94 protein-coding genes, 1 tRNA gene and 1 riboswitch (1 of these 96 only partly in view) are annotated in these 103,493 nt (G+C 65.5%); of the genes, 16 read left to right on the forward strand and 79 right to left on the reverse strand.

What is annotated here, in order from left to right; all coding sequences use genetic code 11:
* Both DIE17_RS25615 and DIE17_RS25620 read right to left on the reverse strand, forming a co-directional pair.
* Positions 1 to 170: the start of a transporter gene (locus DIE17_RS25615; protein WP_044845996.1), read on the reverse strand. 859 nt of this gene lie to the left of the window's left edge; 170 of the gene's 1,029 nt are visible here — the first part of the coding sequence; it begins with the start codon at positions 168 to 170; the stop codon falls past the left edge of the window.
* A 204-nt stretch (positions 171 to 374) separates the two neighbouring features.
* Positions 375 to 1,340, reverse strand: a complete 966-nt coding sequence (locus DIE17_RS25620) for a phage tail protein (RefSeq protein ID WP_124522205.1) — start codon at positions 1,338 to 1,340, stop codon at positions 375 to 377.
* Positions 1,341 to 1,461: 121 nt separating this feature from the next.
* Between DIE17_RS25620 and DIE17_RS25625 the strand changes: the two genes are divergently transcribed.
* The 5 genes from DIE17_RS25625 (at position 1,462) to DIE17_RS25645 (ending at position 9,113) form a co-directional block, all read left to right on the forward strand.
* Entirely contained in the window at positions 1,462 to 2,307 is an 846-nt protein-coding gene (locus tag DIE17_RS25625) for a M15 family metallopeptidase (RefSeq protein ID WP_044845915.1), read from the forward strand.
* A gap of 301 nt (positions 2,308 to 2,608) precedes the next feature.
* Positions 2,609 to 6,556 (forward strand): type VI secretion system membrane subunit TssM, encoded by a 3,948-nt coding sequence (gene tssM, locus DIE17_RS25630; RefSeq protein ID WP_124921386.1) that lies wholly within the window; start codon positions 2,609 to 2,611, stop codon positions 6,554 to 6,556.
* A complete protein-coding gene (gene tagF, locus DIE17_RS25635; protein ID WP_124487877.1) occupies positions 6,553 to 7,542 on the forward strand; it encodes a type VI secretion system-associated protein TagF in 990 nt (329 codons plus the stop codon). The genes tssM and tagF overlap by 4 nt, the downstream gene beginning before the upstream one ends.
* 4 nt (positions 7,543 to 7,546) lie before the next feature.
* Positions 7,547 to 8,497, forward strand: coding sequence for an OmpA family protein (locus DIE17_RS25640; RefSeq protein ID WP_124487876.1), 951 nt, complete (start codon positions 7,547 to 7,549; stop codon positions 8,495 to 8,497).
* Positions 8,498 to 8,537: 40 nt separating this feature from the next.
* Positions 8,538 to 9,113: a DUF3592 domain-containing protein gene (locus DIE17_RS25645; protein WP_124487875.1), complete on the forward strand. Its 576-nt coding sequence runs from the start codon at positions 8,538 to 8,540 to the stop codon at positions 9,111 to 9,113.
* A gap of 168 nt (positions 9,114 to 9,281) precedes the next feature.
* On the opposite strand, the gene DIE17_RS25650 is transcribed toward DIE17_RS25645, so the two are convergent.
* From DIE17_RS25650 to DIE17_RS25715, 14 genes are all read right to left on the reverse strand, one after another.
* Positions 9,282 to 11,576 carry a DUF2235 domain-containing protein gene (locus tag DIE17_RS25650; protein ID WP_124522210.1) on the reverse strand — a complete coding sequence of 765 codons (2,295 nt, stop codon included), beginning with the start codon at positions 11,574 to 11,576 and terminating at the stop codon, positions 9,282 to 9,284.
* Positions 11,569 to 12,345, reverse strand: coding sequence for a DUF3304 domain-containing protein (locus DIE17_RS25655; protein ID WP_124487919.1), 777 nt, complete (start codon positions 12,343 to 12,345; stop codon positions 11,569 to 11,571). Before DIE17_RS25655 ends, DIE17_RS25650 begins: the two co-directional genes overlap by 8 nt.
* 189 nt (positions 12,346 to 12,534) lie before the next feature.
* Positions 12,535 to 13,338 (reverse strand): DUF3304 domain-containing protein, encoded by an 804-nt coding sequence (locus DIE17_RS25660; RefSeq protein ID WP_124487918.1) that lies wholly within the window; start codon positions 13,336 to 13,338, stop codon positions 12,535 to 12,537.
* 13 nt (positions 13,339 to 13,351) lie between these two features.
* Positions 13,352 to 14,374: a DUF4123 domain-containing protein gene (locus DIE17_RS25665; RefSeq protein ID WP_124487873.1), complete on the reverse strand. Its 1,023-nt coding sequence runs from the start codon at positions 14,372 to 14,374 to the stop codon at positions 13,352 to 13,354.
* On the reverse strand, positions 14,374 to 16,935 hold the full coding sequence (locus tag DIE17_RS25670) for a type VI secretion system Vgr family protein (protein WP_124522212.1): 2,562 nt from the start codon (positions 16,933 to 16,935) through the stop codon (positions 14,374 to 14,376). Before DIE17_RS25670 ends, DIE17_RS25665 begins: the two co-directional genes overlap by 1 nt.
* Positions 16,936 to 17,002: 67 nt before the next feature.
* Positions 17,003 to 18,124 carry a type VI secretion system protein TssA gene (tssA, locus tag DIE17_RS25675; RefSeq protein ID WP_124522214.1) on the reverse strand — a complete coding sequence of 374 codons (1,122 nt, stop codon included), beginning with the start codon at positions 18,122 to 18,124 and terminating at the stop codon, positions 17,003 to 17,005.
* A gap of 44 nt (positions 18,125 to 18,168) precedes the next feature.
* Positions 18,169 to 20,838 carry a type VI secretion system ATPase TssH gene (gene tssH, locus DIE17_RS25680; protein ID WP_124522216.1) on the reverse strand — a complete coding sequence of 890 codons (2,670 nt, stop codon included), beginning with the start codon at positions 20,836 to 20,838 and terminating at the stop codon, positions 18,169 to 18,171.
* Between the two features lie 40 nt (positions 20,839 to 20,878).
* A complete protein-coding gene (tssG, locus tag DIE17_RS25685; RefSeq protein ID WP_124487869.1) occupies positions 20,879 to 21,979 on the reverse strand; it encodes a type VI secretion system baseplate subunit TssG in 1,101 nt (366 codons plus the stop codon).
* On the reverse strand, positions 21,943 to 23,778 hold the full coding sequence (tssF, locus tag DIE17_RS25690) for a type VI secretion system baseplate subunit TssF (RefSeq protein WP_124487868.1): 1,836 nt from the start codon (positions 23,776 to 23,778) through the stop codon (positions 21,943 to 21,945). The genes tssG and tssF overlap by 37 nt, the downstream gene beginning before the upstream one ends.
* 77 nt (positions 23,779 to 23,855) lie before the next feature.
* Positions 23,856 to 24,341: a type VI secretion system baseplate subunit TssE gene (tssE, locus tag DIE17_RS25695; RefSeq protein WP_044845929.1), complete on the reverse strand. Its 486-nt coding sequence runs from the start codon at positions 24,339 to 24,341 to the stop codon at positions 23,856 to 23,858.
* A 62-nt stretch (positions 24,342 to 24,403) separates the two neighbouring features.
* Positions 24,404 to 24,907: an Hcp family type VI secretion system effector gene (locus tag DIE17_RS25700; RefSeq protein ID WP_006477093.1), complete on the reverse strand. Its 504-nt coding sequence runs from the start codon at positions 24,905 to 24,907 to the stop codon at positions 24,404 to 24,406.
* 70 nt (positions 24,908 to 24,977) lie between these two features.
* Positions 24,978 to 26,468 carry a type VI secretion system contractile sheath large subunit gene (gene tssC, locus DIE17_RS25705; RefSeq protein ID WP_006751237.1) on the reverse strand — a complete coding sequence of 497 codons (1,491 nt, stop codon included), beginning with the start codon at positions 26,466 to 26,468 and terminating at the stop codon, positions 24,978 to 24,980.
* Between the two features lie 15 nt (positions 26,469 to 26,483).
* Entirely contained in the window at positions 26,484 to 26,999 is a 516-nt protein-coding gene (tssB, locus tag DIE17_RS25710; RefSeq protein WP_059465242.1) for a type VI secretion system contractile sheath small subunit, read from the reverse strand.
* Between the two features lie 54 nt (positions 27,000 to 27,053).
* Positions 27,054 to 27,695 (reverse strand): M48 family metallopeptidase, encoded by a 642-nt coding sequence (locus DIE17_RS25715; protein WP_124522218.1) that lies wholly within the window; start codon positions 27,693 to 27,695, stop codon positions 27,054 to 27,056.
* A 378-nt stretch (positions 27,696 to 28,073) separates the two neighbouring features.
* On the opposite strand from DIE17_RS25715, the gene tssJ reads away from it, so the two are divergent.
* The 3 genes from tssJ to icmH all read left to right on the forward strand — a co-directional run bounded on the left by tssJ (position 28,074) and on the right by icmH (position 30,913).
* Entirely contained in the window at positions 28,074 to 28,685 is a 612-nt protein-coding gene (gene tssJ, locus DIE17_RS25720; protein ID WP_044845932.1) for a type VI secretion system lipoprotein TssJ, read from the forward strand.
* Between the two features lie 102 nt (positions 28,686 to 28,787).
* The gene (tssK, locus tag DIE17_RS25725; protein ID WP_124487867.1) at positions 28,788 to 30,134 is read left to right on the forward strand and encodes a type VI secretion system baseplate subunit TssK; all 1,347 of its coding nucleotides are present in this window, start codon (positions 28,788 to 28,790) and stop codon (positions 30,132 to 30,134) included.
* A complete protein-coding gene (icmH, locus tag DIE17_RS25730) occupies positions 30,131 to 30,913 on the forward strand; it encodes a type IVB secretion system protein IcmH/DotU (protein WP_044845934.1) in 783 nt (260 codons plus the stop codon). The genes tssK and icmH overlap by 4 nt, the downstream gene beginning before the upstream one ends.
* Before the next feature lie 124 nt (positions 30,914 to 31,037).
* Here icmH and DIE17_RS25735 read toward each other — a convergent pair whose 3' ends face one another.
* The 5 genes from DIE17_RS25735 to DIE17_RS25755 form a co-directional block, all read right to left on the reverse strand.
* Positions 31,038 to 31,355 (reverse strand): hypothetical protein, encoded by a 318-nt coding sequence (locus tag DIE17_RS25735; RefSeq protein ID WP_124522220.1) that lies wholly within the window; start codon positions 31,353 to 31,355, stop codon positions 31,038 to 31,040.
* Between the two features lie 542 nt (positions 31,356 to 31,897).
* A complete protein-coding gene (locus DIE17_RS25740; protein WP_124522222.1) occupies positions 31,898 to 32,116 on the reverse strand; it encodes a hypothetical protein in 219 nt (72 codons plus the stop codon).
* A 603-nt stretch (positions 32,117 to 32,719) separates the two neighbouring features.
* Positions 32,720 to 32,995, reverse strand: coding sequence for an immunity 53 family protein (locus DIE17_RS25745; protein WP_124522224.1), 276 nt, complete (start codon positions 32,993 to 32,995; stop codon positions 32,720 to 32,722).
* Positions 32,992 to 37,578, reverse strand: coding sequence for an RHS repeat-associated core domain-containing protein (locus tag DIE17_RS25750; RefSeq protein ID WP_260429041.1), 4,587 nt, complete (start codon positions 37,576 to 37,578; stop codon positions 32,992 to 32,994). The genes DIE17_RS25745 and DIE17_RS25750 overlap by 4 nt, the downstream gene beginning before the upstream one ends.
* A 50-nt stretch (positions 37,579 to 37,628) precedes the next feature.
* Entirely contained in the window at positions 37,629 to 40,808 is a 3,180-nt protein-coding gene (locus tag DIE17_RS25755) for a type VI secretion system Vgr family protein (protein WP_124522226.1), read from the reverse strand.
* Between the two features lie 360 nt (positions 40,809 to 41,168).
* Between DIE17_RS25755 and DIE17_RS25760 the strand changes: the two genes are divergently transcribed.
* Positions 41,169 to 41,969, forward strand: coding sequence for a cystine ABC transporter substrate-binding protein (locus tag DIE17_RS25760; protein ID WP_044845938.1), 801 nt, complete (start codon positions 41,169 to 41,171; stop codon positions 41,967 to 41,969).
* A 79-nt stretch (positions 41,970 to 42,048) separates the two neighbouring features.
* Here the strand turns inward: DIE17_RS25760 and DIE17_RS25765 are convergent, their stop codons facing one another.
* From DIE17_RS25765 to DIE17_RS25800, 8 genes are all read right to left on the reverse strand, one after another.
* Positions 42,049 to 42,252: a hypothetical protein gene (locus tag DIE17_RS25765; protein WP_044845939.1), complete on the reverse strand. Its 204-nt coding sequence runs from the start codon at positions 42,250 to 42,252 to the stop codon at positions 42,049 to 42,051.
* Positions 42,253 to 42,712: 460 nt separating this feature from the next.
* A tRNA-Thr gene (locus DIE17_RS25770) sits at positions 42,713 to 42,788 on the reverse strand.
* Between the two features lie 19 nt (positions 42,789 to 42,807).
* Complete coding sequence (locus DIE17_RS25775; RefSeq protein WP_044845942.1) at positions 42,808 to 43,329, reverse strand: ClpXP protease specificity-enhancing factor; 522 nt, start codon at positions 43,327 to 43,329, stop codon at positions 42,808 to 42,810.
* A 71-nt stretch (positions 43,330 to 43,400) separates the two neighbouring features.
* Positions 43,401 to 44,012 carry a glutathione S-transferase N-terminal domain-containing protein gene (locus DIE17_RS25780; protein ID WP_006400565.1) on the reverse strand — a complete coding sequence of 204 codons (612 nt, stop codon included), beginning with the start codon at positions 44,010 to 44,012 and terminating at the stop codon, positions 43,401 to 43,403.
* A 94-nt stretch (positions 44,013 to 44,106) separates the two neighbouring features.
* Positions 44,107 to 44,865 (reverse strand): cytochrome c1, encoded by a 759-nt coding sequence (locus DIE17_RS25785; RefSeq protein ID WP_124487863.1) that lies wholly within the window; start codon positions 44,863 to 44,865, stop codon positions 44,107 to 44,109.
* Between the two features lie 21 nt (positions 44,866 to 44,886).
* Complete coding sequence (locus DIE17_RS25790; RefSeq protein WP_124487862.1) at positions 44,887 to 46,269, reverse strand: cytochrome bc complex cytochrome b subunit; 1,383 nt, start codon at positions 46,267 to 46,269, stop codon at positions 44,887 to 44,889.
* Complete coding sequence (gene petA, locus DIE17_RS25795) at positions 46,266 to 46,886, reverse strand: ubiquinol-cytochrome c reductase iron-sulfur subunit (protein ID WP_124522227.1); 621 nt, start codon at positions 46,884 to 46,886, stop codon at positions 46,266 to 46,268. The genes DIE17_RS25790 and petA overlap by 4 nt, the downstream gene beginning before the upstream one ends.
* Positions 46,887 to 47,104: 218 nt before the next feature.
* On the reverse strand, positions 47,105 to 47,851 hold the full coding sequence (locus DIE17_RS25800) for a Nif3-like dinuclear metal center hexameric protein (protein WP_044845946.1): 747 nt from the start codon (positions 47,849 to 47,851) through the stop codon (positions 47,105 to 47,107).
* A gap of 21 nt (positions 47,852 to 47,872) precedes the next feature.
* Here DIE17_RS25800 and DIE17_RS25805 point away from each other — a divergent pair, with 21 nt between their 5' ends.
* Complete coding sequence (locus DIE17_RS25805; RefSeq protein WP_044845947.1) at positions 47,873 to 49,078, forward strand: Do family serine endopeptidase; 1,206 nt, start codon at positions 47,873 to 47,875, stop codon at positions 49,076 to 49,078.
* A 242-nt stretch (positions 49,079 to 49,320) separates the two neighbouring features.
* Here DIE17_RS25805 and tatC read toward each other — a convergent pair whose 3' ends face one another.
* The 29 genes from tatC to DIE17_RS25950 form a co-directional block, all read right to left on the reverse strand.
* Positions 49,321 to 50,103, reverse strand: a complete 783-nt coding sequence (gene tatC / locus DIE17_RS25810; RefSeq protein ID WP_044845948.1) for a twin-arginine translocase subunit TatC — start codon at positions 50,101 to 50,103, stop codon at positions 49,321 to 49,323.
* 41 nt (positions 50,104 to 50,144) lie between these two features.
* Complete coding sequence (gene tatB, locus DIE17_RS25815) at positions 50,145 to 50,675, reverse strand: Sec-independent protein translocase protein TatB (protein WP_044845949.1); 531 nt, start codon at positions 50,673 to 50,675, stop codon at positions 50,145 to 50,147.
* Positions 50,676 to 50,701: 26 nt separating this feature from the next.
* Complete coding sequence (gene tatA, locus DIE17_RS25820; RefSeq protein WP_044845950.1) at positions 50,702 to 50,932, reverse strand: Sec-independent protein translocase subunit TatA; 231 nt, start codon at positions 50,930 to 50,932, stop codon at positions 50,702 to 50,704.
* Between the two features lie 93 nt (positions 50,933 to 51,025).
* Entirely contained in the window at positions 51,026 to 51,391 is a 366-nt protein-coding gene (locus DIE17_RS25825; protein WP_044845951.1) for a histidine triad nucleotide-binding protein, read from the reverse strand.
* A 29-nt stretch (positions 51,392 to 51,420) separates the two neighbouring features.
* On the reverse strand, positions 51,421 to 51,813 hold the full coding sequence (locus DIE17_RS25830; RefSeq protein ID WP_124487859.1) for a DUF4870 family protein: 393 nt from the start codon (positions 51,811 to 51,813) through the stop codon (positions 51,421 to 51,423).
* 71 nt (positions 51,814 to 51,884) lie between these two features.
* The gene (locus tag DIE17_RS25835) at positions 51,885 to 52,250 is read right to left on the reverse strand and encodes a phosphoribosyl-ATP diphosphatase (protein ID WP_044845953.1); all 366 of its coding nucleotides are present in this window, start codon (positions 52,248 to 52,250) and stop codon (positions 51,885 to 51,887) included.
* Positions 52,247 to 52,663, reverse strand: coding sequence for a phosphoribosyl-AMP cyclohydrolase (hisI, locus tag DIE17_RS25840; RefSeq protein ID WP_124522228.1), 417 nt, complete (start codon positions 52,661 to 52,663; stop codon positions 52,247 to 52,249). The genes DIE17_RS25835 and hisI overlap by 4 nt, the downstream gene beginning before the upstream one ends.
* Positions 52,663 to 53,436 (reverse strand): imidazole glycerol phosphate synthase subunit HisF, encoded by a 774-nt coding sequence (gene hisF, locus DIE17_RS25845; RefSeq protein WP_044845999.1) that lies wholly within the window; start codon positions 53,434 to 53,436, stop codon positions 52,663 to 52,665. The genes hisI and hisF overlap by 1 nt, the downstream gene beginning before the upstream one ends.
* Positions 53,437 to 53,540: 104 nt before the next feature.
* Positions 53,541 to 54,296, reverse strand: coding sequence for a 1-(5-phosphoribosyl)-5-[(5-phosphoribosylamino)methylideneamino]imidazole-4-carboxamide isomerase (hisA, locus tag DIE17_RS25850; RefSeq protein WP_034183653.1), 756 nt, complete (start codon positions 54,294 to 54,296; stop codon positions 53,541 to 53,543).
* A gap of 163 nt (positions 54,297 to 54,459) precedes the next feature.
* On the reverse strand, positions 54,460 to 55,101 hold the full coding sequence (gene hisH / locus DIE17_RS25855; RefSeq protein ID WP_044845955.1) for an imidazole glycerol phosphate synthase subunit HisH: 642 nt from the start codon (positions 55,099 to 55,101) through the stop codon (positions 54,460 to 54,462).
* A complete protein-coding gene (locus DIE17_RS25860) occupies positions 55,098 to 55,718 on the reverse strand; it encodes a YchE family NAAT transporter (RefSeq protein WP_044845956.1) in 621 nt (206 codons plus the stop codon). Before DIE17_RS25860 ends, hisH begins: the two co-directional genes overlap by 4 nt.
* Before the next feature lie 62 nt (positions 55,719 to 55,780).
* Positions 55,781 to 56,368 carry an imidazoleglycerol-phosphate dehydratase HisB gene (hisB, locus tag DIE17_RS25865; RefSeq protein WP_006751804.1) on the reverse strand — a complete coding sequence of 196 codons (588 nt, stop codon included), beginning with the start codon at positions 56,366 to 56,368 and terminating at the stop codon, positions 55,781 to 55,783.
* A gap of 65 nt (positions 56,369 to 56,433) precedes the next feature.
* Entirely contained in the window at positions 56,434 to 57,507 is a 1,074-nt protein-coding gene (hisC, locus tag DIE17_RS25870; RefSeq protein ID WP_044845957.1) for a histidinol-phosphate transaminase, read from the reverse strand.
* 122 nt (positions 57,508 to 57,629) lie between these two features.
* Entirely contained in the window at positions 57,630 to 58,946 is a 1,317-nt protein-coding gene (gene hisD / locus DIE17_RS25875; protein ID WP_124522230.1) for a histidinol dehydrogenase, read from the reverse strand.
* 24 nt (positions 58,947 to 58,970) lie between these two features.
* A complete protein-coding gene (gene hisG, locus DIE17_RS25880) occupies positions 58,971 to 59,624 on the reverse strand; it encodes an ATP phosphoribosyltransferase (RefSeq protein ID WP_006751807.1) in 654 nt (217 codons plus the stop codon).
* The gene (gene murA, locus DIE17_RS25885) at positions 59,621 to 60,970 is read right to left on the reverse strand and encodes a UDP-N-acetylglucosamine 1-carboxyvinyltransferase (RefSeq protein WP_124522231.1); all 1,350 of its coding nucleotides are present in this window, start codon (positions 60,968 to 60,970) and stop codon (positions 59,621 to 59,623) included. The genes hisG and murA overlap by 4 nt, the downstream gene beginning before the upstream one ends.
* Before the next feature lie 14 nt (positions 60,971 to 60,984).
* A complete protein-coding gene (locus DIE17_RS25890; RefSeq protein WP_006477131.1) occupies positions 60,985 to 61,224 on the reverse strand; it encodes a BolA family protein in 240 nt (79 codons plus the stop codon).
* 50 nt (positions 61,225 to 61,274) lie between these two features.
* Entirely contained in the window at positions 61,275 to 62,030 is a 756-nt protein-coding gene (locus tag DIE17_RS25895) for an ABC transporter permease (RefSeq protein ID WP_044845960.1), read from the reverse strand.
* A complete protein-coding gene (locus DIE17_RS25900; protein ID WP_124522232.1) occupies positions 62,027 to 62,953 on the reverse strand; it encodes an ABC transporter ATP-binding protein in 927 nt (308 codons plus the stop codon). Before DIE17_RS25900 ends, DIE17_RS25895 begins: the two co-directional genes overlap by 4 nt.
* Before the next feature lie 192 nt (positions 62,954 to 63,145).
* Positions 63,146 to 63,421, reverse strand: a complete 276-nt coding sequence (locus DIE17_RS25905) for a lipid asymmetry maintenance protein MlaB (protein WP_044845962.1) — start codon at positions 63,419 to 63,421, stop codon at positions 63,146 to 63,148.
* Entirely contained in the window at positions 63,418 to 64,047 is a 630-nt protein-coding gene (locus DIE17_RS25910) for a phospholipid-binding protein MlaC (RefSeq protein ID WP_044846000.1), read from the reverse strand. The genes DIE17_RS25905 and DIE17_RS25910 overlap by 4 nt, the downstream gene beginning before the upstream one ends.
* Positions 64,048 to 64,157: 110 nt before the next feature.
* Positions 64,158 to 65,123, reverse strand: a complete 966-nt coding sequence (locus DIE17_RS25915) for a VacJ family lipoprotein (RefSeq protein WP_044845963.1) — start codon at positions 65,121 to 65,123, stop codon at positions 64,158 to 64,160.
* A gap of 32 nt (positions 65,124 to 65,155) precedes the next feature.
* On the reverse strand, positions 65,156 to 65,716 hold the full coding sequence (gene mlaD, locus DIE17_RS25920) for an outer membrane lipid asymmetry maintenance protein MlaD (protein ID WP_124487854.1): 561 nt from the start codon (positions 65,714 to 65,716) through the stop codon (positions 65,156 to 65,158).
* 24 nt (positions 65,717 to 65,740) lie between these two features.
* Entirely contained in the window at positions 65,741 to 66,508 is a 768-nt protein-coding gene (gene mlaE / locus DIE17_RS25925; protein WP_006762098.1) for a lipid asymmetry maintenance ABC transporter permease subunit MlaE, read from the reverse strand.
* Positions 66,505 to 67,326 carry an ABC transporter ATP-binding protein gene (locus tag DIE17_RS25930; RefSeq protein ID WP_044845966.1) on the reverse strand — a complete coding sequence of 274 codons (822 nt, stop codon included), beginning with the start codon at positions 67,324 to 67,326 and terminating at the stop codon, positions 66,505 to 66,507. Before DIE17_RS25930 ends, mlaE begins: the two co-directional genes overlap by 4 nt.
* A gap of 84 nt (positions 67,327 to 67,410) precedes the next feature.
* Positions 67,411 to 68,535 carry a thiamine phosphate synthase gene (gene thiE / locus DIE17_RS25935; RefSeq protein WP_124522234.1) on the reverse strand — a complete coding sequence of 375 codons (1,125 nt, stop codon included), beginning with the start codon at positions 68,533 to 68,535 and terminating at the stop codon, positions 67,411 to 67,413.
* Positions 68,532 to 69,347: a thiazole synthase gene (locus DIE17_RS25940; protein WP_039322226.1), complete on the reverse strand. Its 816-nt coding sequence runs from the start codon at positions 69,345 to 69,347 to the stop codon at positions 68,532 to 68,534. The genes thiE and DIE17_RS25940 overlap by 4 nt, the downstream gene beginning before the upstream one ends.
* A gap of 38 nt (positions 69,348 to 69,385) precedes the next feature.
* Positions 69,386 to 69,583, reverse strand: coding sequence for a sulfur carrier protein ThiS (gene thiS, locus DIE17_RS25945; protein ID WP_014898319.1), 198 nt, complete (start codon positions 69,581 to 69,583; stop codon positions 69,386 to 69,388).
* A 32-nt stretch (positions 69,584 to 69,615) separates the two neighbouring features.
* Entirely contained in the window at positions 69,616 to 70,752 is a 1,137-nt protein-coding gene (locus DIE17_RS25950; RefSeq protein ID WP_124487852.1) for an FAD-dependent oxidoreductase, read from the reverse strand.
* Positions 70,753 to 70,986: 234 nt separating this feature from the next.
* A riboswitch (TPP riboswitch) is annotated at positions 70,987 to 71,110 on the reverse strand.
* A 268-nt stretch (positions 71,111 to 71,378) separates the two neighbouring features.
* Between DIE17_RS25950 and DIE17_RS25955 the strand changes: the two genes are divergently transcribed.
* Positions 71,379 to 73,148, forward strand: a complete 1,770-nt coding sequence (locus tag DIE17_RS25955; RefSeq protein WP_124522236.1) for an ABC transporter ATP-binding protein/permease — start codon at positions 71,379 to 71,381, stop codon at positions 73,146 to 73,148.
* 73 nt (positions 73,149 to 73,221) lie between these two features.
* Here the strand turns inward: DIE17_RS25955 and thpR are convergent, their stop codons facing one another.
* Positions 73,222 to 73,770 carry an RNA 2',3'-cyclic phosphodiesterase gene (thpR, locus tag DIE17_RS25960; RefSeq protein WP_124522238.1) on the reverse strand — a complete coding sequence of 183 codons (549 nt, stop codon included), beginning with the start codon at positions 73,768 to 73,770 and terminating at the stop codon, positions 73,222 to 73,224.
* Positions 73,767 to 75,257 (reverse strand): sodium:alanine symporter family protein, encoded by a 1,491-nt coding sequence (locus DIE17_RS25965; protein WP_124522240.1) that lies wholly within the window; start codon positions 75,255 to 75,257, stop codon positions 73,767 to 73,769. Before DIE17_RS25965 ends, thpR begins: the two co-directional genes overlap by 4 nt.
* A gap of 230 nt (positions 75,258 to 75,487) precedes the next feature.
* Here DIE17_RS25965 and DIE17_RS25970 point away from each other — a divergent pair, with 230 nt between their 5' ends.
* Positions 75,488 to 76,813 (forward strand): lipid II-degrading bacteriocin, encoded by a 1,326-nt coding sequence (locus DIE17_RS25970; protein ID WP_260426266.1) that lies wholly within the window; start codon positions 75,488 to 75,490, stop codon positions 76,811 to 76,813.
* A gap of 59 nt (positions 76,814 to 76,872) precedes the next feature.
* A complete protein-coding gene (locus tag DIE17_RS25975) occupies positions 76,873 to 77,247 on the forward strand; it encodes a hypothetical protein (RefSeq protein WP_124487848.1) in 375 nt (124 codons plus the stop codon).
* Positions 77,248 to 77,515: 268 nt separating this feature from the next.
* On the opposite strand, the gene DIE17_RS25980 is transcribed toward DIE17_RS25975, so the two are convergent.
* The 3 genes from DIE17_RS25980 to DIE17_RS25995 form a co-directional block, all read right to left on the reverse strand.
* A complete protein-coding gene (locus DIE17_RS25980) occupies positions 77,516 to 78,982 on the reverse strand; it encodes a glutamate synthase subunit beta (RefSeq protein WP_044845973.1) in 1,467 nt (488 codons plus the stop codon).
* A gap of 85 nt (positions 78,983 to 79,067) precedes the next feature.
* A complete protein-coding gene (locus tag DIE17_RS25985; protein ID WP_044845974.1) occupies positions 79,068 to 83,771 on the reverse strand; it encodes a glutamate synthase-related protein in 4,704 nt (1,567 codons plus the stop codon).
* Between the two features lie 289 nt (positions 83,772 to 84,060).
* Positions 84,061 to 84,774 carry a transposase gene (locus DIE17_RS25995; RefSeq protein ID WP_006752972.1) on the reverse strand — a complete coding sequence of 238 codons (714 nt, stop codon included), beginning with the start codon at positions 84,772 to 84,774 and terminating at the stop codon, positions 84,061 to 84,063.
* Between the two features lie 193 nt (positions 84,775 to 84,967).
* Between DIE17_RS25995 and DIE17_RS26000 the strand changes: the two genes are divergently transcribed.
* Positions 84,968 to 85,693 (forward strand): OmpW/AlkL family protein, encoded by a 726-nt coding sequence (locus tag DIE17_RS26000; RefSeq protein ID WP_044845975.1) that lies wholly within the window; start codon positions 84,968 to 84,970, stop codon positions 85,691 to 85,693.
* 163 nt (positions 85,694 to 85,856) lie between these two features.
* On the opposite strand, the gene ugpQ is transcribed toward DIE17_RS26000, so the two are convergent.
* The 12 genes from ugpQ to DIE17_RS26060 all read right to left on the reverse strand — a co-directional run bounded on the left by ugpQ (position 85,857) and on the right by DIE17_RS26060 (position 98,005).
* Positions 85,857 to 86,621 carry a glycerophosphodiester phosphodiesterase gene (gene ugpQ, locus DIE17_RS26005; protein ID WP_124522260.1) on the reverse strand — a complete coding sequence of 255 codons (765 nt, stop codon included), beginning with the start codon at positions 86,619 to 86,621 and terminating at the stop codon, positions 85,857 to 85,859.
* Between the two features lie 28 nt (positions 86,622 to 86,649).
* The gene (locus DIE17_RS26010; RefSeq protein WP_124487847.1) at positions 86,650 to 87,735 is read right to left on the reverse strand and encodes a sn-glycerol-3-phosphate import ATP-binding protein UgpC; all 1,086 of its coding nucleotides are present in this window, start codon (positions 87,733 to 87,735) and stop codon (positions 86,650 to 86,652) included.
* A 31-nt stretch (positions 87,736 to 87,766) separates the two neighbouring features.
* The gene (gene ugpE / locus DIE17_RS26015) at positions 87,767 to 88,612 is read right to left on the reverse strand and encodes a sn-glycerol-3-phosphate ABC transporter permease UgpE (protein ID WP_044845977.1); all 846 of its coding nucleotides are present in this window, start codon (positions 88,610 to 88,612) and stop codon (positions 87,767 to 87,769) included.
* Positions 88,609 to 89,493 carry a sn-glycerol-3-phosphate ABC transporter permease UgpA gene (gene ugpA / locus DIE17_RS26020; RefSeq protein ID WP_044845978.1) on the reverse strand — a complete coding sequence of 295 codons (885 nt, stop codon included), beginning with the start codon at positions 89,491 to 89,493 and terminating at the stop codon, positions 88,609 to 88,611. Before ugpA ends, ugpE begins: the two co-directional genes overlap by 4 nt.
* A 98-nt stretch (positions 89,494 to 89,591) precedes the next feature.
* The gene (gene ugpB / locus DIE17_RS26025) at positions 89,592 to 90,926 is read right to left on the reverse strand and encodes a sn-glycerol-3-phosphate ABC transporter substrate-binding protein UgpB (RefSeq protein ID WP_124522244.1); all 1,335 of its coding nucleotides are present in this window, start codon (positions 90,924 to 90,926) and stop codon (positions 89,592 to 89,594) included.
* Between the two features lie 90 nt (positions 90,927 to 91,016).
* On the reverse strand, positions 91,017 to 92,225 hold the full coding sequence (locus DIE17_RS26030; RefSeq protein ID WP_044845980.1) for a deoxyguanosinetriphosphate triphosphohydrolase: 1,209 nt from the start codon (positions 92,223 to 92,225) through the stop codon (positions 91,017 to 91,019).
* Between the two features lie 41 nt (positions 92,226 to 92,266).
* Positions 92,267 to 93,346, reverse strand: coding sequence for a 3-dehydroquinate synthase (gene aroB, locus DIE17_RS26035; RefSeq protein WP_044845981.1), 1,080 nt, complete (start codon positions 93,344 to 93,346; stop codon positions 92,267 to 92,269).
* Positions 93,343 to 93,897: a shikimate kinase gene (locus DIE17_RS26040; RefSeq protein ID WP_082088580.1), complete on the reverse strand. Its 555-nt coding sequence runs from the start codon at positions 93,895 to 93,897 to the stop codon at positions 93,343 to 93,345. Before DIE17_RS26040 ends, aroB begins: the two co-directional genes overlap by 4 nt.
* A gap of 40 nt (positions 93,898 to 93,937) precedes the next feature.
* Positions 93,938 to 95,590, reverse strand: a complete 1,653-nt coding sequence (locus DIE17_RS26045; protein ID WP_124522246.1) for a type IV pilus secretin PilQ — start codon at positions 95,588 to 95,590, stop codon at positions 93,938 to 93,940.
* Entirely contained in the window at positions 95,587 to 96,453 is an 867-nt protein-coding gene (locus DIE17_RS26050; protein WP_124522248.1) for a pilus assembly protein, read from the reverse strand. The genes DIE17_RS26045 and DIE17_RS26050 overlap by 4 nt, the downstream gene beginning before the upstream one ends.
* Positions 96,450 to 97,085: a fimbrial protein gene (locus DIE17_RS26055; RefSeq protein ID WP_124487842.1), complete on the reverse strand. Its 636-nt coding sequence runs from the start codon at positions 97,083 to 97,085 to the stop codon at positions 96,450 to 96,452. Before DIE17_RS26055 ends, DIE17_RS26050 begins: the two co-directional genes overlap by 4 nt.
* Positions 97,082 to 98,005 (reverse strand): competence protein ComA, encoded by a 924-nt coding sequence (locus tag DIE17_RS26060; RefSeq protein ID WP_124522250.1) that lies wholly within the window; start codon positions 98,003 to 98,005, stop codon positions 97,082 to 97,084. The genes DIE17_RS26055 and DIE17_RS26060 overlap by 4 nt, the downstream gene beginning before the upstream one ends.
* A gap of 226 nt (positions 98,006 to 98,231) precedes the next feature.
* Here DIE17_RS26060 and DIE17_RS26065 point away from each other — a divergent pair, with 226 nt between their 5' ends.
* Positions 98,232 to 100,619: a penicillin-binding protein 1A gene (locus DIE17_RS26065; protein ID WP_082088581.1), complete on the forward strand. Its 2,388-nt coding sequence runs from the start codon at positions 98,232 to 98,234 to the stop codon at positions 100,617 to 100,619.
* Between the two features lie 100 nt (positions 100,620 to 100,719).
* On the opposite strand, the gene cyaY is transcribed toward DIE17_RS26065, so the two are convergent.
* Positions 100,720 to 101,046, reverse strand: a complete 327-nt coding sequence (gene cyaY / locus DIE17_RS26070; protein ID WP_124487840.1) for an iron donor protein CyaY — start codon at positions 101,044 to 101,046, stop codon at positions 100,720 to 100,722.
* Positions 101,047 to 101,082: 36 nt separating this feature from the next.
* On the opposite strand from cyaY, the gene lptM reads away from it, so the two are divergent.
* Positions 101,083 to 101,364, forward strand: coding sequence for an LPS translocon maturation chaperone LptM (gene lptM, locus DIE17_RS26075; RefSeq protein WP_124522252.1), 282 nt, complete (start codon positions 101,083 to 101,085; stop codon positions 101,362 to 101,364).
* A gap of 85 nt (positions 101,365 to 101,449) precedes the next feature.
* Here lptM and msrQ read toward each other — a convergent pair whose 3' ends face one another.
* The 3 genes from msrQ to ccsA form a co-directional block, all read right to left on the reverse strand.
* The gene (gene msrQ / locus DIE17_RS26080) at positions 101,450 to 102,139 is read right to left on the reverse strand and encodes a protein-methionine-sulfoxide reductase heme-binding subunit MsrQ (RefSeq protein WP_124522254.1); all 690 of its coding nucleotides are present in this window, start codon (positions 102,137 to 102,139) and stop codon (positions 101,450 to 101,452) included.
* A gap of 20 nt (positions 102,140 to 102,159) precedes the next feature.
* Complete coding sequence (gene msrP, locus DIE17_RS26085) at positions 102,160 to 103,155, reverse strand: protein-methionine-sulfoxide reductase catalytic subunit MsrP (protein ID WP_124522256.1); 996 nt, start codon at positions 103,153 to 103,155, stop codon at positions 102,160 to 102,162.
* Between the two features lie 158 nt (positions 103,156 to 103,313).
* The coding region (ccsA, locus tag DIE17_RS26090; RefSeq protein ID WP_171928181.1) for a cytochrome c biogenesis protein CcsA at positions 103,314 to 103,493 on the reverse strand (180 nt) is incomplete at its 5' end.

The following is a 103,493-nucleotide window of genomic DNA, read 5'->3' on the forward strand; positions in this document are numbered from 1 at the left end:
TGCAGCCAGACGAAATCGTCCGATGCGGCCGCATCGCGCTCGCGGCACGCGCGCAGCCATGCGGCGGCCGCATCGGCATCGAGCATCGCGCCCGATCCGCCCGGGACGAAGCGGAATCCGCACACCATGCCGGACGTATCGGCGCCGTAAGTCTGTACGATCAGGTCCATCGTGTCGAAGGTCGTGCGGCGCTCGCCGCGCCGCGCATCGCGCATTGCGGCGCCACGCCGGGAAATGGAAGGAAACGTATGCCCGATGCATGCGGCATTTTCGTGACATTGTCACATCCTGCCGTCCGGCGTAAGACGTCCCCAAAAACAACGCGCCGCCCGGTGGGCGGCGCAGGTGCGATGTGCAGGCTGGTGTGATGCCGGTTACTGCCGCGTCTCCGACTGCGCGGCGGTCGGGCAGGCCGGATCCTTGCCCCAGTGGCCGTCGCAGACGCGCCAGCGGCACAGCTGATCCTCGAAGAAGCCGCGCTCCGCGCAATCCTTCACGCGCGATGCGAGCGACCCGCCCGTCGCGGCGGCCGTCTTGGTCGGCACGACCTGCCCCTTCTGCGCGGCGACCTTCTTGTCGGCCGGCTTCGTACGGGCGACGAGCGCGGCGAGCAGGTCCGCATCCGGGTCGTCCTTCCCGGATGCCTTCGCGCTCGCGGAACGGGTCGTCGCTTCGCGACGCTTCTTCGCCTGCGCGAGCTCCGCCTGCTGTTCCTTGTGATGCTTGCGAGCCTCCGCCTTCGCGTCGGCCTTCGCATCGGCCTTGCTGCGGGCGGCGACCTTGTCGCTCTTCGTGGCGTCGGCCTTCGCGGATTTCGTCGTCGCCGCTGCTGCGGCAGCCGTCGCGGCGACGGCGCCCGCCGTGGCCGCGCCCGATGCATCGTCGGCACCGTTCGCGAGCGCGCGCGACAAGCGGCTGTTGTCCGCGCCCGACGCGCCCGATGCGGACGCAACGACCTGGGACGCGGCATCGTCGTTGACGATCGTCGCCGTTTGCACGACGGGCGCAGCCGACGCGGCATTCTGCGCGACCTGCACGGCGGCGGCGCTGGCCGGCTCGGCCTTTGCCGGTGCCTGCACGGGCGCGGCGGCCACGACGGCCGCCTCGCCGGATTGCTGCTGCCAGCGCCATGCGCCCCAGCCGCCGACGGCGACCACGAGCGCGACGACAGCCGCGATCGGCCCCTTCAGCGAACGGCGCGGCGGTTCGGCCGGCGGCGTGACACGTCCTTCCAGATTCGCGAGAATGCGCGACTGCTGCGGTTCGCCCCCGCCTGCCGGTTTGGTATCGGATAGCAGGCTGGGCGGGGTTTTCGAATTTGAATTTTCCGGCGCACTCATTCAGCGTCTCATTGAATCCTGGTTTAATTCACCGCGATAATATAGCCCGGCCTCTCAAAGCAGCCTGATTCTAAGAGCAAGCATTGCAAAACACAATCAATTCCAATTTCCGGGGATTTCGTTGATTGCCGTCGCACTCGTCGCCTATTTCGCCCTTGCCGTCGCGGTTGCGGCACTGTTGCTTTTACCGGGTATCCGCGCGACCGTTTTCGAATCCGTCGCCCAGTTTCGCGGCCGCCTGACGCGCCGCGCGAACGATCACGCCGCACGTACGCGAAGTCAAATTGTTAAATCGGCAACCGTTACGCGCGGCGCATTAAGTGACGTGCAAAATTTACTGATCCGGCGGCGCTTGATGATTATGGTGTCGGCAGGTATTCTTGCGACGCCGCCATTGGTGGCCATTGCGTTACGCGGTCGGCAATTATTTCAGTACGACGACACGGCGCGCGTGCCTGACGAGAAGATCGCCGCGCTGCTGCAGGGCGAACAGCTCGTGCCGCCGCCGCCGTTGCCGCCGGAAGTCTTTGCCACGAAGGAAGTCGAACAGGTACGGCCTGCGCTGAGAGATGCAAGCCGCGACTGGAACCTGCTGGATCCCGATTTCCGTACGCGTTTGCTGCTGGTCTACAAGATCATGCACGAACAATATGGTTACGAGATGGCGCTGCTGGAAGGTTATCGGAGTCCGGAACGACAGAACCGGCTCGCGCAGATGGGCACCAACGTGACCAATGCGGCGGCCTTCCAGAGTTATCACCAGTTCGGGCTCGCGGCCGACAACGCGTTTCTGCGCGACGGCAAGCTGGTCATTTCCGAGAAAGATCCCTGGGCGATGCGCGGCTACCAGTTGTACGGACAGGTCGCCGAGCAAGTCGGCCTGACCTGGGGAGGCCGTTGGAAAATGATGGATCTCGGGCACGTGGAATACCATAAACCCGGTTTTAAACTGGGACGCGGCAGCTAGTCAGGGCTGCCGGACAAGAAATAATGAGGGCGGCATGGGGCTTTTTAATCACCCGGCAGGAAACGATTTGGGCGGCGCAAACAATCGGGCATTCCGTTGCGCGATTTTTTCAGGCAGCCGCTTCCGTTTTAATTCTCACAGCGTCCTTTCATTATTGCGCGCGCCTTCTCCGATGCCGCGGGCGCATTGATGCCAGCCCCCTTCATCCCGTTTGACAGCATGGCGACACATCGCGGCGCCACGCTTGCCGCTCGGCGCGCCTGCGTCGCCTCACCGAATCGCACCGGAACCTGAACGTCCTATGCAACGCATCCTCAACGTGCTGACTCATCCGCGTACGCTCTCGATTGTCGGGATCGTCGCGCTAGCGGCGATTCTCTTCATCGCTGCCGACATGCTGCAGCTGCCGCTCCTGTGGGCGGCGGTCGCCTTCGCGGCGATCCTCGTGCTGTGGCTCGGCGTCGCACTGGTGCGCCGCTGGCGCGTGAAGCGCGCGAACCGGCAGCTCGGGCAGGTGCTGGAAGAGCAGGCGGAAACCGGCAAGATCGCCGCGCCGGCCGCGGCCGCGCTCGCACCCGACACGAAGACCGCCGACCTCGACGTGCTGCGCACGCGCCTGTCCGACGCCGTGAAGACGATCAAGACGTCGAAGATCGGCCAGGTGTCGGGCGGCTCCGCGCTGTACGAACTGCCGTGGTACATCGTGATCGGCAACCCGGCCGCCGGCAAGAGCAGCGCCGTGCTGAACTCCGGCCTGCAGTTTCCGTTCGCGGACAAGAACAGCGCGGTGATCCACGGCATCGGCGGCACGCGTAACTGCGACTGGTTCTTCACGACCGAAGGAATCCTGCTCGACACGGCCGGCCGCTACTCGGTGCACGAGGAAGACCGCAGCGAATGGCTCGGCTTTCTCGGCCTGCTGAAGCGCTATCGTCCGAAGGCGCCGATCAACGGCATCATCGTCACCGCGAGCATCGCCGAACTCACCGGCAACCGCCCCGAGTTCGCGATCAACCTCGCGAAGAATCTCCGTCAGCGCGTTCAGGAACTGACGGAAAAGCTCGAGGTGTTCGCGCCGGTCTACGTGATGTTCACCAAGGCCGACCTGATCACCGGCTTCACCGAATTCTTCAGCAGCAGCGACAAGCACGAATACGACCGCGTGTGGGGCGCCACCCTGCCCTACGAGCCCGATGACAAGCGCGACGTGGTCGCGCAGTTCGACACGCACTTCGAGGAACTCTACGAAGGGCTGAAGGAAATCAGCGTCGCGCAGCTGTCGCTGTCGCGCGGCAACCAGCTGTCGCCGGGCCAGCTGAGCTTCCCGCTCGAATTCTCGACGATCAAGCCGTCGCTGCGCGCGTTCCTCGCGACGCTGTTCGAGAACAACCCGTTCCAGTACAAGCCTATTTTCCGCGGCTTCTACTTCACCAGCGCGCTGCAGGAAGGCGAAACCAACAGCGCCGCCGCGCAGCGCATCGCGCACCGCTTCGGCCTCGACGCGAGCGCGCTGCCCAAGCCGCACAGCGCGTTCTCGAAGAACGGCTTCTTCCTGCGCGACCTGTTCTCGAAGGTGATCTTCGCGGACCGCCAGACCGTGCGCCAGTTCGCGAGCCCGACCAAGACCCGGCTGCGCTACGCGACCTTCTTCGGCTTCGTCGCGGCGCTCGCACTCGCGCTCGGCGGCTGGACCTGGTCGACGATCGGCAACCAGCAGCTCGTCGCGAACGTGCAGGCCGACCTCGACAACGTCACGCGCCTGCAGCAGGGCCGCAACGACCTGCAGTCGCGCCTGCAGGCAATGGACATCCTGGAAGACCGCATCGAACAGCTCGAACAGTTCCGCCGCGACAAGCCGGTGTCGGTGTCGCTCGGCCTGTACCAGGGCGACCGTCTCGAGCAGCACCTGCTGACCGAGTACTACAACGGCGTGCGCCAGATCCTGCTCGCGCCGGTCTCGCAGAACCTCGCGTCGTTCATGAAGGACGTGAACGCGCATCCCGAACAGCTCGTGCCGATGACGCGCCCGCCGGAATCGGGGGCCGTGCAGGGCGGCGCGATTCCCGTGTCGACGAACCCGCCGGGCGCCACGCCGCTCGCCGGCGCCGCGCAAGGCGCATCCGCGGCGGCGGCGGCCGCCGCCGCGCCGCAACAGCCGGCCGCGCCGCAAGGCGGCCTCTACAGCGACGCGTCGCCGACCAACGTGCAGGACGCGTACAACGCGCTGAAGACCTACCTGATGCTGTCCGACAAGCGTCACGTCGAACAGGCGCACCTGACCGACCAGCTCGCCCGCTTCTGGCGCGGCTGGCTCGAGACGAATCGCGGCAACATGCCGCGCGACGAGATGATCAAGAGCGCCGAGCGCATGATCTCGTTCTATCTCGCCCGCGTGAACGACAACGACTGGCCGATGATCGACGCGAACCTCGCGCTCGTCGACCAGACCCGCGAGAACCTGCGCCGCGTCGTGCGCGGCATGCCGGCCCGCCAGCGCGTCTACGAGGAAATCAAGGCGCGCGCGTCGACCCGCTTCGCGCCGATGACCATCGCGCGCATCGTCGGCGACGGCAACCAGGGGCTGGTCGCCGGCAGCTATGCGATTCCGGGCACGTTCACGCGCGAAGCGTGGTTCGACTACGTGCAGCCGGCGATCCGCGACGCGGCGACCAAGGAACTGCAGGCGAAGGACTGGGTCCTGAACACGTCGACGCAGGACGACCTGACGCTGGAAGGCAGCCCCGAGCAGATCCAGAAGACTCTCGTCGGGATGTACAAGACCGAGTACGCGCAGCACTGGCAGAAGTTCATGCAGGGCATCGCGGTGCAGGGCTTCAGCAGCTTCGGCCAGGCCGTCGACGGGATGAACCGCCTCGGCGACCCGCAGGATTCGCCGATCCGCAAGATCCTCGAGACCGCGTACGACCAGACGTCGTGGGACAACCCGTCGCTGGCGAACGTCGCGATCAAGAAGGCGCAGACCGGCGTCGTGAACTGGGTCAAGCAGCTGTTCACGCGCTCGCAGGCCGGCCAGGTGGCGGCCGCGAACATCGACATCAACGGCAATCCGGCCGAGGTGCCGATGGGTCCGATCGGCCAGGAGTTCATCGGGCTCGCGCGGATCGTCGCGACGCACGACGGCACGTCGATGCTCAAGGGCTACATGGATTCGCTGTCGAAGGTCCGTACGCGCTTCAACGTGATCAAGAACCAGGGCGACCCCGGCCCCGGCGCGCGCCAGCTGATGCAGCAGACGCTCGACGGCAACGGCTCGGAACTCGCCGATTCGCTGAAGTTCGTCGACGAGCAGATGCTGACAGGCCTCACCGATTCGCAACGCAAGTCGCTGCGTCCGCTGCTGGTGCGGCCGCTGATGCAGGCGTTCTCGGTGGTGATCCAGCCTGCCAGCGCGGAAGTCAACAAGGTATGGAACGCGCAGGTCTACCAGCCGTTCCAGAGCTCGCTCGCGACCAAGTACCCGTTCGCGGCGAACGCGAAGGTCGAGGCCGGCGCCGGTGAAATCGCGCAGGTGTTCGGTCCGGACGGTGCGATCGCGAAGTTCGTCGGCACGACGCTGGGCCCGCTCGCGGTGCGCCGCGGCGACACGCTCGCCGCCCGCACGTGGGGCGACATGGGCATCGGCCTCACGCCCGACTTCACGAACGGCTTCGCGCGCTGGGTCGCCCCGCTCGCCGGCGACGCCGCGGGCGGCGCGGCCGCGGCGGCCGAACCGCAGACCGTGTTCCAGATCCTGCCGCAGCCGAGCACGGGCACGACGGAATACACGATCGCGATCGACGGCCAGCAGCTGCGCTACCGCAACACGCCGCCGCAGTGGACCAACTTCGTGTGGCCGAACCCGCAGGGCTCGCCGGGCGCGACGCTGTCCGCGACGACCTTCGACGGCCGCACGGTGCAGCTCGTCAACGAACCGGGCCGCTACGGTCTCGAGAAGCTGATCAACTCGGCGCAGCGCAAGCGCCGTCCGGACGGCACCTTCGACCTCACGTGGGTCCAGGGCAGCGTGAACGTGTCGGTGACGATGCGCATCATCAGCACGTCGCAGCCGACCAGCAGCGGCGGCGACCAGCCGCAGCAGCAGAGCCTGCGCGGCCTGCAGCTGCCGTCGTCGGTCGCCGACGCGAGCGCGGGTGCCGCGCAGAACGCGACGCAGGCCGGCTCGGGCGCGCCGGCGGCCGCACCGGCCGTCGCGGCCGCCACCGCAACGAACGCACAGGGGGCGCAATGACGCAAACCGTTCAGGCGCAGATCGCCTACTTCGGCAAGATTCCGTCGCGCGGCGACTTCGTGAAGAGCCAGCACAATCCGCAGTTGCTGCAGACGCTCGATCGCTGGATCGCGCAAGCACTCGAACTGCTCGCGGAGGATCCGCGCTGGAAGATCGTCTACGAGGATGCGAAGCCGATGCATTTCGCGTTCCTCGGCTCGCGCAGCAAGCTCGCCATCGCGGGCCACATGGTCGCGAGCCACGACGTGTCGATGCGCCGTTTCCCGTTCCTCGGCGCGACCGCGCTCGAGGTCGACCGGCCGCTCGCGTTCCTCGCGCGCAGCCCGCTCGCGTTCGCGCGGCTGTGGTCGCGCGTCGCCGCGCAGATGCCGGCGCTGCTCGCGAAGGAGGAGCCGCCCGGCGCGCTGCAGGCGCTCGGCGATACGCAGGTGCCGATCGACGTCGGCGGCCCCGGCACGTCGCATGACGGCACCTTCAACGACTTCATCGAACACCAGTCGCTGTACGGCCTGCAGCAGATGCTGCTCGAAAGCGGTCATCCGGTGCGGCTGCGCGGCGCGATGCTCGCGCTCGGTTCGCTGTTGCGGCCCGTGATGCAGAGTGGCTCGTCGCACATCGAGCGCGGCCTCACGCTGCCGCTGCCGGTCGACCCGTTCTATCGCAGCCTCGTCGCCGCGTTCTGGCTCGAACTGATCGCACCGTTCGTCGCGCAGGCCGACTTCGAGCTCGCGATCTTCATCGGCACGATCGCCGAACGCGAACGGCTGATCATCGGCTTCAACGGCGCGTCGTCGAAGACGCTGCTGAGCGTCGTCGATCCGCAGACCTACGCCGCCCACAACATCGACATCGACGATCCCGAGTGGATCGACGCCCATGCGCAAAACGATCACCAGATCAGCAAGCTCGTCAGCTACCTCGACCAACCGCAACTCTCGCTGCGCGTCGCCATCGACGCCTTCCGCGAAGCGTTCATCGGAGGCTGACGGGATGCAACGCACGATTCAGGTCCGGCGCACGCGCTTGTCGCCCTTCGTATCCGCTCTCGCCGCCGCGGGCCTCGTCGCCTGCGGCGCGGCCCATGCGCAGAACACGGGCGGCGCGACCGTCACGCCGGTCGGCAACGGCACGGTCGCGGCCACTGCCCTGCCCGGGAACGCCAACCCTGGCGCCGCGTCGGCCACGGCGTCCGGCACGGTGGTGCGCGGCACGGCCGGCACGATCGCACCGCCGCCCGCGAACGCGTCGCCCGGCCAGGTGGTGGTCGGCGGCAAGGTGCCCGACGAGGCGACCAAGGCCGCCGTGCTGCAGAAGCTGCGCGACACCTACGGCGCGGCGAACGTGGTCGACCAGATCGAGGTCGGCGACGTCGCGACGCCGCCGAACTGGAGCGCGAACGTGCAGAAGCTGCTCGGTGCGCAGTTGAAGCAGATCAGCAAAGGCCAGCTGAAGATCAACGGCACGCAGATCGAGATGAAGGGCGAGGTGCACAACGAGGCGCAGCGCCAGCAGCTCGCGAGCGACATGGCGAATACGCTGAATCCGACTTATACGATCAAGAACGGGCTGCGCGTGTCGGCGTCCGAGCAGGGGCTGCTCGACCAGACGCTCGCGAATCGCACGATCGAGTTCGAAACGGGCAGTGCGACGCTCACGCCGCAAGGCAGGCAGATTCTCGATCAGATGGCGGCCGCGCTCGCGAAGATGCAGAACCGCACGGTCGACATCATCGGGCATACCGACAACTCCGGGAACCGGACGTCGAACATCGCGCTGAGCCAGGCGCGTGCGGACGCGGTGAAGGGGTATCTGATCACGAAGAGCATCCCGCCGCAGCAGATGACGACGACGGGGGTCGGGCCGGATCAGCCTATTGCGCCGAATGATACGGCCGAAGGGCGGGCGAGGAATCGGCGGATCGAGTTCCGGGTGGGGCAGTAGGCGGAGCATTCGGGGGTATGGCGAGAATCCAGCAATTCCGATGAAATTCGCTCTGCGCTGCTTGCGATCGGCCATTCTTCTGGTTTTCGGTGCGGTCTTCGTGCTGGTGGGCGCATCGGGCGTCATCAATTCGGCCATCCTCGTTCGCGCTGGTGCATGGCCTCATGTCCCCGCCTTCGTCGAGCGATGCGAGTTGTCTCTGCGATATGGCAAGTCCGACGTGACATGGGAAGCGCGCGCCGTCTTCCGCTATGGTGCAGGGCAGACGCAGCACTACGACACGACGTGGCGGCCTGCCGGGTCGCCTGTTTATTCGCGTTCGGCCGCGTCGAACATCGGTCGCGAACAGTTCGCCGCGTTCACGAAGACGTATTGCGGCGAGGCCGGGAACGATGGTCTGCGCGTTTCGCCGATGTTTCCGGGTATTGCGCGGCGCAACGAAGCGGTTGTGGGCGGGGAATGGGTACGAGAAATCGGATTCGGTCTGTTCGCCTTGGTCGGCGGCTTGATGCTGTGTGCGGTGAGCATTGCGCTGCTTCCGTGGATCGAGGATCGCAAAAAGCATGCGGTGCGGCGCAAAGCACGGCGCGCGCGGAATCGCGCCAGCGGTGCGTGATGCGGACGTGCAGGCCGGTTTCGCGGAGTTGCTTGTAGGCCAGGCGCCATGCTGAATCTGCCGTGAGTCGATGTTCGGCGGTTCAGCATTCGAATATGGCGGTCATCTCGCGGAGCGCTCTTCCCTGATAGACAGCGAGGCTGGCGCTCCGTCATCCAGCAACGCCGCTCAATGAATGGGGGGAGTTGTGCCGCCCTTGTAGCCCCGCGCCCATTCCTGGCTCTGCTTGGCCGCCTGGTCGATACGTGCCGCGGCAAGATCGTCTTTCTTGCGCTGCTTCGCTTCCTTTGCGAGATCGCTCGACCCGAACGTATCCTTGTCGCGAGTGCGGAAGTACAGTGACGGCGCCAGCACGTGGTCTTGCCAGCTCGTCAACAACGTATCGTGGACAAGCATGTCGAACAGCGCCATGACCTCCTGCGGAAGCGGATGCTTGCCTTCGACCCCTTCCTTCCAGGCCGACACCAGCTCCATCTCGGCTTCCGGCAGCATAGCCGCCTCGATCGCGTCCGCGCTCGCCTTGTTATTGGAGTCCCACGAATCCGGCATGTTACGGATACGCTCGGCGGATTGCTTCAGGCCGTCCTGATACGACGCGCGGCGCAGCTTCTTTGCCGCTTCCTTCTCGAGACGCTCCCAGACCGTCGAATAGTCCTTCGGCGCTTCCGCGATCAGCTTCTCATAGCGCTTTTGTGCCGCGTCGCTCGCTGCCTTCATGCCCCGCAGCTTCGCCTGGTCCTCCTGGCTGCGGCTGGCCAGCATGCTCATGTTGATGCCTTGTCGCTGCAGTTCCCAGTCGAGTTGCGACTTCGCCGTCTTGCGCTGCAGGTCAGCGTCGCTCATGTTGCGTTTCCAGTCGGCAACCGGGTCGGCAATCGTGCGGCGGAAGTCGGGATCCATGTAGCGGGCTGCAATCCAGCGCATGAAGACTTTCGAATGCTCCATGAAGTCGGCGCCGGGCTTGCGCGGGACGAGGGTGCGGTAGGCGTTGACCAGCGCCTTGATTCGATACTCCTTACCACCGTACTTGATCGGATCCGAGAGCTTGAAACGCTTGAACACCGGCGCGTTGTACAGGTACAGATCCTCCATGGTGTCCATGACCGCGCCCGCCTTGATCGCTTCCAGCAACATGTCTTGCAGCGGGACTCTCATCAATTCGGCATTGAGCCCCATGGCCCCGCTCGGCGCGCCGCCGACGACATCACAGCTCGTGCCCGGATAGAGAAACTGTTCGCCACGGGTTTTCTCGAGACTGTCGAGTCGCTGATAGAAGCGCATCTCATGCGCAGCGGCAAAATGAACGCAGCGCTGCACACTGGCCGGGATGGCGAGAGGACGATCCTTGAAGCTGGTTTTGAGCATACCCAGATAAGGCACCATTCCGATCAGCTCGCCGGCCTCCTCCGACATGATGGATGAAACTGCATCGAGCAATCCGACGAATTTGATCTGAATCGACACACCGTCAATAGCGAGATCCGTGTCGTCCCTGCGCTTGTATTTCTCCGCCAGATCGTTGATGAACGCACGTGCGAGCACGCACCCTCGATCCGCGCCGAACACCGAAACCTCGATCGCCCGGACTTTCGGCATCTGGCTCTTGACGGCCTCGTACGCAGTCTTGAACTGGTCCTTGGCGGCGATCAACCGCGTATCGACACCTGTGCCGAAAGCTTTGGCCATGACGGAATTGTCACGCACGATCGGCACGTTCTCCATCGCTATACCGACAAAGAGGCTGCGAGCGACCGCCCAGCCCGCCTTCATCGGAGCGCCTTTGACGTTGTTCTTGAAGTCGTTCTTCGCGTTGCGCCACAGCAGCGTTCCGGTCGCCTTGGTTCGTTCCCAGTATCGCTCCGGCGATGCATTCAAGACGTTCATGACACGCCGCGCCTGAGCGGGAATGCGTTCGATATCCTTCCGAAGATCCTGGAATGCCTTGTCGATTGGTCGAAGCGAGAAATCCCCCTCGAGGAACCCATCGATGAGCTGCTTCTTTACGTCGTCGACACGTTTTTTTACGCTGGCCTGCTTGAGCGGCGTATTGACGCGCGTGAACGACTTGGCGACCGATTGCGCTCCGCTCAACGCCTTCTTGCCCCCCATCTTGCTCGCGGCTACGGCAGCATTGATCCATTCCTCGGCCTTGGCTGACTCGTTGAGGGGCGTGCCCAATCCCGAATAATAGAAGCGAAACCAGAACTGATTCGCGGGCCGTCTCGGATCCTCCATATCGCGATGCGCTTCCCAGAGCCGGGCGATATTGGAGTATTGCGAACTCGATGGATCGTCGATATCGCGATGGCGTCCGAATGCATCGAAGAAAAAGCCCATCCGAATCGTCGCGCCGCACGGCATGCAATCGCCCTTCGGGTACATCGTCGCATTCTGGTTTGCGATTTGGGCGTATACGGATGTTGGCGTCGCGTCATCCGGATCGAGTTTGACTCTTTCAGCCATGCTTTTTCTCCTCGACACGCGGCGGCGGAACCAGCCCGTCGGATATGGGTGGCACTGCGACCGGTTCGAACTTGTCGCTCGTCAATTCAGACAGAACATTCTTCGGCAACGATTGCATGGACTTCGCAAAAGCGCCTGGCTTGCCGGCATCCGCTTGCAACATGCGCTGGATCTCCGGATGCGAGTCGAAGCGACTGTTCACGAGCAGGTTGTAGTAAGCGTACTGCTTCAAATCGTCGAGATCGACGAGGCGGTACTTCAACCATGCCAACGCAACAACTCGAGCGACACGACGAAACTGCTGGTCTTCACGCTCGTCGTACCGCTTGCTCAATTGCGCCTGATACCTGCTCGCCATCCAGCGCGACACATCGATCATCGGAATACGCGATTCGTCCATCAACGCGCCAGGAAACTGAAGCTCGACGTGACGATCCGGATAGAAGTGAACCTCGAGGATTCGATCGCCTACCTTCTCCGGAACCTGCGATGGGGGCAACGTCGCCTTTGCCTCGGCGTGAAGCGTTTCCTCATTGCCTTTATGCCACTGGTCGACGTCGACGTAATTCCACTTGACCGTGAACTCGGTTCCCTGGAGCTTGTAGCAACACGTCACCCCGCCCCCACCACCCGGCAAGCTGTTCCCCCCACCCGCCTTGTTTCCGTGGGCATCGGTGATCGTGAACCCGTCCAGGTTGTACGGCAGATAGTTGTGAGCGATGACCGAAACGCCGCTATATGTCGGCTCCGACTTGCCGCACGCCGCCATGGCCGTCACGAGCAGACACCCAGCCAGAACACGGCTCGCCAGCCCCGAAAATCCCGTCGTGCTATTCACTGATGTTTTCCTTCCGAATATTGTCGAGCATGCGTTGCAGGCATATCCCACGCATCGGTATCGTTCCGCCCGTCACGTAAGCGGCCCTTCCACTCATAGCCAGAACCTCTCCCCACGAAATCAACCATGTCGCGCCTCGTCCATACGCGGTGACGGCAGCAAGCCGTCAGGAACCGCCGGGACAGCCACGGGTTCGAAGCGGCCGCTCGCCAAAGCCGACAGCACGTTCTTCGACAAGGTCTGCATCGACTTCGCGAACGTACCGGGTTGACTGGCATCAGTCTGCAAGATGCGCTGGACCGTCGGGTGCGAATCGAATCGACTGTTCACCAGCAGGTCGAAGTACACGTATTGCGCGAGATCACGCCAGTCGGTCAGCCGATATTTCAGCCACGCAGCAGCCACTGCACGCGCGATGCGACGATGCGATTGCCCGTCCGTATCTGCAAATTTCCTATCCAGTTGCGCCTGATAACGAGTCGCCATCCATCGGGAAACCTCGACGATCGGAATACGCGACTTGTCGAGAAGTTCGCCCGGAAATTGAAGCTCGACGTGACGATCCGGATAGAAATGAACTTCGAGAATGCGGGCGCCGAGCTGCTCAGGAACGACCGACGGTGGCATCACGACCTTTGTCTCGACCTCCTGCATGTGCGAGTCGTCCATCGTCCATCGGTCTGCATCGTAATACTTCCATTCGACCGTGAACTCGGCGCCCTTGAGTTGGTAGCAACACGTCACGCTCCCCCCACCTGCACCCGGCGGGTCGTCCCCGCCGCCGCTTGCCTTGTTTCCAAACGCGTCCATCACGGTGAAGCCGCTCATGTTGTACGGCAGATAATTCCGACCCATTACCGAAACTCCGCTATACACCGGCTCCGACTTGCCACACGCGCTCAAAGCCGCCGCAACCAGGCACATCGCCGGCGCGGACCTACGCCACGCCACGAAGCGCCTCCATCGATTCCCGCTCGTGCGCATCGCGAATCGCATTCCATGTCGCGTCGTCGATCGTCGCCAACGCGTCATTGAGCGTCGTCTCTCCATGCGCCACGGCTCCAAGGCACACCCGCACCGCGGGATGCTCGTCGAACCGGGGCGCAACCAGCACGCCCGTCATTACGTAGCACTGCAATTCCGCTTCTTCGGCAATCCCGTGCGCTGCTGCGCGTTCGAGTTGCTCGACAACCTGATCATGGAGTTCCGCATCGGACAGGTGATCGACCACCGCCGCCATCGTCTCGCGAAACTTCAGCACGAGCTTGTCCGGGTACCCGAGCTCGATCAGTAGCGCGTGCTGCCGCTCGCTGAGGTCCGGTGCGTCGCTTGCCGACATCACACCTTCAACCGCCGGCGTGTCGTTGCGCCACACGACTTCGTCGAGCCGACGATCGCGATATCGGATCTCGCTAAACGGCGCGACGAACTGCTGCGCCTGCGTGTCGCTCCACACCTGTCGGAGCCGCCCGAATACAAGATTGTCGAAGAAGAACAGGTAGTACGCGCGACCGTTCGGCAGCGCGTACTTCACGTACTGGCGCAGATGTGCATCCAGCGCGTCGAACGACCACGCCGAGCACAACCACGTCACCGCATGCAGATCGACGGCATCCAGCCACAGCTGACGCAGCACGCGATGCTGCTCCGCATCCCCGCCGTCGAGTGCGCGACCGTCGAACGCAATCAGGTACGGTGCGATATCCGTATAGGCATCCAGCCCGGTATCGGTCCAAAGGGACGCGTAACGCAGGCCGCGCACGGCTGCCAGCTGCGTGTCCAGCTCCTGATAACCGCGCGTGTCGACGAGCACGTACAGACGCATCGGTCTGCCGTCGCCGGCCTCGTGCTCCAGCGATGCCTTCAGCGTCTCCACGAACGCCGGCCATTCACGCTCGCGCGGATTGGGCCCATCCGCCGCCATCTCGATGGTGTCACCCGTATCGTTGACTTCGTCCATCAATCCGCCTCGACCATCGATTCACGACCGCTATGCGCATTCAGCACGCATTGCTTGCACGTGCCGCCCGGCATCGCGGGCAGCGGATACTGCATGCTCGTCGGTCCGCTGAACTGGTGCTGAGCGCCCTTGAAATCTACCTTCCCCGGCGCGTGAATCTCGATGTTGCCGCCCTTGATCCGGATATAGGCGCCACCCGACGTGAGCAGGATCTCCTGCTTCGCGGCCACGTCGACGGCCTCGGTCGCCGCCATCATCTTCACGGTCTTCTGCGCTGTGAGTTCGATGCTGTCCGCATGCGCCTGAACCTCGACCTTGCCCTTCGCGGCGAACAGCTTCATCCCGGCGTTCTGCGCGAACAGGCTGATGCGATCCCGGATGCCGGCGATCAGCGACTTCCCGCTGGTAATGAACGTACTTTGACCACTGACGATATTGGTCTGCCGGTCGCTCGCCAGGTGCACCGACTGCTGCGACGCCACCCCAATCCCCGCCGGGCTCGCGAACAACATCACCGGCTCCTTGAACGCATTCGCATTCCCCGTCCCGCCGCCTGCGGTCCTGCCACCGCCCGAGGCCGCCCCCGCCACGCTGTTCTGCGTCGCCTCGGCGAATTGCTTGAGCGCATCGCGACCGGTGCCGAGACTCTCCGCCTGATGCATCTCGCTGACCTGCGACATCGATTCGATCAGCCCCTGCGCATTGCCAAGCTGCTGCTTCGCCTCACTCACGTCGAGCGGCTGGCTGTTCGCCTGCTTCGGATGCGTCGTCACGTACAGGCCCTGCCCGGCTCGCATCGCGCCGTACGCGTCCGTGCGCAGGTCGAAGCCTGAGCCGAGATACGCACCGCGCGTGTTCCCGTTCTGCTCGATCAGATAGCCGAGATGAAGCAACGAATTCGCACTGCTGCTGAACAGGCGCGCGCGGTTCTGCCCGGTCGCGTCGTCGAGCACCATCTCGTTGTGCCCCGATCCTGCATACTCCTTCGACCGGAGGCCCGACAGGATCCCGTTGCTATGCCACTGCGGCCTGGTCGCACCGTTGTACACGCGATGCATGACGATCGGCCGGTCGCAGTCGCCGCCGATGTAGCCGATCAGCACTTCCTCGCCGACCCGCGGAATATGCACGCCGCCGTACCCGCCGCCGGTATCGGACTGCACGACACGCATCCAGCACGACGCGTTCTCGCGGCCTTCGCTCTGGCGGTCCCAGACGAACATGACCTTGATCCGGTTCAGCTCGTCCGTATAAACCTCTTCGCCCTTCGGCCCGACGACGATCGCCGTCTCGAGCTGCATCGCGGGCTTGCGATGCTCGAACGGGCTGCGGTACGGCACGCTCGCGCGCTGCGCTTCGACCTCGACGAGATAGAACCCGGCGGAGCCGTCGTCATGCCCAACTTCGAATGCCGCCGCTTCCCCGTGACCGGCCTTCACCTGCGCCAGCTGGTCCTGCAGGCTATGCGGAAAGCTCGCTTCGTGGTCCGAAACCGGCAGATTGTTCTCGATGTACCGCGTGACGCCGATGGCCGCGAACTCGCGCTCGCTCGCCGAATCGCGGTCGTGCTCGGGATGACCTGTCAGCGTGAAGCGCCGGCCGGCATCGATCGCGCGCACGCCGCCCACGCCGAAGAAGCGCTTCGCGCGCGACTCCCATTCCTCGAGACGAATCTTCGACAGGTGTTCGCCGCGGTCCTGGCCCGGATACGTGTACGCGCCGGTGTATTCGTAGATTTCCGCCTGGCCCGGCAGGTCCCCCTGGCCGGCCTTGGTCGGCAGCGACGTGCCGTTCGGATTGGCCGCCGACGACGGCGCTTTGTAGTCGAAGGTGCGCGTCGTGTGCAGCGTGCTTTGCAACGTCCGCGATGCGGTCCACTGCGTAAACCCGGCGGTTTCGGTGCCGCTGCCGGAACGATCGAACGTAACGACATTCGGGGACAGCGCATCGACCGCATGCACGTCGTCGGTGATGACGAGCGTATGCGCCTTCCCGTCTTCGCTGTGCCGCCAGAACCCGAACAGCCCTTCGTCCTCCATCAGCCGGTGCACGAAGTTCCAGTCGGTTTCGCTCTGGCGACAGTACGACCGGGACGGCAACGGTTTCGACAACGCGAACTGGTATTGGCCCCTGGCCTGCGGATGCGTATCGAACACGTCGGAGAGAATTGCGTCGACCGGCTGGTCCTGCCAGTACCGCATGTCGCTGCGGAACTTGAGGAAATGCATCCACGACGCGAAGCGCAGCTGGTAACTCGACAGGCTGCCGTCGGCGCCGAGCCGTCGCGCCGTGTGGACATAGCCGTTGATCGGCAGATACGACTTGTCCGGCTGCTGGATCCACAGCGTGATCGGCTGCGCGATCAGCGTCTTGAGCTCGACGTCGCTCGCGGTGGACACCAGATCGAGCGCCACGCTGAAATCGCGGCCGAGCGCCGAACTGGTCACCGCGCGGCGCGGCACGAGCGCATTGTTCGGCAGCGACGGGATGTCCGTCTTCAGCAGCCGATCCTGCTGGATCAGGCCACCGCGAATCGCCTGTGCCAGTTCGGTCACGTTCATGCGTCACCCTTCTTCTCGTTCATCGCGAGCCCGCCGGGCCCGCGCTCTCAGGTCAACAAGCGGCGGCTCACGACTGCTCGTCGGGCCTCACCCCCAGCAGCTCGCGGATGTGCGACAGCGACCCGTCGTCCTTCACGACGCTCTCGAGCCACTTGTGCAGCGGCATGTCGGCCCATTCGGCGGCCTTGTCCGCGAGATACGCGACCGGGCTGTGCGGCTCGGTCTGGCGGAAGTAGCGCGCGACCGCACGAAGCTGGTCGACGGCCTGCGCACGGTTCTGGATGCCGGCGATCATTTGCGTCACCGGCGGACGCGGAGCGGTCTGCGACTGCACATGGGTCTCCTCGGTGTGGAACGCGTCGCCGAAGCTCGGCTCGATGCGCTCGGGCTGCGCCTGCGGCGCCGACGGCGCATGCGGCGCGCTGCCCGTATAGCCCTGCTCGCGCGCGAAGCGCTCGACGAGCCGGTACACGGTCTCGAACGCGTCGCGCGTCTGCCGGAAGCTCGGCGCCGAATCGCCGGCGCGTTCGACGAGCCGCTCCTCGAACGCGTCGAGCGAGATTTCGAACGCCTTCAGGTTCGCGAGCAGCGTCGTGTAGAACGCGATCGACGTCACGCGCCGCGACGCATCGACCTGCTCGACCGACGGCTTGCCGCGCGCGATGTCGTCCGCATGTTCCGGATCGCGCTTCACGGCCTGCGCCACATGCTGCGCGACTTCCCAGTCGAGCGTGGTGAACGCGTTCGATGCGCCGTCGGTCACCGGAATGCCGCGCAGCAGCTCGGCCGTGCGGCCGGACAGCCACGCGACGTTGCCGAGCCGGTATTCGACGTCGTCGCCTTCCGGCAGCGGATGCACGGTGTCCCAGTAGTCGCGGCACAGGCCTTCCAGCAGCGCATAGCCTTCGGTGAGGCCGGTGATGCCGTCCTCCAGCGCGAGCGCCTCGGTCAGCCATACGGCGAGCCGCAGGTCCTTGGTGCACGTGCGCAGCAGCGCGCCCGCGTGATCGACGACGAAGCCCCAGTCGGCCTCCTTGATCTCGGTCACCCACTCGCCCTGGTCGAGCGTCGGATCGTCGTAGCGCCGCGCGTCCTGGATCGCGTCGAATTCATTCGAGAACAGCAGGTCGTCGCCGCTGGGCGACGCATCGCTGATCGGCGTCAGCAGCTCGGGGAGATTGATCGGCATGGTTCAGTGAATCCGTTGATGCATGAGATGTCGCGTGCGGGGGTTCATTCGACCGTATAGGCGAATTCGCCGGCCTCGTCCGCGCGCACCGCGATGCGCGCGATGGCCGCGCCGTCGGCGATCCGGCCGAGCACGTGGCCCGCGATCTCCGGCAGCAGCGTGCCGTTCAAAATATGGTCGACGTTGCGAGCGCCCGAATCGACCTCGGTGCAGCGCGCGAGCACCGCGTCGACGAGCGATTCGTCCCACTCGAACGCGGCCTTGTGGTTCGCTTCGATGCGGCGACGGATCCGTTCGAGCTTCAGCTCGATGATCTCGGCCAGCACGTCGTCGGAAATCGGGTAGTACGGCACGACCTTCATCCGGCCGAGGAACGCGGGCTTGAACGTCTTGTACAGCTGCGGGCGCAGCGCCTCGGCGAGTGCGTCCGGATCGGGCAGTTCCTCGGCCGGCTTGTTCAGGCACGCCTGCATCACCGCGGCCGATCCGACGTTCGACGTCAGGATGATCAGCGTATTGCGGAAGTCGATCTCGCGCCCTTCGGCGTCGTCCATCGTGCCCTTGTCGAACACCTGGAAGAACATCTCGAGCACGTCCGGGTGCGCCTTCTCGACCTCGTCGAGCAGCACGACGGAATACGGGTTGCGGCGCACGGCCTCGGTCAGCACGCCGCCCTCGCCGTAGCCGACGTAGCCCGGCGGCGAGCCCTTCAGGCCCGACACGCTGTGCGCTTCCTGGTACTCGCTCATGTTGATCGTGACCATCTTGCGCTCGCCGCCGTACAGGATGTCGGCCAGCGCGAGCGCCGTCTCGGTCTTGCCGACGCCCGACGGCCCGACGAACATGAACACGCCGCGCGGCTTGTTCGGATCCTCGAGGTTCGCGGTCGCCGTGCGCACGCGTTGCGCGATCGCATCGAGCGCATGGTCCTGGCCGATCACGCGCGCGGTCAGCAGCGGCTGCAGGTTCAGCACGGTGTCGATCTCGTCCTTCACCATCCGGCCGAGCGGAATGCCCGTCCACGCGGCGACGATCTCGGCGACGACGTGGCCGTCGACCTGCAGCGGCACCATCGGCTCGCCGCCCTGCAGCGCGTGCAGCGCCGCGACGCGTTCGGCCAGCTTCTCTCGCGTGGCCGGCACGTCGACCGGCTCGCCGTCTTCCGACGGACCGCGCGCCCGGTCGAGCGTGTCGCGCAGCTCGGTGATCTCGACGACGATCGCGCGCTCGGCTTCATAGCGCGCCTCGTCCTCGGTCAATTGCGCGAGCGCCGTGTCGCGCGCGCCGCGCAGTTCGCCCAGGCGCTCGTCGTGCGCGGCGCCGCCCGCCGCCTCGCGCTCCAGCGACGCGATTTCCGCGTCGATGCGCTCGATGCGCTTCTTCGTGTCGTCGATCGCCGCGGGCGTCGCGCTGTGCGCGAGCGCGACCTTCGCGCACGCGGTGTCGAGCACGCTGATCGCCTTGTCCGGCAGCTGGCGGCCACTGATGTAGCGATGCGACAGGCGCACGGCCTCGGTGATCGCGTCGTCGAGGATCCGCACGTTGAAGTGCTTCTCCATCAACCCGGACATCCCGCGCAGCATCGCGGCCGCGAGCGGCTCGCTCGGCTCCTCGACCTTCACGACCTGGAAGCGCCGCGCGAGCGCCGCATCCTTCTCGAAGTACTTCTTGTATTCGCTCCAGGTCGTCGCGGCGATCGTGCGCAGTTCGCCGCGCGCGAGCGCCGGTTTCAGCAGGTTCGCCGCGTCGTTCTGGCCGGCCTGGCCGCCCGCGCCGATGATCGTGTGTGCCTCGTCGATGAACAGGATGATCGGGTGCGCGCTCTTCTTCACCTCGTCGATCACGCTCTTCAGGCGGTTCTCGAACTCGCCCTTCACGCTCGCGCCGGCCTGCAGCAGGCCCATGTCCAGCACGTGCAGCGCGACGCCGCGCAGCGGCGGCGGCACGTCGTCGGCCGCGATCCGCAGCGCGAGACCCTCGACGACCGCCGTTTTGCCGACGCCGGCCTCGCCGGTCATGATCGGGTTGTTCTGGCGGCGGCGCATGAGGATGTCGATCGCCTGGCGAATCTCGGCTTCGCGGCCGATCACCGGGTCGATCTTGCCGTCACGCGCGCGCTGCGTGAGGTTGGTCGTGTACGTGTCGAGCGCGGGCGTCTTCGACGGGCCGGCCGCGGGCGCGGCGCCGTCGGCGGCCGGCGCGACGTCGCTGCCTTCCGCATCCGCCTGGCGCGGCTCGGCCTCGCTCGAACCGGCCATGATCTCGTCGAACTTGTGCTTCAGGTCCGTCACGTTCATTTCCGCGAACTGCGACGACATGCGCTGCGCGAACTGCGCGAGATCGGGCGCGGTCAGCAGCGCGAGCAGCAGATGCCCCGAACGGATGCGGCCGAGCTGCGAATCGAGCGATGCGATCAACCAGGCCTGTTCGAACAGCGCGATCAGGTGCACGGAAAACACCGGCGTGCGCGTGTTGCCCGTCTTCAGGCGCGTGAGTTCGCGCTCGAGATCGGCGCGCAGCGCATGCGGATCGACGCGGCTCGCACGCAACGCGAGCGGCAGGTCGCCCGTCGCCTGGTCAAGCAGCGCGAGAAACAGATGCTCCAGATCGACCTCGTAATGGCCGCGCGCCAGGCACGCGCTCGCCGCGCGCTCGGTCGCGTGCCGGCACAGCGGGTTCAGTTTCGTGATCAGGGTCTTCAGGGGCGTGCTCATGGCGTCGATCTCAGGTTCGATTGTTTGTTGTCGTTCGGAATCAGTGAATCACGTGCAGTTCATAGCGGGCGTCCGAGCGGTCTTCGGCTGCGTCGCGGGTGCAGAGGAACGCATCCCAGCCGAGCCGCGAGCCTGCGCCGAGCACGCTCGCGCCGACCTCGGTGCGTTTCAGCACGAGCTTCACCTCGTATTCGAGCGTGACGCCGGCGAGCAGCGTCAGCATCCGCTCGAGCGCGACGGCCTGCGCGCCACCGGGCAAGAACGCCTCGTAGTCGCGCTTGGACAGCGGGCCGACGACGATCCGCGCGCGCATGTCGCGCTGCCATACGCGTTCGCCGACGAGCGCCGTCGCGCCGAGCACCGCGTTGACCTCGCCGAGCACGCTCAGCTGGTCGGGCGGCACGTCGTACCACTTGCCGACGAACTGGTCGATCCTCACCGGCACGCGGAAGTAATCGGACAGCGTGCGCTGCAGGTAGGCAGCCGACATCGGCCGGTGCCGCGCGGCGAGCGCGTAGCCGGCGACGGCCTCGTCGAGCACGCCGCCCGCGCCGGCCGCGAGGCTGTCGCGCACCTCGTCGCTCGGCACGCCGGCGATCGCGAGCAGGAGCGGCAGGTAGCGCTCGTCGCGGTCGAGTTCGTAATGGAACGGCAGCCGGTATTTCTTCCACGCCGCGTAGAACAGCGCGGTCGCGCGGTTCGAGAACACGTCGAAGAAGGCGCGCGCCGCGTGGTCGCGCTTCAGGTGCTCGCGCGCGACGATCTGCTCGGTGTAGTGCAGCGGCAGCGCGCCCTGCCCGCCGAGCAGCCCGAAGAATGCGGGTGTCAGTTCGACGTGACCGAGCTCGCCGGCCGCGAGCGCGGCGCCGCGATCCTCGCCCGAGTCGAGCAGCGTGCCGTCGTCGTCGAACGAGCGGGCGCCTTCGATCTCGCTCGGCGGAAAGCCGAGCGACAGCGTGTTGCGGAATTCGATGCGCTGCGCGACGACGTCGCCCTGCCGCCACGCGCCGGGGGCATCGGACGCCTGCCGCGCGAATAGCCCTTCGAGCACGCGCACCGCCTGGAAGAACTCGAAGCGGTGCGGCTCGTCGAGCAGCGCGTCGACTACGCCAGGATCGATTCGCCGGTGCGGGGCTTGCATCGAATGATCTCCTCGCCGGTGCGCTTCGACACCACGACTAGTTGAACGAAACTGTTGAGATGGACGTACAGCCCGAAGAAGCTGTCGAGCACGCGTACGAACGACGCGAGGCTCGCGCCGACGAAGTGCTCCTCGTCGATCGTCAGGCGGATCTCGATGCCGCGCACGAAGGTCGCGAACGGCTTGCCGGGCAGCCACTGCACGGCGCCGCGCTGCTCGACGCCGGCGAGGCCGTCGATCTGGCGCATCGACACGGCGGTGCGCCGCAGGTCGTACAGCGTCAGCATTTCCTTGAGCGGCGCGAGCCCGTGCGCGACCAGCGACACGTGGTTCAGCGCGAGATGCGACACGAGCCGCCAGTGCGCGGCGCGGCCGCGCTCGAAGCGCACGCTCTGCGTCGGGCGGCGCAGCATCGAGATGCCGCTCGTCTGCGCGCCGCCTTCCTGGAACAGGTCGCCGCCTTCGAGGCCGAATGCGAGCATCGCCGGCAGGTCGCGGTTCGTGCAGGTGAGGTCGAGGCTCAGCGTGTCGGTCTGCGGCGAGGTCGGCTCGAAGTCGATGTCGACGATCGAGATCTCGGTTTCGTAGCCGGGGCTTTTCTGCGCGACCCAGTCGTTGCGGCGCGCGAACCAGTAGTGACCGATCCGTGCCGATTCGCCGTGATGCAGCGAATAGAACGGCCGGAACTCGATCACCGATTCTTCATGCGCCTGCTGCCGGACGAGCTTCACCGAATCGATCGAGTACACCTCGTACGCGAACGCGCGGCGCGCTTCGGCGATCACCGGATACGACACCGCGCGGTGCGTGATGCGGATCGGCTCGCCGTGCTGGCGGAACAGGTTGACGATCGGCGTGCAGAACAGCCGGAAATGGCTGGCCGTCAGCAGCTCGAGCAGCCGCGCGACGTGCGAATCGCTGCGCACGTCCTGCAGCACCAGATGCAGCGTCGCGCGCTGGCAGCGGCCCGACGCGCGCGCGATGGCCGCAAGATCGAAATCGACGAAATCGAACTTGTCGGGGAACGCGAAGTATTCGGTGAGCAGGCGATACGCGGGGTGCGACTTCGCCGGGTAGTCGATCAGCGCGTCGTCCTCGTCGAAGCCGGCGTGCGCGATCGGCAGCTTGCGCAGCGCGGTCCAGCGGCCGTTGCGCTCGGGCTCGACGTACGCGCCGAGCACGTTGACGAACAGGCAGTCGGTCAGCGCAGCGACGAACGACTGCTCGCCGTGCAGGTGCGCGCGCAGCGTCGGCAGCTTCAGCGCGCCGAGATCGAGCTGCGCGGCGAGCGATTCGAACGTGATCGAGATCACGCCCGTCGCGTTGGACGGCAGCACCGTCGCGCTCGGCGCGAGCGCGACCGGCGTGTAGCGCGCCTCCGAGATGCGGATCGGCGCGAGCGTCACGTCGTACGCGGTGCGGAACCGGCACTGCACGCCGCGGATCGGGCGGCTCTTCAGCTCGGTGCCGCGGTCGATCACGACCGGTTCGGTCTGCTGGCCGGGCGACGCCGGCGTGAACTGCGCGATCGAGCACGACGGGAACGGCCGCAGGTAGTGCGGATACAGCACTTCCAGCAGCGCTTCGGTGAATTCCGGGTAGTCGTCGTCGAGCTTCTTGTTGATGCGCGCGCCGAGCAGCGCGAACGACTCGATCATCCGCTCGACGTGCGGATCCTCGCAGTGCTCGCCCGACAACGCGAGCCGCGCGGCGATCTTCGGATAGCGCTCGGCGAAATCTCGCGAATAGCGCCGCAAAAACGATAATTCGCGCTCGTAATACGGCAGCAATTCTTCCATCGACGACCCCGAACCTCAATATTTCCTGCCGGACCCTGATCCACCACCGGGCGGTCCGGCCCGCTCGGCAGCTCGATTCACAGCATTCTGGCCGCGCGTGCGCGCGTGACCGAATACTGCAGCGTCGACGGCTGCAGCATCGCATCGAAACTCACCGGCTCCTCGGCCGGGTGCACGACGAGCAGCGCCTGGATCGCGAAGTAAAGCGCGTTGGTCGACTGCTCGTTCAGCTCGAACGTCACCTGCACCTGCTGCAGCCGCGGCTCGTGGCGCGCGATGGCCTGCTGGATCGACTTGCAGATGAACGCGCGGTCGTAGTGACTCGCGAGGCTCAGCCCCGCGAAATCGTTCAGCCCGTAGGTCAGCACCGACTTCTGGCATTCCGGCAGCGCGGCCAGCTCGATTTCGGTGTGCGCGATACGGGTGTTGAGGATCGCCTCGACGTCGCGGGCGACCGTGTTCTTGAGCTCGTCCAGCGACAATTGCCGCATCGCGGCCGAGGCCGGCAGATGCGGTTCGTCGTCGAACAGCTTGTCGAGAAAACTGGGTTCGAATCTTTTCATCGGCCGGCGTGCACAGCGAAAACGGCAACGGGACGCCGAGCGCCCCGTTGCCGCAACCGACCTTAGACCGCGTAGGTCTTGTCGTTCTTCGTCAGGCTCCAGGCGCCTTGCGTGTTGCCGCCCTGGTTGCCGCCGATCTTCTGCTGGGTCTGCTTCCACTGCACGGCCGCGTACTTCAGCGAGAACGTCTCGAGCGGCAGACCTTCTTCGCGAACGCTCGGTGCGATGCTCGAGATGATCACGTACTTGAGCTTCACTTCCAGATACTGCACGCGCTTGCCTTCACCGTCCGCGCGCGAGAAATGGACCGTCACTTCATCGAACGTGGTGCCGCCCGACGCGTGCTGATACAGCAGCGGGCTCGACGAATCGATTTCCTTCGTGAAAATCATGTCGCCGTGCTCGCAGCGCGTCATCGTGTGACCGCCTGCGGTCGATGCCGTTGCCGAACGCGGCTGAACGATCGAGTGATCCCACGATTTCAGCTCGATCCAGCCTTGATGGTCCTTGTCCGCGGATTCACCCTTCACCGCCGGACTACCAAACTGCAAGTGCATATGTAACATGGCCCTTCGACTCCCCAAAGAGGTGGTTTTAACGTCCTACCCAGGCGGCCCGCCCGGGCGATTTACTCGCTTATGAATTTGCCGGTTTGGGCAGATCAGCGACAAGTCGCAGAGAAATCGAGAGTTCGTCGAGCTGAAAGTGCGGACGCAGGAACGCGACCGAACGATACGAGCCCGGCTTGCCCGGAATCTCCGACACTTGTATGGATGCCTCGCGCAGCGGAAATTGCGCCTTCTGTTCCTGAGACGCGTTGTCGTCGAGCAGGACGTACTGCGAAATCCACCGGTTGAGGAAAGTCTCTACGTTCTGCGCCGATGCGAAGCTGCCGATCTTGTCCCGCATCATCGCCTTCAGGTAGTGCGCGACGCGCGATACCGAGAAGATGTACTGAAGCTGGGCGGACAGGACGGCGTTCGCATTCGCGCTGTCGGTGCTGTATTTTTTCGGTTTCTGCACCGATTGCGCGGCGAAGAACGCAGCGTAATCCGAGTTCTTGCAATGCACGAGCGGGATGAAGCCGAGGTCGCTCAGCTCCTTCTCGCGGCGATCGGTGATCGCGATTTCGGTCGGGCACTTCAGCGCGACTTCACCGTCGTCGGTCTTGAACGTGTGGGTCGGCAGGTCCTCGACGAGGCCGCCGCCCTCGACACCGCGGATCGCCGCGCACCAGCCGAAGTCGTCGAACGCGGCCGTCAGGCGTGCCGCGAAGGCCCACGCCGCGTTGCACCACAGGTACTTGTCGTGCTCGGTGCCGTCGACGTCCTCGACGAAGTTGAAGTTCTCCGCCGTCTGGCCGTCCTTCGGATTGAACGGCAGGCGGCCGAGGAAGCGCGGCAGCGTGAGGCCGACGTAGCGCGAGTCTTCCGAATCGCGGAACGACTTCCACTTCGCGTATTCGACCGTGTCGAACACCTTGCCGAGATCGCGCGGCTTGCCGAGGTCGGAGAACGACTCGAGGCCGAGCAGCTCGGGCGACGCCGACGCGATGAACGGCGCGTGCGCGGCCGCCGCGACGTGCGACATCTGCTCGATGAAGTACATGTCTTCCGGCTGGCGCGAGATCTCGTAATCGCCGATCAGCGCACCGAACGGCGAGCCGCCGAACGTGCCGAACTCTTCTTCGTAGACCTTCTTGAACAGCGCGCTCTGGTCGAACTCGCTCGCGCCCTTGAAGTCGCGCACGAGGTCGCGCTTCGGTGCGTGCAGCGCCTTGATCTTGATCGTCTGGCCGGTGTTGCTTTCCTTGACCAGGTAATCCATCCCGCGCCACGTGCTTTCGAGGCGCTGGAATTCCGGCGCGTGCATCACCGCGGACAGCTGCGTGGAGATCAGGCGATCGAGTTCCGCGACGCGCGCGTCGATCGTCGCCGACAGGTTGTCCGACACGATCACCGTGCCGTCGAGCACCTGGTGCACGAGTTCGCCGATCAGGTCCTTCGCACGTGCATGCTCGGAATCGGATTTCGCGACCTTGCTCTTCTCGACGATGTCGTCGAGCAGCGAAGTCCCGGCGGCGTATTCCGCGCCGCTCGCTTGGGCCGCAGCCGTTTGCTGGTTCATCTCAACACTCCGTCGTCATTCGCCGTCTTTGTCGCCGCCGGTGCCCTTCGCGAGCTCCTGCAGCTGCTGCGTGTTCTTCAGCACTTCGGACAGCAGGTCCTCGAGCTTGTCGTTGCCGGCGAGCTTGTTGCGCAGGTCGGCGAGCTTCGAGCGCGCCTCGAGCAGGCGGCGCAGCGGCTCGACCTGTTCGACGACTTCGTCCGGGTTGAAATCCGACAGCGAACGGAACTTCAGGTCGACCGCGAACTTGCCGCCTTCCGGGCTCAGGCGGTTTTCCACCTGGAATGCGGCACGCGGCTCGATCGCCTTCATCACGTCGTCGAAGTTGTCACGGTCGATGTTGACGAACTTGCGGTCGCGCAGCTTCGGCTGCTCGACTTCCGACTGGCCCGCCAGATCGCCGACGACCCCGACGACGAACGGCAGTTCCTTTACCTCGATCGCGTCGCCCTTCTCGACCTCGTAGGTGAGTTGGACGCGCGGCGGCCGTATTTTCTGCAAGCTTTTCTGAATGCTTTCTTTCTTGGCCATCTCGACGGCTCCCAGGTTAGTTGTGGTTATCGCGTCAGTTGCGGTCAGTTGCGATCAGTTGCGCAGTGCGCTGAACGGATCGGCGCCGCCCTTCTGCGGCGCGGTGTTGCCCGACGCCGTCGGCGTGGTGGCAGCACCGGCGGCGACCTCGGTTGCAGCGCCGGCGCCGGCCTTCGGACGGTGAATCTGGCGACGCACGACCTTGCGCGTTTGCGCCTTCTGCTCCGGCGGGAACAGCGCCGATTCGCCGAGCGTGTCGCGCAGCTGCTTCGCGAGCGCCTGCGCGTCCGACTTCGCATCGCCCGCGAGCGACGAATCCTGGCGCAGTTCGCCGAGCGACTGCGTCGCGATCCGCAGCCCCGCGACCGCGAGCACGCTCTTCGCCTGACGGTCGGTCGCATCGCGCTGCAGTGCTTCCTGCGCGGCGACGATCGCCTGGCCGTAGTGGTTCTGGGCAAACTGGATCTGCGCGATGCGCGACCACGGCTCCTCGCGCGTCGGATCCGACTTCGCGAGCTGCTGGTACAGGCCGAGCGCCTTGTCCTGGTCACCCGATTTCGCGACGGCGTCCGCATCGGCCAGCGACTTGTTGAACACCTCGGCAGACGGCGGCGCCGGCGGCTGGCTCGCACAACCGGCGATCACGCCGCAAGCCAGCACTACCCCAGAAAGTTTTGCGAAGAGACGGTCTTTCATCGTTATATCCACCGGCGCGTGAGTATTAAAATCGTTGAGAATCTGGTTCTTTTGCTTTGCAAGAAGCGCGCGGGTATAGTACCGATCAATTTTTCATAATTCAATCGCTGCGTGCAGAGTAATTCCTTTTAAAATCGTGCGCCACCCCCTCGAAACGCCTCTGGCAGCGGCTCGCCGACGGCTTTCGCATCGACCGGAATGCGCAAGTTTTACTTGGCCTGCAACGCTTTGCGCGAACGACGGAAAAAATTTCCGAAGGCACGCTGCCGGGCGCGTGTGCTTAATAGTTGAACGGCCGATACGCCGGGGATTCGCGGCGAACGCGGAAATACCCGGCAGTTTTGACAGGGGAGTTAAAGGCGGCACGCCGTAAACACGATGAGATCGTCCATGATTCGCTATGCGCTGCCGCTGATTGCCTGCGCGCTCCTGGCCGGATGCGCGGCCGCCCCGCTGCTCGGCTCCGCCGCGAGCGCCGTCATGCAGGCCGCCGGCGTCGGCAAGCCCGACGTGCCGGATGCCCAGAAACCGCCGCGCAACATCGGGCTCACGCTCGCCGCCGCGCCGAACCTCAATGCCGCGAACGATCACAAGCCGCTCGCGTTGGTGGTCAGGCTCTACGCGCTGAAGGATCCGACTTCGTTCCAGCAAGCGCCGTTCGATGCATTCACCGATCCGACCAAGGAAAAGGCCGCGCTGGGCGCCGATCTGCTGAACGTGCGTGAAATCACGCTGATTCCGGGCCAGCGCTATACGGCAACCGAAAAGCTGTCGCGCGAAGCGCAGGCATTCGGCATCGTCGCGCTGTTCCGCGATCCCGCAATCCAGCGATGGAAACTGACGTTCGACCCGGCAAAGTCGGAGAAATCCGGCATAATCATCGGCCTGCATAATTGCGCGATGACGGTCACCGACGGCTCTGTCATCGCACCGCAACAGGGTGCGCCTTCGCAACCGCTGAATTTGCTTTCGTCGGTGACCTGCGGTTAAACATGACGCACGAATGTCATTTAACAAGAGTTAACAAAATGGCGATTAATTCGGGCACGAACAAATCGATTACATCGCAACGCGACATTAACCGGATTTGACATGAGTTATTCGGCCAAGGTGCTGTGGGGGGAAGGGCTGTTCCTCCGGCCTCAACACTTTCAGCGGCAGGACGCGTACCACGAGGCGCGCCTGTTCGAATCCATCCAGGCGATCCAGCCGTACAACTGGGGCGTGCGCTCGGTGCGCATCGACCGCGATGCGCTCGGCAGCAACGTGCTGCGCGTGGCCGAGCTCGCGCTCGTGTTTCCGGACGGCGCGCTTTACGCCGCGCCGCAGGCCGACGACCTGCCGCCGCCGATCGCGCTCGACACGCTGCCCGACGGCATCAACGAATTCGTGTTCTACCTCGCGCTGCACCCGCTGCGCGAGAACGGCACCAACTACAGCGACGATCCGGCCGCCGGCTTCATGACGCGCTTCGTCAGCGAGCAGACGAGCGTCGCCGACAACTTCACCGACGCCGCCGAAGCCGACATCACGTTCCTGAAGACGCAGGTCAAGCTGATCGCGCACAGCGAGCCGCGCGACCAGCTTCTGTCGGTGCCGCTCGTGCGCGTGCGCCGCACAGCGACGTCCGGCTTCGAGATGGACGACAGCTTCGTGCCGCCGTGCCTCGCGATCGACGCGTCGCCGATCCTGCACCAGCGGCTGCGCCAGCTCGTCGACGCGCTGCAGGCGAAGGTGAACGCGCTGTACGGTTTTCACCGCGAACCGTCGAAGAACATCATCGAGTTCCGCTCGGGCGACATCGCGTCGTTCTGGCTGCTGCACACGGCGAACGCCGCGTTCGCGACGCTCGCGCACCTGCACCAGCACGCGGCGCTGCATCCGGAGCGGCTGTTCCAGGAACTGCTGCGCCTCGCGGGCCAGCTGATGACGTTTTCGAAGGGCTACACGCTCGCCGACCTGCCCGTGTATCGCCATGACGATCCGGGCCCGAGCTTCGCGCGTCTCGACCTGATGCTGCGCGAGCTGCTCGACACCGTGATCTCGACGCGCTACTTCGCGATCACGCTCGACGAGGTGCGTCCGTCGTTCCACCTCGGCCGCCTCGATTCGGGCAAGATCGACGACAAGACCGAGTTCTATCTGGCCGTGTCCGCGGACATGCCGAACGTCGAGCTCATCGATGCGGTGCCGGCGCGCTTCAAGGTCGGCGCGCCCGACGACGTCGACAAGCTCGTGCTGTCGGCAATGCCCGGCGTGCGGCTGTCGTACATGCCGCAGGTGCCGCCCGCGATTCCGGTGCGGCCCGGTGCATGCTATTTCCAGCTCGACTCGCGCGGCGCATTGTACGAGCGCATGCTGCAGGCCCAGTCCGCGATGATCTACGCGCCGACTGGCATCAATGACCTGAAATTCGAACTGATCGCGGTCACATCATGAGCTACGCGCCTTCCCTGTTCGGCGACAACGCGCCGGCCCCGCTGCATACCCCGGCGTCGACCGACGCCGCGTTCCAGGCCCGTTCGCTGCTCGACCTGCTGTACGACGGGTTCTTCATGCTGTTCCTGCTCAAGAACGGCCGCGAGCCGGACAGCGCGAGCGAGTTCAGCACGAAGATCCAGGAGTTTCTGGCGGATTTCGAGCGTGGCGCGAAGAAGCTGAACATCCCGGCCGAGGACGTGTATGGCGCGAAGTTCGCGTATTGCGCGGCGGTCGATGAAATGGTGCTGTCGTCGCAGTTCAAGATCCGCACCGACTGGGAACGCCGGCCGCTGCAGCTCGTGCTGTTCGGCGAGCAACTCGCGGGGGAGAAGTTCTTTCAGTATCTCGAGGAATGTCGCGCGCAAGGCGCGGCGCGGTTGCAGTCGCTCGAGGTGTTTCATATGTGCCTGCTGCTCGGGTTCCAGGGCAAGTATCTGCTCGAGGGGCCGGAGAAGCTCGCGTATCTGACCGCGCGGCTGGGGGATGAGATCGCGCATATGAAGGGCAAGCGGGCGGCGTTTGCGCCGCATTGGCCGCTGCCGGATCAGATCGCGCATCGGTTGAAGCGGGAGGTCCCGGTTTGGGCGATCGGGGCGGTGTTTGCGCTGGTGGCCCTGCTCGGGTATCTCGGGCTCAATACCTATCTCAAGGACAAGACGCTGCAGGCGTTGGCGCCTTATTCGCAGGTGATCAAGGTCGGGCCGGAGTCGGCGAATTTGACGATTTCCTTGCCTTGAGGGGCAGGCTTCGTTCGGATGTTGACGCTTCGTGAAGAAAGGACCGCTCGGCGGTCCTTTTTTACTGTGGTGCGTGGGGCGCGTCGTCGTGCGTCGTGCGTCGTGCGTCGTGCGTCGTGCGTCGTCAGAGCAGAATGAATTCCTCGTTGTCGACGTAGAACACGAACGCGTCGAACAATTGCGCGACGCTCGGTTCGTCGACCTGGTCATGCGCATTGATCACGATGTCCTCGATCGTCGCGCTATTCAGCGTTACGCGCCAGCCGGGTTGCGGTGCGGTAGCGGGCGGCGCGGCGGCTTCGGGGTCGTCGGCGGCTTCGGTGAATGCGCCCTCTGTATCGAGCGTCCACGGCATCGGCGGCAAACAGAGCCAACCGGAAAAATCGCCGGGATGTTCGAGAATGTGTTTCAGCGACGCGGTGGTCGCGGTGATGGTCGACATGGGTATTGCGGTGGTAACGGGACTGGAGTCAATACGCCCGAGCCAAGATGCGGCGGTTGCACAAGCGTGTCTGCGCAGCGGCGCTCGTGTCGAGCAAGGCGTGATTATGCCAAGTTCGTATGCGCGGGGTTGGCTCGGCGGGAGCTATCGGTCAATGAACGGATGCGCTACCGTACCCCCTTATTCACGCGATAGGCGTAATACGGAACATTGTCGACGACGTACGACAAATCATCCGAAAAATATCCCCCGGAGAGATTCATATTCCATTTTAGGATATCCGTCTCCACCCTTCTTCAACCGAAAAAATAATCTTCCGAAGCCCTTGCATACTTACCCCTCAACTATCGTATGACAGTGCGCCCGAGTCCCGAACGATGCTGCAAGGGTTGACTGCTGTTCCGAAGCACAAATTCAACTTTCGCGAAGGCAAAGCGGGAGTCCGTCACGCGAGAGTGATGCCACCATTCGTGGCAACCCAATCATACGTCGACATATTTATATCTCAACCCAAGATCCATCATTACTCGCGCTTGCAAGCGCTACTTTCCGATAACAAAGAATGCATCTAAAACCTTGCCCTTCGATTTCAAATTTCTTAGCTGCACGAACTCAGGCGTCGAAAATCCTCTACCTATCTTCAACCCCTCTAGTTTGTGACCTGCATACTCACACACCTCAATCGACAAAATAACTTCCGCACCATCTTTGGCATTTTTAAAGCCGTCATCACTCCCCGCAAAAAACGCGAAGCGAATCACCCCCCGGTCAACTTATCATTCACCATTTTTTTCGAATTTTTTACCTTCCTTGAGGCCATTTAGCGCACCAAGGAACACCCCCCTCTTTCAAATCAAAGATGAATGAAATTCCACCGCATTCCCACAACACCTCCAACATCATTGACATCCATTATTCCCAGCATCAAGTGGAACTTGCACGTTCTTTGTAACAAGACGATTTCCGTTACCCGTCGCCGCAAGAGCTCAAAACGAACATACGGAGTATCCGGCACAGTGGCGCCGCCCACCCCATGACCGCCACTATAATCTGATGGCGTCACGCAAACCTGACGCTTTCCCGGCCCAATCTTCACAAAATCGTCGCACAAGAACTTCGTTCGCTCCTCCTTCAGAGTACCTCTAAAAACAACACGCCGCCATTCAGAAATATTTTTATCGACTTATTCGACTTATTCGACTTATCCTTTCCAAGCAAATCACAAGCACGACTACGGGGTACGTATTTGAGTCCCACTGGATCAATCCAGTCAACCGGATTGGTAGCATATACCCATACTACCCGAACGCCGATCTTCAACTCATCATACAGACAACAAGGGCCGCTCACGCGGCCCTTTGCACTTACGGCAACCAATCTACGACGAGTGCCAGCAGTTCATCGAGATTACCAGGACCGCCGTACCCGACGAATTCCGTTTCGGTCGCCTTCACTGTGATCCAATCGTCTTCATCGCGCTCTGCGTTCATATCGATGGGCTTCCTTCCTGATGCACCGCTTACCTTAACCTTCCAGCCCGGGTTGTCGATATTGGCAATCTCGACGCCATAAGAGTGCTCCCAAATGTCGTTACATTGGGAGGTATACCAGTTTTGCAAAGCATTAATAAGATCACTCATTTGCACAATCCCTTTCGTCTCGCCAACTCCCTTGCAACGCGAACATCTTGTTTAGTCGCAGCCCTTGTAACCTCCGTCTTTTTCGATGTCGTCACCTGGCCGTTTGGTCCTATGTTAATTTTACGAGTCTGAACATGAGGTGTCGGAATATCGGTTCCCGTGGCCTTATCGAAATGCGATGCCCCTTGCAGGTCAATGTGGCCCTGTGTTGTGGGCGTAGAGAACGTTACCGAGTTTTGGTTGATCTGATTGGAAAGTTCTTGGGCCATCTCCGTTGGATCTTTCGGCCCCTGAGACGCGTAATCATTGCAGCTAGGCAAACATTTACGACATTGCTTCGAAAGACCTAACGGATCGACCCACTGCACTGGATTGGGCGCGTACTGGAAGACGTTGATGCCGCCTTGTAACCCGATCGGGTCCTTGCTAACGAAGCGGCCCGATTGGGGATCGTAGTAGCGGTTGCGGTTAAAGTGCAACCCCGTCTCTTCATCGACTTGCTGCCCCTGGAACCGCAGTGAATTCCTCGCCACGATCCCCGCCGCCTTCGACACTCGCGCAACGACCTCCCGCGCTTCGCCCCACGCCTTATACGACGCTTCCCACACGACGTCTCCGTCGTCATCCGTCAGCAACTGCGGCGTCCCGATCTGATCGCAGTGGTAATAGAACAGCGCCGCGTCACCCCGCCGCTCCGGCATCTTCTGCAGCGGATCCTCCTCCGGCACATAGCGGTCGGTACTCTTCCACTCCGGCGTCGAGATTCCCTCAACCGGTTCCGCCACATACTGCGCCAGCGGCACAAACGTTCCCGGCTCGTAAAGATAGTGCGTGCCACGCTCGCCATCGCTCTCGTACGCCAGCGCGTCGCCATCCCACCCGAACACCGTCCGCTCGCCGTTCACCTCCTTAGCGATCCGTCGACCGAACGCATCATAGAAATACCGTGACTGACTCTGCCGCGACGCCTCCGCAACCCGCGCCGACAGCAAGCGATTGAACTCGTCCCACTCGTATTCCTGCTGCCCCGCAGGCGTACGCTTGCGCACCAGATTCCCGCGCGCGTCGTACTCGAAGTGCATCCCCGCATACGCCTTCAGCAGGTTGCCCAGCACCTTCGGCACCTCGACCGGCAACGTGCTTTCCGGCCGCACCGGGCTCGAACGGGCGGCCGGCGCTTCGGTGGACCGCACCGGATCGATGATGTTGCTCGCCGGGTCGAACGCAAACTGCTCCTTCGCGACCGGACTGATCGCCTCGATCAGCCGCCCGACCGGATCGTATCGGTAATCCGTCCCGCCCTTGCGACTATCCTCGATCCGCGACAATTGCCCGACCGCGTCATAGCGATACCGCCGCTCGGCGAGCGGCGCGGGCGAGGTCGACCGCTGGATCGTCTGCTGCAGTACGCGTCCTGCCGGGTCGTAATGCGTGCGCTGTCCGACCTTGCTCGACAACATGCGTACCGTCTCGCGATGCAGGTCATCGCGCTCGAATTGCACACGCTCCTCGCCATCGAGCAGCATCCCGTGCACATGCCCCGAGCCATACATCAGCCAGTCAACCGCATGCCCATCCGGCCGCACGGTACGTCGTCGGTTGCCGAGCTCGTCGTATTCGTGGTGCCAGACGTAGCTACGCCGCTCGCCGAACAGATCGTACGCGTGATGTTCGCGCACCAGATTGCCGACCGGATCGAAGAAGAACTGCACGCGGCTGTACCGGTTCACCGCGTCGATCAGCCTGCCGCTCCGGTCGTAGGCAAACCGCTCCTCGCTTTCCCCCGCCACACGCTTCATCAGGCGACCGGTTGCGTCGACGTCGATCGATATCACGCAACCCGCTTCATCAACCGAAACAAGGCTGCCGCTGTCCGGGTCGTATTGATAACGCGTCGACTTGCCGTCAAAACCGATTTCCTCGATCAACCGCCCCGCCGGATCGTAGTGGAACTGGTACGTCGCAAGGTTCGCATCGGTCAGCGCGGTCAAGCGGCCGAGACGGTCGTAGCGATACGCAATCGTCTGCCCGAGCGCGTCCGCGCGGCTCGCAATACGACCCACTGCATCGTAGCCGTATCGGGTCGATCGATTGAGTTGATCCGTATGCCGCAACAACCGACCTTCAGCGTCGTATTGCACGTGCTCGACACCAGCCGGCGAACGCGTCTCCGTCAATTGGCCGTTCGGGCCATAACCATAGGCAACCACGCCACCGGACGCGTCCTTTGTCTCGATCACGCGGCCGATATCGTCGTACCGCCACTCCGTCTTCTTTCCGGAGCAGTCCGTGTAGCTCGTCAATTGCCCGGCGTCGTTGTATCCAAGCGCCTTCGAGCCGCCCTTCGCATCGGTGATCTGCGTAGGCAACCCCTTGTCGTTGTAGGCGTACTTCGTCGCATGCTCGAGCGGATCGATTTCTTCGACGAGATTGCCCGCATCGTCGTACTTGCGCTGCCACACATGGCCGTTCGGATCGACGAGCCGGATCATCCGATCCTTGCCGTCGTATGCCATCTCGACGATGCTGCCGTCCGCGCGCTCGTGCCAGGTCCGGTTGCCACGTGCGTCATAACGCATCTGCTCAATGCTGCCGTCTTGCAGAATGTGCAGCGTCAGATTGTTATGCTCGTCGCGCCGGAACCATTCCTCGCTGCCGTCCGGATAGGCGATTCGATAAACGTATCCCTTGATGTTGAAGTAGTAGCGTGACATCTGACCGAGCGCATCGGTCACGTAGGTCAGCCGAATGTTCGGATGCCATGCAAGGCGGATATCGAGGCTGCCGTCGTCCGCGTACTCGCGCACGCATTTCGCGTTCGCGTTGTCTTCAGCGTCCGCGCCGTCCCATTCGAGCGTCATCCCGCGGCCGGTGCGATCGGTATAGCGCGTCACGAGATGACGGTGGTACTGATAGCTCCACGCGTTGCCATACCGGTCGGTTGCGCGCACGAGATCGCCCGCTTCGTCATAGGCGTAGCTCGCAAGCGTACGGCGCTTTCCATCGTCGAGCACCTGCTCGATCAGCACGATCCGGCCTTGCTTGTCGTGCTCGAACGACAGCACGTTGCCGCTCGCATCGATCAGGCGTGCCACGCGGTCGAGCGCGTCGTAATCGAGCGTGATCGCATTGCCTGCACGGTCCTTCTGCATCGCAAGCCGGAACGCATTGCCGCGCCGTTCATACACGTGAAGCTCGTCGTGGCCGTATGCGATCGCGACCCACGTCTCGTCCAGACGCGTCAGCGTCAGGTTTTCCGCGAGATCGTCATGCACACCTCCGGCTGCAAGCGCTCGATATTCGATGCTGCGCCCGCTGGCATCGCGAAAGAACCATGTATCGCCTTCGACATCGATGCGCGTCGTGTATGGCGTGAGCCACCGCGCGCCAAGTTCTCCGTTGTCGTATGCAGAGAGGCGCGACCGGTACGTGCGCGCCCAGACGAGCGGCAGTGCGCCGGGCAGTTCAAAGTCCGTGTGAGTGAACGTCTCATCGCCGAAAGCAAAATCGATCGACCCGGTCGATGCGCCAATCCCGCAACTTTTACAAGGACTCTGGCCGGCGCCTTCCGCATGCGCCTGCTGTCCGATCGCACCCGCCGGCTCCTGAGGACGATCGTGCTGCGCGCGCCCCTTGCCGCCGGGCGGCACGTCGGCGGTCTTTTCGTGAAGCTTCCCGCGTGCGCGCACTCTTGCCACGGCCTCGATCACTTGCGCGATCAGCCACAGCATCTTGCCTTCTTCGCTGCCGTTCAGATCGCGGATCGCCTTCGCGACTTTCGGCGCCTCGTCCTTCAGGAACGCGACGATATCGCGGAACGGTTGCAGCCACGAATCCGGAGCAAGCTTCGCCGCAGTCCCGACCGTCGCGTTCCCGGCTTGCTTCCCCAACGCGATCGAACCTTCGTAACCGTACTCGATCGCATCAACCACCAGCATCGGGTTGTACCAGGACCGCTTGTCCATCTTCCGGGCGATCTGTGCAGTACGCCGCACGTTGGCACTGCTGTCGAAAATTTGCCCTTTGAGGGCGAGTTCCAGCCCGGTAGCAATACCGAGCATCAACTCCTGCGCCTTATGCGCGCAGTCGTTCAGCAGTTCGACAAGAACGTCCTGCAGGGTCTTCAGGAAGTTCTCGATTTCGGTCGCGGCCGCGGCGTTGACATGCGTGACGAGCACCGAAATGAGCGCCGCGCCGAGATTGCCGCGAGACACCAGCAATTGATTGCGCACGAGCGCCAGCAGCGGCCGTGCCGACAGTCGGAACGACGCGAGTGGCGGCGGAACCGGAATGACGCCGATCAGGTTGATCGCAAGCCCAAGGTAATCGAGCAGATTGGCGTGGCGCTTCTCGACGATCATCACGATGTCGCACACCGCATCGTAAAACGCCATCAGGTTGCCGATGATCGGCACCGCGCTTGCGAAGGTCTTGAGATCCTCGAACGAAATGTGATTGCCGCTGATCTTGAGCAGCCACTTGTTGAAACGGTCGCCTCCCGCCGCTACATCTTTCGGCGAAATATCGCTGAGCCAGGAAACGGCCTGTTCCTTCTCGGCGCCAGGTGGAAGTTGTTGTGCCATGTCGTTGTTCGTTCAATTCGTTTTTTCAAGACGGCTGACGAGCCGCCCTCTCAGGATTTCAGCGGTCCGCCGAACCCGCTCGTCGGAAGCTTCATGCCGGTCGCACCGGCGGCTGACGCCACCGTCGTAGCGCCCTTTCCGGCGATCCCGGCGACACCGGGTAGCGCGCCCTGCAGCGCACCGGATGCCGCATTCGCAGCCGGCGCGGCCAGCGCCGCGAGCCCACCTTGGCGAGCTGCCTGCACCATCCCGGCCACCTGCTTCGCGGCACTGCCCAGGCTCGATGCCGTCTGTAGCGCGGAAACCGCGCCTGCCCCACCCAGCGCACTTGCCGCGGCCGGCAATGCGGAACTCGCCAGTCCGCCCAACGCAGCACCGGCTCCACCTCCGCTCGCAAGCCCCATCGCAGCCGTCGTCGCCGCAGGCGCCATCCCCTTCAACTGGCTCGCGAGTTGCTCCGTCGCCGCGGCTTGCGCCGCCTGCGGCGACGGCTCGACGGGCTCGACCGGCCACTGCGCCTGCTTGAAGTAATTTGCGGGTTGAGCCGACTCGCGCGGATCCTTCCCGAACTCGACACGCACCGCACCCGGCGGCAAACCGCTCACAGCCGTATAACCGCTGTTGTCGAGCGCCCCTTTCTTCAGCACGGCGCCGTTCACGTCTCTCACCGTGAACAGCCCGCCCTTCACTGCCTCGCCGTTCACGTACTTGTGAAACAGCTCCAACTGCCCCGGCTGGTCCGGCCGCGGGCTCGGCAGCGGATATCCCATGCTCGCCGGCCCCGCGAATGTATGCGACGCGCCCTTCACATCGACCGCACCCGGCGTATGAATCTCGATGTTGCCGTCCTTGATGCGGATGTACCCGCCGCCACTCGTCAGCAGAATCCCCTGGTCGGCCGCGATCTCGATCCGGTCAGTTGCGGACACAACCTTCACCGCCTTCTGCGCGGTCACCTCGACGTTGTCCGACTGCGCCTGGATCTCGACCTTGCCCTTGCCGGCGAACAGCTTCATCCCCGCGTTCTGAACGAACAGGCTCAGCTTCTGCCCGATGCTGCCGATCAGCGACTTGCCCGCGGCGACGTGCACGCTCTGTCCGCTCGCGACGTTCACGTGATCGTTCGCGACCACGTGCAGCGACTGCTGTGTCGACATCCCGATCCCCGACGGGCTGCCGAACAGCATCACCGGCTCCTTGAACGCATTCGCGCTGCCCGTGCCGCCGCCTGCCGTGCGTCCGCCTGACGCGTTGCCCGACGCGCTGTCCTGCGTCGCGTCGGTGAACGCGCGCATCGTGTCGTGGGCTTCCTTGAGGCTTTCCGCCTGATGCTGCTCGCTCACGCCCGACATCGCCTCGACCAGGCTTTCGCCCGTCACCAGTTGCTGCTGCGCTTCCTTCACGTCGAGCGGCTGGCTGTTCGGCGCCTTCGGGTGCGTGGTCACGTACAGGCCCTGACTCGCCCGCACCGCGCCATACGCATCCGAACGCAGATCGAACCCGCTGCCCAGATACGACCCGCGCGAATTGCCGTTCTGGTCGATCAGGTAGCCGAGATGCAGCAGGCTGTTCGCGCTGCTGCTCATCAGCTGCACGCGGTTCTGCCCGGTCGCGTCGTCCATCACGAGGTGGTTGTAGCCGCTGCCCGAATACTCTTTCGATCGATACCCGGACAGAATCCCGTCGCTATGCCACTGCGGCTGGTTCGCGCCGTTGTACACGCGCCCGACTGCCAAAGGCCGGTCGCAATCGCCACCCACGTAGTCGATCAGCACTTCCTCGCCGATGCGCGGCACGTGCACGCCACCGTAACCGCCGCCGGTATCCGACTGCACGACGCGCACCCAGCACGACGCGTTCTCGTTGCCCGGATTCAAACGATCCCATACGAACTGCACACGAATCCGGTTCAGCTCATCCGTATAGACTTCCTCGCCCTGCGGCCCGACGACGATGGCCGTCTCGAGATGCATCTTCGGCTTCTCGTGCTCGAACGGGCTGCGATACGGCACGCTCACGCGCTGCGCTTCGACCTCGACGAGATAGAAGCCGACCGAACCGTCGTCATGCGGCACGCGGAACGCGGCGTCGGCACCGTAGCCCTCCTGCGCTTGCGTCAACGCGTCGCGCAGGCTGTACGGAAAGTCCGCGCTGCTGCTCGCGACGGGCAGGTTGTTCTCGATCCACCATTCGACGCCGATCGCCGCGAACTCGCGCTGGTCGGCCGGATCGCGATCGTGTTCGGGATGATCCGCCAGCGTAAAACGACGGCCGGCATCGATCGCGCGCACGCCGCCCGCGCCGTGGAAGCGCTTCGCTTGCGACTCCCATTCCTCCATCCGCAGCTTCGTCAGATGGTCGCCGCGCGTCTGGTCCAGATACGTGTACGCACCGGTGTACTCGTAGACTTCGAGCTGGTCGGGCAATTCGCCCTGGCCGCCCATCGTCGGCAGCGTCGTGCCCTTCGGGTTCGACGGTTGCGACGGATTCTTGTAGTCGAACGTGCGCGTCGTCCGGGTCACGCTCTGCAGCGTGCGCGAGCCCGACCATTGCGTGAACGCGTCGGCTTCGCTCGCCGCGCCGCCCCGATAGAAGCGCACGGTCTCCGGCGACAGCGGCGCGAACGCCTGCAGGTTGTCGGTGATCACGAGCGTATGCGACTTGCCGTCGTCGGCCTGCTGCCATGTGCTGTAGAGGCCTTCGCTCTCCATCAGCCGATGCACGAAATGCCAGTCGGTGTCGTGCTGACGAGTGTATGAACGGCTCGGCAGCGGTTTCGACAGCGCGAAGCGGAAATGCCCCTGCGCCTGCGGATGCTGGTTCAGCACGTCGCTGATGATCTGGTCGACGGTCGTGTCGTTCCAGAGCCGCTGGTCTCGGCGAAACTTCAGGAAATGGATGAAATCGGCGAACGTGAGCTGATAGGTCGTGAGCCCGCCGTCGGCGCCGAGGCGGCGCGCGGTGTGCACGTACCCGTTGATCGGCCGGTAGCTGCGATCGCCTTGCTGGATCCACAACGTGACCGGCTGCGCGATCAGCTTTTTAAGCTCCAGATCGCTGTCGGTCGACAGCACATCGAGCGTGAATTCGTACGCGCGCCCGATGCGCGACCGGCCGACGGCCCGCTGCACGGTCAGCACGTTGGCGCCCAATGGCGTATCGAGCTTCAGCAGCCGGTCCTGCTGAAGCAACCCGCCGCGCAATGCGGCAACAGTGTTCTGCATGTTCATGGCAACGGCCTTTTCTTCTTTTGACGCGCCCTCGGATGGCGCGTGATGCGATTTTCGCTCGCGCGATTTTACAGACAAATTACTAGCCGACTCGGAAAATGACCTGATTTAAAAGAGTATTTTTAATCGTTGGTCCGAACGTCCACGGCAAACCTTTCTAACGCTCGTCCAGCGCTCACGTGCCACGTCGTCACACCGCGCTGCCACCCCGCCGCCCGCTGAAATCGATTGCAATCAGGGCCAATTCGACTTCCGGCGCCGCCCGGTTGCGAGTAGTGTCTACGTGCCCGTCATTCGGCCCGGCCCGGGCACGATCGATGCCCGGTGCGCCATCACCACACTAAACACTGGAGATCCACGATGAAACGTTCGAAGTTCCTGCTATCTGGCCTGCTGCTCGCGTCGGCCCTCGGTTTCACGGCCGTCGCCGCGCACGCCGAAGACCTGCTCGACTCGGTGAAGAAAGCCGGCGTGCTGCGCGTCGGCCTCGAAGGCACGTATCCGCCGTTCAACTCGCGCGGCACGTCGGGTCAGCTCGAGGGCTTCGACGTCGACGTCGCGAATGCGGTTGCCGGCAAGCTCGGCGTGAAGACGCAGTTCGTCCCGACCGAATGGAGCGGGATCATCGCGGGGCTGCAGGCCGGCAAGTTCGACGTGATCGTCAACCAGGTCACGATCACGCCGCAGCGCAAGGAGGCGCTCGACTTCAGCGAGCCGTACACGTACTCGGCCGCGCAGCTGATCCAGCGCAAGGACGACACGCGCAACTTCAAGTCGCTCGAGGACTTCAAGGGCAAGAAGCTCGGCGTGACGCTCGGCACCAACTACGACCAGATGGCGCGCAGCGTGCCGGGCATCGAGGTGCAGACGTATCCTGGCGCACCGGAAAAGCTGCGTGATCTCGCGGCAGGCCGGATCGAGGCGACGCTCGACGACCGCCTGATGCTGCCGTACATGATCAAGACGTCGAACCTGCCGCTGCGCTCGGGCGCGGTGCTGAACGGCGGCAAGCAGGAGATGGCGATCCCGTTCCGCAAGGGCAATCCGAAGTTCGAGAAGGCGATCAACGATGCGCTGGAGTCACTGCGCAAGGAAGGCACGTTGAAGAAGATCTCGATGCACTGGTTCGGCAGCGACGTGACGGTGCCGGTCGCGCAGTAAGCGGTTCGCCGCGCTCGCGTTGCGTCACGTCACTCGCTGCGGCGAAGGCGTGACGCCTCTTCTCTCCCGCTCTCTTCGCTCAGGCCGCTTCGTCGAAGCGCGCGAGCAGCATCTGGCCGATCGGCGTCAGCGCCGGGCGCGCAGCCACCTCATTCACGCGTACCTGCGTATCGTCGACGAGCCGCTTTTCGACGAGCACGGCGAACGCGGGGTTCGCCAGGTCGACGCTGTCCGGTGCGCGGGCTATGCGCAGCAGCATCGAGAATTCATGCGGACTCAACATGGTCCTTGTCTCCTGATCGTCCGCGATCCGGTTCGAACGGCGTCGATCGTGTTTTTGAATGGAATGACGCGAGGCATAGTCGATGCGCCGCCGGGAGCGAGATCCCGGTTGACCGTTGCGCGACGCAAGCACGGCGTCGCGTGCGGGTTACGCACGCCCGAATCGCGACGGTGGCGCCGCGGCGGAACGTGCAACGTTAGGGGCGCAGCATGACGCGGGCGTGACAGGGAAAGGGGGGCGCAACGATGTGCGATGCGCACTCGGATTGCCAGCGCAGCGCACGTCGTGCGGATCGGGGCGGGAGCGTAGGCATCTTCAGCCTCGAGGGCGATGCTTGTGACCGAGTTGGATGCCGTATGCCGAAGCCGGTTTGCCATGCGGTCGGCGTCGCGTGTTTCGCCTTGGATATCCAAAAAAACAAAGGGCCGGGAGAATCAATCTCCCGGCCCTTCGTTCAATATGGTGCCGGCTGCAGGACTCGAACCCGCCACCTGATGATTACAAATCAACTGCTCTACCAGATGAGCTAAGCCGGCGTAAGCGCGAGATTCTACCTCATTTCACGATCTTGAGGCGAGGTCTGCTGCCGCCTTTCGAGCCATCCCCGTCGGTTTTCGGCGGTTCGTCGGCGCCTTCGGACGGTTCTTCGTTCGCACCTTGATCGGCAACCGGCGCCAGCACGACAGGCGACTCGTCGCGCCGCACCTCATCGGCCTGCTCGGCATCGTCCTCGAACGCGCCCGAATCCGCGCCCTCGCCCGCCACCGCATCGACCTGGAACGCCATCCCCTGGCCGTTCTCGCGCGCGTAGATCGCGAGCACGTTGGCCACCGGAATCTCGATCTTGTGCGCCTTCCCGGAGAACCGGGCGGTGAACTCGATCCACTCGTTACCCATCTGCAGCTGGCTCGTCGCCTCGAAGCTGATGTTGAGCACGATCTCGCCGTCACGCACGAACTGACGCGGCACGCGCGTCGAGTTGTCGACCCTCACCGCGATATGCGGCGTGTAACCGTTATCGGTGCACCACTCGTACAGCGCGCGCAGCAGATAAGGCTTCGTTGAAATCTCTTGCATCACAATCCTCGAACCCGGAGCGGGCACGCGGCACGCCGCGCCGCCCGCTCCGTCTTGCCCTCATTGCATCATCAACGACGCATGACCTTTTCGGACGGCGTCAGTGCTTCGATATAGGCCGGACGGCTGAAGATCCGCTCGGCATACTTCATCAGCGGCGCGGCGTTCTTCGACAGTTCGATGCCGTAGTGATCCAGACGCCACAGCAGCGGCGCGATCGCGACGTCGAGCATCGAGAACTCCTCGCCGAGCATGTACTTGTTCTTCACGAAGATCGGCGCGAGTTGCGTCAGGCGATCGCGGATCGCGAGGCGTGCCTTCTCGTGGTTCTTCTCCGCTGCCTTGCCCTTCTCGTTCTCGAGCGTGCTGACGTGAACGAACAGCTCCTTCTCGAAGTTGAGCAGGAACAGGCGTGCACGGGCGCGCTGCACCGGGTCGGCCGGCATCAGTTGCGGGTGCGGGAAGCGCTCGTCGATGTATTCGTTGATGATGTTCGATTCGTACAGGATCAGGTCGCGTTCGACCAGAATCGGCACCTGACCGTACGGGTTCATCACCGAGATGTCTTCCGGCTTGTTGAACAGGTCGACGTCACGGATCTCGAAATCCATCCCCTTCTCGAACAGCACCAGCCGGCAACGCTGGGAGAACGGGCAAGTTGTGCCGGAATACAGAACCATCATATTTGCGTTTCCTCAAAAAAGCCGAGGGCCGGCACGCGGCGCAACCCCTTTCACGGGTTCCGCCTTGCGCCGGCCCCACGCCGGTCAGGCGTGTTTACTTGATATCTTTCCAGTACGCGGCATTGAGCCGCCAGGCCAGGAAAGTCAGGACACCGAGAAAGACCAGCACCCACACGCCGAGGCGTTTGCGGGTCTGCTGGGCCGGCTCGGACATCCATGTCATATAGGCCACCAGGTCGGCCACCGCAGCATCATAGTCCGGCGGCGACAACGTCCCCGGCGTGACCTGCTGGAAGCCGACGAGCGTGTGGACCTTCTCGCCCGTCTCCTCGTCCGTCTTGTCTTCGAATTTGGCAGTGCGCTGCCCCTGCAGTTGCCACAATACATGGGGCATGCCGACGTTCTCGAACACCGCGTTGTTCCAACCGCTCGGCCGCGTATCGTCGCGGTAGAAACTCCGCAGATACGTGTACAGCCAGTCGCGACCGCGCGCCCGCTCCTCGACCGACAGGTCGGGCGGTGTCGTGCCGAGCCAGTTCTTCGCGTCTTCGGGCCGCATCGCGACGGACATCGTGTTCCCGACCTTGTCGGTCGTGAACAGGAGATTCGTTTCGATCTCCTTCTGGGATATGCCCAGATCCGTCAGACGGTTGTAGCGCATCAGGTTCGCGCTGTGGCAGTTCAGGCAATAGTTTACAAACAATTGCGCGCCGTGCTGAAGCGAAACGAGATTTTCCGTGTTATCGGGCGCCCGGTCGAGCGGAAAATTACCCTCCGCGTGCACGGCCGGCGCCGCCAGCAGCGCGACGGCCGTCGCCCCGATCAGCGCGAGCGTCGAAAGCAGTTTCTTCATGTCGTTCTCTCCTCGCTCTCGTTAATGGGGCTTGAAGCGCACCCGCTCCGGCGGCTGCTTGAACGTGCCAAGCGGCGTCCAGACGGGCATGCCGAGGAAGAACGCGAAGTAGATCAGCGCACAGCCCTGCGCGATCAGCGTCGAGACCGGCGATGGCGGCCGCGTGCCGAGGAACGCGAGGATCAGGAACGCCGCGACGAAGATCCCGAGGAACACCTTGTGGAACAGCGGCCGGTAGCGGATCGACTTCACCGGGCTGCGGTCGAGCCACGGCAGGAAGAACAGCGTGATCACCGCCGAGCCCATCACGACGACGCCCCAGAACTTCGATTCCGTCAGGAACATGAATACGACGATCGCCGCGGCCAGCACCGGCAGCCCGACCTTCCACTTGCCGCGCGCACGGATCAGCGCGAGCACGCCGAGCAGCGCGATCACGATCATCAGCACGATCTTGAACGGGTCGGTGGTCGCGCGCAGCATCGCGTAGAACGCGGTGAAGTACCACACCGGCGCGATTTCCGGCGGCGTCTGCAGCGGATTCGCCGGGACGAAGTTGTTCGACTCGAGGAAGTAGCCGCCCATCTCCGGCGAGAAGAACACGATCAGCGCGAACACCATCAGGAACACGCAGACGCCGAAGAAATCGTGCACCGAGTAGTACGGGTGGAACGGGATGCCGTCGAGCGGAATGCCGTCCGCGTCCTTCTTCGCCTTGATCTCGATGCCGTCCGGGTTGTTCGACCCCACTTCGTGGAGCGCGACGAGGTGCGCGATCACGAGGCCGACCAGCACGAGCGGAATCGCGATCACGTGGAACGCGAAGAAGCGGTTCAGCGTGACGTCGGAAACGACGTAGTCGCCGCGGATCCACAACGACAGGTCCGGGCCGACGAACGGGATCGCCGAGAACAGGTTCACGATCACCTGCGCGCCCCAGAACGACATCTGGCCCCACGGCAGCAGGTAGCCGAAGAACGCCTCGGCCATCAGGCACAGGAAGATCGCGCAGCCGAAGATCCACACGAGTTCGCGCGGCTTGCGGTACGACCCGTACATCAGCCCGCGGAACATGTGCAGGTACACGACGACGAAGAACATCGACGCACCGGTCGAGTGCATGTAGCGGATCAGCCAGCCCCACGGCACCTCGCGCATGATGTACTCGACCGATGCGAACGCGAGCGTCGAATCGGGCTTGTAGTTCATCGTCAGGAAGATGCCCGTGACGATCTGGTTGACGAGCACCAGCAGCGCGAGTGAGCCGAAGAAGTACCAGAAGTTGAAGTTCTTCGGCGCGTAGTACTCGGAAACGTGCTTCTTCCAGGTGGACGTGAGCGGGAAGCGCTGGTCGACCCAGCCGGTGAGACCTGTCGTGGAGACTTCCTTGTTGTCGGCCATCACGCTTCTCCTTTCTCGTCCTTGCCGATCACGAGGGTCGTCGCCGACGTGAACATGTAGGGCGGGATGTCGAGATTCTGGGGCGCCGGCTTGTTCTTGAACACGCGGCCGGCGAGGTCGTAGGTCGAACCGTGGCACGGGCACAGGAAGCCGCCCGGCCAGTCGTCCGGCAGGTTCGGCTGCGGACCCGGCGTGAAGCGTTGGCTAGGCGTGCAGCCGAGGTGCGTACACACGGCCATCACGACGAGAATGTTCTTGCGATCGGCCCGCGAGCGATATTCGTTCGCGCAATACGCGGGCAACGGCATCGAATACGGGGATTTCGAGGTCGGATCGGCCACTTCCTTGTCGGCCTTGACGACGTCGGCCAGCATCGAATCGGTGCGATTCAGGATCCAGACGGGTTTGCCGCGCCACGGCACCGTGACCATCTCGCCGGGCTTCAGGCTGCTGATGTCGACCTCGACCGGGGCTCCGGCCGCTTTCGCTTTCGCGGACGGCGCAAGCGACGCCGCGAAAGGTATGACGGTGGCTACGCCTCCCACGCCACCTGCTACGGATGTCGCAATCAGCCAGGTACGGCGGCCGCTGTCGACGCGTTTCTCTTCCTTGTCTCGCATCACACGCCCCACTTCTGAGTTGGATTTTCCGTCACGACTTTTCATTCCGCCGCTAGTTTGCGCGAATGGAGTCGCCATTTACAAGGCCCGGAGACGAAAATCCCTTCGAAGTAATTGATAGTTAAGGGTTTTCCCCCACTATCGGAGCGATTAAATCATTTCGCTTTTAAGCATGCGCTACATTGCGAATTTTCGGTGCACCGCCGCAAATCCGGCGTTCAGACCGGATTATGAATATCGATAAAAAGGTGTTCGAGATCGAATTCTTCGGACAAGTGGGCGCCGAGCGCCTGGATTCCGTAGCGCTCGGTCGCGTGGTGCCCTGCCGCAACGAACGCGACGCCGCTTTCGGCCGACGCGTGCGTGACGGATTCCGACACCTCGCCGGTCAGGAACACGTCGGCGCCCGCGTCGATCGCCGCGTCGAAATAGCTTTGCGCGGCGCCCGTACACCATGCGATGCGGCGCAACTGCATCTCCGGATCGCCGAGCACGAGCGGCGTGCGGCCGAGCGTGCGCTCGACCTTCGCGACGAAGTGCTCGAGCGAGACGGGCATCGGCAGCGTGGCCATCCAGCCGAGGTCGCCATCGCCGAAACGCTGCTCGCCGAGCAGCCCGAGCTTCTCGCCGAGCTGCGCGTTGTTGCCGAACTCGGGGTGCGCGTCGAGCGGCAGGTGGAATGCGAACAGGTTCAGATCGTTCGCGAGCAGCAGCTTCAGCCGCTGGTACTTTCGGCCGGTAATCTGCGGCGCCTCGTTGCGCCAGAAATAGCCGTGATGGACGAGCACCGCATCCGCGCCCCATTCGAGCGCGGCTTCGAGGAACGCGACCGACGCCGTCACGCCGGTGGCGATCTTCTCGATCTTGCGGCGCCCCTCGACCTGGAGGCCGTTCGGGCAATAGTCCTTGAAGCGCGCGATTTCAAGGGTATTGTTCAAGTACAATTCAAGTTCGATCCGATCCATATAAACCTCTAATCCTTTCAGATGCTTAGACGCTTCTGGCTGTTCTTCGCGCAGGCGGTGACCGTACTGCTCGCGCTGATGTTCATCGTCGTGACGCTCAAGCCGCAATGGCTGCAACGGCAAGGACAGCTCGGCAAGCAGCTCGCCACGCCGATCGTCGCGCTGCGCGAAGTCGCACCGGGCATCGGCGGCGCCCCCGCGACCACGTCGTACGCCGAGGCCGCGCAAAAGGCGATGCCCGCCGTCGTCAACGTCTTCTCCAGCAAGGACGGCTCGCTGCCGCCCGATCCGCGCGCGAAGGATCCGCTGTTCCGCTACTTCTTCGGCGACCGCAATGCGCGCAAGCAGCACGACGAACCGGCCGCCAACCTGGGCTCGGGCGTTATCGTGAGCCCTGAAGGTTACATTCTAACGAACCAGCACGTCGTGGACGGCGCCGACCAGATCGAAGTCGCGCTCGCCGACGGCCGCACGGGCACCGCGAAGGTGATCGGCAGCGACCCGGAAACCGACCTCGCCGTGCTGAAGATCAACATGACGAACCTGCCGACGATCACGCTCGGCCGTTCCGACCAGTCGCGGGTCGGCGACGTCGTGCTCGCGATCGGCAACCCGTTCGGCGTAGGCCAGACGGTCACGATGGGGATCATCAGCGCGCTCGGCCGCAATCACCTCGGCATCAACACGTTCGAGAACTTCATCCAGACCGACGCGCCGATCAACCCGGGCAACTCGGGCGGCGCGCTGGTCGACGTCAACGGCAACCTGCTCGGCATCAACACGGCGATCTACTCGCGCTCGGGCGGCTCGCTCGGCATCGGCTTCGCGATTCCCGTGTCGACCGCGCGCACCGTGCTCGAAAGCATCATCACGACGGGCTCGGTCACGCGCGGCTGGATCGGCGTCGAGCCGCAGGACGTCACGCCGGAAATCGCCGAATCGTTCGGGCTCCAGCAGAAGTCGGGCGCGATCGTCGCGGGCGTGCTGCAGGGCGGGCCGGCCGACAAGGCCGGCATCAAGCCGGGCGACATCCTCGTGAGCGTGAACGGCGACGACATCACCGACACGACGAAGCTGCTGAACACCGTCGCGCAGATCAAGCCGGGCACGCCGACCAAGGTGCATGTCGTGCGCAAGGGCAAGGAGTTCGACGTGAAGGTCGTGATCGGCAAGCGCCCGCCGCCGCCGAAGCAGGCGCTCGACGAACAGGACAGCGACAGCGAATGATCTCCGGCGGGCGGCGTACCGGCGCCGCTTGCCGGCCAAGGACGGAAACAAAAAAGGGCAGCCTGATCGGCTGCCCTGTTGCTTTGGTCCGGCGGCGTTGCTCCGGCATGCCTTCTTCACGGTGAAGAAGCTGCGGGCACCCTCGCGATCTGCGCCATCCGGTCGGCGCGCGCGGCTTCAACGCTGTCGAGGGGCCGTATCGACGACCGCGATCATGCCGGCCGCCGCGCACCGGTCCCGCATCAACTCGCGGCGCCGTTCTCCGCCTCGGGTTCTTCCGTCGGCTTCGGCACGAAGAATCGCGCGGCCAGCAGCCCGATCTCGAACAGCACGACGAGCGGCAACGCGAGCATCAGCTGCGAGAACACGTCCGGCGGCGTCACGACCGCCGCGACGACGAACGCGCCGACGATCACGTACGGCCGCATCTCCTTCAGCTTCTTCAACGTCAGCACGCCCATCCGGACGAGCAGCACGACGACGATCGGCACCTCGAACGTGACGCCGAACGCGATGAACATCCCGAGCACGAAGCTCAGGTAGTTGTCGATATCGGTCGACATCTCCGCGCCGAGCGGTGCGTTGTAGTGCGCCATCACGCGGAAGATCGTCGGGAACACGAGGAAGTACGCGAACGCCATCCCGCACAGGAACAGCACATAGCTGCTGCCGACGAGCGGCGCGACGAGCTTCTTCTCGTGCTGGTACAGCCCCGGCGCGACGAACGCCCAGATCTGGTACAGCACGATCGGCAACGCGATCACGAGCGCGACGAGCATCGTGACCTTCATCGGCACGAAGAACGAGCCGGTGACGTCGGTCACGATCATCCTGCCGCCCTTCGGCAGGTTTTCCATCAGCGGCCGCGCGAGCAGCCGGAAGATGTCGGGCGCCCAGTACACGAGCCCGAGGAACACGACGATCACGGCCAGCCCCGCGCGAATGATGCGGTCGCGAAGCTCGACGAGATGGGAAATGAAGGTTTCTTCCGGGGCGTCGCCCGGGTTCTGCTGGGGGTCGCTCACACCGGCCCTCGGTAGGATTGACGAGCGAGCATGCGCTCGGCTCAGAAGAAGCGCGTCGGCCGGCGCAGGCTGGCCGGCTGGTGGCGCGCGACACGCGCGGCGCCCGACTGCACGTGCGTGCGGCGGGTCGTCGCGCGCTTGTACCAGACAGGCGTCGCCGCCTGTTTCACACGCCAGTTGCGACGCTTCGGCGCGAGCGCGGCCGTGCTGCCGCGCCACGACGGCGCCGCGGGCGTGTCGGAGCCGTACGTACCGGCATCGACCGAGCCTTCGTTAAGGCCGCCGACCGCGGAGTTCCACGTGTCGTTCAGTTCCTTCTCGTGCTCGCGCAGGTTGTCGTGAATCGTCGTCTCGACATTGCGCGCGGCCGTCTCGAAATCGGTCTTCATCGTCCGCAACGCGTCGAGTTCGATTTCGCGCGAGACCTCGGCCTTCACGTCGTTGATGTACCGCTGCGCGCGGCCGAACAGTGCGCCGGCCGTACGCGCAACGCGCGGCAGGCGCTCGGGGCCGAGCACCACGAGCGCGACGACGCCGATCAGCGCCATCTTCGAAAGACCGAGATCCAGCATCGCGAATGCCTGTCAGCGTGCCGGCGTTACGCCTTGTTCGAGTCGGAACGCGTCGTTTCCTTCGCGTTGACGTCGACCGAGCCGTTGCGCGGCAGCTGCTGCGCATCCGCCGGCGTCTCGCCGTCCTTCATGCCGTCCTTGAAACCCTTCACGGCGCTGCCGAGGTCGTTGCCGATGTTGCGCAACTTCTTCGTACCGAAAACCAGCGCGACGATCAGCAGCACGATCAGCCAGTGCCAAATGCTCAATCCACCCATGATGAAACCTCTCCTCAACCACGCCGCGTCGCGGCGCAAATCGCCGGCGGCACGCCGGCTTCGACTATCGATGCGGGGAAACGCCCCGCGACGTCAACCCATCCGCAGCCACGGGCGCGGGCCGGCCAGAATGTGCGCGTGCAGGTGGTAAACCTCCTGCCCGCCGCCGGGGCCCGTGTTGATCACCGTGCGAAAACCGGTTTCGCCGCCCGTGTACGCGACGCCGAGCTGGTCGGCCAGACGCGCGACCAGCAGCATCAGCCGGCCGAGCATCGGCGCGTCGGCCTCGCTCGCCGCCGACAGCGTCGGCACGTGCCGGCGCGGAATCACGAGCACATGCGTCTCGGCCGCGGGGCGGATGTCGCGGAACGCGACGAATTCGTCGTCCTCGTGCACCTTCGTGCTCGGGATCTCGCCCGCCGCGATCTTGCAGAACAGGCAATTCGGATCGTGACTCATGTTGCTCCTGCGAAACGCCCGCGCGCCGGTCAGAACCAGGCCTGCGGATCGAGCGTCTTGTTGTCGTTCAGGTACAGCCAACCTTTGATGATACGGTACAGCGTCCAAATCCACGTGACAAACATGATGACGAATCCCACGCCCACGAACATCAGCGCGAAGCCGATCACGTAAGCGATCAGCGCGCGCCAGAACGTGCGGATCTGCCACTCGAAATGGTCGGCGTACGGCGTGCCGGCCACGTCGCCGCGCTTCACGTAGTTGATGATGATCGCGATGAGGCCGGTGACGCCGCCCGTCAGCCAATGAATCGCGTAGAGGCCGTACAGCACGTGCGTCAACGTGCGCAAACCGTTCAGCCGCTCGGCGTCCGCTGCACCCGGCACCGACGGCGTCGGAAGCTGGCTCGGCGTATCGGTCATGATGCTACCCCCGTTGGATGACAATTCTTACAGCTTACCGCACTGTCGCCGGCGCGGCAGGCCGCGAGCCGTCAACCGCCGTTTTCCTCGCGCTCGCGGCGCTTGCGCAGCGCCTTTTCCTCTATGCCCGACAACCCTTCGCGGCGCTCGAGTTCGGCGATCACGTCGGCCGGGCTCAGGTCGAAATGCGACAGCATCACGAGGCAGTGGAACCACAAATCGGCCACCTCGCCGACCAGCGCCGTCGGCGCGCCGCCCTGGCGTACGTCCTTCGCGGCCAGCACGACTTCGGTCGCCTCTTCGCCGATCTTCTTCAGCACCGCGTCGTCGCCCTTGTGGAACAGGCGCGATACGTACGATTGTTCGGGGTCGCCGCCCTTGCGGCTATCGATCACGGCCGCGAGGCGCAGCAGCGTGTCTTCGGTCGATTGCGTCATTTGTAGATGTGTTCGGGGTCTTTCAGCACCGGATCGACCGCGACCCAGTCGCCGCCGTCCACCGTACCTTCGAATTTCTGGAAGAAGCACGAATGCCGGCCGGTGTGGCAGGCGATGCCCGACACCTGCTCGACCTTCAGCAGCACGACGTCCTCGTCGCAATCGAGCCGCACCTCGTGCACGTGCTGCACGTGGCCCGACTCCTCGCCCTTGAACCACAGGCGCTTGCGCGAGCGCGAATAGTAGACCGCGCGCTGCGTCTCGATCGTCTTCGCCAGTGCCTCGCGGTTCATCCACGCGAACATCAGCACGTCGTTCGTCGACGCTTCCTGCGCGATCACCGGCACGAGGCCGTTGTCGTCCCAGCGGACCTTGTCGAGCCACGCGGGCAAGGATTTCGTTTGCGTATTCATCACAGCCTCACCGCGATGCCCTGCTCGGCCATGAAGCGCTTCGCCTCGCCGACCGTGTGCTCGCCGTAGTGGAAGATGCTGGCGGCCAGCACCGCGTCCGCGCGGCCGTCCTTGATGCCGTCCGCGAGATCCTGCAGGCAGCCGACACCGCCCGATGCGATCACCGGCACCGGCACCGCGTCCGACACGCCGCGCGTGAGCGCGAGGTCGAAGCCCGACTTCGTGCCGTCGCGGTCCATGCTCGTGAGCAGGATCTCGCCCGCGCCGAGTTCGGCCATCTTGCGCGCCCATTCGATCGCATCCAGGCCAGTGCCCTTGCGGCCGCCGTGCGTGAAGACTTCCCAGCGCGGCGCCTCGCCGTCGGCCGACACGCGCTTCGCGTCGATCGCGACGACGATGCACTGCGAGCCGTACTTGTCGGCCGCGTCACGCACGAGCTGCGGGTTCGCGACCGCCGACGAATTCATGCTGACCTTGTCCGCGCCGGCGTTCAACAGGCGCCGCACGTCCTCGACGGCGCGCACGCCGCCGCCGACGGTCAGCGGAATGAACACCTGCGACGCAACGGCTTCGATGATCGGCAGGATCAGGTCGCGCTGGTCGGAGGTCGCGGTGATGTCGAGGAACGTCAGTTCGTCGGCGCCCTGGTCGTCGTAGCGGCGGGCGATTTCGACGGGGTCGCCGGCATCGCGCAGCTCGACGAAGTTGACGCCCTTGACGACACGCCCGGCAGTCACGTCCAGGCAGGGGATGATGCGTTTAGCTAGAGCCATGATGTACGCCATAGGCCGCGGTGGAACGGCCGGTTGCGGAAGCCTCGCGCGAGGCTTCCGGTCGGGGCCGCCTGCGGGCAGCCCCGGCGAACGGGACACCGCGGTTACGCGTTGTCGAGTTCGCCGTTCAGTTCGTCCGCGCGCTTTTGCGCGGCCGCGAAATCGAGATCGCCGGAGTAGATCGCACGGCCGCAGATCACGCCTTCGACGCCGTGCTCTTCCACTTCGCACAGGTTCTCGATGTCCGTGAGGTTCGACAGGCCGCCGCTGGCGATCACCGGAATGCCGACCGCCTGCGCGAGCTTCACGGTCGCCTCGATATTGATGCCCTGCAGCATCCCGTCGCGGCCGATGTCCGTGTAGACGATCGACTCGACGCCGTAGTCCTCGAACTTCTGCGCGAGATCGATCACCTCATGGCCCGTCAGCTTGCTCCAGCCGTCGGTCGCGACCTTGCCGTCCTTCGCGTCCAGGCCGACGATGATGTTGCCCGCGAACGCGGTGCACGCGTCCTGCAGGAAGCCCGGATCCTTCACGGCCGCGGTGCCGATGATCACGTAGGACAGGCCCGCGTCGAGATACTTCTCGATCGTCTCGAGGCTGCGGATGCCGCCGCCGAGCTGAACGGGGATTTCGTCGCCGACTTCGTCGAGGATCGCTTCGATCGCCTCGAGATTCTTCGGCTTGCCGGCGAATGCGCCGTTCAGGTCGACCAGATGCAGCCGCCGGGCGCCGAGATCGACCCACTTGCGGGCCATCGCCGCCGGGTCCTCGGAGAAAATCGTGGCCTGGTCCATATCGCCCTGTTTGAGGCGCACACACTGACCGTCTTTGAGATCGATGGCCGGAATCAGCAACATAGCAATCGGGTGTCGTCGTGGAAAATGAAAAGAATCCGGCGCGCACCGGCCAAACCGGTGCCGCGCCGTCTCGCTAGTTTAGTACAACTCTTTCGGTGCTTAAGCGTGCGAGCCCCGCACGACAGGCGTTTGCGCCCTGTCGACTGTGGCTCGCGCACCACGTTCACGGCTTCCAGTGTACGAAGTTGCGATACAGACGCAACCCGACTTCCGCGCTTTTCTCGGGGTGGAATTGGGTCGCGAAGAGATTGTCCCGCGCGACCGCTGACGTAAACGGCGCGCCGTAGGCCGTTTCGCCGACCGTGTGCGCCGGGTTGTCCGGGCTCACGTAATAGCTGTGAACGAAGTAGAAATACGCGTCGTCGGGCACGCCGTCCCACAGCGGGTGCGGCTGCGACTGGCGCACGCGGTTCCAGCCCATCTGCGGCACCTTGAAGCGCGAGCCGTCGTCCTGCAGCCGGCCGTCGAGCTCGAAGCGCACGACCTTGCCGGGCAGCAGGCCCAGGCCCTTCGTGTCGCCTTCCGCGCTCCAGTCGAACAGCATCTGCTCGCCGACGCACACGCCGAGCAGCGGCTTCGTGCGCGACGCCTCGATCACCGCTTCCTGCAGCCCCGATTCGCCGAGGCAGCGCATGCAGTCGGGCATCGCGCCCTGGCCGGGCAGCACGACACGGTCGGCCGCGCGAATCGCGGCCGGCGTGTCGACGATCGCCACGTCGGCGGCCGGTTCGGCCTTCTTGAGCGCCTGCGCGACCGAGCGCAGGTTGCCCATCCCATAATCCACAATCGCAATCGAAGTTTTCATCTCAGTGCAGGCAGTAGCGCCCTCAGTCCATTGACGATGAATTCCACCGCCAGCGCCGACAGCATCAAACCCATCAGCCGCGTGGCGATGTTGATGCCGGTGCGGCCGATCCAGTTCGCGATCGGCTCGGCAAGCCGCATCGCGAAGAAACACAGCAGAGCCAGCGCCGCGCCGATCGCGACGAGCCCGGCTCGCTCATACCAGTGATGCGAGTTCGCCGCATAGATGATCACCGTGCTGATCGAGCCGGGGCCCGTGAGCAGCGGAATCGCCAGCGGCACGACCGCGATGTTGTCCTTCTGCTCGGCTTCATGGCGCTCCTCCGGCGTCGAGCGGGTGTTGCCGGCCTGAGCGTTCAGCATGCTGATCGCCATCAGCAGCATGATGATCCCGCCGCCCACTTCGAGCGAGCCGACCGATATGCCGAAGAAGTCGATGATCTGCTGCCCGAGCAGCGTCGTCACCGTCATCACGCAGAACACCGACACCGACGCGATCCGGATCGTGCGGCGCCGCTCGTCGTCCGTCTGCTGCGCCGTCAGGCTCAGGAAGAACGGCACCGCGCCGACCGGATTGATCAGCGCGAGCAGGGAAATGAACGATTTGAGCAGATCCATCGCAAGCCGGCGCGCCGCGCCGAAGCCGTGAGGTTGTCCGTGGCGTCCTGTCCGTTCGAAAGTTAGAGGCTGCCCTTCGTCGACGGAATCTGCCCCGCCGCGCGCTCGTCGAGCTCCACCGCCGCACGCAGCGCCCGGCCGAAGGCCTTGAACACCGTTTCGAGCTGGTGGTGCGCGTTGATCCCGCGCAGGTTGTCGATGTGCAGCGTGACGCCCGCGTGGTTCACGAACCCGCGGAAGAATTCGATCGACAGGTCGACGTCGAACGTGCCGATCCGCGCGCGCGTGAACGGCACGTGGAATTCGAGACCCGGCCGGCCCGAGAAGTCGATCACGACGCGCGACAGCGCCTCGTCGAGCGGCACGTACGAATGGCCGTAGCGGCGGATGCCCTTCTTGTCGCCGATCGCCTTCGCGACGGCCTGACCGAGCGTGATGCCGACGTCCTCGACCGTATGGTGGTCGTCGATATGCGTATCGCCATGCGCTTCGACCTCGAGATCGATCAGACCATGTCGCGCGATCTGATCGAGCATATGGTCGAGAAACGGCACGCCGGTGGCCAGCTTCTGCCGGCCCGTACCGTCGAGATCGAGCTTCACACGGATCTGCGTTTCGCTGGTATTGCGAACGACTTCCGCCACACGCATGGCAATTCCTTGATTGAGTCTGATGTAAATGGGGATTGATCGTCGCGCGCCGCCGCGCCCTGGGGTCAACCGGGCAGCGCGAGTTTCAAGGCAGCCAGCAGGCGCGCGTTTTCGTCGGGAGAACCGACGGTCAGCCGCACGCATTCGGCCAGCAACGGATGCATTTTACTCACGTTTTTGACCAGCACCCGCTCGGTGAGCAACGCATCGAACACGGCCGCCGCGTCCGGCACGCGCACCAGCAGGAAATTGCCGGCGCTCGGGAACACCGTCGCGCCCGGCAGCGCGGCCACGGCCTGCGCGAGGCGCGTGCGTTCCGCACGCAGTTCGGCCGCCTGCGCGTCGAGCACGTCGAGGTGGTCGAGCAGGAAATCGGCGGTCGCCTGGGTCAGCACGTTGATGTTGTACGGCGGGCGCACCTTGTCGAACTCGGTCAGCCACGTCGGCAGCCCGGCGAGATAGCCGAGGCGGATTCCCGCGAGGCCGAGCTTCGAGACCGTGCGCATCACGACGACGTTGTCGAACTCGGCGGCACGCGGCAGCCACGAGCGCTCCGCGAACGGCTGGTACGCCTCGTCGATCACGATCAGGCTGTGCCGCGCGGCCGCGATGATCCGCTCGACGTCGGCTTCGTCGTACAGCGTACCGGTCGGGTTGTTCGGGTATGCGAGATAGACGATCGCGGGCCGGTGCTCGGCGATCGCCGCGATCATCGCGTCGGCGTCGAGCGTCAGGTCGGCCTTGAGCGGCACGCCGACGAATTCGAGCTGCGCGAACTTCGCGGACAGTTCGTACATCACGAAGCCCGGCACCGGCGCGAGCACCTTCGCGCCCGGCTTCGCGCAGGCCACCGACATCATGCTGATGATTTCGTCCGAACCGTTGCCGAGCAGCACGTCGCACGCGGCCGGCACGCCCATCGCACGGCGCAGCTTGTCGAGCAGCGCGCCCGGGCGCGGCGCCGGGTAGCGGTTCAGCGCGACCTGCGCGAGGCGCTCGCCGAGCGCCGCCGCGAGCGGCGCCGGCAGCGAATACGGGTTCTCCATCGCATCCAGCTTCACGAACCCGCTCGCGTCGGGCACCGGGTAGCTCGTCATTGCGAGCACGTCGCGGCGGATGATGTCTTGTGGCGTCGTCATGGTCTCAAGCCGGCGTGCGTCGCGCCGGCGTCAAATTGGTCGGCAAGGCGGCGGCTGCCGCCCTGCGCTTGGTCTCCTCGTCGTCCGGAGTCGATGCGTCGGCATCGGCTCCGGCGCGCGGGTCACCCCTTCATCCGGAGTTCGGCGCTGCGCGCGTGCGCCTGCAACCCTTCGCCGTATGCGAGTTCGGAAGCAATCTCGCCCAGCGTCTGCGCACCTTCGGCGCTGACTTCGATCAGGCTCGAGCGCTTGATGAAGTCGTACACGCCGAGCGGCGACGAGAAGCGCGCGGTGCGCGAGGTCGGCAGCACGTGGTTCGGGCCGGCGCAGTAGTCGCCGAGGCTTTCGCTCGTGTAGCGGCCGAGGAAGATCGCGCCGGCGTGGCGGATCTGCTGGCCCCATTGCTGCGGCTCCAGCGCGGAAATCTCGAGGTGCTCGGGCGCGATGTCGTTCGCGATCCGGCACGCTTCGGCCATGTCGCGCACCTTGATCAGCGCGCCGCGGCCTTCGAGCGACGCGCGGATCACGTCCTGGCGCGGCATCGTCGGCAGCAGCTCGTCGATCGCCTTCTCGACGCGCTCGAGGAACGCGGCGTCCGGGCACAGCAGGATCGACTGCGCGAGTTCGTCGTGTTCGGCCTGCGAGAACAGGTCCATCGCGACCCAGCTCGGATCGGTCGTGCCGTCGCACAGCACGAGGATTTCCGATGGTCCGGCGATCATGTCGATGCCGACCGTGCCGAACACGCGGCGCTTGGCGGACGCGACGTACGCATTGCCCGGCCCGCAGATCTTGTCGACCGCCGGCACCGTGGCCGTGCCGAACGCGAGCGCGCCGACCGCCTGCGCGCCACCGATCGTGAACACGCGATCGACGCCGCCGAGCAGCGCCGCGGCGAGCACGAGGTCGTTCTTCACGCCGTCCGGGGTCGGCACGACCATCACGATCTCGCCGACGCCCGCGACCCGCGCGGGAATCGCGTTCATCAGCACCGACGACGGATAGGCGGCCTTGCCGCCCGGCACGTACAGGCCGACGCGGTCGAGCGGCGTGACCTTCTGGCCGAGCACCGTGCCGTCGCTTTCCGTGTACTGCCAGCTATGGGTGCCGCACTCGATCTTCTGTTTCTCGTGATACGCCCGCACGCGTGCGGCGGCGGCTTCCAGCGCCGCGCGCGCCTTCGGCGCGAGGCCGTCGAGCGCCGTCTGCAGCGCGTCCTGCGGCAGTTCGAGCGCGGCGACGCTGCTGGCGTCCAGCCGGTCGAAGCGGTTCGTGTACTCGAGCACCGCGGCGTCGCCGCGCGACTTCACGTCGGCGAGAATCTGCGCGACCGACTGCTCGATCGCTTCGTCCTCGCTCGCCTCGAACGCGAGCACCGCACGCAGCGCGGCGTCGAAGCCGTCGCTGGTCGAATCGAGTTTGCGGATGGTGATGGCCATGGAAGTTCCGTTACGGTGATGCGCTCAATTGCCATTCTGCGACGCGCGTTCGAACGCGTCGAGAATCGGCTTGAGCGCCGCGCGCTTCAACTTCAGCGCAGCCTGGTTCACGACGAGGCGCGACGAGATCGCCATGATCTCCTCGACCTCGACCAGATTGTTCGCCTTCAGCGTGCCGCCCGAGCTGACGAGGTCGACGATCGCGTCGGCCAGCCCGACGAGCGGCGCCAGCTCCATCGAGCCGTACAGCTTGATCAGGTCGACGTGCACGCCCTTCGCGGCGAAGTGTTCGCGTGCCGTTTCGACGTACTTGGTCGCGACCCGCAGGCGCGCGCCCTGGCGCACCGCGTTCGCGTAGTCGAAACCGGCCGGCACGGCGACCGACATCCGGCAGCGTGCAATGTTCAGATCGATCGGCTGGTAGAGGCCCGAGCCGCCGTGCTCGACCAGCACGTCCTTGCCGGCCACGCCGAAGTCGGCCGCGCCGTATTCGACATAGGTCGGCACGTCGCTCGCGCGCACGATGATCACGCGCAGGTTCGGGTCGGTCGTCGGCAGGATCAGCTTGCGCGACGTTTCCGGATCCTCGGCCACCTGCACGCCGGCGGCCGCCAGCAGCGGCAGGGTTTCCTCGAAAATCCGGCCCTTCGACAGGGCGAGGGTCAGCGGCGCGGTCATGCTTGGCTCCCGGAGAGGCGGCGCACGTTCGCGCCGACGGCGGTCAGTTTGGTTTCCATGCGGTCGTAGCCGCGGTCCAGGTGATAGATGCGGTCGACGAGCGTTTCGCCTTCGGCGCGCAGCCCGGCGATCACGAGGCTCGCCGACGCGCGCAGGTCGGTCGCCATCACGTTCGCGCCGGACAGCTTGTCGACGCCCGTCACGAGCGCCGTGTTGCCGTCGATCGTGATGTTCGCGCCGAGCCGGTTCAGCTCCTGCACGTGCATGAAGCGGTTCTCGAAGATGGTCTCGACGACCTGCGCGGTGCCCGTCGCGACCGAATTGAGGGCCATGAACTGAGCCTGCATGTCGGTCGGGAACGCCGGGTATTCCGACGTGCGGATCGTCACCGCCTGCGGGCGGCGGTCCATCTTCACGCGCAACCAGCTGTCGCCTTCCTCGATCGACACGCCGGCCTCGCGCAGCTTGTCGATCACCGCGTCGAGGATGTGCGTGCGCACGCCCGTCAGCATCACGTCGCCGCCCGCCGCCGCGACCGCGCACAGGAACGTGCCGGCCTCGATGCGGTCGGGAATCACCGAATGGCGTGCGCCGTGCAGCCGCTCGACGCCCTGGATCACGAGGCGGTCGGTGCCGATGCCGTCGATTTTCGCGCCCATCGCGACCAGCAAGTGTGCGAGATCGCTCACTTCCGGCTCGCGTGCCGCGTTCTCGATCACCGTCTCGCCGTCGGCCAGCGTCGCGGCCATCAGCAGGTTTTCCGTCCCCGTCACCGTGATCATGTCGGTCACGATGCGCGCGCCCTTCAGGCGCTTCGCGCGTGCCTCGATGAAGCCGTGCTCGATGCTGATCTCGGCGCCCATCGCCTGCAGGCCCTTGATGTGCTGGTCGACCGGCCGCGCGCCGATCGCGCAGCCGCCCGGCAGCGACACCTTGGCCTCGCCGAAGCGCGCGAGCAGCGGCCCGAGCACGAGGATCGACGCGCGCATCGTCTTGACGAGCTCGTACGGCGCGACGAGGTTGTCGACGCGCGATGCGTCGAGCTGCACGCGGCAGCCGTCCGTTTCGCTCTTCACGCCCATCTGGTTCAGCACCTTCAGCGTGGTGCGCACGTCCTTCAGGTTCGGCACGTTGTCGAGTTCGACCGGCTCGGCGCTGAGCAGCCCCGCGCACAGGATCGGCAGTGCGGCGTTCTTCGCGCCCGACACGACGATCTCGCCCGACAACCGGCGACCGCCTTCGATCACCAGCTTGTCCATCCCATGTCCCTGCGATTCCCCGTTGGCGGCCGGGTGTGCCGTGGCGACGCTCTGGACGGCGTCGCGCTCGTTGACGGTGACTTGCACTCAGTGGTTCCGGTTTATGCGTTCTGCCATTCGGCGGGCGTCAGCGTCTTCATGCTGAGCGCGTGAATTTCCTGCTTCATGCGATCGCCGAGCGCCGCATAGACGAGCTGGTGCCGCTGGATCGGCCGCTTGCCTTCGAAGGCCGCCGACACGATCGTCGCGAAGAAATGCTGGCCGTCGCCTTCGACTTCCAGATGAGTGCAGGCGAGACCGCCGGCGATGTATTGCTTGACCTGTTCGGGAGTCGGCAACATGAGGGGCTCCTGTCGGCGCGCGCCGCCCGTGGCGGCCGCCGCCGTCGATATCAATGACGCAGTTTGTAGCCGGTCGCGAGCAGCCGCATCGCGAACATCGCGAGCAGCACGAAGAAACCGGTGACGATCGCGAGGCTTGCGAGCGGGTTGATGTCGGACGCGCCGAAGAACCCGAAACGGAAGCCGTCGATCATGTAGAAAAACGGGTTGAGACGCGAGATCTCGCGCCACACGGGCGGCAGCGAGTGCGTCGAATAGAACACGCCGGACAGGAACGTCAGCGGCATGATCAGGAAGTTCTGGAACGCGGCGAGCTGGTCGAACTTCTCGGCCCAGATCCCGGCGATCAGCCCGAGCGTGCCGAGGATCGCCGAGCCGAGCAGCGCGAACGCGATGATGAACAGCGGCGCCGCGAAATGCATCGGGATAAACCAGATCGTCACGACGAACACGCCCGCGCCGACCGAGAGCCCGCGCACGACGGACGCGAGCACGTACGCGCCGAAGATATCCTTGTAGGACAGCGGCGGCAGCAGCACGAACACGAGGTTGCCGGTGATCTTCGACTGGATCAGCGACGACGAGCTGTTCGCGAATGCGTTCTGCAGCACGCTCATCATCACGAGGCCGGGGACCAGGAAGCTCACGTACTCGACGCCCGGATACACCTCGACTCGGCCCGACAGCGCGTGGCCGAAGATCGTCAGGTACAGCAGCGCCGTCACGATCGGTGCGCACACCGTCTGGAACGACACCTTCCAGAAACGCAAGAGTTCCTTGTAGAACAGCGTTTGAAAACCGCTCATGCCAATCCCTCGACGACTTCTGCTCCGTTCATCACCTGGACGAACACATCCTCGAGGTCCGCCTTGCGGACCTCGATCTCGTCGAACGTGCAGCCCGCCGCGCGACACTGCGCGAGAATCCGTTCGACATCGTCGTAGCTCGCGAGACGCAGCAGATGCTCGCCCGGCGCGCGTGCGGCCGGATCGGTCTCCAGCCCGCGCAGCTCGGCGGGCAGCGCGCCCGTTGCCAGTCGCAGGTACAGCTGCAACCCCGCGAAGCGCCGCAGCAGCGCGTCGGTGCGGTCGAGCGCGACGACCTCCCCGCGGCGCAGCATCGCGATGCGGTCGCACAGCGACTCGGCTTCCTCGAGGTAATGCGTGGTCAGGACGATCGTGTGGCCTTCGCGGTTCAGCCGCGAGATGAATTTCCACAGCGTCTGGCGCAGTTCGACGTCGACGCCGGCCGTCGGCTCGTCGAGCACGATCACGGGCGGCCGGTGCACGAGCGCCTGTGCGACCAGCACGCGGCGCTTCATGCCACCCGACAGCGCGCGCATGTTCGCGTCGGCCTTCTCGGTGAGGTCGAGATTGGCCATCACTTCGTCGATCCAGTCGTCGTTGCGGCGCAGCCCGAAATAGCCGGACTGGATCCGCAGCGTCTCGCGGACGGTGAAGAACGGGTCGAACACGAGTTCCTGCGGCACGACGCCGAGCGCGCGGCGCGCACCGCGGAAGTCCTTGACGACGTCGTGGCCGCGCACCGAGATACTGCCTTCATCGGCCCGGGCGAGCCCGGCGAGGATACTGATGAGCGTGGTCTTGCCTGCGCCGTTCGGGCCGAGCAGACCGAAAAACTCGCCCTCCTCGACCGACAGGCTGACGCCCTTGAGCGCCTGAAGCGATTTGTAGCGCTTCCTGACGTGACGGATTTCTATGGCTGACATGACTGTGCGCGGCGCAGGGGCCGCGACGCCTATTCTGTGCGTGCTGCGAAAGAAAATGGGGGCCGGACGCCGATTGGCTGCCCCGCAAAACGCTTGATTATAGGGCAAACCGGCTGGTGGAGCCGGCGCCTAAGGCGCGCGGCCTGAAGCGTGCGCGCGCCGGCTGGCGCGGCAGGCTTCGGTCGGACAGGGTCAATGTCGCCCGGTGCCGTCGATGAGCGCGTCGACGCCGTAGGCGCGCGCGAGGCTGGCGAGCTTCGAGGGGAGATTGAGGATGTCGAGGGTCGCACCGCGCGCTTTGGCGGCACGTTGCCATGCGAGCAGCACGGCGAGCGCGGACGAGTCGAACTGCGTCAGCGCCGCGCAGTCGACGGCGGTTTCGCCCGCGTCGATGCGCGCGAGACCGTCCGCGAGCGCGGACTTCGCGCTCGCGACGGTCAGCGAGGAGCCGGCCGCGAAGCCGCTCACGACGCCTGCTTGCCGGCGGCAAGTTCCTGGTTGCGCTGCGTCAGGAACTTGATCAGGCCGTCCACGCCGCTTTGCTGGATCTTCTCGTTGAACTGCTGCTGGTACGTCTGGATCAGCCATGCGCCCAGCACGTTCAGGTCATACACCTTCCAGCCGTTGGCCGTCTTGTACAGGCGGTAATCGATCTGGACCGGCTGGCCGTTGTTCATCGCGACCGTCTTCACGACGACGTCGGTGTCGGCCGGATCGGCACGGAACGGCGGGTACTGGATCTGCTGGTCCGGCTTCAGCTGCGCAAGCGCGCCCGAATACGTGCGGATCAGCAGCAGCTTGAACTGCTCCTGAACCTGTTGCTGCTGCTCGGCCGACGCCGTGCGCCAGTTGCGGCCCATCGCGAGCTGCGTGGTGCGGCGGAAATCGGTGTACGGCAGGATGTCCTTGTTGACGATCGTAATGATGCGGTTGGTGTCGCCCTGCTTGATTGTCTGCTGCTTGACCTCGTCGAGCACCTGCTGCGTCGCCGTCTTGATCAGCGCCTGCGGGTTCGACTGGTCGACTTGCGCGTGAGCTGCGCTGCCGAACGAGAACAGCGCCGCGAAAACGGGAATCAGGAACAGTTTTTTCATCATGGAGACCTGCATGAAGAGTCGATGCGAAGGTTGGAGCCGGTAGATTACGCGAAGGTTCGCGTGCGCTACCGACTGAATCGTTTCCGGCTGTAACGAATGTAAGCGCGTCAGTGCAGCCGGATGCTCGGGAAGCGGAATCCGCCCGGCGACGGCGGCGCCACCTGCATCGGCGGCACGGTCGTCGCGCTGGCCGGGTTCGGCGCCTGGGCGGCACCCGACGCCGGTGCGGCAACGGCCGCGCCCGATGCGCCGGCCGGCGCCGTCGCGCCACCGACTGCCGCGGCGCCCGCCGTCCCGGCCGCACCGGCTGCCGCCGGTGCCGCGCCGTCGTCCGGCAGGTCGTACTTCGGCAGCGCATCGTTGCTCGACGTCGTCGAGGCCTCGCCGCGCGCGTTGTCGATCAGCATCTGGCGGCGTTGCAGGTACGCGTTGCGCACGAACGAATACTTGTCGAGCGCCGCGGCATCCAGCACGTCGCCCGCGCCGAGCAGGTTCGCACGCGTATTGACGAGGTTCACGCCGAACAGGCCCCAGCTCAGGCCGTCCGGCTTCACGTAGGTGAGCGGGTTGCCGACGTAGTCGACGCCGAGGCCGGCCGTGTCGCGCAGCGTGCTCGGGCCGAGCAGCGGCAGCACGAGATACGGACCCGACGGCATGCCGTAGCGACCCATCGTGATCCCGAAGTCGGCCGTGTGCTTCGGCAGTTTCGCGATCGTCGCGACGTCGAACAGGCCGCCGACGCCGAACACCGTGTTGATCACGACGCGCATGATGTCGCCGACGCCGTCCGCGATCCGCAGCTGCACGATGTTGTTCGCCGCGATGTAGACGTCGCCGATGTTCGAGAAGAAGTTCGTCACGCTGTCGCGCACCGGCTGCGGCACCACGTACTGGTAGCCCTTCGCGACCGGTTTCAGCGCGTACGTGTCGACCGTGTCGTTGAACTTGTACATCGACCGGTTGAAGCCTTCGAGCGGATCGCCCTTGGTCGGCGTCTGCACGGTCGCGCAACCGCTCAATGCGGCGACTGCCGCCACCGCGAGCGCGGCGTGCCTGATGCGGATCGTCTGCATGGTCATTACCCTCTTGTCTTTCTCTCGTGTGGTTATTGGGCGGCCGAACCGGACACCGCGGAGGCCGGCACCGCGACCGGTGCGGGCGCCGCCGGTGCAGCCGAGGCGCCGGATGCCGGCTTCGCGCCACCCGCGTCGGCTGCCTTGCTGTACAGGAACTGGCCGATCAGGTTCTCGAGCACGATCGCCGACTGCGTCATCGTGATCGTATCGCCCGCCTTCAGCATTTCGGTGTCGCCGCCCGGATCGAGGCCGATGTACTGCTCGCCGAGCAGGCCCGACGTCAGGATCTTCGCGGACGAATCCTTCGGGAACGGATACTGGCCGTCGATATCGATCGTCACCAGCGCCTGGTAGGTGTTGGGATCGAAGCCGATCGCCTTCACGCGACCGACCACGACACCCGCGCTCTTCACGGCCGCGCGCGCCTTCAGCCCGCCGATGTTGTCGAATTTCATCCGCACCGAGTAGGTCGGCTGAAACGAAAGCGAGCTCATGTTGCCGACCTTGAGCGCCAGGAACAGCACCGCAAGGAAGCCCACCACCACGAACAGGCCGACCCAGAAGTCGAGAGCAGTCTTTTTCATCGTCATCCCAAAATTTGGCTTGGCTGAGGCTTAGCTGAACATCAGCGCGGTCAGCAGGAAATCGAGGCCGAGTACGGCGAGCGACGCGAACACGACCGTCTTGGTCGTCGCGCGCGACACGCCCTCGGGCGTGGGCTTCGCTTCATACCCTTGAAACAGCGCAATGAAGGTCACGGCGAACCCGAACACGATGCTCTTGATCACGCCGTTGCCGACGTCGGCCCATACCTGGACCCCGCCCTGCATCTGCGACCAGAACGCGCCCGGATCGACGCCGATCAGCACGACCCCGACGAAATAGCCGCCGAGCACGCCGACCGCGTTGAAGATCGCGGCGAGCAGCGGCATCGCGATGATGCCGGCCCACAGGCGCGGCGCGATCACCGTCTTGACCGGGTCGACGGCCATCATCTCGAGCGCGGTGAGCTGCTCGCCGGCCTTCATCAGGCCGATCTCGGCCGTCAGCGACGTGCCGGCGCGGCCCGCGAACAGCAGCGCGGTCACGACCGGGCCGAGCTCGCGCACGAGCGACAGCGCGACCAGCAGGCCGAGCGCCTGCTCGGACCCGTAGCGATTCAGCGTGTAGTAGCCCTGCAGGCCGAGCACGAAGCCGACGAACAGGCCCGACACGGCGATGATCACGAACGAATAGTTGCCGAGGAAGTGGATCTGCTTCGTGACCAGCCGCGGCCGGCGCAACAGCGGGAAGAATTCCAGCACGAGGCGCACGAACAGCCGCGTGCCGTAGCCCGCGCGCTCGAGGCCGCCGATGACGTAACGTCCGATCGCGCTGATCATGCGCGCCCTCCGCCGAGCCCGAAATCCGCTGCTAGCGGCGGGCTCGTGTAATGAAATTTGAACGGGCCGTCCGGCGCGCCGTCGATGAACTGGCGCACGCTCGGGTCGGTCGATGCGCGCAGCTCGTCGGGCGTACCCTGCGCGAGCACGCCGCCGTTGGCCAGAAAATACACGTAGTCGGCGATCGCGAACGATTCCGGCACGTCGTGCGTGACGAGGATCGACGTCGCGCCGAGCGCCTCGTTCAGCGTGCGGATCAGGTTCGCGGTGATGCCGAGCGAGATCGGATCGAGGCCCGCGAACGGTTCGTCGTACATGATGAGCTGCGGGTCGAGCGCGATCGCGCGCGCGAGCGCGATGCGGCGCGCCATCCCGCCCGACACCTCGGACGGCATCAGGTCGCGCGCGCCGCGCAGGCCGACCGCGTTGAGCTTCATCAGCACCAGATCGCGGATCAGGTCGTCGGGCAGGTCGGTGTGTTCGCGCAGCGCGAACGCGACGTTCTCGAACACGGACATGTCGGTGAACAGCGCGCCGAACTGGAACAGCATGCCCATCTTGCGGCGCAGCGCGTACAGGCCGTCGCGCGTCTGCGCGCCGACGTCGGCGCCGTCGAACAGCACCTGGCCGCGGCGTGCGCGCACCAGCCCGCCGATCAGGCGCAGCACGGTCGTCTTGCCGCAACCCGACCCGCCCATGACGGCGACGACCTGGCCGCGCCCGAAGCGCATGTTCAGGTTCGACAGGACGAGGCGGTCGCCGTAGCCAAAGTCGACGTCGCGAAGTTCCAGCAGGGTCTCGGTAGGAGTGGGGCTCACGGAGCTGACAGTCCTTTTACGCAGAACGCCGAATTATAGGGCCTGCATTGGAATGATGTCGTGACGCCGTTCCGGGCCCTGCGGTCAATGATTGTCAAATTGTCGGGCAAAGCATTGCTGCAACGCAACAATCGCCGCCCGATAATCGTTGGCGCCCGTGATCGCGCTGACCACCGCGACGCTGCCGACGCCCGTCGCCAGCACGTCCGGCAACGCGTCGAGCCCCACGCCGCCGATCGCGACGAGCGGCGCCCGCGCCCCCGCGAAGCGCGCATAGCGGGCAATCCTCGCCAGGCCCTGCGGCGGCGCCGCGACTGCCTTGGTCGCGGTCGCGTAGACGGGACCGAGCGCCAGATAGCTCGGGCGCTCGTGCAAGGCCCGCAACATCTCGTAATAACCGTGGCTCGACAGCCCGAGCCGCAGGCCGGCGCGCGCGAGCGCGGCCAGATCGGCCGTTTCCAGATCCTCCTGGCCCAGATGTACGCCGTACGCACCCTCTTCTACTGCGATCCGCCAGTGATCGTTGATGAACACACGCGCATCGGGATAGCGGCGCCCTGCCGCGACCGCGCGCGCGATTTCACGGCGCAATGCGTCCGGCTCCGCGCCTTTCACGCGCAGCTGCACGGTCCGCGCGCCGCAATCCAACACGCGCTCGACCCATTCGGCATCCGGGACGACCGGATACAGGCCCAGTTGCGCGGGGCACGGCGGGAATGCCGGCTCCGGTGCGGCGGCCAGGCCGGCGACACGCGGGAACCGTGCCGCGTCGACCGGCCACGCATCGGCATCGCGCGTTTCGTCGCCGTCGCGCCACGCCAGCGCGAGCACCAGCGCGTCGATCGGCGCGAAACCGCAGTCGAGGAACGCGGCGAGCGCCGCGATCCAGTCGTCGGCGAGCGGATGCGCGGCTTCCAGCGCGTGGCGCACGCCCACGGCATGCAGCACGGCGCCGCGCTCGTCGAATTCGATCGCGACCGCGTCCGGCGATGCGGGGCGCGATGCAGCCGACGCGCGCGCCTGCGCGGCACGGTCGCCGGCCGACACGATCAGCACGTCGCCGTCGGCCGGCACGTCGGGCGCCGCGACGCAGAGCCGCCACGGCGTCGTGCCGGCCGGCCAGTCGCCGAGGCGCGCGCGAATCCGCTCGGCCGCTTCGGCCAGCTCGTCGGCCGGCGGCCAGAAGGCATCGGCGAAGCGCACGCTCATGCGCCGCCTCCGTCCTGGTGCCAGAACGGCATCCCGACGACCGGCGTGCTCGCATGCGCGGTCTCGCGCGCATCCATCGGCCCGGCGAGGTAGGCCGCACGGCCGGCCTCGACGCCCTGCGCGAACGCGCGCGCCATGATCTCCGGGTGCGTGGCCTGCGACACGGCCGTGTTCAGCAGCACGCCGTCGAAACCCCACTCCATCACCTGGCACGCGTGCGACGGCACCCCGAGCCCCGCGTCGACGATCAGCGGCACGTCCGGCAGCCGCTCGCGCAACACGCGCAGCCCGTACGGGTTCACGACGCCCTTGCCGGTGCCGATCGGCGCGCCCCACGGCATCAGCGCCTCGCAACCGACGTCGAGCAGGCGCCGGCCGATCACGAGATCCTCGGTGCAGTAAGGCAGCACCTTGAAGCCGTCCTTGACCAGTTGCGCGGCCGCCTCGATCAGCCCGACCGGGTCGGGCTGCAGCGTGTAGTCGTCGCCGATCAGCTCGAGCTTGATCCAGTCGGTGTCGAACACCTCGCGCGCCATGTGCGCGGTCGTCACCGCCTCGGCGACGGTCTGGCAGCCGGCCGTGTTCGGCAGCAGCGGCACCGCGTGACGCTTGAGCAGGTCGAAAAAGCCGGCCTCGGCCGTGCCGCCGGTCATCTGGCGGCGCAGCGCGACCGTCACCATCCCGGGGCGCGACGCGGCGATCGAGTCGGACAGCGACTGCAGCGACGGATAGCGCGACGTGCCGAGCAGCACGCGGCTTGCGAAGGTTTCGCCATACAGCGTCAGCGCGTCGGCGGAAGTGAGGGACGTCATGTCGTTTTCCTGGAAGAGCGGGGGCGAACCGGCGGCGCTCAGCCGCCCGCGACGGGGTGCACCACGTCGAGCTTGTCGCCCGTCGCGAGCGCGCGCGCCGCATGCTGCGTGCGCGCGACGAAATTGCCGTTCAGCGCGACCGCGTACGGCGGACGCGCGCCGTACGCGGCGAGCGCGTCGGCCACTGTCGCGCCGTCGGGCAGCGTCAGCGTCTGTTGGTTGATCTGGATATCCATGAGGCTTGATCGAATTCGGTCGGCGGCGCGCATCAGGCCGGCTGGCGCGCGTCGTCGCGGTGATGAAGGAGCGTCGGCCAGCGCGCGGCATCGCGCCACGCGGCGAACGCGTCGGCATCGGCGAACGTGCCGCCGAGCGCGGCGTGCGCGAACGCGACCGCCGCATGCGCGACTTCCGGCGCGATCATGAAGCCGTGCCGGTACAGGCCGTTGACGGCGAGCGTCGTCGCGCCGTCCCAGATCACCGCCGGGCGATGGTCGGGCAGCGTCGGGCGGCACTGTGCGTTGAGTTCGAGGATGCGCGCCTCGCCGAATGCCGGGTGCACGGAGAACGCCGCGCTCAGCAGTTCGAGCGCCGAGCGCACGCTGACGGGCGACATGTCCTCGCCCTCCACCTCGGTTGCGCCGATCACGTACAGGTCGTCCTGTTTCGGCGCGATGTACAGCGGATAGCGCGGATGCAGCAGCCGCACGGGCCGCGTGAGCCCGATGCCGGGCGCATGCACGCGCGCGACCTCGCCGCGGATGCCGCGCAGCGCGGGCAGCGCGGATTTCGCGCCGAGCCCACGGCAATCGATCGTGAAATGCGCGTCGGGCCGGTTCGCGTCGTCGATCGTCGCGTGCCAGTGCAGCTCGACGCCGCGTTGCGCGAGGCCCGCCGCGAGCGCGCGCAGGGCCTGCCGGTTGTCGAGCTGCCCTTCGCGCGGCAGCATCAGGCCGCGCGCGAAGCGTCCCGCGAGCGCGGGCTCGGCCGCGTCGACCTGGCCACCGGCCAGCGCGACGAAGCCGCCGTCGAACAGCTCGGCCGGCGCGTTCGCGCGCACGCGCCGCTCGAACAACGGCGCCTCGGCACGATCCGCGTGATGCCAGACGACGAGCGTGCCGTGCTGCTGGAAGAACACCGGTTCGGGCAGTTCCGCGAGCCATTGCGGCCAGCGCGCGAGCGATGCGGCGCCGAGCTCGGTGATCAGCAGCTCGGCACTCGCCGCCTCGGCGAGCGGCGCGAGCATCGCGGCCGCGACCCACGCGGCCGACTGCTCGCCGTCCGGGCCGCCGCGTTCGTACAGTGCGACGCGATGCCCGTCGCCCGCGAGCCGCCACGCGATCAGGCGGCCGACGAGGCCGCCGCCGAGTACCGCGAAATCCGGCCGGGAAGCATGGAGGTTCATCGCGCCCCCTCCCCGCGAACCAGGCGGGCGCATGCGACGGACGTCGACGCGCGCACACGGTCCCGTGCAGACGCACGCGACAGCGGATCGGGAACAGCGCAAAAGACTGAAGATTGAGCGGTCATCATTCCTTCCGTAACGCGCGACGCGCGTACCCAAAAGGACGAAACCGGCAGCAAAGGCCGGCCGGGCGGGACTCGGGCGCTGACCATGTGGGATGGCGGCCAGCGCGGCCCGGCGGGATCAGAAACTTCCCTCGCCGGTATTACCCGGATCGGGTGCGAAGGGTCTTTCTCAGCCTCGCCGCGTTGCCCGGAACTGTCCGTCGGCCGCGCTCGAAGCACCCCTGTTTCGTCGTCGGCCATTAGACCATAAAAGCGGAAAGCGCCGCAAACTGTCCCCTTGCGGCAAATTCGCCGTCGCGCCGCGCCGCTCTGGCACAATGCCCGCAGGCCGGCCGCGCGAGCGGCCGGTTGCCGCGTCACCGCCGGCCTTAAGTGCCGTTTAAGACGCGCGGGCCACCATCCGGACGCCCGCCGTCAGTCGGCACCTCGTCCCGGCATGCCGTATCGCGGCGCGCGTCCGGCTCCGCCCGGCCCGCGCGCCGGCTACTCATCAGGAAGCACATGACCCAATCGATCGATCCCGTCCGCTCCGCCTCCGACGCGCCGCAGGACGAGCGCCCGGTATCCGCGTGGAGCCTCATCAAGCCCTACTGGGTGTCGTCCGAATGGAAAGTCGCGTGGGGGCTGCTGGTCACGATCATCGCGATCAACCTCTGCGTGGTCTGGATCAACGTCAAGCTGAACAAGTGGAACGCGCAGTTCTACAACGCGCTGCAGTCGAAGGACGTCCACGACTTCCCGAACCTGCTGATGCAGTTCTCCGCGCTCGCGTTCGGCTTCATCATCCTTGCGGTGTACGGCCGCTACCTGCGCCAGATGCTCGGGTTCCGCTGGCGCCAGTGGCTGACCGACCGGTTTCTCGGCCAGTGGCTCGGCGATCGCGCGTTCTACCGGATCGAACGCGACCGCCTCGCCGACAACCCCGACCAGCGGATCACCGACGACCTCCAGTCGTTCGCGACGACGACGCTCGCGCTGTCGCTCGACCTGCTGTCGACGGTCGTCACGCTCGTGTCGTTCATCACGATCCTGTGGTCGCTCGCCGGCGCGCTGACGCTCTCGCTCGGCGCGACGCCGATCACGATCCCCGGCTACATGGTGTGGGCGGCCGCGCTGTACGCGGTGGTCGGCTCGCTGATCATCCAGAAGGTCGGTCACCCGCTCGTGTCGATCAACTACCAGCAGCAGCGCGTCGAGGCCGACTTCCGCTTCGGGCTGATCCGCGTGCGCGAGAACGCCGAGCAGATCGCGTTCTACGACGGCGAGAAAACCGAGACCGCCAACGCGCAGAGCCTGTTCACGCGCATTCGCGACAACTGGTGGCGCGTGATGAAGTACACGAAGCGCCTCACGTTCGTGCTGAGCTTCTACGGGCAGATCGCGATCATCTTCCCGCTCGTCGTCGCGGCGCCGCGCTATTTCGCCGGCGCGTTCTCGTTCGGCGTGCTGATGCAGATCTCGTCCGCGTTCGGCACCGTCAGCGATTCGTTCTCGTGGTTCATCAACAGTTACTCGACCCTCGTCGAATGGCGCGCCACCGTCAACCGTCTGCGTGAATTCAAGCGCGTGATGGGCACGTCGCACCTGAAGGAAAGCCTGTCGCCCGCGACCGAGCACGGCGGCATCAACCTGCACTACGTCGATGCCGCGAAGCTGTCGACGTCGTCGCTGAAGCTCGCGCTGCCGAACGGCAACGCGCTCGCGAACATCGGCAACGTGACGATCGAACCCGGCTCGCGCTGGCTCGTGATCGGCAAGTCGGGTTCCGGCAAGAGCACGTTCATGCGCGCGCTCGCGGGCCTCTGGCCGTTCGGCGACGGCGCGATCGACGCGCCGGTCGGCGCGCGGATGATGTTCGTGCCGCAGACAAGTTACCTGCCGATCGGCACGCTGAAAGCAGCGCTCACGTATCCGGCCGCGCCCGACACGTTCGCCGACGACGCGTGCCGCGACGCGCTGCGCGCGTGCCGCCTCGAAGACTACGTCGAGCGCCTCGGCGAGACCGGCCACTGGACGCGCGTGCTGTCGCCGGGCGAACAGCAACGTCTCGCCGGCGCGCGCGTGCTGCTGCACAAGCCGGACTTCCTGTTCCTCGACGAAGCGACGAGCGCGCTCGACGCCGACAACGAAGCGCGGCTCTATCACCTGTTCGCCGAACGGCTGCCGAAGGCCGCGATCGTCAGCATCGCGCACCGCGAGTCGCTGGCCGCGTTCCACGTCGGCACGATCAACGTCGAACGCGTGAACGACAGCGACAAGGTCGCCGCGTAACCGCTCAACAGAAGGCCGGTGCATGCCGCGCCGGCCTTCTCTTCCTCGTTCTTCCTGCCTTCCCGCCTTCCCGCTACGCCGGCACGACCGGCACCGACACGATCGGCACATGCGACACGCCGTCGTGCGACAGCCGGCTTTCGAATAGCGTCAGCGCGGCGAAACGCAGCGCGCACGGCCGCCCGGTCGCGCCGCCGTGCGCGGGCTGCCCGTCCGCGTCGCGCGGCAACCGCGCGAGCGTGACGTGCGGCCTGAACGGCCGGCGGTCGGCCGGCACGCCCAGTTCGCGCAACAGCGCGGATAAGTCGGCATTCAGCGCCGTACAGGCAGGATCGGGCGCGAGTTCCGCGACGATCAGCCTCGCTCGCGGCAGGCTCGGCCACCACGCGATCCGCTCGACCGGCTGCAACGGCAGCGCATGCGCGGCCGCGAGCGCCGGCAGGCGCGCGGCCAGCGCGTCGCAACGCGCGCGTTCGATCGCGCCGATGAACGCGAGCGTCACGTGCAGTTGCGCGGGCAACGTGCGCCGCGCGCCGCGGGTGACCGGCAGCGCATGCAGCGCGTCGCGCGATGCCGTGTCGGGCATCAGCGCGACGAACGCACGAAGCCGGTCGCCGTTCACGACTCGCGCACCGCCACGCGCGCTTCGGCCACCGCATCGGCCGACACCGGACGCTGCGGCAGCGGGCCGTGCTCGCCCCACACGTCGGCCGGCAGCACGCGCGCGAGCTCGGGAATCGTGTTGCGCGTGAACACCGGATCGGCAATGCCCTGCGCGCGCTGGCGGCGATAGTCGCGCCACGCGGCATGCGCATACTTGCCGAGCGCGAGGATCGCAACCAGGTTGATGATCGCCATCAGCCCCATGCTCGTATCGGCCATCGCCCACACGAGCGGCAGTTGCCCGACGCTGCCGAACATCACCATCCCGAGCACCGCGATGCGGAACAGCGGCAGCACGCCGCGCCGCTTCGTGATGAAATCGACGTTGCCTTCCGCGTATGCGTAATTGCCGATCACCGACGAGTACGCGAAGAAGAAGATCGCGACGGCCATGTAGATGCCGCCCCAGCCGCCGACGTGGCTCGCGATCGCGCGCTGCGTGAGCGCCGCGCCTTCCATGCCGGTGCCGAGTTCGTACTGGCCCGACAGCAGGATCACGAACGCGGTCGCGCTGCAGATCACGATCGTGTCGACGAACACGCCGAGCATCTGGATCAGCCCCTGCACGACCGGATGCCGCACGCTCGCGGTCGCGGCCGCGTTCGGCGCGCTGCCCATGCCGGCCTCGTTCGAGAACAGCCCGCGCTTCACGCCCATCGCGACCGCCTGGCTGACCGCATAGCCGGTCAGGCCGCCCGCCGCCTGCTCGAGCCCGAACGCGCTCTTCACGATCAGCGCGATCACGGCCGGCACCATCGCGATGTGGGTCGCGACCGCGTAGACCGCCAGCGCGAGGTAGCCGATCGCCATCACCGGCACGATCACCTGCGCGACCGACGCGATGCGGCGAATCCCGCCGAAGATGAGCGGCGCGGTGAGCAGCACGAGGCTGAGGCCGACCGTCTCGCGGCTCCAGCCGAACGACGTATGGAACGCGTCGGCGATCGCATTGGCCTGCACCGCGTTGAACACGAAACCGAACGCGAGGATCAGCGACAGCGAGAACAGCACGCCGAAGCCGCGCGAGCGCAGGCCCGTCTGGATGTAGTACGCGGGGCCGCCGCGATAGCTGCCGTCCGGATGCGACACCTTGAAGATCTGTGCGAGCGTCGCCTCGACGAACGCCGACGACATCCCGACAAGCGCCGTCATCCACATCCAGAAGATCGCGCCCGGCCCGCCGACCGTCAGCGCGACCGCGACACCGGCGATGTTGCCGGTGCCCACGCGGCTCGCGAGCCCGGTCGCGAACGCCTGGAACGACGAGATGCTGCCCGGCTCGCCCTTGCTGCCGACCAGTTTCATGCTGAGGAACAGCGCCTTCAGCTGGATCATCCGGAACCGCAACGTGAACCACGCGCCGGCGCCGAGCAGCAGCGCGATCAGCACGTAGTTCCACAGCACGCCGTTGACGGCGTCGATCAGCCCATGCACGAGTGCTTCCATCCAGAGTCCTTTCAAATGGGGTCGATCATGGTCGGCTGCGCGTGGCGCGCCGGAAGGACGACATGATATGACAATTCGCAAGAAATCTTACAAAACGAAAGGACTGTGGCGCGACGCTGGCCGGACTGCCAACGCTTCAAGATTATGCGACTCGCCACACGCAGAACCATGTTCTGCGCAATGAACTTTGACGTTTGGAAACGTTGTTCGAACCGCCGAACGAGGAGGACATGTCTCGCGGAACTGCTTCGATTGGACGTTGCCGCGCCTCACGCTCGGCTCACAAGGGGGTTCCGCTCGAGGCTGGCGCGCGGATAAGAACCATACAAAATTCTTGCAGAACAATCCAAAAAGGCAAACGCTGTGTCTTTCGCAATACGAATCAATTACCGAAAGACAACCAAACGGGGTGTGAAATGCTCAAGCACGACACGCTGGCATCTGAAAATGTCATGAATGGCGACAACAAACGGCAACACCAGAACAGGTGCCGCTTCCTGATTGCTTCGACCGCGCTACCGCTCGGAACCTTGCTGAAACATACAACGAGCGCGGCGCAATCAAATGTCCTACCACCGATTTCGGTTACCGCACCACGACCGCCTGATTTCAACTTTGGCGATTTCAAAATCAACTCGAACGAAATACCCGGCGCCAATATCGGGGCAGGAATACCACCCCCATCGGTCTGCTTCAATCAATATTGCGCGTCCAACTACATGCTCCTTTTTGCGAACACGGGCAACATGGTTCGCGCGACCGAAATGTTCTTCAGGTATTTGCCGGCAATCGGACGCAACGACACAAACTTCTGGCGCAATCAGCTTGTGCTGGTCGGCGGATTCACGCCATGGCTGGCCATAGGCGGCTACAAGTATTTGCCCGGCGCCAACCAATATGGGTTTAATTTCGCACCCGGGCATTATGCAAACATTTCCGCATTATTTGGCATCTACGTCGGCCAACTGGACAAAGCCCTGCCCACATCGAAATTCGATTTTTATGGCAACCCACTGATGTTCATAGAGGCAGTCAATCACTGGATACACGGAAACGGAGTCCAACGATCCATCAACATCGAATCTCTAAACTTAAAAATGAATGTTAGCGATTTCGGAGAAATATCGCGAGCCATCGAAAACCAAGGATATGGCCCTGGCATTTATCCAATCGACAGCGGATTCAGCACCAACATCTTCAACCATGGAACTCAGGATCTGTGGAGCGCAACCGTCTTGGGACGAATATCCGGCCGAGTTCACGGAACATTGGAACTACTCGCCGACAACACATATCGATTCAACGGGTATTACACACTCAATCCAGACAGGTTTGATGCCGATCCATCAAATCGACCATTTCTTCAAGAGGCAGCCACCACGTTTCTGGCGAAACTCGGTTCGGTGCTAGGGCATACGGACTATCAGATAATCTTCACCGGCGAAAAGAATATCTCATTTTCTGGCCAAAGACCCGTGCGAAATGCCGAAATGCGCCCCCCGGAGGCCGTTCATAGGCCATCATTTGGCGGCTTGATGCGCCCCGGCCGCTTCTAGGATCGAGAATTCCTGTCGCGCGCGCAATCTCGACAACCAAACACACGCCGAATCCGATCATGCTTTCGACAGTCTTGTGCTTCGTGATGCGTTGGATCCTCTGGATTATCGCCGCCGCCATTGGCACGTTCGTATTGCTGTTCGTCGTCGTGGCGTTTTCTCGGTACGAGAGGACGGAAGGCAGTTGCCCCGATGCATCCATCGAGGTACTCCGCGGAAAGATCCTCGCATACATCGAAGACCAAGGGGTGCAGTCCAATCGCATCCAATTCGATGGTGCCCCGCGATATCACGCATGGAAACTCGGGGTCTGGGAATTCCCCCTGCTCGTCGACGGAACAAAGTACATCGCGATGATCGATTGCAACGAACAACTAGCAAGCTATTGGCGAGTCAAGGAATCACCGCACGCCCCCCCATCTCCTGGCAATTGATCGCACATCGGAACATAAAGCACTCGGCACGTTCGAAAAAAACGGCGCTTTGGCTCTATCGCGCGACCGATTGGACGGACAAATCGACATGGGGGCATCGAATGACGCTCGTTGACATACTCCAAACCGTCCTGACAATGTTTGTCGCCATGCGGCAAGCCCCGTCGCGACGCGATGATGGGCACACGATCGTCAACGGCTGCTACACAAAAAAACCGGGCGCCCTCTCGGACGCCCGGCTTTCATCGAAACCCGCTCGCGATGATACTCAGCGCGGCAGTTCCGAATGCCCCATCAGGTACGCGTCGACCGAGCGCGCGCACTGGCGGCCTTCGCGGATCGCCCACACGACGAGCGACTGGCCGCGACGCATGTCGCCTGCCGCGAACACCTTGTCGACCGACGTGTAGTACGAACGATCGCCTTCGGTCGCCGCACGCGCGTTGCCGCGTGCGTCCTTCGCGACGCCGAACGCCTCGAGCACGGTGGCTGCCGGCTGCGTGAAGCCCATCGCGAGCAGCACCAGGTCGGCCTTCATCTCGAACTCGGAGCCCGGCACTTCCTGCATCTTGCCGTCCTTCCACTCGACGCGTACCGCGATCAGCTTCTCGACCTTGCCGTTCTTGCCTTCGAGACGCTTCGTCGCGACCGCCCAGTCACGCTCGCAGCCTTCCTCGTGCGACGACGACGTGCGCAGCTTGATCGGCCAGTACGGCCACACGAGCGGCTTGTTTTCCTCTTCCGGCGGCTGCGGCAGCAGCTCGAACTGCGTGACCTGCTTCGCGCCGTGACGGTTCGACGTGCCGACGCAGTCCGAACCCGTATCGCCGCCGCCGATCACGATCACGTGCTTGCCCTTCGCGAGCAGCTGGTCGGCGAGCTTGTCGCCCGCGTTCACGCGGTTCTGCTGCGGCAGGAAGTCCATCGCGAAATGCACGCCCGCGAGTTCGCGGCCCGGCACCGGCAGGTCGCGCGGCGTTTCCGAACCGCCCGCGATCACGACCGCGTCGAATTCCTCCTTCAGCGTGTCCGGCGAAATGGTTTCCTTCGCGAGGCTGCCGATCGACTCGGGCAGCGGATCCTTGCCGATGAACACGCTGGTGCGGAACGTCACGCCTTCCGCTTCCATCTGGCGCATGCGGCGATCGATCAGCCACTTCTCGAGCTTGAAGTCGGGGATCCCGTAACGCAGCAGGCCGCCGACGCGATCGTTCTTCTCGAACACCGTCACGTCGTGGCCGGCACGCGCGAGCTGCTGCGCAGCGGCGAGGCCCGCGGGGCCAGAACCGACGACCGCGACTTTCTTGCCGGTCTTGTGTTCGGCCGGCAGCGGCTTCACCCAGCCTTCCGCCCAGGCCTTGTCGATGATCGCGTGCTCGATCGACTTGATGCCGACCGGATCGTTGTTGATCCCGAGCGTGCAGGCTGCCTCGCACGGCGCCGGGCAGATGCGGCCCGTGAACTCGGGGAAGTTGTTGGTCGAATGCAGGACTTCGATCGCCTGCTGCCAGTCCTGGCGGTAAACGAGATCGTTGAAGTCCGGAATGATGTTGTTGACCGGGCAGCCGTTGTTGCAGAACGGGATGCCACAGTCCATGCAGCGTGCGCCCTGGACCTTCGCGTCCGCGTCGGTCAGCGCCGCGACGAATTCCTTGTAGTGCTTCACGCGCGTGAGCGGTGCTTCGTACGCCTCGTGGCGGCGTTCGAACTCCAGAAAACCGGTTGCCTTGCCCATAAGGTGCTCTTCTGTTCGGTGTATCGGGTGGGGGAGCCGCGCGCGGCCGTCAGGCGCGCGCGGCATTCGCTATGTCGTTCGTCGCTCAGGCGGCCAGCACTTCCTTCGCCGCCTTCTTCGCACCGATCTCGCCCAGCGCGCGCTTGTATTCGTGCGGGAACACCTTCACGAACTGGCGGCGCGCCGCGTCCCAGTTTTCCAGCAGCGACTTCGCGCGCGGCGAACCCGTGAACTGGAAATGACGCTCGACGAGCCCCTTGAGCAGCGCTTCGTCCGTCGTGCCCGCATGCCAGAGCGCGCGGTCGACCGTGCGCTCCTGCTCGGCCTGCTGCAGCACCGGCTCGAGCGCGACCATCGACTTGTTGCACTTCGCCGCGAACGTGCCTTCCGGATCGTAGATGTACGCGAGACCGCCCGACATGCCGGCCGCGAAGTTGCGCCCGGTTTCGCCGAGCACGACGACCGTGCCGCCCGTCATGTATTCGCAACCGTGGTCGCCCGTGCCTTCGACGACCGCCGTCGCGCCCGAGTTACGCACGCAGAAGCGTTCGCCCGCGACGCCGCGGAAGAACGATTCGCCTTCGATCGCGCCGTACATCACCGTGTTGCCGCAGATGATGTTTTCCTCGGACTTGCCGCGGAAGTCGTTGGTCGGACGGATGATGATCCGGCCGCCCGACAGGCCCTTGCCGACGTAGTCGTTGCCGTCGCCGACGAGGTCGAGCGTCACGCCCTTCGCGAGGAACGCGCCGAAGCTCTGGCCGGCCGTGCCCTTCAGCTGGATGTGCACCGCGTCGTCGGCCAGGCCTTCGTGGCCGTGCTTCTTCGCGATCACGCCCGACAGCATCGCGCCGACCGTCCGGTTCACGTTGCGCACCGGCTGGATGAACGACACATGCTCGCCGTTCTCGATCGCGGCCTTCGCCTTCTCGATCAGCACGTGGTCGAGCGCGCGCTCGAGGCCGTGATCCTGCACGTCGACGTGACGCGGCGCGACGTCCTCGCACTCTTCCGGCTGGTAGAACACGCGCGAGAAGTCGAGGCCCTTCGCCTTCCAGTGCTCGATGCCCTTGCGCGTATCGAGCAGGTCGGCACGGCCGATCAGGTCGTCGAACTTCGCGACGCCGAGCTGCGCCATGATCTCGCGCACTTCCTCGGCGACGAAGAAGAAGTAGTTCACGACGTGCTCGGGCTGGCCCTTGAACTTCGCACGCAGCACCGGATCCTGCGTCGCGACGCCGACCGGGCACGTGTTCAGGTGGCACTTGCGCATCATGATGCAGCCTTCGACGACGAGCGGTGCCGTCGCGAAGCCGAATTCGTCCGCGCCGAGCAGTGCGCCGATCACGACGTCGCGGCCCGTCTTCATCTGGCCGTCGGCCTGCACGCGGATGCGGCCGCGCAGGCGGTTCAGCACCAGCGTCTGCTGCGTTTCGGCGAGGCCGAGTTCCCACGGCGTGCCCGCATGCTTGACCGACGACAGCGGCGACGCGCCCGTGCCGCCGTCATGGCCGGCGATCACGACGTGGTCGGCCTTCGCCTTCGCAACACCGGCCGCGACCGTGCCGACGCCGACTTCCGACACCAGCTTCACCGAGATGCTCGAGCTCGGGTTCACGTTCTTCAGGTCGTGGATCAGCTGCGCCAGATCCTCGATCGAGTAGATGTCGTGGTGCGGCGGCGGCGAGATCAGGCCGACGCCCGGCACCGAGTAACGCAGCTTGCCGATGTATTCGGACACCTTGTGGCCCGGCAGCTGGCCGCCTTCGCCCGGCTTCGCGCCCTGCGCCATCTTGATCTGGATCTGGTCGGCCGATGCCAGGTACTCGGCGGTGACGCCGAAGCGGCCCGACGCGACCTGCTTGATCTTCGAGCGGAGGGAATCGCCATCCTTCAGCGGAATGTCGCTGACGATCTCGTCGCCGATCACCGACTTCAGCGTCTCGCCCGACTTGATCGGAATGCCGCGCAGTTCGTTGCGGTAGCGCTTCTCGTCCTCGCCGCCTTCGCCGGTGTTCGACTTGCCGCCGATCCGGTTCATCGCGATCGCGAGCGTCGCGTGCGCTTCCGTGCTGATCGAACCGAGCGACATCGCGCCCGTCGCGAAGCGCTTCACGATGTCCTTCGCCGGTTCGACGTTTTCGATCGGGATCGCCTTGGTCGGCTCGACCTTGAACTCGAACAGGCCGCGGAACGTCATGTGACGCTTGGTCTGGTCGTTGATCAGGTGCGCGTATTCCTTGTACGTCTGGTACGAGTTGCTGCGCGTCGCGTGCTGGAGCTTCGCGATCGAGTCCGGCGTCCACATGTGGTCTTCGCCGCGCACGCGATACGCGTACTCGCCGCCCGCGTCGAGCATGTCGCGCAGGACCGGGTTGTCGCCGAACGCATCGCGGTGCAGGCGGATCGCTTCTTCCGCGACTTCGAACAGGCCGATGCCGCCGACCTTCGAGGCCGTGCCCTTGAAGTACTTCTCGACGAGGTCGCTCGACAGGCCGAGCGCTTCGAAGATCTGCGCGCCCGTGTACGACATGTACGTCGAGATGCCCATCTTCGACATCACCTTCTGCAGGCCCTTGCCGACCGCCTTCGTGAAGTTGTAGACGGCCTTCTCCGGCGACAGGTCACCCGACAGGCCTTCGGCCATCTTCGCGAGCGTTTCCATCGCGAGGTACGGGTGCACGGCTTCCGCGCCGTAGCCCGCGAGCAGCGCGAAGTGGTGCGTCTCGCGTGCGGAGCCCGTCTCGACGACGAGGCCCGTGCTCGTGCGCAGCCCTTGCTGGACGAGGTGCGAGTGGATCGCCGACGTGGCGAGCAGCGCCGGGATCGCGACGTGCTCGGCGTCCGTCTTGCGGTCCGACACGATCAGCATGTTGTAGCCCGACTTGACCGCGTCGACGGCTTCCGCGCACAGCGACGCGAGGCGCGCCTCGATGCCTTCCTTGCCCCATGCGACCGGGTAGCAGATGTTCAGTTCGTACGCGCTGAACTTGCCGCCCGTGTACTGGTCGATCGCGCGGATCTTCGCGATGTCCTTGAAGTCGAGCACCGGCTGCGACACTTCGAGACGCATCGGCGGGTTGATGTTGTTCGTGTCGAGCAGGTTCGGCTTCGGGCCGATGAACGACACGAGCGACATCACCATGTTCTCGCGGATCGGGTCGATCGGCGGGTTCGTGACCTGCGCGAACAGCTGCTTGAAGTAGTGATAGAGCGTCTTGTTCTTGTTCGACATCACCGCGAGCGGCGAGTCGTTGCCCATCGAGCCGACGGCCTCTTCGCCCTGCTGCGCCATCGGCGCCATCAGGAACTTCAGGTCTTCCTGCGTATAGCCGAACGCCTGCTGGCGGTCGAGCAGCGCGGCGCCCTGCGTGCGGCCGGCCGCGACGTCCTCGGCCTTCGGCTCGATCTCGTCGAGCTTGATGCGCACGGCGTCGATCCAGCTCTTGTACGGCTTCGCGTTCGCGAGGTTGTCCTTGAGCTCCTTGTCGTCGATGATGCGGCCGTGTTCCATGTCGATCAGGAACATCTTGCCCGGCTGCAGGCGCCACTTCTTGACGATCTTCGATTCGGGGATCTGCAGCGTGCCGGCTTCCGACGCCATGATGACGAGGTCGTCGTCGGTCACGATGTAGCGCGCCGGGCGCAGGCCGTTACGGTCGAGCGTCGCGCCGATCTGGCGGCCGTCGGTAAACGCGATCGCGGCGGGGCCGTCCCACGGCTCCATCATCGCGGCGTGGTATTCGTAGAACGCGCGGCGATTCTCGTCCATCAGCGTGTGCTGTTCCCAGGCTTCCGGGATCATCATCATCACCGCGTGCACGAGCGGGTAGCCGGCCATCACCAGCAGTTCGAGACAGTTGTCGAACGATGCGGTGTCCGACTGGCCCGGGTAGATCAGCGGCCACAGCTTCGGCAGGTCGTCGCCGAGCACGTGCGACGCGATCGCGCCGGTACGCGCGTTCAGCCAGTTCACGTTGCCCTTGACGGTGTTGATCTCGCCGTTGTGCGCGATCATCCGGTACGGGTGCGCCAGCTCCCAGGCCGGGAACGTGTTGGTCGAGAAGCGCTGGTGCACGAGCGCGAGCGCCGACACGACGCGCGCGTCCTGCAGGTCGCGGTAGTACACGCCGACCTGGCCCGCCAGCAGCAGCCCCTTGTAGACGATCGTGCGCGCCGACATCGACGGCACGAAGTATTCCTTGCCGTGCTTGAGCTTCAGCGCCTGGATGCGGTGGCTCGCGGTCTTGCGGATCACGTACAGCTTCCGCTCGAGCGCGTCCGTCACCATGATGTCCTTGCCGCGGCCGATGAAGATCTGGCGGATCAGCGGCTCGCTCGCCTTGACCGTCGGCGAGATCGGCATCGTATGGTCGACCGGCACGTCGCGCCAGCCGAGCACGACCTGCCCTTCTGCCCGCACCGTCCGCTCGAGCTCCTGCTCGCACGCGAGACGCGATGCATTTTCCTTCGGCAGGAAGATCATGCCGACCCCATATTCGCCGGCCGGCGGCAGCGTCACGCCCTGCTTCGACATTTCCTCGCGATAGAACGCGTCCGGAATCTGGATCAGGATGCCGGCGCCGTCGCCCATCAGCGGATCGGCACCGACCGCACCGCGGTGATCGAGGTTCTCGAGGATCTTCAGACCCTGCTGAATGATCTCGTGGCTCTTCTTGCCCTTGATGTGAGCGACAAAGCCGACGCCGCAGGCGTCGTGTTCGTTTTGCGGGTCGTACAGACCTTGTGCGGCGGGCACCGCGGCGAGCGGCTGCTGGTGGTCGTTCATGGGGACACCGTCGTAAAGGGGCCTCGAGGGCCGTTGAACCATTTTTTTGTTGCCGTCGATCCCGCTCCCGACGGGAGACGGCACGGCCGACAGTGGTTGGGCGAGCTTCACCCGGGCCACCGGAATTCGGAATATACGCGACGAATCAAAGGAATAGCAACAAAAACCGCTTGATAGAACCCCATTTAAACAGATGCTCGGATCTGGTGCTGTTTTATTGGGGCCGTATCATTTTGGTGCAAAAAGAAGCGGCACCCGCGGCGCCGCCTCGTGATCCGCCTTTCCCGCGTTACTGCTGGATCGGCGGCGTGTTTTCACGCACCTTTCTGGGGCGTCCGCGCGGCAGCGGCGACACGCGGCGGTTCGCCGTGCGCGCCGCCCACTCGCGGTAGTTCTCGCCGCCGAGCACCCAGCCCTTGAGTGTCGCCTGCTGGAGCTGATCGGCCTGCCGCTCGTCGAGCGGCTGCTCGCACAGCTCCTTGTACGCGCGCTGACGGTCGAACGGCGTGTTGCCGAGCGCCCAGTAGAGCGGATGGTCGGTGATCAGGCTGTCGACGGTGAGCCCGACGTGGTGCCGGTAGCTCGACCAGCGATAGGCGTCGGGCGTCGCGACCAGCTGCGCGCGCACCGGGCTCATCTCGACCACGCGGCTCGCGAGCAGGAAATAGCGCTCGCCTTCGATCACGGTCGCGCGATAGCGGCCTTCCCACAGGGTGCCGCGCCGCGAATAGCGCCGGTTGAAATGCGCGACGTAGCGGCGGCCCACCGCCTGCATCGCCTTCGGCAGGCTCGCCTCGTCGCTCGGCGTCACGAGGAGCTGCACCTGACGCGGCAGCAGCACGTAGGCATGCACCGAAAGATGGTGATCGCGTGCCGCGGCCTTCAGACAATCGATGAAGAGTTCGTAGTCCTGGTCGTCGACAAACGCGGGTTGCTGATCCAGGCCGCGCAGTATCACGTGCTGCGGCTGGTCGGGAACGTAGAGTCGTGCTAACCGTGCCATGCTGAATGTCCGTTTGAACGCGTTAGGAAATACCCGAAGGTCCGAAAATGCGCACCTGCGTAGAATGCCTGTCCTGGCGGGGCGCGGAAGCGTACGGTCGTGCGAATCCTAGGGAGAAAGCTCTAACTTGCGAGCTTGTTTGGTTTTAAACGCAGTCGTCATAATGAGCACGCCTTTGATCGGAGGAGACACAATGAAACGAAAACTGGCCATTACGGGGGCCGTGGCGCTCGCATTCGCGGGCGGTACGGCACACGCACAATCCGCAGGTGATTTCTACGTCAGCACCGGCTGGCTGCACTTTTCGCCGCAGGACAGCAGCGACCCGCTGTTCGTCTACGGCGTCGGCGGCACGCCCATCAACCAATCGATTCCCAACACCGGCGCCGGCATCAACGACGCCGATACGCTCGGTCTCGCAGCGGGCTACTTCGTCACCGACCATATCTCCACCGAGCTCGTGATGGGGATACCGCCGAAGTTCGACATTACCGGCAAGGGTCGGTTCGAAAACTTCGGCGTACTCGGCCGTGCGTACCAGTGGAGCCCCGCCGTATTGCTGCGCTACCACTTCAACGACGCCAACGCGAAGTTCCGTCCGTATGTCGGCGTCGGCGCGACATATACGTGGTTCACCGGCGCAAAGATCACGAACAGCAGCTTCGAGAACGGCGTGCTCGGCGGCCCGACCAGCGCGACGACCAGCAACCAGTGGGCGCCCGTGTTCAACGCCGGCTTCACGTACAACTTCACGAAACACTGGTTCGGCGGCCTGTCGATCTCGTACATCCCGATCAGCGTCACCGCGACCTTCACGACGGCCCGCCGGACGCCGGTCGGCACCCTGACCGAAACGTCGAAAGCGAAGATCTCGCTCAATCCGATCGTCACGTACCTGAACATCGGCTACCGCTTCTAAGCGTAGTCGAATATTTGGGGAATGGTTAATCCTGCTGCAATTTGTAGCCGATTTTTCGTGACGTAACGTCTCCACGATGGAAAACGCCCCGGCGGAAACCCGCCGGGGCGTCGTTTTTTTGCCTCAGGGTTTTCCCGCCACCAGCATCGCGCGGGACCGGTCGCTACGCGATGTCGTCCAGCGCATCGGCGGCGATCAGGTCGATCCGGTCCGTGCAGACCGCATCGACGCCCCAGCGCGCGAGTTCGCGCGCCCGGGCGAGGTCGTTGACCGTGTACACCAGGATCCGCAGGCCGGCCGCCTTGATCGCGCGCACGAGCGGTTCGTCGAGCTCCTTGTGGCTTGCGTGCAACGATACGCAGCCGAGCGCACCGACGACCTGCGCGTGCCAGTCGTCCGGTACCGCCTCGTACAGCATCCCGCGCGGCAGTGCCGGTGCGCTCGCGCGCGCCTGTTGCAGCGCCTCGAACGAGAACGACGACAAGAGCGGCGGCACCGCCGCGCCATGCCAGTACGCGGCCGCATCGGCCGCGACCCGCTGCCCCGTGTCGCGCTCGCGGCCCGGGCACGGCTTGATCTCGACGTTCGCCGCCAGCCCGTGCGCGACGCAGCGCGCCGCCGCCGCCTCGAGCGTCGGCATCCGCTCGCCCGCGAAACGCGCGTCGAACCAGGCACCGGCGTCGAGCGCGGCCAGCGCCGCATAACGCATGCCCGCCGCCGGGCCGCGGCCGTTCGACGTGCGGTCGACCGTGTCGTCGTGCAGGAGGAACGTCACGTCGTCGGCGGATAGCTTCGCGTCGAACTCGACCATCCGGTGACCGCGCCGCGCGCCCTCGTCGAACGCGGCGAGCGTGTTCTCCGGTGCGAGCGTGCCGCCGCCGCGATGGGCGACGACGCGCGGATAGGGCCAGTCGGTTCGGGAAGTCATCATGCGCCTCGCAACGGGTTCGTCAGGATCAGCCGGCCCGCTTGCCGGTCTCGGGATCGAAGAAATGCAGCCGGTGCGCGGGCAGCGCGGCACCCAGCGCCGTGCCGCGCGCGGGACGATCCGCGTGCGGCAGCCGCACCGCGACGTCGTGGTTGCCCCAGCGGCCGTGCGCGAGGTTGTCCGCGCCGAGCAGCTCGCACGAGTCGACCGGCAGCGTCGCCTGCGCGACGCCCGGCTGCGGCGTCATGTGCTCCGGCCGCACGCCGAGCACCCAGTCGCGCCCGGTGGCGATCGCGGTGCCGATGCCGGGCGCGCCGGCGACCGGCAGCGCCGGGCCGCCGCCCGCGACCGTAAACGTCGCGCCATCCTCCGACAGCCGGCCGTGCATCAGGTTCATCGCCGGCGAGCCGATGAAGCCCGCGACGAACACCGTCGCCGGCTTCTCGTACACGTCGACCGGCGCGCCGATCTGCTCCGCATAGCCGCGGTTCATCACGATCACGCGCTGCGCGAGCGTCATCGCCTCGATCTGGTCGTGCGTCACGTACACGCTCGTGGTCGCGAGCCGCGCATGCAGCCGCTGGATCTCGAGCCGCATCTGCACGCGCAACTTCGCGTCGAGGTTCGACAGCGGCTCGTCGAACAGGAATACCGACGGCTCGCGCACGATCGCGCGCCCCATCGCGACGCGCTGCCGCTGGCCGCCCGACAGTTCGCGCGGCCGCCGCGCGAGCAGCGGCTCGAGCTCGAGGATCTTCGCGGCGGCAGCGACCCGCGCGTCGATCGTCGCGCGCTCGATGCCGCGGATCTTCAGCCCGTAGCCCATGTTCTGCGCGACCGTCATGTGCGGATACAGCGCGTAGTTCTGGAACACCATCGCGATGTCGCGATCCTTCGGCTCCAGCGCGTTGACCACGCGCTCACCGATCGCGATCTCGCCGTCCGTCACCGTCTCGAGCCCCGCGATCATCCGCAGCAGCGTCGACTTGCCGCAGCCCGACGGGCCGACCAGCACGATGAATTCGCCGTCGGCGATCTCCACGTCGATGCCATGCAGCACGTGCTGCTTGCCGTCGTAGGATTTCCTGACGCCCTTCAAGCTCAGCGCAGCCATACTTGGTCCTTCTCCCGGTTGCCGTCCGTGGTTATTTCTCGGAATCGACGAGGCCGCGCACGAACCAGCGCTGCATCGCCAGCACGACGACGAGCGGCGGAATCATCGCCAGCAGCGTCGCCGCCATTACGTATTGCCATTCGGTCGCGGCGTCGCCGCTCGCGATCATCGTCTTGATGCCCACCACCGCCGTCGACAGCGACGCCTCCGTCGTGATCAGGATCGGCCACAGATACTGGTTCCAGCCGTAGATGAACGTGATCACGAACAGCGCCGCGATGCTCGTCTTCGACAGCGGCAGCACGACGTCCCGGAAGAAGCGCAGCGGCCCCGCGCCGTCGATGCGCGCGGCGTCCATCAGCTCGTCGGGCAGCGTCATGAAGAACTGGCGGAACAGGAACGTCGCGGTCGCCGATGCGATCAGCGGCAGCGAGAGCCCCGCGTAGGTGTTCGTCATGTGGAGCGTCGACACGACCTGCACGGTCGGGAAGATCCGCACCTCGACCGGCAGCATCAGCGTGATGAAGATCAGCCAGAACGCCGTGTTGCGGAACGGGAAGCGGAAGTAGACGATCGCGTACGCGGACAGGATCGACACCGCGATCTTGCCGACCGCGATCGCGAGCGCCATCACGAAGCTGTTGACGAGCAGCCGGCCGAACGGCGCCGTCGTGCCGCCGCTGCCGTGCCCCCAGATATAGGCGACGTTCTCCAGCAGGTGCGTGCTAGGCACCAGCGACAGCGGGATCGTGAACACTTCCTGCGCGTTCATGGTCGCCGCGCAGAACGCGACGTACACGGGGAACACGATCAGCACGACGCCCGCGATCAGCACCGCGTGGCAGAACAGGTCGAAGCCCTTGCGATTTTCGATCATGCGTATTGCACCCTGCGTTCGACGAAGCGGAACTGGATCACCGTCAGGCCGACGACGATGATCATCAGCACGACCGACTGCGCACCCGAGCTGCCGATGTCGAGCCCCTGGAAGCCTTCCGTGAAGATCTTGTAGATCAGCGTCTTCGTGCTCTGCGCGGGGCCGCCGGCGGTGGCCGCGTCGATCACCGGGAAGGTGTCGAAGAACGCGTAGACGAGGTTCACGACCAGCAGGAAGAAGCTCGTCGGCGACAGCAGCGGCAGCACGATGTGGAAGAAGCGCCGCACCGGCCCGGCACCGTCGATCGCCGCCGCCTCGATCAGCGAGCGCGGAATCGCCTGCAGTCCTGCGTAGAAGAACAGGAAGTTGTAGCTCACCTGCTTCCATACCGACGCGAGCACGACGAGGAACATCGCCTGGCCGCCGTTCAGCGCGTGATTCCACACGATGCCGCCCTTCGCGAGCGCATAGGTGACGAGGCCGATGCTCGGGTTGAACAGGAACGCCCACAGCACGGCCGCGATCGTCGGCGCGACCGCATACGGCCAGATCAGCAGCGTGCGGTATACGCGCGCGCCGCGGATCACTCGGTCGGCGCAGGCGGCGAGCAGCAGCGACACGACGAGCCCGCTGACCGTGACGAGCGAGCTGAACACCAGCGTCGTGCGGAACGAGTCGAGGTACAGCGGGTCGGCGAACAGGTGCGTGAAGTTCGCGAAGCCGACGAATTCACTCGACGTGCCGAACGCGTCCTGCATCTGCGTCGACTGCCACAGCGCGACGCCGGCCGGCCACAGGAAGAACACGGCGGTGATCGCGAGCTGCGGCGCGATCAGCAGGTACGGCAGCAGGCTCGCGCCGAAACGGGAACGGGATTGCATCGCGGGTGTCCGGAGGCGAAACGGGAAGGGAACCGTGCCGCCGGCCCGCACGCGCGCATACGCGATGCAGCGGCCGGCGGCACGAACGCGATGCAGGCTCAGCCGCCCGACTTCTCGAAGCGGCGCAGCAGCTCGTCGCCGCGCGACGCCGCCGAGTCGAGCGCCTCCTTCGGCGACTTCTTCTCCGCCCAGACCTGCTCCAGCTCTTCGTCGACGACCGTGCGGATCTGCGGCATGTTGCCGAGGCGCAGCCCCTTCGTATACGGCAGCGGCGGCTTGTTCATCATCTGCTTGATCGCGGTTTCCGCGCTCGGGTTCTTCGCATAGAAGCCCTGCTGGCGCGTGAGGTCGTACGCAGCCGTCGTGACCGGCAGGTAGCCGGTTTCCTGGTGCCACTTCGCGGCGATCGGCGGCGAGGCCAGGAATGCGAGGAACTTCGCGACGCCCTTGTAGGTCGCCGGATCCTTGCCGGCCAGCACCCACAGGCTCGCGCCGCCGATGATCGCGTTCTGCGGCGCGCCCTTCACGTTCGCGTCGTACGGCATCATGCCCGTGCCGTAGCTGAACTTCGCGAACTTCTGCACGTTCGCGAGCGCGCCCGACGACGTCGTCAGGATCCCGCAGTCGCCGCTGTAGAACTTCGCCGATGCCTCGTCCTTGCGGCCCGCGTACGTGAACGTGCCGTCCTTCTGCATCTGTTGCAGGAACGCGATGTGCGCGACCTGCTGCGGCTTGTTGAATTCGAGCGCCGCGTCGGCGCCGTCGAAGCCGTTATTGCGGCTCGCGAACGGCAGCGCATGCCACGCGCTGTAGTTCTCGAGCTGGATCCAGCCCTGCCAGCCGGTCGTGAAGCCGCACGTCATCCCGGATTTGCGCAGCTTCTCCGCGGCGGCCTGCACGTCGGCCCACGTCTTCGGCGGCTGGTTCGGGTCGAGCCCGGCCTTCTTGAACGCGTCCTTGTTGTAGTACAGCACCGGCGTCGAGCTGTTGAACGGCATCGACACGAGATGGCCCGTCTTCGCGTCGCTGTAGTAGCTCGCGATGGTCGGTACGAACGCCTTTTCGTCGAGCGGCACGCCGGCCTGCTTGAACACGTCGTAGACCGGCACGACAGCCTTCTTCGCCTGCATCATCGTCGCGGTGCCGACTTCATAGACCTGGAGGATCGCCGGCGCGTTGCCGCTGCGATAGGCGGCGATGCCCGCCGCGAGTGCCTGGTCGTACGTGCCCTTGAAGACCGGCACGATCTTGTAGTCGCTCTGCGATGCGTTGAACTGCGTGGCGAGCTCGTTGACGCGCTCACCGAGCGCCGACTCCATCGCATGCCAGAACTGGATCTCCGTCGCGGCGAACGCCGCATGCTGCACACCGAACATGAGCGCGCCGCCCAGCGCGATCGAGCGAACCATTGTCCCCGCGGGCTTCTTCTTCATCGATCTCTCTCCTGTGAAAACGTTACCAACAGCGTGTGCAACATTCCCGTCGCCATTGAACCGGCGAAGTCTAGTGATCGTTTGTGACAGTCAGTTGTCGTTGATGACGAACAGGCGCTGGTATTCCTTCAGCGCGAAGCGGTCGGTCATGCCGGCGATGTAGTGCGCGACGAGGCGCGGCTGCTGCGCTTCGTCGTCCGACTGGTACGGCGGCGGCAGCAGGCGCGGATCGTCGATGAACGCGTCGAACAACCCGGTGACGACGCGCTGCGCCTTGTTCGCCATGCGCATCACCTTGTAGTGGCGATACAGGTTCTTGAACAGGAAACGCTTGAGGGCCGCCGCCTGCGCGGCGATCGGCTCGCTGTGCGCGACGAGCGGCGGCGCGGCGCGCACGTCGTCGAGCGACGCGGGCGCGACACGGGCGAGATTGCGCGTGGTCTCGTCGATCAGGTCGACGATCAGCGTGTTGATGATGCGGCGCACCGTCTCGTGCACGAGGCGGCGGCCTTCGAGATGCGGGAATTCGGCGAGCGCCGCGTCGTAGTGGCGCTGCCACAGCTCGACTTCGGCGAGCTGCTCGATCGTGATCAGGCCGGAGCGCAGGCCGTCGTCGACGTCGTGGTTGTTGTACGCGATTTCGTCCGCAATGTTCGCGAGCTGCGCTTCCAGCGACGGCTGGCGGCCTTGCAGGAAACGCTCGCCGAGTGCGCCGAGCTTGCGGGCGTTCTCGCGCGAACAGTGCTTGAGGATGCCTTCGCGCGTCTCGAAGCACAGGTTCAGGCCATTGAACGCGCCGTAGTGCTCCTCGAGTTCGTCGACCACCGCCAGGCTCTGCAGGTTGTGCTCGAAGCCGCCGTGCTCGCGCATGCACGCATTCAGCGCGTCCTGCCCGGCATGGCCGAACGGCGTATGACCGAGATCGTGCGCGAGCGAGATCGCTTCGACGAGATCCTCGTTCAGGCGCAGGTTGCGCGCGACCGAACGCGCGATCTGCGCGACTTCGAGGCTGTGCGTGAGGCGGGTGCGAAACAGGTCGCCTTCGTGATTGACGAAGACCTGCGTCTTGTATTCGAGCCGGCGGAACGCGGTCGAATGAACGATGCGGTCGCGGTCACGCTGGAATTCGGTGCGCGCCGCCGGCGGGGTTTCCTGATGGCGGCGGCCGCGCGACTGCGACGCGTGGGCGGCATACGGAGCGAGATGGGCTTCCAGCGCCGCCAGCGTCGGCGGCTCGGCCAGCGCCGCGGCAGATGCGCGGCCGGCTCGGGTCGGTTTGCTGCTGGATGTCTCGCTCACGTCTCCTCCATGTCAGGGGCGCCGGGGCATCCGGGGCGCCGTTACCGGGTCGTCTGCGCCAGCGTAGCGAACACGGCTTCGTCGGGCGCCTGGGTGATCAGCGTATCGCCGAATCGCTTCAGCAGGATGAACTTGATCGCTCCGGCTTCAGCCTTCTTGTCGACGCGCATCAGGTCCATGTAGCGCGCATCGCCGAGTGCCGGCCCGCGCACCGGCAGATGTGCGGCGGCGATCACCGCGTCGAGCCGCTGCCGCGACGCTTCGTCGAGCAGGCCGAGCCGCACCGACAGGTCGCCCGCCATCACCATCCCGCAGCCGACCGCTTCGCCGTGCAGCCACTCGCCATAACCGAGCCCGGCCTCGATCGCATGGCCGAACGTATGGCCGAAATTCAGGATCGCACGCAGCCCGCCTTCGCGTTCGTCGGCTGCGACCACGCTCGCCTTGATCTCGCACGAGCGCTTCACCGCATGCGCGAGCGCGGCCGGCTCGCGGCGGTTCAGCGCCTCGACGTTCGCCTCGATCCAGTCGAAGAATGCCGCATCGGCGATCGCGCCCGTCTTGATGACCTCGGCCACGCCGGCCGCCAGCTCGCGATCGGGCAACGTGGTCAGCGCGCCGATATCGGCGATCACGGCCTGCGGCTGGTAGAACGCACCGATCATGTTCTTGCCGAGCGGGTGGTTGATGCCCGTCTTGCCGCCGACCGACGAATCGACTTGCGACAGCAGCGTCGTCGGCACCTGGATGAACGGCACGCCGCGCATGTAGCACGCAGCGGCGAAGCCGGTCATGTCGCCGATCACGCCGCCGCCGAGTGCGACGAGCGTCGTCTTGCGGTCGGCGCGCTCGGTCAGCAGGCCGTCGAAGATCAGGTTCAGCGTTTCCCAGTTCTTGTAGGCCTCGCCGTCCGGCAGCACGACCGTCGACACGCGCTTGCCGAGCGGCGCGAGCGCCGCGCGCAGCACGTCGCCGTAGAGCGGATCGACCGTCGTGTTCGTGACGATCGTGACCGACGAACCGGTGATGTGAGGGGCGAACAGCTCGGTGCGGCCGATCAGGCCGGCACCAATATGAATCGGGTAGGCGCGCTCGCCCAGATCGACGTTGACGGTAATCATGCTTGTAGCGGCTTGGCGATGACGCCTGCCAGTTCGAGTTGCATCAGCACCATGTTGACGAGGCCGTTGACCGACGGGCGGCCGGTCTCGATGATGAAGTCCGCGCACTCGCGGTACAGCGGGTCGCGCACTTCGTAGAGCGCTTCGAGACGCGCCTTCGGATCGTCGGTCTGCAACAGCGGGCGGTTCTTGTCCTTGCGGGTGCGCAGCCACAGATCGTGCGGATTGGCGCGCAGATAGATGACGATGCCGCTGCTTTTCAGGCAGTCGCGATTCTCGGGCCGCAGCACCGCGCCGCCGCCCGTCGCAAGCACGATGTTCTCGCGCTGCGTGAGATCGGCGATCACCTGCGATTCGCGGTCGCGAAACCCGGCCTCGCCCTCCATCTCGAAGATCACCGGAATGCGCGCACCCGTGCGGGCCTCGATTTCGTGGTCGGAGTCGAAGAACGTCCTGTCGAGCCGGCGCGCGACCGCCCGGCCCACGGTGGTCTTACCCGCTCCCATAAGGCCGACGAAAAATACGTTTGCATGTGGGTCCCGCGCTTGCAACGGCTTCCTCTGCTTGAATCTTGCTGGTGTGTGGCGCAGCTTACTGGCAAAGCGGCTGCCTTGTCGAGCCTGCGCCGCCAGCTTCCGGCCCCGTTTTTCCCGCATCCGCGTCGCCCGCGCCGGCCGTTTCGCAACGCGCGCCGACGACCGTCGGCGTGATGAAGACGACCAGTTCGCTGCGCTGGTCGCGCCGTGCGCGGTGCCGGAAAAGCGCGCCCAGTACCGGTATTTTGCCCAAGAGCGGCACCCGCGTCACATCGTCCCGGTTCAACTGCTCGTAAATCCCGCCGATCGCGACCGTTCCGCCGTCCTCGACCTCGACGCGTGTCTGGACGTGCTTCGTATGAATCGCCGGGCCGGCCGCCGTCGGCTCGCCGATGCTGTCCTTCGTCACGTCCAGGTCCAGCACGACGCGTCCGTCGGGCGTGATCTGCGGCTCGACCTCGAGCTTCAGCGTCGCGCGGCGGAACTGCACGCCGCTCACGCCGTTGCCGACCTTCGCCTGGTACGGCAGCTCCGAGCCCTGTTCGACGATCGCCTTCACGCGGTCGGCCGTCACAACGCGCGGGCTGGAAACGATCTGGCCCCGCCCCTGCGCCTCGAGCGCGCTCAATTCAACGTCGAGCACGCGGCTGAGCGGCGCGGCGAACAACGTGAAGCCGGCCGTCGCCGCCTCGAAGCCGCCGAGCGGTCGTGCGGCCAGGTCGAGCGCGTTGCGCGTGTCCGTCGCGAATGCCGCGCCGTCGGCCGCGGGCGCCCGTCCCTGCGCGCGCAGCGCGACACGTGCGCCGAGGTTGCGCGAGAAGCCTTGCTCGCCTTCTACGATCCGCGCCTCGATCCGGACCTGCCGCGATGGCCGGTCGATCGCGTCGATCAAGCCCGCGATCTGCGCGATGCGCGGCGCCAGATCGGTGACGAACAACAGGTTCGTGCGCGGGTCGGCCGCCGCGGCGCCGCGTTTCGACAGCAGACGCTGGCCGGTCGCTCCGGCCAGCAGCCGCTGCACGTCCTGCGCGCGCGGGTAATGCAGCGCGAAGGTCCGGCTCGCGAGCGGCTCCAGCTCGGCCGCGCGTGCATGCGTTTCGAAGCGCTCGCGCTCGCGCGCGGCGAGCTCGGCCGCCGGCGTGACCCAGATCACGTTGCCGCGCCGGGACATCGCCAGCCCGTGCGTGTCGAGCAACGTGTCGAACGCATCGCGCCAGCGGACATTGTTCAGACGTAACGTCACGGTGCCGCGCACCTGCTCGCCGACGATGATGTTCAGCCCGGTGAATCGCGCGAGCGCGTCGAACGCGGCAGCGAGCCCGGCGCCTTGCAGATTCAGCGAGATCCGCCGCGCGTCATCCGCATCGCCGGGGTGCCGCGCCGCGGCGTCGCTCATGCGCGTCGGCGGCGGCAATGGAATCGGCGGCCCTTCCAGCCGGAGCACCGGTGCGGTTGTGTCCGCTTGAAGCGCCGCGCGCACTGCCCGATCGAACGGCGGCGGGCCGTCATGCGCGGGCGCTGCGCCGTCCGCACCGTCGGGCGCGCCCTGCGGCAGCGGTGTGTCCTGGGCATGCGCCTGCATCGATGCGATCGGCCAGCCGGCCGGCGGCAAAGGCGGCAACAGGGGCAACGGCGGCAGCGCCGCGTGTGCCGCGGCCACGCCCGATCCGACCCAGAATGCGATCGCCCGCCATCCGTACTTCGTCATGGGCGACCTCCGTCATCCATGACGAACCGGCGCGCGCCATCAGCTGTCGCAAGCGTCACCGCACCGGCATCGACGCTCACCACGCGTGACATCCCGAACGCTTCGCCCGGCGCAACGGTCGCGAATGCGCCATCGCCCGCGTCGAATAGCGCGAGCCCGGCGCGTACGTCGCGAATCGTGCCGGCCAGGCGCGGCGTCGCATCGTCGGCCTGCGCGGGCAAGCCATCGCCGCCGAATGGATCGTCGCTCGGCACGCCGGCAAGCAGCCGCACCGTGCCATCGGGAACACGAGCCCCCGACAGCGCCGGAAGCACGTCGATCGTCATGTCCACCCGCAACGCGGGCGGTTTGCGCTCAATATGCAGCCTCGACGGCACCACCAGCGCGGGAAAACTCGCCAGCCCGCCGATCAGCCGCAGTAACGCCGGAAAGCCGCCGTCCGCGACGATCCGCACCGTGCGTCGGCCATCCGGCGCCGCTTCGTCAGTGCGCCGCGGCTCGATCGACACGATCCGCAGTCCGCTCGCGCCGGCCAGGTCCGCCAGTTCGAGCATCAGTGCGGGCCACCCCGACGCACTCGGCACGCTGGAGGCGTGCCCGGCAGCCGGGTCCGGGTCGCGCCGTGGCGCGGTCGCGAGCAGCCGCTGTGCGTCGGCGGCACGCACTTGTGCCGTTGCCAGCAACGCGCGACTGCGTGCGAGGCCGCTCGCGTCGACGGCATCCATCAGATGAATGGTGCCCATCGTCACGCACGCGAACGCCGCCACGCAGCCGATGGCATGCGCCGCAGCCGGCGACATCCGCGCCATGCGGCCGCGCCGCCCGGCACCGGCTGGCATGGACCGATGCGTGATCGCCGTCATGCGTCGCCTCCCGCTGCGTTCTGCCGCGGCGGCGCGTCGTGCCAACGCACCTGCACGGAAAACCGGAACGGCACGGCCGAACCCGTGACCGGCGTGGCCGAAGCAGGTGTCAGCGCACCGACATCGAATCGCCAGTCACGCTGCTCGACCGCAATCCGTGCGAGCCACCGCGCGGCCGCCCGGTAACTCGTCGTGCGCGCGTCGAGCACGGCGCCGGACGCAGTCGTGCGCAATGCGTCGAGCCGGACGGTGTCGTCGCGCACCTGGGCCAGCGTCGCGAGCAGCCCGGCGACACGCCGGTAAGGCGCGGCAAGCACGACCGCCCGTGCATCGCGTCGCGCGAGGTCGGCAGCCACGCCGGCGGCGCGCCGTGCGGCATCGATCCGTGGCTGCAATTGCCGCAGCCGCGCCTCCACACGCGTACGCTCCGCATCCATGCGCCATCGCCACGCCGTCGCCGCACCCGTCCAAACGCAGGCCCCGAGCACGCCGAGCACGACCGCCGCCCCGCACTGCGCGGCACGGCGCCGCCGCAACGCCTGCGCCAGCCGCTCACGGTACGGCAGCAGATTGAAGCCGCCGAGCACGGCGTGGCCGGCGGCAGTTCGCCCGAACCCCACATCGGCCATCATTCCCACACCCCGCGCAGCGCCAGCCCGATCGCGAGGGCAAACGCCGGACCGCCCTGCGTTCCGGCGAGCGCGCCCGGCAGCCCGTCCCATCCGGTGCAGTCGAACGGCACCGCGGCCACGCCGAGCGCATCGCCGATATCGGCGGCCGACGTACCGCAGCGGGCGATGCTGCGCGCGTCGCCGGCCACGAGCACACAGCGCACCGGCTCGAACACGCACTGGCGCAATGCGTCGGGGAACGCCGCCTGCACGTCGCCGGACACCGCGAGCACCGGTACGGCGATCGCACCGTCGACCCGCCAACCGCGTACGCCCGTGTCGCAGAACCAGAATGCGGCGTACGGGCCGTGGGCGTCGGGTTCGAACTGCGCGGCATAGCGCAACGCGCGCAGCGCGGCGGCCGACTCGCCGTCGACGGCCGTCAGGTCGACGCCGGCCTGCGCGGCCACGTCGATCCGCCGTTCGAGCAATGCCTGCGGCGCCACGGCGACCTCGACCTCGCCCGGGCACGCGCCGTCGTCCTGCCGCCAGTCGAACGCGAGACTGTCGGGCGGCAGCCCCGAGATCCGTTCAGCGGCTTGCCGGGCGGCGTCCGCGACGTCGTCGCGCCCGGCCAGGTCGAGCGTCGCGGTCCGCATTTCGTCGTCGCGCAGCGCCATCACGCCGCGCGTGTCGCAGCGCACGCCCGCCGCCGACAATCGCGACACGGCCGCCGCCAGCGCGCGTGCGACCGCGGCCCAGCGCGCCTCCTCCGGCCCGTCCTGCAATCCGACCGGCTCCCGCTCGAGTCCTTCGACCCGCACCTCCAGGGCCCGCCCGCGCCGGCTCAGCACGGCCACCCTCACCTCGTCCGCCCCGACGTCGATGCCCGTCGAACGGTGCCTGCCCGGCGCGAACCGCGCCGCCCATCGTCCTGCCATCCCAGCCTCCCGCGATCGTTGCGGCCCACGCCGCGTTTCCGAGGCCTGATTCTGCAAAGCGGCGCGTGTGCCCGACAGTCGGCCGGACGGCCAGTTGTGGCACGGGGCGACCTCGCGGACACTATGCCGGCGGCACCGCGATCAGCCGGTTTCCGGCCGCCGCCCCCCGCGTCAGGGCCGGTCTTACCGGGCAGCTATAATCGCGGGACTGTTTTCCGGTATGCCTATGCAATCCACGTCTCCTACGTCCCCGCCTCCCGCGCCCGAGCCGAAGAAGCGGTCCTGGTGGCTGAAAGTCCTGATCGGCCTCGCCGCGATGTGCGTGGCCCTCGTCGTGGCCGGCGGCCTCGTGCTCGGCTACGCGCTCGTCGTCGCGTGGCCGAACATGCCGTCGCTCGACGCGCTGACCGACTATCGTCCGAAGGTACCGCTGCGCATCTATACGTCCGATCACGTGCTGATCGGCGAATTCGGCGAGGAACGCCGCGACATCGTCCATTTCAAGGACGTGCCCGACTCGCTCAAGAAGGCGATCCTCGCGATCGAGGACGCACGCTTCTACGATCACGGCGGCGTCGACCTCACCGGCATCGCCCGCGCCGGCTTCGTCGCACTGACGAATGGCCATGCGTCGCAGGGCGCGAGCACGATCACGATGCAGGTCGCGCGCAACTTCTTCCTGTCGAGCGAAAAGACCTACACGCGCAAGATCTACGAGATGCTGCTGGCCTACCGGATCGAGCGCGCGCTGACGAAGGATCAGATTCTCGAGGTCTACATGAATCAGATCTATCTCGGCCAGCGTGCGTACGGCTTCGCGAGCGCCGCGCGGGTCTATTTCGGCAAGGACCTGAAGGACATCACGCTCGCCGAAGCGGCGATGCTCGCGGGGCTGCCGAAAGCGCCATCCGCGTACAACCCGGTCGTCAATCCGAAGCGCGCGAAGGTGCGCCAGGAATACATCCTGCAGCGGATGCTCGAGCTGAACTTCATCACGCGCGAGCAGTACGACCAAGCCGTCGCGCAGCCGCTCGCCGTCAAGGGTGCGGGCCGCGAGTTCAGCGTGCACGCCGAGTACGTCGCGGAAATGGTCCGACAAATGATGTACGCGCAGTACCGCGAGGAAACCTACACGCGCGGCTTCAACGTCGTCACGACGATCGATTCCGCCGACCAGCAGGTTGCCTACACCTCGCTGCGCAAGGGCATCATGGATTACGAGCGCCGCCACGGCTATCGCGGGCCGGAAGGCTTCATCGAATTGCCGGCCGGCGCCGACGATCGCGAGCAGGCGATCGACGATGCGCTGCTCGAACACCCCGACAACGGCGAGCTGATCGCGGCGGTCGTCACCGCAGCCACCCCGCGCCAGATCACCATCGCCTTCATCGACGGCAGCAGCGCGACGATCGAAGGCGACAACCTGCGCTTCGCGTCGGGCGCGCTGTCGGCCGGCGCGCAGCCGAACCGCCGCATCCGCCCGGGCGCGATCGTCCGGGTCGTGAAGAACGACGCCGGGAAGTGGTCGATCACGCAGTTGCCGCAGGTCGAAGGCGCGTTCATCTCGATCGTTCCGCAGGACGGCGCGATCCGCTCGCTGGTCGGCGGCTTCGACTACAACAAGAACAAGTTCAACCACGTCACGCAGGCGTGGCGGCAACCGGGTTCGTCGTTCAAGCCGTTCATCTACTCGGCGTCGCTCGACAAGGGCCTCGGTCCGGCCACGGTGATCAACGACGGCCCACTGTATTTCAGCGCAGCGGAAACCGGCGGCCAGCCGTGGGAACCGAAGAACTACGGCGGCGGCTTCGAAGGCCCGATGTCGATGCGCACCGCGCTGCAGCGCTCGCGCAACCTCGTGTCGATCCGGATCCTGAACCACATCGGCACGAAGTACGCGCAGCAGTACATCACGCGCTTCGGCTTCGACGCCGACCGTCATCCGGCCTACCTGCCGATGGCGCTCGGCGCGGGCCAGGTCACGCCGCTGCAGATGGCCGGCGCGTACTCGGTGTTCGCGAACGGCGGCTTCCGCGTGAATCCGTACCTGATCGCCGAAGTGACCGATCCGAACGGCGCTGTCGTCGCCCGCGCGCAGCCGCTCATCGCCGAGCAAAACGCGCCGCGCGCGATCGACGCGCGCAACGCATACGTGATGAACAGCCTGCTGCAGAGCGTCGCGCAGCGCGGCACGGGCGCGCGCACCAACGTGCTGAAGCGCACCGACCTCGCAGGCAAGACCGGCACGACGAACGACTCGCACGACGCGTGGTTCGCCGGCTACCAGCACACGCTCGCGGCGATCGCGTGGATCGGTTACGACAACCCGCGCAGCCTCGGCGATCGCGAAACCGGCGGCGGCCTGTCGTTGCCGGTCTGGATCGACTATATGGGCGCGGCGCTGAAGGGCGTGCCGGAGTTCAAGCCGACGATGCCGGACGACGTCCAGGCGCTCGGCAGCGAGTTGTACTTCACCGACTTCACGCCGGGGCACGGCTTCGTGTCGACGGTCGGCGTGCCGCAGGCGCCGGCGGTGCAGAGCACCGACGAAGCGGTGCCGCATGTCGACGAACAGGAGAAGCAGGACATCATGAACCTGTTCCGCGGCCACTGACACGAACGGCCCGAGCATGAAAAAAGCGCCCTGCGGGGCGCTTTTTCGTTGTGCTTCGATCCGGCGTATCGGCCGCCCGGCCAAGCAAGCGCCGGACGCGTTACGCGCCGAACGTGATCGGCAGGCCGGCCTGCTGCGTCGCGTACTCGGTGAGCGCCGCGAAGAACTCGGTGCCGGTGCGCGTATCGCGCCATTCGCCGTCCACGAAACGGTAATGGAACCCGCCCGCCTTCGCGGCGATCCACAGCTCCTTCATCGGCGGCTGGAGGTTGACGATGATCTTCGAGCCGTTCTCGAACGTCAGCGTCAGCACGCTGCCGTTGCGCTCCAGATCGATGTCGTGATCGCCGTCGTTCGCGGCATCCACGGTACGCTCGACGGCCGCCAGCACGGCCTCGGCACGGGCCAGGTATTCAGTATCGGACATGCTAAACTCTATCGGTTAAATTGTTCAGGGACGATCATGCGAGTCGTTTTCCGGATGAGCGCGATTGTAGCGGCTTTGGCGATTCTTGCCGGCTGCGGTCAACGCGGTCCGCTCTATCTGCCCACCGTGCCCCCGTTGCCGGCGAAGCCCATCCAGCAGCAGGACACGGCGCCGTCCGACGTCACGCCGACCGATGAAAACGCGTCGTCCGACAGCATTCCCGATTCTTCCGGCACGCCGCTCACGCTGTCACCGGAGCTGTCGAGCGATGCATCGAAGGCCGTGACGCCGGCATCCGGCCCGGCCGCCACGCAGTAAGCGCGCGCCGCCGCTCGCGCGGCTTCCTTCGCGACCAAGGCGATGACTGCCTGTCATCGCCTTTTGTTTTTCCGGGCCCGCCTCGTCACGCGCGGATGCGCCGCCAGCCCCATTCGAGCAGGCGCCAGCCGAGCAGCACCGCAACGATCACCGCGTAGAGCTTCGGCTGCGCGAGATTGTGCTTGCCGGCCCTCATCCACCAGAAATGCAGCACGCCGAACAGCGCGATCACATAGATCGCGCGATGCAGCGTCGCCCAGTGACGGCCGAGCCGGCGCACCATCGCGCGCGGCGAGGTCGCGGCCAGCGGAATCAGCAGCACGAACGCGGCGAAGCCGACCGTGATGAACGGACGCTTGCCGACGTCCGTCAGGATCGCAAGCACGTCGAACCACTTGTCGAACCACAGATACGTCGTGAAATGCAGCGTCGCGTAAAAGAACGCGAACAGGCCGATCATCCGGCGAAAGCGCAGCAACGCGGGAACGCCCGTCACGCGCCGAAGCGGTGTGACGCCGAGCGTGAGGCAGAGCATCACCAGCGTCCAGAGGCCCGTCGAACGCGTGATGAATTCGACCGGGTTCGCGCCGAGCCGGTCGGTCAGCCCGAACAGCACGAGACGGGTGAGCGGATAGAGTCCGGCCGCGAAAACCAGCACCTTGGCGGGGGCAAGCCAGCGCGGCGCGGCAGCACGCGCTGCGCCGCCCCGGGAACTGCCGGCGGCAGCCGTGCGCGTGCCGGACGCGCGCGCGGGCGTCAGCGTCGAAGGAGGCATGTCGTTTCTCACCGGCGCACTCAGAAGTTCTTCTTCAGGTCCATGCCCTGATACATCGACGCGACGAGATCGCCGTAGCCGTTGAACATCAGCGTCTTGCGCTTCGGCGTGAAGAAGCCGTCCTCGCCGATCCGGCGCTCGGTCGCCTGGCTCCAGCGCGGGTGATCGACGTTCGGGTTCACGTTCGAATAGAAGCCGTATTCGTTCGACGCGTACGTGTTCCAGCTCGTTTTCGGCTGCTTGTCGACGAAGCGGATCTTCACGAGCGACTTCGCACTCTTGAAGCCGTACTTCCACGGCACGACGATCCGCACCGGCGCGCCGTTCTGGTTCGGCAACACCTGGCCGTACACGCCCATCGTCAGCAGCGTCAGCGGATTCATCGCCTCGTCCATCCGCAGCCCTTCCGAGTACGGCCAGTCGAGCACCGGCGTCGACAGCCCCGGCATCTGCGACGGATCGGCCAGCGTGACGAACTGCACGTACTTCGCGTTGCCGGTCGGTTGCACGCGCTTGATCAGCTCGGACAGCGGCACGCCGATCCACGGGACCACCATCGACCAGCCTTCGACGCAACGCAGCCGGTACACGCGCTCTTCGAGCGGCGCGAGCTTCAGCAGTTCGTCGAGATCGAACACCTTCGGGTGCAGCACCTCGCCTTCGACGCTCACGCGCCACGGGCGCGACCGCAGCGTGCCGGCGTTCTGCGCCGGGTCGCCCTTGTCGGTGCCGAATTCGTAGAAGTTGTTGTAGGACGTGATGTCCTTGAACGGCGTGACCCGGTCGGCCGCAACGAACTTCGGGTTGGTTTTCGCCACGAGCTTCGCGGCCCGCGCGTCGGGCGACGCATAGGCGGCGAACGCCGCGCCGCTGCCGCCGAGCAATCCGCCCGCCGCCGCCAGGCCGGCGGCCTGCAAGACGCGCCGCCGGTTCTCGAACACCGCGCGCGGCGTAATCTGGCTCTGCGCGATGTCACCGCCGGTCAGTACGGTGCGCAAAGGGTGTTTGATCCACATCGTGCTGCTCCTCCTGCATGCGCGGCGCGCACGCTTCATGAGCGTTCGACCCGACCCATCCTGCGCCGTTCGACGCCCGGACCGCCCGCCCGTTACAAAAGAAAACCGCCGGGCACGCAGTGCGCCGGCGGTCTTTTGTCGGACCCGCGTCGGAAATCTTACAGCTTGCCGTAGCTGTGCAGCCCGGACAGGAACATGTTGACACCGAGGAACGCGAACGTCGTCACGAGCAGGCCGGTGAGCGCCCACCAGGCGGCAACGGCGCCGCGCAGGCCCTTCATCAGGCGCATGTGCAGCCAGGCCGCGTAGTTGAGCCACACGATCAGCGCCCAGGTTTC

The organism is Burkholderia sp. Bp9099, assembly GCF_003857805.1.
Classification (GTDB): domain Bacteria; phylum Pseudomonadota; class Gammaproteobacteria; order Burkholderiales; family Burkholderiaceae; genus Burkholderia.

What these genes read in the sequence shown, in the direction of transcription:
- DIE17_RS26000 (WP_044845975.1), top strand. Translation starts at nt 84,968, where the DNA reads ATGAAACGAAAACTGGCCATTACGGGGGCCGTGGCGCTCGCATTCGCG.
- DIE17_RS25940 (WP_039322226.1), bottom strand. Translation starts at nt 69,347, where the DNA reads ATGACGTCCCTCACTTCCGCCGACGCGCTGACGCTGTATGGCGAAACC.
- DIE17_RS25670 (WP_124522212.1), bottom strand. Translation starts at nt 16,935, where the DNA reads ATGAACGTGACCGAACTGGCACAGGCGATTCGCGGTGGCCTGATCCAG.
- hisD (WP_124522230.1), bottom strand. Translation starts at nt 58,946, where the DNA reads ATGGCCATCACCATCCGCAAACTCGATTCGACCAGCGACGGCTTCGAC.
- DIE17_RS25620 (WP_124522205.1), bottom strand. Translation starts at nt 1,340, where the DNA reads ATGAGTGCGCCGGAAAATTCAAATTCGAAAACCCCGCCCAGCCTGCTA.
- ugpQ (WP_124522260.1), bottom strand. Translation starts at nt 86,621, where the DNA reads ATGACTTCCCGAACCGACTGGCCCTATCCGCGCGTCGTCGCCCATCGC.
- lptM (WP_124522252.1), top strand. Translation starts at nt 101,083, where the DNA reads ATGCGAGTCGTTTTCCGGATGAGCGCGATTGTAGCGGCTTTGGCGATT.
- DIE17_RS25835 (WP_044845953.1), bottom strand. Translation starts at nt 52,250, where the DNA reads ATGACGCAATCGACCGAAGACACGCTGCTGCGCCTCGCGGCCGTGATC.
- DIE17_RS25890 (WP_006477131.1), bottom strand. Translation starts at nt 61,224, where the DNA reads ATGTTGCCGACTCCCGAACAGGTCAAGCAATACATCGCCGGCGGTCTC.
- hisH (WP_044845955.1), bottom strand. Translation starts at nt 55,101, where the DNA reads ATGAAAACTTCGATTGCGATTGTGGATTATGGGATGGGCAACCTGCGC.
- DIE17_RS25715 (WP_124522218.1), bottom strand. Translation starts at nt 27,695, where the DNA reads ATGAAAGACCGTCTCTTCGCAAAACTTTCTGGGGTAGTGCTGGCTTGC.
- DIE17_RS25895 (WP_044845960.1), bottom strand. Translation starts at nt 62,030, where the DNA reads ATGAGCGGTTTTCAAACGCTGTTCTACAAGGAACTCTTGCGTTTCTGG.
- DIE17_RS25780 (WP_006400565.1), bottom strand. Translation starts at nt 44,012, where the DNA reads ATGATGGTTCTGTATTCCGGCACAACTTGCCCGTTCTCCCAGCGTTGC.
- thiE (WP_124522234.1), bottom strand. Translation starts at nt 68,535, where the DNA reads ATGAGCGTGCGCTTCGCCGATGCCTTCTGGCCGCCGGCCGACGAGCTG.
- tssB (WP_059465242.1), bottom strand. Translation starts at nt 26,999, where the DNA reads ATGGCCAAGAAAGAAAGCATTCAGAAAAGCTTGCAGAAAATACGGCCG.
- ugpA (WP_044845978.1), bottom strand. Translation starts at nt 89,493, where the DNA reads ATGCAATCCCGTTCCCGTTTCGGCGCGAGCCTGCTGCCGTACCTGCTG.
- tatA (WP_044845950.1), bottom strand. Translation starts at nt 50,932, where the DNA reads ATGGGTGGATTGAGCATTTGGCACTGGCTGATCGTGCTGCTGATCGTC.
- hisI (WP_124522228.1), bottom strand. Translation starts at nt 52,663, where the DNA reads ATGAATACGCAAACGAAATCCTTGCCCGCGTGGCTCGACAAGGTCCGC.
- DIE17_RS25915 (WP_044845963.1), bottom strand. Translation starts at nt 65,123, where the DNA reads ATGCAGACGATCCGCATCAGGCACGCCGCGCTCGCGGTGGCGGCAGTC.
- DIE17_RS26010 (WP_124487847.1), bottom strand. Translation starts at nt 87,735, where the DNA reads ATGGCTGCGCTGAGCTTGAAGGGCGTCAGGAAATCCTACGACGGCAAG.
- aroB (WP_044845981.1), bottom strand. Translation starts at nt 93,346, where the DNA reads ATGATTACCGTCAACGTCGATCTGGGCGAGCGCGCCTACCCGATTCAT.
- hisB (WP_006751804.1), bottom strand. Translation starts at nt 56,368, where the DNA reads ATGCGTGTGGCGGAAGTCGTTCGCAATACCAGCGAAACGCAGATCCGT.
- DIE17_RS25950 (WP_124487852.1), bottom strand. Translation starts at nt 70,752, where the DNA reads ATGAACCTCCATGCTTCCCGGCCGGATTTCGCGGTACTCGGCGGCGGC.
- DIE17_RS25640 (WP_124487876.1), top strand. Translation starts at nt 7,547, where the DNA reads ATGCAACGCACGATTCAGGTCCGGCGCACGCGCTTGTCGCCCTTCGTA.
- msrQ (WP_124522254.1), bottom strand. Translation starts at nt 102,139, where the DNA reads ATGCCTCCTTCGACGCTGACGCCCGCGCGCGCGTCCGGCACGCGCACG.
- DIE17_RS25975 (WP_124487848.1), top strand. Translation starts at nt 76,873, where the DNA reads ATGCTTTCGACAGTCTTGTGCTTCGTGATGCGTTGGATCCTCTGGATT.
- tssE (WP_044845929.1), bottom strand. Translation starts at nt 24,341, where the DNA reads ATGAAAAGATTCGAACCCAGTTTTCTCGACAAGCTGTTCGACGACGAA.
- DIE17_RS25805 (WP_044845947.1), top strand. Translation starts at nt 47,873, where the DNA reads ATGCTTAGACGCTTCTGGCTGTTCTTCGCGCAGGCGGTGACCGTACTG.
- DIE17_RS26065 (WP_082088581.1), top strand. Translation starts at nt 98,232, where the DNA reads ATGCAATCCACGTCTCCTACGTCCCCGCCTCCCGCGCCCGAGCCGAAG.
- DIE17_RS25985 (WP_044845974.1), bottom strand. Translation starts at nt 83,771, where the DNA reads ATGAACGACCACCAGCAGCCGCTCGCCGCGGTGCCCGCCGCACAAGGT.
- hisC (WP_044845957.1), bottom strand. Translation starts at nt 57,507, where the DNA reads ATGACGACGCCACAAGACATCATCCGCCGCGACGTGCTCGCAATGACG.
- DIE17_RS25660 (WP_124487918.1), bottom strand. Translation starts at nt 13,338, where the DNA reads ATGTGCCTGGTTGCGGCGGCTTTGAGCGCGTGTGGCAAGTCGGAGCCG.
- ugpE (WP_044845977.1), bottom strand. Translation starts at nt 88,612, where the DNA reads ATGATCGAAAATCGCAAGGGCTTCGACCTGTTCTGCCACGCGGTGCTG.
- DIE17_RS25765 (WP_044845939.1), bottom strand. Translation starts at nt 42,252, where the DNA reads ATGTTGAGTCCGCATGAATTCTCGATGCTGCTGCGCATAGCCCGCGCA.
- DIE17_RS25650 (WP_124522210.1), bottom strand. Translation starts at nt 11,576, where the DNA reads ATGGCTGAAAGAGTCAAACTCGATCCGGATGACGCGACGCCAACATCC.
- msrP (WP_124522256.1), bottom strand. Translation starts at nt 103,155, where the DNA reads ATGTGGATCAAACACCCTTTGCGCACCGTACTGACCGGCGGTGACATC.
- tssG (WP_124487869.1), bottom strand. Translation starts at nt 21,979, where the DNA reads ATGCAAGCCCCGCACCGGCGAATCGATCCTGGCGTAGTCGACGCGCTG.
- DIE17_RS25700 (WP_006477093.1), bottom strand. Translation starts at nt 24,907, where the DNA reads ATGTTACATATGCACTTGCAGTTTGGTAGTCCGGCGGTGAAGGGTGAA.
- DIE17_RS25995 (WP_006752972.1), bottom strand. Translation starts at nt 84,774, where the DNA reads ATGGCACGGTTAGCACGACTCTACGTTCCCGACCAGCCGCAGCACGTG.
- DIE17_RS25645 (WP_124487875.1), top strand. Translation starts at nt 8,538, where the DNA reads ATGAAATTCGCTCTGCGCTGCTTGCGATCGGCCATTCTTCTGGTTTTC.
- DIE17_RS25755 (WP_124522226.1), bottom strand. Translation starts at nt 40,808, where the DNA reads ATGAACATGCAGAACACTGTTGCCGCATTGCGCGGCGGGTTGCTTCAG.
- cyaY (WP_124487840.1), bottom strand. Translation starts at nt 101,046, where the DNA reads ATGTCCGATACTGAATACCTGGCCCGTGCCGAGGCCGTGCTGGCGGCC.
- DIE17_RS25785 (WP_124487863.1), bottom strand. Translation starts at nt 44,865, where the DNA reads ATGAAGAAACTGCTTTCGACGCTCGCGCTGATCGGGGCGACGGCCGTC.
- DIE17_RS26055 (WP_124487842.1), bottom strand. Translation starts at nt 97,085, where the DNA reads ATGATGGCCGATGTGGGGTTCGGGCGAACTGCCGCCGGCCACGCCGTG.
- tssJ (WP_044845932.1), top strand. Translation starts at nt 28,074, where the DNA reads ATGAGATCGTCCATGATTCGCTATGCGCTGCCGCTGATTGCCTGCGCG.
- tssM (WP_124921386.1), top strand. Translation starts at nt 2,609, where the DNA reads ATGCAACGCATCCTCAACGTGCTGACTCATCCGCGTACGCTCTCGATT.
- DIE17_RS25830 (WP_124487859.1), bottom strand. Translation starts at nt 51,813, where the DNA reads ATGACCGATACGCCGAGCCAGCTTCCGACGCCGTCGGTGCCGGGTGCA.
- tagF (WP_124487877.1), top strand. Translation starts at nt 6,553, where the DNA reads ATGACGCAAACCGTTCAGGCGCAGATCGCCTACTTCGGCAAGATTCCG.
- DIE17_RS25750 (WP_260429041.1), bottom strand. Translation starts at nt 37,578, where the DNA reads ATGGCACAACAACTTCCACCTGGCGCCGAGAAGGAACAGGCCGTTTCC.
- DIE17_RS25800 (WP_044845946.1), bottom strand. Translation starts at nt 47,851, where the DNA reads ATGGATCGGATCGAACTTGAATTGTACTTGAACAATACCCTTGAAATC.
- hisA (WP_034183653.1), bottom strand. Translation starts at nt 54,296, where the DNA reads ATGTTGCTGATTCCGGCCATCGATCTCAAAGACGGTCAGTGTGTGCGC.
- mlaE (WP_006762098.1), bottom strand. Translation starts at nt 66,508, where the DNA reads ATGATCAGCGCGATCGGACGTTACGTCATCGGCGGCCTCGAGCGCGCG.
- DIE17_RS25910 (WP_044846000.1), bottom strand. Translation starts at nt 64,047, where the DNA reads ATGAAAAAACTGTTCCTGATTCCCGTTTTCGCGGCGCTGTTCTCGTTC.
- DIE17_RS26060 (WP_124522250.1), bottom strand. Translation starts at nt 98,005, where the DNA reads ATGGCAGGACGATGGGCGGCGCGGTTCGCGCCGGGCAGGCACCGTTCG.
- DIE17_RS25980 (WP_044845973.1), bottom strand. Translation starts at nt 78,982, where the DNA reads ATGGGCAAGGCAACCGGTTTTCTGGAGTTCGAACGCCGCCACGAGGCG.
- hisF (WP_044845999.1), bottom strand. Translation starts at nt 53,436, where the DNA reads ATGGCTCTAGCTAAACGCATCATCCCCTGCCTGGACGTGACTGCCGGG.
- DIE17_RS25965 (WP_124522240.1), bottom strand. Translation starts at nt 75,257, where the DNA reads ATGGAAGCACTCGTGCATGGGCTGATCGACGCCGTCAACGGCGTGCTG.
- petA (WP_124522227.1), bottom strand. Translation starts at nt 46,886, where the DNA reads ATGCGAGACAAGGAAGAGAAACGCGTCGACAGCGGCCGCCGTACCTGG.
- DIE17_RS25665 (WP_124487873.1), bottom strand. Translation starts at nt 14,374, where the DNA reads ATGGACGAAGTCAACGATACGGGTGACACCATCGAGATGGCGGCGGAT.
- tssF (WP_124487868.1), bottom strand. Translation starts at nt 23,778, where the DNA reads ATGGAAGAATTGCTGCCGTATTACGAGCGCGAATTATCGTTTTTGCGG.
- DIE17_RS25775 (WP_044845942.1), bottom strand. Translation starts at nt 43,329, where the DNA reads ATGCAAGAGATTTCAACGAAGCCTTATCTGCTGCGCGCGCTGTACGAG.
- icmH (WP_044845934.1), top strand. Translation starts at nt 30,131, where the DNA reads ATGAGCTACGCGCCTTCCCTGTTCGGCGACAACGCGCCGGCCCCGCTG.
- mlaD (WP_124487854.1), bottom strand. Translation starts at nt 65,716, where the DNA reads ATGACGATGAAAAAGACTGCTCTCGACTTCTGGGTCGGCCTGTTCGTG.
- DIE17_RS25955 (WP_124522236.1), top strand. Translation starts at nt 71,379, where the DNA reads ATGACCCAATCGATCGATCCCGTCCGCTCCGCCTCCGACGCGCCGCAG.
- tssC (WP_006751237.1), bottom strand. Translation starts at nt 26,468, where the DNA reads ATGAACCAGCAAACGGCTGCGGCCCAAGCGAGCGGCGCGGAATACGCC.
- hisG (WP_006751807.1), bottom strand. Translation starts at nt 59,624, where the DNA reads ATGACCGCGCCGCTGACCCTCGCCCTGTCGAAGGGCCGGATTTTCGAG.
- DIE17_RS25655 (WP_124487919.1), bottom strand. Translation starts at nt 12,345, where the DNA reads ATGGCGGCGTGCGGCAAGTCGGAGCCGACATATAGCGGCGTTTCGGTC.
- DIE17_RS25745 (WP_124522224.1), bottom strand. Translation starts at nt 32,995, where the DNA reads ATGAGTGATCTTATTAATGCTTTGCAAAACTGGTATACCTCCCAATGT.
- ugpB (WP_124522244.1), bottom strand. Translation starts at nt 90,926, where the DNA reads ATGAAGAAGAAGCCCGCGGGGACAATGGTTCGCTCGATCGCGCTGGGC.
- thiS (WP_014898319.1), bottom strand. Translation starts at nt 69,583, where the DNA reads ATGGATATCCAGATCAACCAACAGACGCTGACGCTGCCCGACGGCGCG.
- DIE17_RS26050 (WP_124522248.1), bottom strand. Translation starts at nt 96,453, where the DNA reads ATGACGGCGATCACGCATCGGTCCATGCCAGCCGGTGCCGGGCGGCGC.
- tssH (WP_124522216.1), bottom strand. Translation starts at nt 20,838, where the DNA reads ATGAGCACGCCCCTGAAGACCCTGATCACGAAACTGAACCCGCTGTGC.
- DIE17_RS25760 (WP_044845938.1), top strand. Translation starts at nt 41,169, where the DNA reads ATGAAACGTTCGAAGTTCCTGCTATCTGGCCTGCTGCTCGCGTCGGCC.
- DIE17_RS25970 (WP_260426266.1), top strand. Translation starts at nt 75,488, where the DNA reads ATGTCTCGCGGAACTGCTTCGATTGGACGTTGCCGCGCCTCACGCTCG.
- tatB (WP_044845949.1), bottom strand. Translation starts at nt 50,675, where the DNA reads ATGCTGGATCTCGGTCTTTCGAAGATGGCGCTGATCGGCGTCGTCGCG.
- tssK (WP_124487867.1), top strand. Translation starts at nt 28,788, where the DNA reads ATGAGTTATTCGGCCAAGGTGCTGTGGGGGGAAGGGCTGTTCCTCCGG.
- DIE17_RS26045 (WP_124522246.1), bottom strand. Translation starts at nt 95,590, where the DNA reads ATGACGAAGTACGGATGGCGGGCGATCGCATTCTGGGTCGGATCGGGC.
- DIE17_RS25900 (WP_124522232.1), bottom strand. Translation starts at nt 62,953, where the DNA reads ATGTCAGCCATAGAAATCCGTCACGTCAGGAAGCGCTACAAATCGCTT.
- DIE17_RS25735 (WP_124522220.1), bottom strand. Translation starts at nt 31,355, where the DNA reads ATGTCGACCATCACCGCGACCACCGCGTCGCTGAAACACATTCTCGAA.
- DIE17_RS25825 (WP_044845951.1), bottom strand. Translation starts at nt 51,391, where the DNA reads ATGAGTCACGATCCGAATTGCCTGTTCTGCAAGATCGCGGCGGGCGAG.
- tssA (WP_124522214.1), bottom strand. Translation starts at nt 18,124, where the DNA reads ATGCCGATCAATCTCCCCGAGCTGCTGACGCCGATCAGCGATGCGTCG.
- DIE17_RS25860 (WP_044845956.1), bottom strand. Translation starts at nt 55,718, where the DNA reads ATGGATCTGCTCAAATCGTTCATTTCCCTGCTCGCGCTGATCAATCCG.